The sequence below is a fragment of the Cytobacillus firmus genome (genome assembly GCF_023715565.1).
Taxonomy (GTDB): domain Bacteria; phylum Bacillota; class Bacilli; order Bacillales; family Cytobacillaceae; genus Cytobacillus; species Cytobacillus firmus_C.
The window spans coordinates 1-115,343 of the sequence record NZ_JAMBOJ010000001.1; the positions used below are offsets into that span (position 1 = coordinate 1).

General features: G+C 41.6%; 113 protein-coding genes and 2 pseudogenes (1 of these 115 running past the window's edge). 8 read left to right on the forward strand and 107 right to left on the reverse strand.

The genetic code is table 11. The features are described from left to right. Positions 1–172 precede the first annotated feature (172 nt). The 4 genes from tkt to yneA all read right to left on the reverse strand — a co-directional run bounded on the left by tkt (position 173) and on the right by yneA (position 3,769). Positions 173–2,179, reverse strand: coding sequence for a transketolase (gene tkt, locus M3205_RS00005; protein ID WP_251168061.1), 2,007 nt, complete (start codon positions 2,177–2,179; stop codon positions 173–175). A gap of 222 nt (positions 2,180–2,401) precedes the next feature. After that, positions 2,402–2,635: a DUF896 domain-containing protein gene (locus M3205_RS00010; protein ID WP_009330562.1), complete on the reverse strand. Its 234-nt coding sequence runs from the start codon at positions 2,633–2,635 to the stop codon at positions 2,402–2,404. A gap of 144 nt (positions 2,636–2,779) precedes the next feature. After that, on the reverse strand, positions 2,780–3,427 hold the full coding sequence (locus M3205_RS00015) for a YneB family resolvase-like protein (protein ID WP_251168062.1): 648 nt from the start codon (positions 3,425–3,427) through the stop codon (positions 2,780–2,782). Positions 3,428–3,436: 9 nt separating this feature from the next. After that, a complete protein-coding gene (gene yneA, locus M3205_RS00020; RefSeq protein ID WP_251168063.1) occupies positions 3,437–3,769 on the reverse strand; it encodes a cell division suppressor protein YneA in 333 nt (110 codons plus the stop codon). 157 nt (positions 3,770–3,926) lie between these two features. Here yneA and lexA point away from each other — a divergent pair, with 157 nt between their 5' ends. Both lexA and M3205_RS00030 read left to right on the forward strand, forming a co-directional pair. Beyond that, complete coding sequence (lexA, locus tag M3205_RS00025; protein ID WP_048008928.1) at positions 3,927–4,550, forward strand: transcriptional repressor LexA; 624 nt, start codon at positions 3,927–3,929, stop codon at positions 4,548–4,550. A 283-nt stretch (positions 4,551–4,833) separates the two neighbouring features. Beyond that, positions 4,834–5,118 (forward strand): DUF4257 domain-containing protein, encoded by a 285-nt coding sequence (locus tag M3205_RS00030; protein WP_251168064.1) that lies wholly within the window; start codon positions 4,834–4,836, stop codon positions 5,116–5,118. A 115-nt stretch (positions 5,119–5,233) separates the two neighbouring features. Here the strand turns inward: M3205_RS00030 and glnA are convergent, their stop codons facing one another. From glnA to hflX, 4 genes are all read right to left on the reverse strand, one after another. After that, positions 5,234–6,568: a type I glutamate--ammonia ligase gene (gene glnA, locus M3205_RS00035; RefSeq protein WP_251168065.1), complete on the reverse strand. Its 1,335-nt coding sequence runs from the start codon at positions 6,566–6,568 to the stop codon at positions 5,234–5,236. A 100-nt stretch (positions 6,569–6,668) separates the two neighbouring features. Further along, positions 6,669–7,076, reverse strand: coding sequence for a MerR family transcriptional regulator (locus M3205_RS00040; RefSeq protein WP_285885857.1), 408 nt, complete (start codon positions 7,074–7,076; stop codon positions 6,669–6,671). A gap of 187 nt (positions 7,077–7,263) precedes the next feature. Beyond that, on the reverse strand, positions 7,264–8,535 hold the full coding sequence (locus M3205_RS00045; protein ID WP_251168066.1) for a methionine gamma-lyase family protein: 1,272 nt from the start codon (positions 8,533–8,535) through the stop codon (positions 7,264–7,266). Positions 8,536–8,548: 13 nt separating this feature from the next. Then, positions 8,549–9,805, reverse strand: a complete 1,257-nt coding sequence (gene hflX / locus M3205_RS00050; RefSeq protein WP_251168067.1) for a GTPase HflX — start codon at positions 9,803–9,805, stop codon at positions 8,549–8,551. 231 nt (positions 9,806–10,036) lie between these two features. On the opposite strand from hflX, the gene M3205_RS00055 reads away from it, so the two are divergent. Beyond that, complete coding sequence (locus M3205_RS00055; protein ID WP_095242431.1) at positions 10,037–10,651, forward strand: trimeric intracellular cation channel family protein; 615 nt, start codon at positions 10,037–10,039, stop codon at positions 10,649–10,651. 60 nt (positions 10,652–10,711) lie between these two features. On the opposite strand, the gene M3205_RS00060 is transcribed toward M3205_RS00055, so the two are convergent. The 4 genes from M3205_RS00060 to miaA form a co-directional block, all read right to left on the reverse strand. Continuing rightward, positions 10,712–10,945: a glutaredoxin family protein gene (locus M3205_RS00060; RefSeq protein WP_251168068.1), complete on the reverse strand. Its 234-nt coding sequence runs from the start codon at positions 10,943–10,945 to the stop codon at positions 10,712–10,714. Positions 10,946–11,016: 71 nt separating this feature from the next. Continuing rightward, positions 11,017–11,967: a stage V sporulation protein K gene (gene spoVK, locus M3205_RS00065; protein ID WP_251168069.1), complete on the reverse strand. Its 951-nt coding sequence runs from the start codon at positions 11,965–11,967 to the stop codon at positions 11,017–11,019. A 507-nt stretch (positions 11,968–12,474) separates the two neighbouring features. Further along, positions 12,475–12,708: an RNA chaperone Hfq gene (hfq, locus tag M3205_RS00070; protein ID WP_009330585.1), complete on the reverse strand. Its 234-nt coding sequence runs from the start codon at positions 12,706–12,708 to the stop codon at positions 12,475–12,477. A gap of 27 nt (positions 12,709–12,735) precedes the next feature. After that, complete coding sequence (miaA, locus tag M3205_RS00075) at positions 12,736–13,698, reverse strand: tRNA (adenosine(37)-N6)-dimethylallyltransferase MiaA (RefSeq protein ID WP_251168070.1); 963 nt, start codon at positions 13,696–13,698, stop codon at positions 12,736–12,738. Between the two features lie 274 nt (positions 13,699–13,972). On the opposite strand from miaA, the gene mreBH reads away from it, so the two are divergent. After that, positions 13,973–14,980, forward strand: coding sequence for a rod-share determining protein MreBH (mreBH, locus tag M3205_RS00080; protein WP_251168071.1), 1,008 nt, complete (start codon positions 13,973–13,975; stop codon positions 14,978–14,980). A gap of 117 nt (positions 14,981–15,097) precedes the next feature. On the opposite strand, the pseudogene M3205_RS00085 reads toward mreBH, so the two are convergent. The 6 genes and pseudogenes from M3205_RS00085 to M3205_RS00110 form a co-directional block, all read right to left on the reverse strand. After that, positions 15,098–15,599 (reverse strand): annotated as a pseudogene (locus M3205_RS00085) (hypothetical protein). 240 nt (positions 15,600–15,839) lie between these two features. After that, entirely contained in the window at positions 15,840–17,768 is a 1,929-nt protein-coding gene (gene mutL / locus M3205_RS00090; protein ID WP_251168073.1) for a DNA mismatch repair endonuclease MutL, read from the reverse strand. A gap of 18 nt (positions 17,769–17,786) precedes the next feature. Further along, complete coding sequence (mutS, locus tag M3205_RS00095; RefSeq protein WP_251168074.1) at positions 17,787–20,387, reverse strand: DNA mismatch repair protein MutS; 2,601 nt, start codon at positions 20,385–20,387, stop codon at positions 17,787–17,789. Between the two features lie 257 nt (positions 20,388–20,644). Further along, positions 20,645–21,034 (reverse strand): VOC family protein, encoded by a 390-nt coding sequence (locus M3205_RS00100; protein ID WP_251168198.1) that lies wholly within the window; start codon positions 21,032–21,034, stop codon positions 20,645–20,647. A gap of 345 nt (positions 21,035–21,379) precedes the next feature. Continuing rightward, positions 21,380–21,715: pseudogene (locus M3205_RS00105) on the reverse strand (VOC family protein); the annotation flags it as partial. Positions 21,716–21,849: 134 nt separating this feature from the next. Next, positions 21,850–22,395: an outer spore coat protein CotE gene (locus tag M3205_RS00110; protein WP_048008951.1), complete on the reverse strand. Its 546-nt coding sequence runs from the start codon at positions 22,393–22,395 to the stop codon at positions 21,850–21,852. Between the two features lie 306 nt (positions 22,396–22,701). On the opposite strand from M3205_RS00110, the gene M3205_RS00115 reads away from it, so the two are divergent. From M3205_RS00115 to M3205_RS00125, 3 genes are all read left to right on the forward strand, one after another. Beyond that, on the forward strand, positions 22,702–23,076 hold the full coding sequence (locus M3205_RS00115) for a hypothetical protein (protein WP_251168075.1): 375 nt from the start codon (positions 22,702–22,704) through the stop codon (positions 23,074–23,076). Between the two features lie 43 nt (positions 23,077–23,119). Further along, positions 23,120–23,416, forward strand: a complete 297-nt coding sequence (locus M3205_RS00120) for a hypothetical protein (RefSeq protein WP_251168076.1) — start codon at positions 23,120–23,122, stop codon at positions 23,414–23,416. Positions 23,417–23,480: 64 nt separating this feature from the next. After that, on the forward strand, positions 23,481–23,831 hold the full coding sequence (locus M3205_RS00125) for a hypothetical protein (protein ID WP_251168077.1): 351 nt from the start codon (positions 23,481–23,483) through the stop codon (positions 23,829–23,831). Positions 23,832–23,931: 100 nt separating this feature from the next. Here M3205_RS00125 and M3205_RS00130 read toward each other — a convergent pair whose 3' ends face one another. The 31 genes from M3205_RS00130 to dpaA all read right to left on the reverse strand — a co-directional run bounded on the left by M3205_RS00130 (position 23,932) and on the right by dpaA (position 59,807). Then, on the reverse strand, positions 23,932–24,357 hold the full coding sequence (locus tag M3205_RS00130) for a YlbF/YmcA family competence regulator (RefSeq protein ID WP_251168078.1): 426 nt from the start codon (positions 24,355–24,357) through the stop codon (positions 23,932–23,934). Beyond that, positions 24,357–25,907, reverse strand: coding sequence for a tRNA (N6-isopentenyl adenosine(37)-C2)-methylthiotransferase MiaB (gene miaB / locus M3205_RS00135; RefSeq protein WP_251168079.1), 1,551 nt, complete (start codon positions 25,905–25,907; stop codon positions 24,357–24,359). The genes M3205_RS00130 and miaB overlap by 1 nt, the downstream gene beginning before the upstream one ends. Positions 25,908–26,198: 291 nt before the next feature. Next, positions 26,199–27,065, reverse strand: a complete 867-nt coding sequence (locus M3205_RS00140) for a 2-oxoacid:ferredoxin oxidoreductase subunit beta (RefSeq protein WP_251168080.1) — start codon at positions 27,063–27,065, stop codon at positions 26,199–26,201. Beyond that, on the reverse strand, positions 27,066–28,802 hold the full coding sequence (locus tag M3205_RS00145) for a 2-oxoacid:acceptor oxidoreductase subunit alpha (protein WP_251168081.1): 1,737 nt from the start codon (positions 28,800–28,802) through the stop codon (positions 27,066–27,068). 299 nt (positions 28,803–29,101) lie between these two features. Next, positions 29,102–30,025 (reverse strand): dipeptidase, encoded by a 924-nt coding sequence (locus M3205_RS00150; protein ID WP_251168082.1) that lies wholly within the window; start codon positions 30,023–30,025, stop codon positions 29,102–29,104. A 158-nt stretch (positions 30,026–30,183) separates the two neighbouring features. Next, complete coding sequence (gene spoVS, locus M3205_RS00155; RefSeq protein WP_009330666.1) at positions 30,184–30,444, reverse strand: stage V sporulation protein SpoVS; 261 nt, start codon at positions 30,442–30,444, stop codon at positions 30,184–30,186. Between the two features lie 329 nt (positions 30,445–30,773). After that, on the reverse strand, positions 30,774–31,571 hold the full coding sequence (locus M3205_RS00160; protein WP_251168083.1) for a TIGR00282 family metallophosphoesterase: 798 nt from the start codon (positions 31,569–31,571) through the stop codon (positions 30,774–30,776). 129 nt (positions 31,572–31,700) lie between these two features. After that, on the reverse strand, positions 31,701–33,260 hold the full coding sequence (gene rny, locus M3205_RS00165; protein WP_095242414.1) for a ribonuclease Y: 1,560 nt from the start codon (positions 33,258–33,260) through the stop codon (positions 31,701–31,703). A 622-nt stretch (positions 33,261–33,882) separates the two neighbouring features. Next, positions 33,883–34,923, reverse strand: coding sequence for a recombinase RecA (gene recA / locus M3205_RS00170; protein ID WP_311315672.1), 1,041 nt, complete (start codon positions 34,921–34,923; stop codon positions 33,883–33,885). 270 nt (positions 34,924–35,193) lie between these two features. After that, positions 35,194–36,444 (reverse strand): competence/damage-inducible protein A, encoded by a 1,251-nt coding sequence (locus M3205_RS00175; RefSeq protein WP_251168084.1) that lies wholly within the window; start codon positions 36,442–36,444, stop codon positions 35,194–35,196. 26 nt (positions 36,445–36,470) lie between these two features. Next, complete coding sequence (gene pgsA, locus M3205_RS00180) at positions 36,471–37,049, reverse strand: CDP-diacylglycerol--glycerol-3-phosphate 3-phosphatidyltransferase (protein ID WP_251168085.1); 579 nt, start codon at positions 37,047–37,049, stop codon at positions 36,471–36,473. A 116-nt stretch (positions 37,050–37,165) separates the two neighbouring features. Further along, entirely contained in the window at positions 37,166–38,068 is a 903-nt protein-coding gene (locus M3205_RS00185) for a helix-turn-helix domain-containing protein (protein WP_251168086.1), read from the reverse strand. Positions 38,069–38,089: 21 nt separating this feature from the next. Then, positions 38,090–38,881 (reverse strand): DUF3388 domain-containing protein, encoded by a 792-nt coding sequence (locus M3205_RS00190; RefSeq protein WP_251168087.1) that lies wholly within the window; start codon positions 38,879–38,881, stop codon positions 38,090–38,092. Between the two features lie 234 nt (positions 38,882–39,115). After that, a complete protein-coding gene (locus M3205_RS00195; protein WP_251168088.1) occupies positions 39,116–39,373 on the reverse strand; it encodes a DUF3243 domain-containing protein in 258 nt (85 codons plus the stop codon). 115 nt (positions 39,374–39,488) lie between these two features. Then, the gene (gene ymfI / locus M3205_RS00200; protein WP_251168089.1) at positions 39,489–40,211 is read right to left on the reverse strand and encodes an elongation factor P 5-aminopentanone reductase; all 723 of its coding nucleotides are present in this window, start codon (positions 40,209–40,211) and stop codon (positions 39,489–39,491) included. A 59-nt stretch (positions 40,212–40,270) separates the two neighbouring features. Further along, positions 40,271–41,560 carry an EF-P 5-aminopentanol modification-associated protein YfmH gene (gene yfmH / locus M3205_RS00205; protein WP_251168090.1) on the reverse strand — a complete coding sequence of 430 codons (1,290 nt, stop codon included), beginning with the start codon at positions 41,558–41,560 and terminating at the stop codon, positions 40,271–40,273. Then, entirely contained in the window at positions 41,560–42,840 is a 1,281-nt protein-coding gene (gene yfmF / locus M3205_RS00210) for an EF-P 5-aminopentanol modification-associated protein YfmF (protein ID WP_251168091.1), read from the reverse strand. The genes yfmH and yfmF overlap by 1 nt, the downstream gene beginning before the upstream one ends. A gap of 265 nt (positions 42,841–43,105) precedes the next feature. Continuing rightward, positions 43,106–44,065, reverse strand: a complete 960-nt coding sequence (locus M3205_RS00215; protein ID WP_251168092.1) for an ABC transporter permease — start codon at positions 44,063–44,065, stop codon at positions 43,106–43,108. Beyond that, on the reverse strand, positions 44,066–45,112 hold the full coding sequence (locus M3205_RS00220; protein WP_251168093.1) for an ABC transporter permease: 1,047 nt from the start codon (positions 45,110–45,112) through the stop codon (positions 44,066–44,068). Then, positions 45,105–46,640, reverse strand: coding sequence for an ABC transporter ATP-binding protein (locus tag M3205_RS00225; protein WP_251168094.1), 1,536 nt, complete (start codon positions 46,638–46,640; stop codon positions 45,105–45,107). Before M3205_RS00225 ends, M3205_RS00220 begins: the two co-directional genes overlap by 8 nt. Positions 46,641–46,875: 235 nt before the next feature. Beyond that, on the reverse strand, positions 46,876–47,982 hold the full coding sequence (locus M3205_RS00230) for a BMP family lipoprotein (protein WP_251168095.1): 1,107 nt from the start codon (positions 47,980–47,982) through the stop codon (positions 46,876–46,878). Between the two features lie 72 nt (positions 47,983–48,054). After that, on the reverse strand, positions 48,055–48,780 hold the full coding sequence (locus M3205_RS00235) for a GntR family transcriptional regulator (protein ID WP_251168096.1): 726 nt from the start codon (positions 48,778–48,780) through the stop codon (positions 48,055–48,057). Positions 48,781–49,205: 425 nt separating this feature from the next. Continuing rightward, complete coding sequence (locus M3205_RS00240) at positions 49,206–51,545, reverse strand: DNA translocase FtsK (RefSeq protein ID WP_251168097.1); 2,340 nt, start codon at positions 51,543–51,545, stop codon at positions 49,206–49,208. Positions 51,546–51,709: 164 nt separating this feature from the next. Further along, complete coding sequence (locus M3205_RS00245; RefSeq protein WP_061791018.1) at positions 51,710–51,931, reverse strand: YlzJ-like family protein; 222 nt, start codon at positions 51,929–51,931, stop codon at positions 51,710–51,712. Next, on the reverse strand, positions 51,928–52,680 hold the full coding sequence (locus M3205_RS00250) for a ClpP family protease (protein WP_251168098.1): 753 nt from the start codon (positions 52,678–52,680) through the stop codon (positions 51,928–51,930). Before M3205_RS00250 ends, M3205_RS00245 begins: the two co-directional genes overlap by 4 nt. A gap of 127 nt (positions 52,681–52,807) precedes the next feature. After that, entirely contained in the window at positions 52,808–54,475 is a 1,668-nt protein-coding gene (locus M3205_RS00255; protein ID WP_251168099.1) for a ribonuclease J, read from the reverse strand. A gap of 213 nt (positions 54,476–54,688) precedes the next feature. Further along, a complete protein-coding gene (dapA, locus tag M3205_RS00260; RefSeq protein ID WP_251168100.1) occupies positions 54,689–55,555 on the reverse strand; it encodes a 4-hydroxy-tetrahydrodipicolinate synthase in 867 nt (288 codons plus the stop codon). A 128-nt stretch (positions 55,556–55,683) separates the two neighbouring features. Next, positions 55,684–56,928, reverse strand: coding sequence for an aspartate kinase (gene dapG / locus M3205_RS00265; RefSeq protein WP_251168101.1), 1,245 nt, complete (start codon positions 56,926–56,928; stop codon positions 55,684–55,686). Positions 56,929–56,969: 41 nt separating this feature from the next. Next, positions 56,970–58,019, reverse strand: coding sequence for an aspartate-semialdehyde dehydrogenase (asd, locus tag M3205_RS00270; RefSeq protein ID WP_251168102.1), 1,050 nt, complete (start codon positions 58,017–58,019; stop codon positions 56,970–56,972). A 289-nt stretch (positions 58,020–58,308) separates the two neighbouring features. After that, the gene (dpaB, locus tag M3205_RS00275; protein WP_048008979.1) at positions 58,309–58,908 is read right to left on the reverse strand and encodes a dipicolinate synthase subunit B; all 600 of its coding nucleotides are present in this window, start codon (positions 58,906–58,908) and stop codon (positions 58,309–58,311) included. Then, entirely contained in the window at positions 58,905–59,807 is a 903-nt protein-coding gene (dpaA, locus tag M3205_RS00280; RefSeq protein ID WP_251168103.1) for a dipicolinic acid synthetase subunit A, read from the reverse strand. The genes dpaB and dpaA overlap by 4 nt, the downstream gene beginning before the upstream one ends. On the opposite strand from dpaA, the gene M3205_RS00285 reads away from it, so the two are divergent. Further along, positions 59,779–60,000, forward strand: coding sequence for a hypothetical protein (locus M3205_RS00285; RefSeq protein WP_251168104.1), 222 nt, complete (start codon positions 59,779–59,781; stop codon positions 59,998–60,000). The genes dpaA and M3205_RS00285 overlap by 29 nt on opposite strands. Positions 60,001–60,225: 225 nt before the next feature. On the opposite strand, the gene M3205_RS00290 is transcribed toward M3205_RS00285, so the two are convergent. The 58 genes from M3205_RS00290 to flgB all read right to left on the reverse strand — a co-directional run. After that, the gene (locus tag M3205_RS00290) at positions 60,226–60,480 is read right to left on the reverse strand and encodes a YlmC/YmxH family sporulation protein (RefSeq protein WP_048008980.1); all 255 of its coding nucleotides are present in this window, start codon (positions 60,478–60,480) and stop codon (positions 60,226–60,228) included. Between the two features lie 126 nt (positions 60,481–60,606). Beyond that, positions 60,607–61,842, reverse strand: coding sequence for a M16 family metallopeptidase (locus M3205_RS00295; RefSeq protein WP_251168105.1), 1,236 nt, complete (start codon positions 61,840–61,842; stop codon positions 60,607–60,609). Positions 61,843–61,884: 42 nt separating this feature from the next. After that, positions 61,885–62,901, reverse strand: coding sequence for a polysaccharide deacetylase family protein (locus M3205_RS00300; RefSeq protein ID WP_251168106.1), 1,017 nt, complete (start codon positions 62,899–62,901; stop codon positions 61,885–61,887). Between the two features lie 184 nt (positions 62,902–63,085). Further along, on the reverse strand, positions 63,086–65,206 hold the full coding sequence (gene pnp / locus M3205_RS00305) for a polyribonucleotide nucleotidyltransferase (RefSeq protein WP_251168107.1): 2,121 nt from the start codon (positions 65,204–65,206) through the stop codon (positions 63,086–63,088). 289 nt (positions 65,207–65,495) lie between these two features. After that, complete coding sequence (gene rpsO / locus M3205_RS00310; RefSeq protein ID WP_009330698.1) at positions 65,496–65,765, reverse strand: 30S ribosomal protein S15; 270 nt, start codon at positions 65,763–65,765, stop codon at positions 65,496–65,498. A gap of 122 nt (positions 65,766–65,887) precedes the next feature. Then, a complete protein-coding gene (gene ribF, locus M3205_RS00315) occupies positions 65,888–66,838 on the reverse strand; it encodes a bifunctional riboflavin kinase/FAD synthetase (protein WP_251168108.1) in 951 nt (316 codons plus the stop codon). Positions 66,839–66,904: 66 nt separating this feature from the next. Then, positions 66,905–67,822: a tRNA pseudouridine(55) synthase TruB gene (gene truB / locus M3205_RS00320; RefSeq protein WP_251168109.1), complete on the reverse strand. Its 918-nt coding sequence runs from the start codon at positions 67,820–67,822 to the stop codon at positions 66,905–66,907. Between the two features lie 66 nt (positions 67,823–67,888). After that, the gene (rbfA, locus tag M3205_RS00325) at positions 67,889–68,269 is read right to left on the reverse strand and encodes a 30S ribosome-binding factor RbfA (RefSeq protein WP_095242389.1); all 381 of its coding nucleotides are present in this window, start codon (positions 68,267–68,269) and stop codon (positions 67,889–67,891) included. 16 nt (positions 68,270–68,285) lie between these two features. Further along, positions 68,286–68,567, reverse strand: a complete 282-nt coding sequence (locus M3205_RS00330) for a DUF503 domain-containing protein (protein WP_061791030.1) — start codon at positions 68,565–68,567, stop codon at positions 68,286–68,288. Then, entirely contained in the window at positions 68,567–70,798 is a 2,232-nt protein-coding gene (gene infB / locus M3205_RS00335) for a translation initiation factor IF-2 (RefSeq protein ID WP_251168110.1), read from the reverse strand. The genes M3205_RS00330 and infB overlap by 1 nt, the downstream gene beginning before the upstream one ends. Before the next feature lie 19 nt (positions 70,799–70,817). After that, on the reverse strand, positions 70,818–71,120 hold the full coding sequence (locus M3205_RS00340; RefSeq protein ID WP_009330704.1) for a YlxQ family RNA-binding protein: 303 nt from the start codon (positions 71,118–71,120) through the stop codon (positions 70,818–70,820). Then, positions 71,117–71,401, reverse strand: coding sequence for an RNase P modulator RnpM (rnpM, locus tag M3205_RS00345; RefSeq protein WP_251168111.1), 285 nt, complete (start codon positions 71,399–71,401; stop codon positions 71,117–71,119). Before rnpM ends, M3205_RS00340 begins: the two co-directional genes overlap by 4 nt. Before the next feature lie 17 nt (positions 71,402–71,418). Then, positions 71,419–72,576: a transcription termination factor NusA gene (gene nusA / locus M3205_RS00350; RefSeq protein ID WP_251168112.1), complete on the reverse strand. Its 1,158-nt coding sequence runs from the start codon at positions 72,574–72,576 to the stop codon at positions 71,419–71,421. A gap of 93 nt (positions 72,577–72,669) precedes the next feature. Further along, positions 72,670–73,140, reverse strand: coding sequence for a ribosome maturation factor RimP (rimP, locus tag M3205_RS00355; RefSeq protein ID WP_251168113.1), 471 nt, complete (start codon positions 73,138–73,140; stop codon positions 72,670–72,672). A gap of 270 nt (positions 73,141–73,410) precedes the next feature. Next, a complete protein-coding gene (locus tag M3205_RS00360) occupies positions 73,411–77,721 on the reverse strand; it encodes a PolC-type DNA polymerase III (RefSeq protein ID WP_251168114.1) in 4,311 nt (1,436 codons plus the stop codon). Positions 77,722–78,273: 552 nt separating this feature from the next. Then, positions 78,274–79,536: an RIP metalloprotease RseP gene (rseP, locus tag M3205_RS00365; protein WP_251168115.1), complete on the reverse strand. Its 1,263-nt coding sequence runs from the start codon at positions 79,534–79,536 to the stop codon at positions 78,274–78,276. Between the two features lie 95 nt (positions 79,537–79,631). After that, the gene (dxr, locus tag M3205_RS00370; protein WP_251168116.1) at positions 79,632–80,774 is read right to left on the reverse strand and encodes a 1-deoxy-D-xylulose-5-phosphate reductoisomerase; all 1,143 of its coding nucleotides are present in this window, start codon (positions 80,772–80,774) and stop codon (positions 79,632–79,634) included. A 177-nt stretch (positions 80,775–80,951) separates the two neighbouring features. Next, positions 80,952–81,746 (reverse strand): phosphatidate cytidylyltransferase, encoded by a 795-nt coding sequence (locus tag M3205_RS00375; RefSeq protein ID WP_251168117.1) that lies wholly within the window; start codon positions 81,744–81,746, stop codon positions 80,952–80,954. A 16-nt stretch (positions 81,747–81,762) separates the two neighbouring features. Then, complete coding sequence (locus M3205_RS00380) at positions 81,763–82,542, reverse strand: isoprenyl transferase (protein WP_251168118.1); 780 nt, start codon at positions 82,540–82,542, stop codon at positions 81,763–81,765. Between the two features lie 354 nt (positions 82,543–82,896). After that, complete coding sequence (gene frr / locus M3205_RS00385; protein ID WP_251168119.1) at positions 82,897–83,454, reverse strand: ribosome recycling factor; 558 nt, start codon at positions 83,452–83,454, stop codon at positions 82,897–82,899. Continuing rightward, positions 83,454–84,179, reverse strand: a complete 726-nt coding sequence (gene pyrH, locus M3205_RS00390; protein ID WP_251168120.1) for a UMP kinase — start codon at positions 84,177–84,179, stop codon at positions 83,454–83,456. The genes frr and pyrH overlap by 1 nt, the downstream gene beginning before the upstream one ends. 135 nt (positions 84,180–84,314) lie before the next feature. Beyond that, positions 84,315–85,196 (reverse strand): translation elongation factor Ts, encoded by an 882-nt coding sequence (gene tsf / locus M3205_RS00395; RefSeq protein ID WP_251168121.1) that lies wholly within the window; start codon positions 85,194–85,196, stop codon positions 84,315–84,317. Between the two features lie 190 nt (positions 85,197–85,386). Beyond that, positions 85,387–86,088: a 30S ribosomal protein S2 gene (gene rpsB, locus M3205_RS00400; RefSeq protein ID WP_251168122.1), complete on the reverse strand. Its 702-nt coding sequence runs from the start codon at positions 86,086–86,088 to the stop codon at positions 85,387–85,389. 147 nt (positions 86,089–86,235) lie between these two features. Then, positions 86,236–86,826 (reverse strand): DUF6115 domain-containing protein, encoded by a 591-nt coding sequence (locus M3205_RS00405; protein ID WP_251168123.1) that lies wholly within the window; start codon positions 86,824–86,826, stop codon positions 86,236–86,238. Between the two features lie 9 nt (positions 86,827–86,835). Further along, on the reverse strand, positions 86,836–87,147 hold the full coding sequence (locus M3205_RS00410; RefSeq protein ID WP_251168124.1) for a hypothetical protein: 312 nt from the start codon (positions 87,145–87,147) through the stop codon (positions 86,836–86,838). Positions 87,148–87,153: 6 nt separating this feature from the next. Continuing rightward, the gene (locus tag M3205_RS00415) at positions 87,154–88,524 is read right to left on the reverse strand and encodes a DUF342 domain-containing protein (RefSeq protein WP_251168125.1); all 1,371 of its coding nucleotides are present in this window, start codon (positions 88,522–88,524) and stop codon (positions 87,154–87,156) included. 37 nt (positions 88,525–88,561) lie between these two features. Continuing rightward, the gene (locus tag M3205_RS00420; protein ID WP_311315673.1) at positions 88,562–89,317 is read right to left on the reverse strand and encodes a FliA/WhiG family RNA polymerase sigma factor; all 756 of its coding nucleotides are present in this window, start codon (positions 89,315–89,317) and stop codon (positions 88,562–88,564) included. Positions 89,318–89,574: 257 nt separating this feature from the next. Then, a complete protein-coding gene (locus M3205_RS00425; RefSeq protein WP_251168126.1) occupies positions 89,575–90,072 on the reverse strand; it encodes a chemotaxis protein CheD in 498 nt (165 codons plus the stop codon). Continuing rightward, complete coding sequence (locus tag M3205_RS00430) at positions 90,065–90,706, reverse strand: chemotaxis protein CheC (RefSeq protein ID WP_251168127.1); 642 nt, start codon at positions 90,704–90,706, stop codon at positions 90,065–90,067. Before M3205_RS00430 ends, M3205_RS00425 begins: the two co-directional genes overlap by 8 nt. After that, positions 90,703–91,176: a chemotaxis protein CheW gene (locus M3205_RS00435; protein ID WP_251168128.1), complete on the reverse strand. Its 474-nt coding sequence runs from the start codon at positions 91,174–91,176 to the stop codon at positions 90,703–90,705. The genes M3205_RS00430 and M3205_RS00435 overlap by 4 nt, the downstream gene beginning before the upstream one ends. A 26-nt stretch (positions 91,177–91,202) precedes the next feature. Beyond that, a complete protein-coding gene (locus M3205_RS00440; RefSeq protein ID WP_251168129.1) occupies positions 91,203–93,239 on the reverse strand; it encodes a chemotaxis protein CheA in 2,037 nt (678 codons plus the stop codon). Positions 93,240–93,257: 18 nt separating this feature from the next. Then, positions 93,258–94,352 (reverse strand): protein-glutamate methylesterase/protein-glutamine glutaminase, encoded by a 1,095-nt coding sequence (locus M3205_RS00445; protein ID WP_285885892.1) that lies wholly within the window; start codon positions 94,350–94,352, stop codon positions 93,258–93,260. Between the two features lie 6 nt (positions 94,353–94,358). Continuing rightward, complete coding sequence (locus M3205_RS00450; RefSeq protein ID WP_251168130.1) at positions 94,359–95,231, reverse strand: MinD/ParA family protein; 873 nt, start codon at positions 95,229–95,231, stop codon at positions 94,359–94,361. Then, the gene (gene flhF / locus M3205_RS00455) at positions 95,228–96,376 is read right to left on the reverse strand and encodes a flagellar biosynthesis protein FlhF (protein WP_251168131.1); all 1,149 of its coding nucleotides are present in this window, start codon (positions 96,374–96,376) and stop codon (positions 95,228–95,230) included. Before flhF ends, M3205_RS00450 begins: the two co-directional genes overlap by 4 nt. Next, positions 96,373–98,409, reverse strand: coding sequence for a flagellar biosynthesis protein FlhA (gene flhA, locus M3205_RS00460; RefSeq protein ID WP_251168132.1), 2,037 nt, complete (start codon positions 98,407–98,409; stop codon positions 96,373–96,375). The genes flhF and flhA overlap by 4 nt, the downstream gene beginning before the upstream one ends. 89 nt (positions 98,410–98,498) lie before the next feature. Further along, positions 98,499–99,584, reverse strand: coding sequence for a flagellar biosynthesis protein FlhB (gene flhB, locus M3205_RS00465; RefSeq protein WP_251168133.1), 1,086 nt, complete (start codon positions 99,582–99,584; stop codon positions 98,499–98,501). A 1-nt stretch (position 99,585) separates the two neighbouring features. After that, complete coding sequence (gene fliR, locus M3205_RS00470; RefSeq protein WP_251168134.1) at positions 99,586–100,362, reverse strand: flagellar biosynthetic protein FliR; 777 nt, start codon at positions 100,360–100,362, stop codon at positions 99,586–99,588. Positions 100,363–100,366: 4 nt separating this feature from the next. Continuing rightward, positions 100,367–100,636, reverse strand: coding sequence for a flagellar biosynthesis protein FliQ (fliQ, locus tag M3205_RS00475; RefSeq protein ID WP_251168135.1), 270 nt, complete (start codon positions 100,634–100,636; stop codon positions 100,367–100,369). A gap of 17 nt (positions 100,637–100,653) precedes the next feature. Beyond that, on the reverse strand, positions 100,654–101,319 hold the full coding sequence (gene fliP, locus M3205_RS00480) for a flagellar type III secretion system pore protein FliP (protein ID WP_035328986.1): 666 nt from the start codon (positions 101,317–101,319) through the stop codon (positions 100,654–100,656). Then, positions 101,312–101,992 (reverse strand): flagellar biosynthetic protein FliO, encoded by a 681-nt coding sequence (locus M3205_RS00485; RefSeq protein WP_251168136.1) that lies wholly within the window; start codon positions 101,990–101,992, stop codon positions 101,312–101,314. Before M3205_RS00485 ends, fliP begins: the two co-directional genes overlap by 8 nt. 29 nt (positions 101,993–102,021) lie before the next feature. Next, entirely contained in the window at positions 102,022–102,384 is a 363-nt protein-coding gene (locus M3205_RS00490; protein ID WP_251168137.1) for a response regulator, read from the reverse strand. Positions 102,385–102,401: 17 nt separating this feature from the next. Then, positions 102,402–103,700 carry a flagellar motor switch phosphatase FliY gene (gene fliY, locus M3205_RS00495; RefSeq protein ID WP_251168138.1) on the reverse strand — a complete coding sequence of 433 codons (1,299 nt, stop codon included), beginning with the start codon at positions 103,698–103,700 and terminating at the stop codon, positions 102,402–102,404. Beyond that, positions 103,690–104,688, reverse strand: a complete 999-nt coding sequence (gene fliM, locus M3205_RS00500; RefSeq protein ID WP_251168139.1) for a flagellar motor switch protein FliM — start codon at positions 104,686–104,688, stop codon at positions 103,690–103,692. Before fliM ends, fliY begins: the two co-directional genes overlap by 11 nt. A 40-nt stretch (positions 104,689–104,728) precedes the next feature. Then, a complete protein-coding gene (fliL, locus tag M3205_RS00505; protein WP_251168140.1) occupies positions 104,729–105,145 on the reverse strand; it encodes a flagellar basal body-associated protein FliL in 417 nt (138 codons plus the stop codon). Further along, on the reverse strand, positions 105,132–105,356 hold the full coding sequence (locus tag M3205_RS00510; protein WP_251168141.1) for a flagellar FlbD family protein: 225 nt from the start codon (positions 105,354–105,356) through the stop codon (positions 105,132–105,134). The genes fliL and M3205_RS00510 overlap by 14 nt, the downstream gene beginning before the upstream one ends. A gap of 52 nt (positions 105,357–105,408) precedes the next feature. Continuing rightward, positions 105,409–106,215, reverse strand: coding sequence for a flagellar basal body rod protein FlgG (flgG, locus tag M3205_RS00515; protein WP_251168142.1), 807 nt, complete (start codon positions 106,213–106,215; stop codon positions 105,409–105,411). Between the two features lie 68 nt (positions 106,216–106,283). After that, positions 106,284–106,676 (reverse strand): TIGR02530 family flagellar biosynthesis protein, encoded by a 393-nt coding sequence (locus M3205_RS00520; protein ID WP_251168143.1) that lies wholly within the window; start codon positions 106,674–106,676, stop codon positions 106,284–106,286. Between the two features lie 14 nt (positions 106,677–106,690). Beyond that, the gene (gene flgD, locus M3205_RS00525; protein ID WP_251168144.1) at positions 106,691–107,143 is read right to left on the reverse strand and encodes a flagellar hook assembly protein FlgD; all 453 of its coding nucleotides are present in this window, start codon (positions 107,141–107,143) and stop codon (positions 106,691–106,693) included. A 12-nt stretch (positions 107,144–107,155) separates the two neighbouring features. Beyond that, complete coding sequence (locus M3205_RS00530; protein WP_251168145.1) at positions 107,156–108,391, reverse strand: flagellar hook-length control protein FliK; 1,236 nt, start codon at positions 108,389–108,391, stop codon at positions 107,156–107,158. A 27-nt stretch (positions 108,392–108,418) separates the two neighbouring features. Continuing rightward, positions 108,419–109,030 (reverse strand): MotE family protein, encoded by a 612-nt coding sequence (locus tag M3205_RS00535; RefSeq protein ID WP_251168146.1) that lies wholly within the window; start codon positions 109,028–109,030, stop codon positions 108,419–108,421. Positions 109,031–109,038: 8 nt separating this feature from the next. Then, positions 109,039–109,482, reverse strand: coding sequence for a flagellar export protein FliJ (fliJ, locus tag M3205_RS00540; protein WP_251168147.1), 444 nt, complete (start codon positions 109,480–109,482; stop codon positions 109,039–109,041). Between the two features lie 3 nt (positions 109,483–109,485). Continuing rightward, a complete protein-coding gene (gene fliI / locus M3205_RS00545; protein ID WP_251168148.1) occupies positions 109,486–110,802 on the reverse strand; it encodes a flagellar protein export ATPase FliI in 1,317 nt (438 codons plus the stop codon). After that, positions 110,799–111,584 carry a flagellar assembly protein FliH gene (gene fliH / locus M3205_RS00550; RefSeq protein WP_251168149.1) on the reverse strand — a complete coding sequence of 262 codons (786 nt, stop codon included), beginning with the start codon at positions 111,582–111,584 and terminating at the stop codon, positions 110,799–110,801. The genes fliI and fliH overlap by 4 nt, the downstream gene beginning before the upstream one ends. Then, positions 111,568–112,584: a flagellar motor switch protein FliG gene (gene fliG, locus M3205_RS00555; protein ID WP_251168150.1), complete on the reverse strand. Its 1,017-nt coding sequence runs from the start codon at positions 112,582–112,584 to the stop codon at positions 111,568–111,570. The genes fliH and fliG overlap by 17 nt, the downstream gene beginning before the upstream one ends. A 12-nt stretch (positions 112,585–112,596) precedes the next feature. Further along, a complete protein-coding gene (fliF, locus tag M3205_RS00560) occupies positions 112,597–114,201 on the reverse strand; it encodes a flagellar basal-body MS-ring/collar protein FliF (RefSeq protein ID WP_251168151.1) in 1,605 nt (534 codons plus the stop codon). A gap of 149 nt (positions 114,202–114,350) precedes the next feature. Next, complete coding sequence (gene fliE, locus M3205_RS00565) at positions 114,351–114,656, reverse strand: flagellar hook-basal body complex protein FliE (RefSeq protein WP_251168152.1); 306 nt, start codon at positions 114,654–114,656, stop codon at positions 114,351–114,353. A gap of 12 nt (positions 114,657–114,668) precedes the next feature. Further along, positions 114,669–115,121, reverse strand: a complete 453-nt coding sequence (flgC, locus tag M3205_RS00570; RefSeq protein WP_251168153.1) for a flagellar basal body rod protein FlgC — start codon at positions 115,119–115,121, stop codon at positions 114,669–114,671. Between the two features lie 2 nt (positions 115,122–115,123). Next, a protein-coding gene (gene flgB / locus M3205_RS00575) for a flagellar basal body rod protein FlgB (RefSeq protein WP_251168154.1) crosses the window boundary here: on the reverse strand, positions 115,124–115,343 show its 3' portion. The gene runs 176 nt beyond the window's last position; the window shows 220 of its 396 coding nt (coding positions 177–396); its start codon lies beyond the right edge, outside the window; it ends in the stop codon at positions 115,124–115,126.

A 115,343-nucleotide genomic window follows, 5' to 3' on the forward strand; every position in this document is an offset into this window, starting at 1 on the left:
AAACGAAATGGGTCTCGCGTTAATGGCAGTGAATTTAAGGAAATTCACTGCCAAAAAATAAGAATTTAAAGAATTAATACCCTGAAATAAGAGAAAGGTGAATTTGAGCGCACTCAAATTCACCTTTCTTACTATCTGAAGCTAGTTTTGTCCCAGCCCCTTCCTGATATCATTATCCCTGCAGCAGCGCTTTTACACGTGCTACAACGTTATCTACTGTGAATCCGTATTCTTCCATAATTTTTTCACCTGGTGCAGATGCGCCGAAGGTATCAATTGCTAGAACATCGCCTTCGTCTCCTGCATAGCGGTGCCAGCCAAGTGAAGATCCCATTTCAATGGCAAGACGTTTCTTGACTGTTTTAGGAATTACGCTTTCTTTGTACTCTTTTGATTGAGCTTCAAAGCGGTCCCAGGCAGGCATGCTTATTACAGATGCATGGATGCCTTCACCTTCAAGAACTTTTTGAGCTTCAACTGCGAGGCTGACTTCTGATCCCGCAGCAAGCAATAATACATCCGCATTACTGTTAGAAGCTGGTGATACAACATATCCGCCTTTTTGTACGCCTTCGTATGCCGTTGAATCCGTTCCTTTTAATGTAGGAAGGTTCTGACGTGTCAATACTAATGCAGTTGGCTTGTTTGTTGATTCAATTGCTGTTTTCCAGGCAGCTGCTGTTTCATTTCCGTCAGCGGGACGGACAACAGACAGGTTTGGCATTGCACGCAAAGCAGCTAGCTGTTCTACAGGCTCATGTGTAGGGCCGTCTTCACCGACAGCGATACTGTCATGTGTGAAAACATACGTTACAGGCAAGTTCATAAGTGCCGCCAGACGGATTGACGGACGAAGGTAATCAGAGAACACGAAGAATGTTCCGCCGAATACTTTTAGTCCGCCGTGAAGCGCCATTCCATTCAATGCAGCACCCATTGCAAATTCACGTACACCGAACCAGATGTTGCGGCCATCAAATGATTCAGCCGTAAAGTCACCTGTCCCTTTAATCATTGTTTTGTTGGAGCCTGCAAGGTCTGCGGATCCGCCAAAGAATGAAGGCAGGTTCTGAGCGATAGCATTTAGCACTTCTCCTGAAGAAGCACGGCTAGCAAGGCTCTTTCCTTCTTCATATACGGGGATGTCTTTATCCCAGCCACCTGAAAGCTCGCCGTTGATCGCCTGCTCAAGCTGTTTTCCTAACTCAGGATATACTTCTTTATACTGTGCAAAAAGTTCTTCCCATTCCTGCTGCTTTTTCGCACCGTGATCAACAACTTGCTGTTTAAAGTGATCATATACTTCCTGTGGAACATGGAAGTCTTCTTCGAATGTCCATTTATAAGCTTCTTTTGTTAATTTCAATTCATCAGCACCAAGTGGAGCGCCGTGAACATCAGATTTACCTGATTTGTTTGGAGAGCCATAGCCGATGACTGTTTTCACTTCAATCATTGTCGGACGGATTTCATCCTGTTTCGCTTCTTCAATGGCTTTTGCGATTTCGTGAAGATCATTGCCGTCTTCTACACGGATGTACTGCCAGCCGTATGACTTGAAGCGCTGTGCAACACTTTCAGAGAAAGATTTATCAAGGTCTCCATCGAGTGAGATATCATTTGAATCATAAAGAACAACCAATCGGCCCAGCTTCAAGTGACCGGCAAGAGAAGCAGCTTCAGCAGAAACGCCTTCCATAAGGTCTCCGTCACCGCAGATGCTGTATGTATAATGATCAACAACATTGAAGTTGTCTTTATTGTATGTTGCAGCTAAGTGGCGTTCAGCCATAGCCATTCCGACAGCCATAGCAATACCTTGTCCTAATGGGCCTGTTGTTGCGTCAACACCAGGTGTATGGCCGAATTCAGGGTGACCTGGAGTCTTGCTTCCCCACTGTCTGAACTCTTTAATATCATTCATGGAAACATCATAGCCTGAAAGATGAAGAAGGCTATATAAAAGCATAGAGCCATGTCCTGCAGAAAGGACAAAACGGTCACGGTTGAACCATTCCGGGTTTTTCGGATTGTGGTTCATGAAGCGTGTCCAAAGTGTATAAGCCATTGGAGCAGCCCCCATTGGCATGCCAGGATGGCCGGAGTTCGCCTTTTCAATGGCGTCAATTGATAAAGTACGAATGGAACTGATGGATAGTTCATCTGTGTGATTAAACATTCAATACATCCTTTCGAGTAGTAATTCTTCACTCTTTTAATATTATCGGGTGTCTCTTTTTTTCACAACTAATAGGGTCAGGTAAGAGACCAAAAAAGCCGGTTTGTTACTATATTGACACAAAAAGACCCGGCTTATGTAAAAAAACGGAGATAGATCCCTATGCCATCTCCTCTATTAAAAGAAGGAATACAACGCAGTGTATCCCTTGCAATTATATTATTAGTGAAGGCGGTTTTTATTTTGGAATTCTTTCAGCTTTTTCGGAGTTACGTCGTTTCCTTTCGGGTCAACGATTGTAACACCCTTCAGCGTGTTTAACATGCCAGAGCGGAAAGTCTCCAAATACTCTTTGCGCAAAGACGTCTGTTCTTTCGCTTCTGCTTCTGTCAGTCCGGATTCCTTGGCCTTCTTTGCCAATTCATTAATTCGGGCAAGTTTTTGTTTAGGCAGCATTTAGTAAAACTCCTTTATATCAAAAGATTACCTTTGAATATTTCTGAGGGAAGTTTTTATTATACAGCAGCTTCAGATGTGGAACAATACTGAAACTCATATGCCATCATACTAAAAATGAGCACCTTTTACAAGAAAAGTGCTCTACTCAGCAAGTGAATCAATATGTTCTTTATACCTTCTATGAACAGTTGCTTTAGAAATATTATAGCCAAACCCCCTAAGAGTCGCAGCTATTTCAGCAAATGTTAACTCGTTCTTCCTTAGCCGGACAATTTCCTCTATCGGCACTTCTATTCTTTCCCTTCCGCCATTTGCGCCCTGATTACTTAGGTTTTTCTCGGGCCTGTATCCGTTATCAACAGCCCGCTGCATGCCGCGTCTGATTTTGATATTATGCAGCTTTCGCTGATACTCCTCTACCATTCCTACAATGCTCAGCACCATCGAATCTGATTCCGAAAGCTCCAGCTTGCCATTATTCGAGATGCTGTATAACTGGACTTCTTCTTTAAAGATGCAATGGAGAATCGCAATTTTTGCATTTCCCCTCCCCAGCCTTGTTTCATCCTGGATGAGAACAACCTTAATATTCTTTTGTTTAATTAAGTCTAAAAGTTCCAATATGCCGTCTCTTTCGAGATCGTATCCGCTGGCCTGTTCGCGGATGACCTTGACTACTTCAAAGCCATGCTTTTCTGCCAGGTTCAAAAGCTCTTCTTCCTGTCTTGAAAGGGATGTTTCCTGAGTATCCTTTGTAGTACTGACTCTGCAGTAAATAATTGCTTTCATAACTTCTCCTTATTCGTTAAGATTTGAACTGGCAAGCTCTTTATATGGCTGGTCATCCAGGGCTTTAACTGGAATAACAATTTCATCACCGGGAAAAATCCTTCCTGCTGCTATCCCATTATTTCGTTCCACCCAATTAATAAATTGATCTGTAGACAGAGAATGCTCAGCAGAAAATGTTTCAGCAATCTTCCATAAAGAATCCCCCTCTGCAACTGTGACTTTCACAAACTTTTCCTTGTCAGGCGTTTCTATTTGCATGAGCATTATAAATGCTGCTGCCACACTTAAAGCGAAGAGAATAATAGCATAAGAATATGATTTCCACAATTTGTTCAGCATGATATACCACCTCTTAAAGAATATATGTTCGTATTTTATGTTTTTATTATAGACCGAACATTTGTTTTGTGTCAATAAACATTCGAACTTATGTTTGTATCATATGGTAATTGATGCTATAATTGAGACAATAAAAACACATACGAGGTGCGTAAAGATGGTGAAATTATCTAAAAGACAGCAAGATATATTGGAGTTTATAAAAGAAGAAGTTAAATTAAGAGGATATCCTCCTTCTGTAAGGGAAATTGGGGAAGCAGTCGGTCTGGCTTCAAGCTCGACCGTTCACGGCCATCTCGCAAGGCTTGAAAGTAAAGGGCTGATTCGCAGGGACCCTACTAAACCTCGTGCTATTGAAATTTTAGATTTGGACGAGGCTTCTAACATTCCCAAGGTCAGCGCAGTTAATGTTCCAATTGTAGGTAAAGTAACAGCAGGGCAGCCGATAACTGCAATTGAAAATGTTGAAGAATACTTCCCGCTGCCGGAAAGAATGGCACCTGCTGACGAGCATGTTTTCATGCTTGAAATCATGGGTGAAAGTATGATTGAAGCAGGAATCCTTGATGGAGACTATGTAATCGTTAAACAGCAGAGCACTGCTAATAATGGAGATATTGTGGTTGCCATGACAGAGGAAGACGAAGCAACTGTCAAGAGATTCTTTAAAGAAAAAGACTTTATTCGACTACAGCCGGAAAACTCGACAATGGAACCAATTATCCTCCGAAATGTTTCTATTCTTGGAAAGGTAATTGGTGTATACCGCCATATGCATTAATAGATTGTTAAAAAGCAGGCATCCTTTGCCTGCTTTTATTTGTTCCTATTTTAAGCAGGTTAGCAGTTCCTATTACCTGGTACTATCAGTGAAATGATACGAAAGTAACTGATACTTTTCTGTTTGCATAAGGTTACAGTCATGTATGACTAATTTATAATTCAGAAAATTCGGTATTTTTATGCATATTATTTTATAATCATTTTCTATATAATGGTAATACACCGAGAATCAACCTAAGGTCGCTTTTCCAAAATCTCGACTTTAGGAGTGTGAAGAAAAAATGTTTTTGAACATTACCTTCGCTTTGTTGATTGGTGGGCTGGTTGGTGTCGTTGGACATATTCGGAAAGAAGGCAAAATGGTTAAACCCAGAAGGACAAAAAAATTCATCTATCTGGGGGTCTTTGAAGAAGTAATCATGGGGGCTTTAGCGGCTGTTTTTCTGGTCGTAACTTCAGATCCTGACTCCGCCTTAAAGGTAGTTCTCCTAGCGGTGATTGCAGGATTTGGAGGAGATGCATTACTGACATGTCTCGACTTCTTAAAAATAAGACATAAAGAATAGAGAGATGCAGCAGAGATAGAAATTATTTATTAATACCTCGTTCATTTGAGAACGGGGTTTTTGCATTTCCATAATAAGAACCCCTAGCTCTATCAGCCAGGGGTTTTAATAATTCTTAATACATGCTCAAGTATTGCTCGCGCTCCCAAGGATGAACTTGCGTACGGAACATATCCCATTCAATTTCTTTTGCTTCGATGAAATGTTCGAAGATGTGGTCTCCAAGAGCAGAAACAATAACTTCATCTCTCTTTAACTCTTCAAGTGCAGCTGCCAATGTAGGAGGCAGGTCCTTGATTCCCTCTTCCTCACGTTCTTCTTTTGTCATTACATAGATATTGCGATCGACTGGAGCAGGCGGAGTCATTTTATTTTTAATTCCGTCCAGACCAGCTTTTAATAATACGGCCATCGCAAGGTATGGGTTAGCTGCTGGGTCAACGCTTCGCACCTCAACACGTGTACTTACACCGCGGGAAGCAGGAATACGGATTAGAGGTGAACGGTTTTGAGCAGACCAGGCAACATAGCAAGGTGCTTCGTAGCCAGGAACCAAACGCTTGTATGAGTTAACGATAGGATTTGTCACTGCTGTGAATGCAGTTGCATGGTTTACGATGCCAGCAATAAAGTGGCGGGCATCATCACTTAGCTGAAGATCGCCAGTTTCATTAAAGAACGCATTCTTGCCATCCTTGAATAGTGAAACGTTGCAGTGCATTCCGGATCCGCTGACACCGAATAATGGCTTCGGCATAAATGTCGCATGTAAGCCATGCTTGCGGGCAATTGTTTTAACAACCAGCTTGAATGTCTGAATTTGGTCACAAGCTGTTAAAGCATCTGCGTATTTAAAGTCGATTTCGTGCTGCCCAGGGGCAACCTCATGGTGAGATGCTTCAATTTCGAAGCCCATTTCTTCCAGCTCAAGTACGATGTCACGGCGGCAGTTTTCACCAAGATCTGTTGGAGCAAGGTCGAAGTACCCGCCATTGTCGTTCAGTTCAAGAGTCGGCTCTCCTGCATGGTCAAGCTTGAAAAGAAAGAATTCCGGTTCCGGCCCTAAGTTAAAATCTGTGTAGCCAAGGTCTTCCATTTCTTGAAGGATGCGTTTCAGGTTGCTTCGCGGATCACCAAGGAATGGAGTTCCATCCGGATTATAGATGTCACAAATCAGACGTGCCACTTTGCCTTTTTCAGCAGTCCAAGGAAACACTACCCAAGTATCAAGGTCTGGATATAGATTCATATCTGATTCTTCAATGCGCACGAAACCTTCGATTGAAGATCCATCAAACATCATTTTGTTATCAAGTGCTTTTTCAAGCTGGCTGATCGGAATTTCCACATTCTTGATTGTTCCAAGAATATCCGTAAATTGCAAACGGACAAATTTGACATTTTCCTCTTCTGAAATACGTTTAATATCTTCTTTGGTAAACTTCGCCATTGGTAGTTCCTCCCTTAATATACATGAGTGATTTATTTTTTGGCTCTGTTAATGTGCGCCCGGAAATCCAAGACATTATCAACGAGCTAAAAAGGCTTTCTTAATGGAAAAAGCGGTGGATGTTGCCCTGATGTGATGAAGAGCGATTAAAACGCCCTGCCTGCACAATTTCCTTCCGAAGAAGTTTCCTGATTTCTTCATCCGAAAGATCACGCCTCGCTTTTTCAGCTTGCTTATTCATAGTTTCAGTCAGTGCTTGCTGTTGTTTGACGAAAAAAAGCTGCTTGATCCCGGCCATATTTACACCTTGATCTATTAAATCTTTAATTTCCAAAAGGACATCGATGTCATTTAAGGAAAACAGCCTTCTATTTCCGTCAGTTCTTGCTGGAGAAATTAATTGGTGTTCTTCATAGTAGCGAATCTGCCTGGCAGTCAGGTCAGTCAGCTGCATGACAGTACCAATTGGGAAAAGCGGCATGGAACGTCGAATCTCGCTTCCAGTCAACTATTTCTCCCCCTTTTCAATTACTTCTTGATCATATTATATGTAATGTCAGAAAATATGTCAATGATATGTTAGATTTTATAACATGTTTTTTTCAAAAAATTTTCACCTTTCATATTTTCATATAATTCTCAGTTAAGCAAAAGAAAGGGACAGCTGACTAAGCAGCTGTCCCTTTTATATTTACCTAATTTATTTGAACTAAACCCTTTTCCAGCAATTGGTTCAGCGCAATGCATACAGCCATTTTTACATGCGAATAAGTAAGACCGCCCTGTACATAGGCTACGTAGGGAGGTCTGATCGGACCGTCTGCAGTCAGCTCAATGCTTGCACCCTGGATAAAAGTGCCTGCTGCCATGATGACATCATCTTCATATCCCGGCATATATGCAGGGTAGGCTGTTACATGGGAATTAACTGGTGATGCAAACTGAATCGCCTGGCAAAAGGCAACCATTTTTTCTTTATCATCAAATTGGACAGATTGGATTAAATCAGTTCTTTTACTGTCCCATTTTGGATTGGAGTTCATTCCAAGCTGCTCAAGCAGAGCTGCTGTAAAAACCGCCCCTTTCAGCGCCTGGCCGACAACGTGCGGAGCAAGAAAAAAGCCCTGATACATTTCCTGAAGGCTGTATAGGGACGCACCCGCTTCTGAACCAATTCCCGGAGAAGTCATTCTATAAGAGCAGGCTTCCACCCATTCTTTCCTTCCGACAAGATATCCGCCAGTCTTAGCAATGCCGCCGCCAGGATTTTTAATCAGCGATCCGGCCATCAAATCTGCCCCAACATGGCACGGCTCTCTGTCCTCTACAAACTCCCCATAACAATTGTCAACAAAAACAACCGCATCCGGCTTAATTTCCTTTACAAACTTAATCATTTCTTTAATTTGTTCAATTGTGAAAGATGGTCTTGTTGCGTATCCTTTAGAGCGCTGAATGCCGATCATTTTCGTGTTGGGCTTGATGGCTTTTTCGATTGCAGGATAATTTATGCTTCCATCTTCATTCAGCGGGATGCTATTGTATCCAATCCCGAACTCTTTCAGCGAGCCGTTGCCTGTTCCACGGATTCCCACAATTTCTTCAAGTGTGTCATACGGCTTGCCTGTTATGTACAGCAATTCATCACCCGGCCGCAATACACCAAAGAGTGCAATTGAAATGGCATGGGTGCCGGAAATAATCTGAGGACGTACTAGTCCCGCTTCCCCGCCGAATACCTCGGCATAAATGTTTTCCAACGTATCCCTGCCGATGTCATCATAACCATAGCCGGTTGATGGCATAAAATGAGAATCGCTGACTTTGAAATTTTGAAAGCTTTTTAATACCCGGAATTGGTTCTCATCAATCCGCTCTTCAATGTTCTTTAATACGCCTGAAATTTGCTGCCCTACTTCTTTTACTATCGGCTGCAGCTTTTTTCCTTGTGATAACTGTTGAAACATGATGTTCTCCTAACTATACAGTATATTTCGTTAAAGGTCCTGAGATTTGATGATCTTCGAGGTAATAACCCTTGCATATATAGAGTTCTTTGTCTTCATTAAAGGTTAATTCCCTCAGGATGGTTTCATTCTTAAGCTGGGATAGCAGTTTACCTTCTGTTGAAGGCACTTCAACATGGTACTGCTTCATCATCCCCAGGATTATCTGCTCAATTTTCCGTTTCAGCTCATTGCGGTCATCTTCTTCGAAGGCGCTGATCTGAATCGTTTCTGTCCTGGCGGTCGGGACAAAATCAGGATGCCTTAGATCTCTTTTATTATATACCGTCAGCTGCGGTATTTTATCATTTTCCAAATCTTCTATTAGTTTATTTACCGTCTGCTCATGCTGGTAATAATCCGGATTGGACATATCAACTATATGAAGAAGGAGATCCGCTTCCTTTACTTCTTCCAGGGTGGATCGGAAGGCCGCAATCAGTGTAGTCGGCAAATCCTGAATAAATCCAACTGTATCTGTCACAAGTGTAATGAAACCGCTTGGCAAAATCAGCTTGCGGGTCATTGGGTCAAGAGTGGCAAACAGCTGGTTCTCTTCGTATGAATCAGCTTCAGACAGCCTGTTGAAGATTGTGGACTTTCCAGCATTTGTATAGCCGACAAGCGCAATTTGAAATGCTTTGTTTTTCTTTCTCCGTTCACGGTACCTGTCCCGGTGCTGTACAATGACGGAAAGCTGGGTCTTAATATCATCAATGCGGCGGCGTATATGCCGGCGGTCTGATTCCAGCTTGGTTTCACCCGGTCCCCTTGTACCAATCCCTGCTCCAAGCCTTGAAAGTTGGATACCCTGACCGGAAAGGCGCGGCAGAAGATACTGCAATTGGGCTAATTCAACCTGCAGTTTTCCTTCTTTGGAGCGTGCCCTCTGTGCAAAGATATCTAATATCAGCTGTGTCCGGTCAATGATTCTTGCATCCAGCTCTGCAGATAAGTTTCTAACCTGGCTAGGTGAAAGCTCATCGTTAAAAATAATAATATCCGCTTCCATTTCTTCCTGAAGAGCAGCCAGTTCCTCCACTTTTCCTTTTCCTATATATGTAGATGGATGAACCCGGTCCCTTTTTTGAGTCACTGCAGCCAAAACTTTCCCATTTGCAGTTTCCGTTAAGGATTCCAATTCTTCCATTGAATACTCAAACCGCTGATCATCTTCTTCAGTATGACAGCCGACAAGAATGACTTTTTCATAATCTGGCTTATGTTCCAACCAGCATCCCTCTTTCATATTCTTATTTTAATTGATCATATCAAAAAACATGGTCAAATACTAATTTCCTCGCTAACTAAAGGCTTTTGAAACCTTTCTTTTAAATTGCATAAAAAAGGTTGTAATTCTTTTTTTCCATGTTAAAATCATATTGTTTGGAAAGAATTGACGTTTGCAATTAATTTGGACAATAATAGATTTTGAGATTTTCATCATGAGGAGAAATGGCATATGACATGGGAAGTTTTAAGTATGATTGGCACTATTGCCTTCGCTGTCAGCGGTGCAATTGTAGCCATGGAAGAAGAATATGACATTCTGGGCGTTTATATACTCGGGATTGTTACTGCTTTTGGCGGCGGAGCCATCCGAAACCTGCTAATAGGCGTTCCTGTCTCTGCCCTTTGGGAGCAGGGGTTATTTTTTCAAATTGCCCTTCTATCCATCACAGCAGTAATGCTGTTCCCAAACAACCTGCTGAAACACTGGCAAAAATGGGGCAATTTCACTGACGCCATCGGATTATCCGCGTTTGCAATCCAAGGAGCTCTTTACGCAACGGAAATGAATCACCCACTAAGCGCTGTTATTGTAGCAGCTGTATTAACAGGAAGCGGCGGCGGAATAGTCCGCGATCTTCTTGCAAGAAGAAAACCGCTGGTATTGCGATCTGAAATTTATGCTGTCTGGGCTATCCTTTGTGGTTTTACTATCGGACTCGGACTTGCGTCAGCGCCGTTTGAGCTATATGCATTGTTTATCATCATTACCGCTTTACGGGTTTTATCTTACACATATAATTGGAAGCTTCCGGTTAAGAGGCTGGGAACTAAGGCATCGGCGTAAGCCGGTGCTTTATATTGCTATCCTTTAAAAAGACCTGCTCAAACCTGAGCAGGCCTTTTATTATTGCTCCACGTTCGCCATGATCGTATTCGGATCAAAGCCAATGACCCATTTTCCATTCACATTAATTTGAGGCACTCCCATTTGGCCTGTGGTTTCAACGAGTTTTTGCGCCTCTCTCTGGTCATTCTGCACATTAACCTCTTTATAATCCAGACCCTGCTGATCCAGGAAGTTCTTCACCATCGTACAGTAAGGACAAGTATTTGTAGTATAAACTGTAATTTCATTCATTTTACATTCCTCCTCCAGTAAAAAACAATGCCAATGTTCATTGACACTGTCTACTTTATTTCAATATCCCCTTAATCCGCTTCTTCAAACACCAAATCATTGCTTCTGAGAGTCATCAGATCATGCTTGTCATAGCTGTTTTGCATTAATAGACGCATGGCCTGTGCCCTGATAGATTTTTCAAGGATGTTTCGGATGTAGCGCCCGTTCGAAAAGCTGTTAGGGCTGAGATTGGTTTTAACAAAATGCAAGTGCTCCCTCAGCTTCTTTTCGGATTCATGACTTAATGTATACTCCCTTTCCTTTAACATCCTCTGACCAATTTCCATCAGCTGTTCTATCGAGTAATCAGGAAAGTCAATAACAAGGGGAAAACGGGAATGAAGCCCCGGGTTCAAGGTCAGGAAATGATTCATTTCTCTGGAATAACCCGCAAGAATCAGGATAAATTCATGCTGCCGGTCTTCCATATGCTTGACGAGAGTGTCAATGGCTTCCTTTCCAAAATCTTTCTCTCCTCCTCTGCCTAACGAGTATGCTTCGTCAATAAACAGAATTCCACCTATCGCTTTTTTAACCAGATCCCTTGTCTTTTGAGCTGTATGGCCAATGTATTCACCGACAAGGTCGGCCCGCTCCGCTTCAATCAAATGTCCTTTTGACAGCACATTCATTTTTTGAAAAAGCTTGCCTATTAAGCGGGCAACAGTCGTTTTACCTGTGCCGGGATTCCCTTTGAACATCATATGCAATGCTTGCTTTCCAGCTTTGAGACCTGCTTCTTCCCGCTTTTTATTCACATAAATCCAGGCATAAATCTCCTTGATCATTTTCTTCATTTCTTCCATTCCAACAAGAGCGCCAAGTTCTTCTTCGATTTCTTTGAGAGCGGTATGCTCAGCCGGAATGGCTTTTGGAGGCGCTTGGGATTCGGGAAGCTCTTTTGTATATGTTTTACGCTTTTGTGAATTGAGCACGATGCTGATCTGGCCATTATTTTTCAGGCGAATCGGCTGGTCCAAAAGCTATCACCTCACATTCTTAGCACAGTATACACAAAGAAGTAATCGTTGTGACAAAAGCCTATATGATGCCCGATAATATGGTTATTAGGCTAAAATGCGACAAGGTCCTGCCATTTTCAACAAACGCCAATGCAGGAGTGTCGGTACATGCGGTTTCCCGAGAAATAACGGGTTTTTCTCCGCTTTAGAGAGTGCGGATAACTGACAGTATACTCCCAGATCATAGGTAGCACACCCACCAACTCTTATCCACATTAAATTCTCATATCTATATGTATTCATCCATCATCCATTTCATTAAAAATATTTGTCTTTGCATAAGAAAATAGAGGCTGGGACAGAACTAAATTGTCCGTTGTTAAAGCCGAATGATTTCTATTTTAAAAAGTAATAAAAATAAAAAAAACGAACTATTACGAAACTCTAAATCAGAATTTCGAATAATAGTTCGTTTTTTTCTTTGGTCGAAATGCTTTTGTCCCAGCCCCTTTTCTTGCCTTTATATTATTGCTGGTTTTCCATATCCAGCTGAACATTGCGCTGTGGAACGAAGGTAGAAATGGCATGCTTATAGACAAGCTGCTGTTTCCCTTCTGATTCGAATAATACTGTAAAATTATCAAAGCCTTTAATCTGGCCTCTAATCTGGAATCCATTCAACAAAAATACAGTACAATTAATATTATCCTTGCGAAGCTGATTGAGTACCTGATCTTGAATATTGATTGCTGATTTCATTATAATCCTCCTCTTTTATCTCTATCATTATGTATTCGATTTTATTTTCAGCTTTCCTTCAATATGAGCAGAAATTTCAGCGAATTTTTTTTCAAACTCCTGAGGGTCAGCTGTATCGGACATATCAAACCATTCCACTTTCATCTTGTTTCGAAACCATGTTAGCTGCCTTTTTGCGTATCTTCTTGAATTTTGCATAAGATTTTCTACTGCATCCTCCAGTGAGACACGCTCATTAAAGTATTCATACAGCTCTTTATAACCGATGGCCTGTATGGACTGGCAATCCATTAAACCCTGATCATACAAAGCTCTTACCTCTTCAAGCAAGCCCTCCTGCATCATGATCTCTACTCTCTGGTTAATGCGGTCATATAAAGTTTCCCGATTCATCGTTAACCCAATCAGCACCGCATCATAAAGAAGTGCCGGTTCCTGTTGCTCCTGGTACTGGGACATCTTTTTTCCTGTGCAATGGTAAATTTCCAGCGCCCTGATCACTCTGCGAATGTTATTGGGATGAATTTTTTCTGCGCTTTCAGGGTCTATGTCCAAAAGCTCCTTATAAAGTACAGTGATCCCTTCCCTTTCGGCGCGCTCCTCCAATGTTTTCCTGAATTTCTCATCTGAAGGAGCATCAGAAAATTGATAATCATAAATAACAGATTGAATATACAATCCTGTCCCCCCAACAATCATTGGAAGTTTGCCGCGAGAAGTTATTTCTGTGATTTTGCTTCGGACCAGTTGCTGAAATTCGGCCGCCGAAAATGGATCCTCAGGATTTTTGATATCGATTAAATGATGTGGAATCCCTTCCATTTCTTCTTCCTTAATTTTGGCCGTGCCGATATCCATGCACTTATATATCTGCATTGAATCTCCGCTGATGACTTCCGCATTAAATCTTTTTGCCAGAAGAATGCTCATTTTTGTTTTACCAACAGCTGTAGGGCCAATCAGCACCGCAAGCTTTTCTTTTTCACTCATCTGTTCACTGCCTTTACTGCATCTTAATTTTTATCCTGCCATTTAGCAGGAAAATTTTTCAGGTATCATCTTACCATTCTTTTCACAAAAACAGAACATTTATGCATTATAAACAAGTTTTCTATTTCCTATTCGACAATTCCCCTAAAATTTTCTTATAAAATTACATTTTATTAACGATTCCATAACAAATAAAGGCTAACCCCCAAAATCATGTTAATTTATTAGAAGGTTATATTGTGACAATATAAATTTGAAAATAGGTGAAGAATTCATGTTAAATACATCTGAAATTGGAATAGACTTAGGAACTGCTAATATTCTTGTATATAGCAAAACAAAAGGCATTATTATCAATGAACCTTCCGTAGTAGCAATTGATACAGAAACGAAAAAAGTGTTAGCAGTTGGTAAAGAAGCAAAAGAGATGATCGGTAAAACACCAGGCCGGATCGTTGCCATCCGCCCTCTTAAAGACGGAGTTATTGCTGACTATGACACAACAACTGAAATGCTTCGCCAGGTAATGCGAAAAGCATCGAAAAAAGTCGGGTTTGCCATCAGAAAGCCTAATGTCGTTGTATGTACGCCATCAGGTTCAACCAGTGTTGAAAGAAGAGCCATCCATGATGCAGTACGCAATGCTGGAGCGAAAAAAGTTCATCTGATTGAAGAGCCTGTAGCAGCAGCGATTGGTTCAGGCATGCCTGTTGATGAGCCTGTTGCCAACGTGGTTGTTGATATTGGTGGAGGTTCAACTGAAGTGGCAATAATTTCATTTGGCGGTGTAGTTGCCTGCAATTCAATTCGAATTGGCGGGGACAGACTTGACGATGACATTATTCAATATGTCCGTAAAGAATACAATGTACTTATAGGAGAAAGAACAGCCGAGCATATTAAAATGGAAATTGGCTACGCGCTGATTGACCATGAAGAACTGACAATGGAAGTGCGCGGCCGCGACCTTGTTACCGGCCTGCCAAAGACTATTACACTGTCTTCCTATGAAATCCGTGATGCAATCAAAGAATCATTGCTTCATATTCTTGAAGCAATCCGTGCAACCTTAGAGGACAGCCCGGCCGAACTTAGCGGAGATATCGTAGACCGCGGGGTAATCCTTTCCGGCGGCGGTGCCCTCTTAAATGGCATGCAGGAATGGCTTTCACATGAGATCGTTGTGCCTGTTCACCTTGCCCCAAGCCCGCTTGAATCTGTGGCAGTCGGAACAGGAAAAGCGCTGCAATTTATTGATAAGTTGCATACGGCAGTAAGATAAGCAGTAAAATCGCAGCTACTTTGTAAGGTAATGGGATCTCTTGATGAGGTGTTACCTTAAAAACACATAAATTTTTTCAACAATTTTAACACTATCACTCTCATCTAAAATTTTAGATTAGCACACAAAAGAGCATCGATATCGATGCTCTTTTTCATAAATATCCATTCTTTTCGTCTCAGTAATTTTCGGTTCCTCATATGAAATAATATCAACTATATGATCCAAACAAGGAATTTGGTAGTGAACTAACTGCTTTTCAGGAAATACATCTTCGGCAATTGTTCCTTCCTTAGTAAAATCCATATACCCTGATTCGGAGTAAATTCTAAAGATATTGCCCTCGAAGATTTGGTAGTCATCCATTACAGTAAAAGACTCATTAATTATGGAGTAAGCAACATACGTTTCAAAGTCCAATTGTGGAACTGGCAAATTGTCATCTACTTCAATAGGAAATGCTTCTATTTCCACTTCATCTGTAATTCTCACAGCATCCTGATCCTTATTATTGACTTTACACCTATCAATAAGGATTCTCAGTGAACCTTCTTCTGGTTCAAACAATTTGTTTAAATATATAATACCCTTTAAACTTCATCAAATCTTGAAAATTTATCGCCCCCCATTTTAAAAATCTATCATAGATCGCATTTAAGGGGCTCCTTTTATACTGAAAGATCACATCTTTTTTTAGTTGCACCACAAGCGCCGCAATTTGGTAGGTCAAAAAGAATGTAATCTGAGATAATCAGGTCTAAGATCATAAATATAAAATTAGAAGACACCCAGTTTACATAATATAATTATCGTTTATATTTAATAGACGCCGAACCCAATTTGGTTCAGCGTCTATTTTCTACATTACTCTCTTAAACATTTTCTCCATCTCATAAATAGAGTAATGAATGATGATTGGCCGTCCATGCGGGCATGTGAACGGATCAGAAGACCTTCTCAATTCATCAAGCAGCGCCTGAATTTCATCATTGCGCAGATAATGATTCGCCTTAATGGAAGCCTTACAGCTCATCATAATCGCAGCTTCCTCTCGCAGCTTTTTAATATCTACTCTCTTCATAGCTAAGAGCTGTTCAATCATATCCTCGATAATTTCCTTTTCTTCGCCTTTAGGCAGCCATTGCGGGTGGGAGCGGACGATAAAACTGTTATGCCCGAACGGTTCTAAAAACACTCCCACTTTTTCAAGTTCACTTTTGTATTCATCGATTTTTATATAATCATCAGTTGAGTATTCAAATGTCAGCGGAAGGAGCATCTCTTGCAATTCGCTTTCAACCTGCCCGACCTTCTCTCTGAAATACTCGTACTTAATCCGCTCCTGTGCAGCATGCTGATCAATGATATAAAGGCCACGGTCATTCTGTGCAAAAATATACGTCCCATGCATTTGTCCGATTGGATAAAGTGGAGGAACCCGCGATGGCTCCTCAACTGTGGGAGATTCTGCGAAAAATTGTCCAAGCCCAGCGGCTCTTGGCTCTTCCGGCTGGAATAAATGCAAATCTTCATCAGATGATTTTTCAGATGAAGTGCTTAAACCAACAGAAGGAGCACCCTGCTTGTCAGCTAAGTCTTCTCCTGCCGGCTCAGCATAATGGCTTTGTTTAAATTGGGAAACTGCATCAGCCGGATACTGCCGGACACCCTCTTCCTCTCTCGTTTCCCTTACAAAGGAGGAAGGCTTATTTTCCTGCTGCTCTGGCAAATGATCCAGTTCTAGAGCAGTCTGTTCTGATTTGGGCTTTAGGCTTTTCGGCTGTGTAAACCCGGAAGGAATCAGTTCCTCTTTCTTAAATGCAGCTTTTAAAGTACCAGATACCAAATCATTTAATTCATGCTCTTTACTTAACCGTACCTCCATTTTCGAAGGATGAACGTTAACATCGACAAGGAGCGGATCCATCTCTATGTTCAGGAGTACTATCGGGTAGCGCCCAATAGGAAGCAGGGTATGATACCCATCCTGTATGGCTTTGGCCAATGAGTAATTCTTGATAAAGCGGCCGTTAATCATAGTGGAAATGTAGTTTCTTGACGCTCTTGTAATTTCCGGCAGTGCCGCAAACCCACTGATTTTAAAATCAAGTGAGCTTGCTTCAATCCGCACCATTTTTTTCACGATATTGAGCCCATAAATAGCTGCAAGCACCTGCCGGACATCCCCGTTCCCGTTCGTCTGCAGAAGCTTCCGCTCATTATGGATCAGGCGGATGGCGACCTCAGGATGTGCAAGTGCCAGCCTGTTAACCACATCTGTAATATTGCCAAGCTCTGTGTGGATTGTTTTCATATATTTGAGACGTGCCGGGGTGTTGAAAAATAAATCCGTTACAGTGAGGTCAGTCCCTTTTCTCCCGGGTGCCTTTTCCATCACGTCCACTTTTCCGCCTTCAATGACTACGCGTGTACCCGCATCGCCAGTTGAAGTTTTCATCTCAATTCTGGATACAGACGCAATACTGGGCAAGGCCTCGCCGCGGAATCCAAGCGTGCGGATGCGGAAAAGGTCATTTTCGTCTTTTATTTTGCTGGTAGCATGGCGATGAAAGGCATTTAGAACATCCTCTTCCTCTATGCCATCCCCATTATCAATAATGCGGATCTTAGCTAAGCCGGCCTCTTCCACTTCAATTTCAATAATCGTGCTTCCTGCATCTATTGAGTTCTCCATCAATTCCTTTACCACTGATGCAGGCCGCTCCACCACCTCGCCGGCAGCAATCTTATTTGAAAGCGAATCATCCAGCTGAATGATTTTCCCCATCTCGTCACCCCCTGTTTATCAATTCTTCAATTTCCTATGCAGCTCATATAATGTATTTAATGCCTGCATTGGAGTCATATCCAGGATATCGAGCACTCTGACTTTATCAATGAGTTTCTTTTCTTTAGATCCCAATGAAGGTTTCTTCACGTCTTCAGGTTCCTCAAAGAAGGATAACTGTGCAGCAGGCTCTGCAATCTTTTCTGCAGTAGGAATCTCTTTTTTCACTGGGTGAGGGTCGTTCGATTCAAGCCCTGTTAAAATTTCATTTGCCCTGACAATCAGTTCATTCGGAAGATCTGCAAGCTGGGCAACATGGATTCCGTAACTCTTATCTGCTGCTCCTTCTTTAATTTTATGAAGAAACACAACCCGTCCATTTTGTTCGACAGCGCTGACATGGATGTTTTTCACTTTTGGCAGTTCTTCTTCAAGCACGGTCAATTCATGATAGTGGGTGGAGAACAATGTCTTCGCACCAATCCGGTTGTGTATATATTCAATGATTGCCTGTGCCAATGCCATTCCATCATATGTGGAAGTTCCGCGTCCGATTTCATCAAATAAAATTAAGCTATTTTGTGTGGCATTCACAATGGCATTTCTCGCTTCAAGCATCTCGACCATGAACGTACTCTGGCCTGAAATAAGGTCATCAGCGGCACCGATTCTGGTAAATACCTGGTCGAAAATAGGGAGTACTGCTTCTTCAGCAGGCACATAGCATCCGATTTGCCCTAAAATCGCAGTAAGTGCGATTTGACGCATATACGTACTTTTACCGGACATATTTGGCCCTGTAATCAGCAGCATTTCCCTGTCTGCATCCATATGACAGTCATTAGGCACATATTCCTGTGCGTTCAGCACCTTTTCAACTACTGGATGGCGGCCGTCTTTAATATATACCCGTCTTTCATTAGAAAAGCTTGGTTTTGTATAATGTCTCTGTTCGCTGACGACTGCAAAACACTGAAGAACATCAAGCTCACTAACCGTTTTCGCCAGCTTTTGCAATCTCGGAATATATTCTTTTACATATTCACGGACATTCGTAAATAATTCATACTCGAGCTCCACACACTTTTCCTGCGCTTCCAGTATAAGTGCTTCTTTTTCCTTCAATTCGGGTGTAATAAATCGTTCCGCATTTGTAAGGGTCTGCTTCCGCTCATATTGTCCTTCCTGAAGAAGGTGCAGATTGGCGCGGGTTACTTCTATATAATAGCCAAACACACGATTAAAACCGATTTTTAAAGATTTTATGCCCGTTTTTTCACGTTCCTGCTTCTCTAGCTGGGCAATCCAAGTCTTCCCGTTTCTGCTGGCATCGCGATATTTATCAAGCTCTTCATGATAGTTGTCCTGAATAATGTTTCCATCCTTCAAAGACAGCGGCGGGTTTTCCATTATGGCGCTTTCCAAAGTATCTGTGACCTCTTCGCAGGCATCCAGGCGCTCAGCCAGCCTCACTGCTTCCTCATTCGGCAGATTTGAGACCATTTCTTTTAATATTGGTATTTGCTGAAGAGATTTCTTAAGCTGTACAAGATCGCGGGCATTTACATTCCCAAATGCCACTCTTCCTGCAAGGCGTTCCAGATCATAGACTTCCTTCAGCTTTTCCCGGATTTCTTCGCGTTCAAAGAAAGAGCCTATCAGAGTTTCAACCAATGAATGGCGACGCTTGATTTCCTGTTCATCGATAAGCGGTCTGTCGATCCATTGCTTCAATAGACGCCCTCCCATGGCCGTCTTTGTTTCATCAAGAAGCCACAATAGCGAGCCCTTCTTGCCTTTGCTTCGGATGGTCTCTGTCAGCTCTAAATTCTTTTTCGAGAAATAATCAATTTTCATGTATTGGTTTACTTGATAAGTCGCCACTTTTTGAAGGTGATCCAGACTTCTCTTCTGCGTGCGGTACAGGTAATTAATTAATCTGGAAGATGTTCTCCTTAGCTTATCCTGATTTAAATCAATCAGAAGTCCTTCAAAGGAGTCCCGGACTTCACAATCATCCTCGAATGAGATCGCCATGACGGAGCGTTCTTTCATTCTCCGCTGCCATTCACCATCAAAGTCGTGAGCGATGACTACTTCCTTTGCTCCTGACATGGACAGCTCGTTCAGAACCTCCTCAAACCCGTTGCTTAACATCGTTACCTTCGTCTCACCTGTGGATAAATCATTGGTGATAAATCCAAAGGTTTCATCTTCAAAAGCAGAAATCGATGCAATATAGTTGTTCTCTTTTTCCTGAAGACCTTTGCCCTCCATCATTGTTCCAGGCGTAATAAGCTGAACGACTTCCCGCTTCACAACGCCCTTTGCCTGTTTTGGGTCTTCCGTTTGCTCGCAGATTGCCACTTTATAACCTTTTTCAATCAACTGTTCAATATAAACCGGTGCTGAATGATATGGCACCCCGCACATGGGAATCCGTTCCTCCGTTCCTCCCTCGCGGCTTGTTAATGTGATTTCAAGTTCCTGTGATGCTTTAAGTGCATCATCAAAAAACATTTCGTAAAAGTCGCCAAGGCGAAAAAATAAAAAGGCATCCTGATATTCTGCCTTTACTCGTAAATATTGCTGTATCATAGGCGTGTATGCTGCTGCCATAACTTCCTCCAACGATCTTTAAATTTTTATCAATTTACTTTTAGAGGATTCCTCTAAAAAACGTCTTTCTCATTATATCATAGATTATTAGCGGACTCAGATGTGCAATATTTGCCTTGGCTAATTCTTATTATTAAGTCAAATAAAAGCAGCTCCCCAATGGAGAGCTACTTGGATTCTTAGTTATTAATGTTTGTTAATCACATAGCCGAAGTCTTTAAAAGCAACAAAGAAAATACTCCGGCAAACCGATAGTCTCATATGCCCGGGGTATTCATCAATACAATCGGCCATCCATCAGGATCTTCAAAGGTCAATCCGCCTCTGCTCCAGTATGGATTTTCCGGTTCTGTTTCCAGATATCCAAGAGAAGCAAGCCTGTCGGCGATGTTATCTCTCTTCAGAAGGTCCCCCACATAAAAAACTAATAGATGCTCTTTAGCAGGCTGCGGAAGCTCCATTTTTTCCTTGGATTGAGTAAATTCAAGATGATACTGACTGTCAGGCAGACCAAACATAATCCCATCATAGCCTTCATGGTTCCAAAATTCGCCGACTCTCTTAAGACCCAATCCTTCTTCGTAAAAGGCAATAAGCCGATCAAGCTGATTTGTCGGACGTGCTATGCGAAATTGTACAGCAGGGATACTCCCTTCCCATTCTTTTCTCACAATCAATTCGTATGGATATTCCTGATGCTTAAACCTGGCATCCCTTTGTCCTGATGCGTATATTTTAACAGGAGAAATAACGGCAGCCCTTTCAGTTGGATACCAATTCCGCCCCACTTTCACCAGGACAAAAACCCCTTTGCTGTCCCCGTAAAAGGCAAACGTCTCACTCGAATCCATTTGTTCATTTTTCAGGTACTGATCTAATTCCTTCTCCATTGATGTAACATCATTAACAGGCAAACCAACCTCTCCGACATCGTGCCATCGGATCTCCTTCTGTCTAGTTCCCTCTAAAGGACGCTCCAGCATCTCCAGAATATTTCCGTCCGGATCGATAAAATATGCCTGCTTGCCCTTCCAAAACATGCTGTACTCGCCTTTCTGATTTGGAACCAGCACACTTTCAGCCCCTAACCTCTGATACATATGATCAAAGTATTCGGCATTTGTTCGGAAACAAACATGATAATAAGGAATCGCATCGTCTTTTTCAAAAAGAATTTTTGTTGTGCCGGCCATTATCGTAAAATAACTCTCAGTCTCTGTCAGCAGCTCCATCTCCAGCACTTTTGTGTAAAATTCTTTCATTCTGTGCATATCATGGCACTTTAAATTCACTTGGAATATTTTCATCCTCGCCTCTCCCCTTTGCATCTGATACCTCCATTCTAAGTAAATACTATTCAAATGGATTCAGACTAAAGATGGAAGGTGCAGTAGTTATTTCGCTTGATTTCAGAAGAAAGTATAAAAAGAAAAACTAGGAAGTAAAACCTCCTAGTTTGTCATTACTCTTCTTCAGTTCCCACCAGGAAATCCGGATTTAAATCTTCGAATTCTTCATCTTCCACATCAAGCCCCCAAGCGTCATCATCACATTCGCACTTGTCTGGGTAGACAGCTACACACACTTTTGTTTCGCCGATTACCTCGACCATGAACTCTCTTTCCACTGTGACGATGATTTTGTTGCCGTTTGGAGAAATGACAGCTTCACAGCAGCTCGGCTGCTGCAGAACACGGGCGATGATATCATGATCATCCAAACAGTCCGGATCACGGTACTTCAACTTAATGACATCTTTATACTCAACCCGTTCGGTAACAACTTCGGTTTTTGTATTATTGTTAAAAGAGTACCAAACGTTAATGTCATAATGGCCGCAGATTTCCACTGTTTTTCCGGCTTTTTTCGCCTCGTACGTATGGTTTATGATCCAGCAGCCAAGTATGCTTGACGGATGGTGTGACGGGCAGATCGTATGATTGGACTGTGTGAATTTACGTCCTTTCGCAACGACCGCTTTCGTTATAATCTCTCTGTAATCTCCCATTGCGAGCGAACCCTCCTCATTCATTTTCAATTCATCCTATGCGGGATATTAGACTAGTGTGCGATAATTTTTATGAATGTTAGGCAAAAGTATTGGCATGATTTATAGTATGCCGAAAGCGGGCGAATGTTCCGGTCTGAACAAATCCTGACGGAGATTAAATATGTATCATGGCTGCCATAAATAAGAGGCTTTACCCCCAAGCAGGTAAGTAATTGAAAAATGCACGTTTGTCCTATTACACCTGCGGAGACAGCTTGGCTAATGAATCAATATAATAAACTATCGATAAGGAGGTGAACAGGAATGGCAGACAAGGAGAACTCCAGCTATAAAGTTTCAATCAATGGAAAAGAGCTGACAGGGGAAGAAGCAAAACAATATGCAGAACAGATGGTTGCCAAATTTACTGAATCATTGGGCGGAATTTATTCAAAAGGATTAGAAAAAATTCAGTCAGAAGAGTTAAAAGGAAATCTAATGGAATCTCTTAAGCCATTGAAAAACTTGGAAGGTCTCTTCACAAAAAATTCCTCCGGGATCGGGAATATGATTCCAGCATTAAAAAATCTGCTGCCTGTTGTGGAAACATCCGAAGATTATAAACAGGTAAAACTATCTGTAAATGGAAAAAAACTTTTGGATTTAGATCTTACCGATATGATGAAGAAAGATTCATAATCTGGACATCAGCCACTTCAATCAATTGAAGGAGGTGAAAACCATGCTATCAAGATACTACGACGATTGCGAAAATGACAATAGCGTATTGCCAAGCGGAGGAGCAGTAAATGGAGCAGACAGCGGCAACGAAGCTGAAGCTTTTACTTTCGCTGCACAAGCCAATCTTCCGCAAACGAACCTGAACGGACAACTGCCGATTTCAGGAGGCGGATTTGCTGTCAATGCTGCACTGATCAACATTCCGATTCTTTCCGCTCAATACAATATTGCAAATGGAGGAGACTCCACTGCTATTTCTGTAAACACTACAACTCAGCAGCAAAGCAATAAAGCGTAATATTAAAATAAAGCCTTTTTCTATGCAGAGTCTTAGAATGTCCAAAAAGAAGGGAGGGAGTACCATGCTAAGTCAAAATATACAAAATCTGGATCTGGATCCGGAAGTCCTCAAGCAGCTGGGTATTCCAAAGGAGTTCATTGATATGGCTGCAGAAGCAGGAATACCGTCCATCAATAACCATGCTGCCGGCGGAAAGGGCGGACGGGCTATTAATCTCACATATGTGGATAATTACTCAACATTGCTCCTTGTATATACTTTCCTTCTTAACTTTTTGGACAAAAAGTCTGATGATGCAGGAACTAAAATGCTTAATCAATCCTTGCTGTCGACTTTAAATGCTGCGATTATCGAACAGCAGGAGTATAGAAAAGAATTTTTAAAGGCAGTAGAACTATTGCGAAACCAATAAATGGCCCCCACAACCCATGGCCAATACCAATTCCTCCCTTTAATATAGAGCGTAAAAAACACCCTGCACTCTCTGGTGCAGGGTGTTTCCGTTTCTGTAATTAATGTGAACAGCTGCTGTTCTTGATCTTAGATCCCGTTTCGCCGCTCAGCAAATCTCCGCCAGTAGTCATAATGACTTCGTCTGTTACTGTGTTGGAAATGGTATTTGCCACAATTTGAAGCAATTCATTAACATCCACCTGGGATTGCTTGAATTCCTGTACAACAGGAATCTCATCCAGCTGCTGCTCCAATTTGGCTATTTTTTCTTCCGTATTCTTTAATGCTTCAGCTTTTCCATAATGCTGAAGATTAACAGCCTGCTTTTGCAAACCTTTGATGGCTGTGATGGTTGCACTAACCTTCTCATTACCATTAATCTGTGCTTCTGCACGTTTGAAAAAATCAACTTCTTCTGTCTCTGCAATCATACGTGCCAAATCTTTCGCACGTTCAACAATTTCACTCTTTGTGTATTTAGCCATTACTGATTCACCTCTACCGCATCTAGTTCTTCAACCATTTCTCCGTTTAAAGACCATGTCTTTGCAGCCGTTACTTTTACTTTTACAATCTTGCCGATTGCTGTTTTCGGCCCCTTAAAGTTTACAAGCTTATTTTTTCTTGTGTATCCTGCAAGAATTTCAGGATTGTTCTTGCTTTCACCTTCCACAAGAACTTCTACAATCTGGCCTTGATATTGTTTCATAGCCTCTGCAGATAATTCATTCACTATTGCATTCAGACGCTGAAGTCGCTCTTTCTTTACTTCCATTGGTACATTATCCACCATTTTGGCAGCTGGTGTACCTTCCCGAGGTGAGTAAATGAACGTATAAGCAGCTTCGAAGCCTACCTCCCTGTATAGGGAAATTGTTTCTTCAAATTGCTCTTCTGTCTCATTAGGATAGCCAACAATAATATCAGTGGTAAAGGTTGCCCCTGGAATAGCCGCTTTAATTTTGCGAACCAGCTCCAAGTATTGTTCTCTTGTATATTTACGCGCCATGATTTTCAAGACATCCGTAGAACCGGATTGAACCGGAAGGTGAATGTGTTCTACCAGATTTCCGCCTTTTGCAAGCACTTCAATCAGATGATCATCAAAATCACGAGGATGGCTGGTTGTAAAACGTACACGTTGAATATCGATCTTGCGCATTTCATCCATCAAATCGCCAAGGCCATATTTGATATCCTCAAAATCTTTTCCGTATGCGTTTACGTTCTGCCCAAGTAGGGTAATTTCCTGATAGCCCTGTGCCGCTAACTGGCGAACTTCCTGAATAATATCTTCAGGTCGTCTGCTCCGCTCTTTTCCGCGTGTATAAGGAACAATGCAATACGTGCAGAATTTATCACAGCCGTACATAATATTAACCCATGCTTTAATATTACCGCGGCGTATTTTTGGAAGGTTTTCAATTACATCCCCTTCCTTAGACCATACTTCAATAACCATTTCCTTTGACATATAGGCTTCTTGAAGAATGTTAGGAAGACGGTGAATGTTGTGTGTTCCAAAAATCATATCTACCTGGTTATAGGTTTTAAGAATCTTGTTAACAACCGATTCCTCCTGGGACATACATCCGCAGACCCCAATCAGAAGATCCGGTTTTTCTTTTTTTAAATGTTTAAGATGGCCAAGTTCTCCAAACACTTTATTCTCTGCATTTTCCCGGATGGCACATGTATTAAGCAAAATGACATTCGCATCTTCCACTGAGTCTGTAGGCTCATAGCCAAGACCGAGGAAAATGCCGGCCATGACTTCGGTATCATGCTCGTTCATCTGGCAGCCGTATGTGCGGATATAGAATTTGCGGCCATTTCCCATGCCATAAAATTCTTCAGGGATGTTAAAATCTTTATGATATTTCACTTCTTCTTTACCGCGTTTTTTCGCTTCCTTTAAGGAAGGTGCAGTGTAAACAGTTTCAAAATATTTGCTGTAATCTTTTACGGATTTTTTGTCCGAAGGATTTGCTGTTTGCACTTGCTGACTTTCTAAACGTTGTTTTTCGTTCATCATTTATCCCCTTTCTCTTTTTCCAGAGCATCATCTATCATTTAAACTCATTTTTCAGCTAATATTATGCTGTGCAATATACATGTGCACATTATTATAGTATAAGGCTTTCTGATAGTTAAAACAATAGAAAACCGCTCTGCCACTTATCAGAAACTATTACTTGTATGTACGATCAGGGATAATATTAATCCCGCACAATCACTAATACTAGACCACATTTAGTGTTTTGTGTGTGATAAGTGTCACATTTGACTCAAAAAAGAAGCCCGGATGCCCCGAGCTTCTAGTCTATTACATAAATTCAGCTGCAAGTTTATCAAAGTGAGCTTGATCAAGTTCAAGGTCTGCTTGTGATAATGGTGTTTCAGAGTAACCTGAAAGAAGTTCCTGGTATGACTTTCGCTCAGTGTCCTGATAGATTAAGCCAGTTACAAGACCGCTGTGTTTCATAAGAGTCTGCATAGCCAGTTCACGGCTGGAAGGGTCATAGCCTTCCACATCGCTTAGCTTTGTCAGGTTTTCTTTAAACCAGTCATATGTGTTTACTTTGTTGTATGTAACACATGGGCTGAACACGTTAATCAAAGAAAAGCCATCATGCTTGATTCCTGCTTCGATTAACGCAGTCAGATCTTTAAGGTCAGTAGAGAAGCTCTGCGCCACGAACGTCGCACCAGCAGTTAATGCCATTTCCATTGGAGAAATCGCCTGCTCAATCGAACCTTGCGGAGTGGACTTAGTTTTGAAGCCAGCCGCAGAACGAGGTGAAGTCTGTCCTTTTGTTAAACCATAGATTTGGTTATCCATTACGATGTAAGTGATGTTCACATTACGGCGGATTGCATGGATTGTATGGCCCATACCGATTGCGAATCCATCACCGTCACCGCCGGAAGCGATAACTGTTAAATCGCGGTTAGCCATTTTAACACCCTGGGCGATTGGTAGTGAACGTCCATGAATGCCATGAAAACCATATGAATTGATATAACCGGAAATACGTCCGGAACAGCCGATGCCTGATACGATTGCTAAGTTCTCAGGCTCTAAACCAACGTTTGCTGCCGCACGCTGAATCGCAGCCTGCACGGAGAAGTCTCCACAGCCCGGGCACCAGTTTGGTTTTACATTATTTCGAAATTCTTTAAATGTGGCCATTTAGAACAACTCCTTGCATTTTGTGTGAATTTCATGCGGCAAGAATGGATTTCCGTCGTACTTCAATAGCTTATATACTTTCTCAGCATGTCCGACGTTCATCTTCATGATGTTCGCTAATTGTCCTGTAGCATTATTTTCAACTACGGCGATTTTCTTAGCTGTTTTAACAAGCGGCAATAATTCATCAGTTGGGAAAGGATGAATCAGGCGAACTTGTGCATGATTTACTTTAATGCCGTCCTGTTCAATCCTGCCCATAGCTTCCTCAATTACACCTCTTGTTGAATTGAAGCCAACGATGAGCAGGTCTGCTTCTTCATGCGGAGCATTCTTGTGAACAGGTGTATTAAACTTAATATTTTCAACCTTGCGGAAACGCTTATCCATTTGCGCGTTGCGGTTTGCAGCTGATTCTGAAGGTTTTCCTGTTTCATCATGCTCAACACCCGTTACATGATGGATTCCGTTCTTCATGCCAGGTATTACACGTGGAGAAACTCCATCTTCTGTAACCTCAAAGCGCTTGAAGTAGCCTTTGTTTTCAATTTCAGGAAGTTCTTCTGTAACAAGTTTTCCACGGCGGATTTCAACTTTACTGAAATCCAGCGGCTCCACTGTCTGTTTACCAAGAGAAAGCTGCAAATCTGATAGGATTATAACCGGGCACTGGTATTCTTCTGCCAGGTTAAATGCTTCCGCTGTATCATAGAATGCTTCCTGTACAGTACTTGGAGCAAGGACGATTTTTGGAATTTCGCCATGAGTGCCATAAATCATTGCCATTAAATCAGATTGCTCCTGTTTTGTCGGAAGTCCTGTGGAAGGTCCTCCACGCTGTGTATCCACGATAACTAAAGGTGTTTCAGTAATCCCTGAAAGGCCGATTGCTTCCATCTTAAGGGAAAGTCCAGGACCGGCAGATGCAGTAAGTGAGCGGACACCTGCGTAGTTTGCACCAATTGCCATAGTGACTGCGGCAATTTCATCTTCAGTCTGAATAACAGAACCGCCAAGGCCAGGAAGCTTTTTAATCAGGTATTCCATGATTTCGGATGCAGGTGTGATTGGGTAAGCGGCCATAAAGCGGCAGCCGCCTGCAAGTGCGCCAAGAGCGATCGCATCATTGCCGATCATAAATAGACGCTTCATTCCGTCTGCTTTTTCAAGCTCCATTAATTCCACATTATCACTAAGCTTTTCCTTCATGAAATCAAAGCCGGCCTGAATAGCTTCCATGTTCTTATCTACAACCTGCTGTCCCTTACGTCCAAAAATTTCTTGAACTACTTCTTCAAATACTTTAATATCTAGATTTAGAACTGCACATGTCGCACCAACAGCAACCATGTTTTTCATCAGGGATGTTCCAAGCTCAGTAGCAATCTCTGTAAAAGGCACTGCAAACAAAACTGCATTCGTATCTTCTGGCTGTTTAGGATCAAATTTCGCATCTGCAATCATGATCCCTTTATCGTGAAGTTCTTTGTAGTTTAAATCGATTGTTTCCTGGTCGAAAGCTACCAGAATATCTAAATCGTCTGATATAGATCGGATTTGTGACGTGCTGACGCGAATCTTGTTGTTCGTGTGCCCGCCTTTAATTCGTGATGAAAAGTGGCGGTAACCGTACAGGTAGTAGCCTAAACGATTTAGCGCAATGGAAAAAATCTCTCCGGTACTTTCAATACCTTCCCCTTGCTGTCCTCCAACTTTCCATGAAAGTTGATTGATCATCTCTTACACCCCTTTAGATACGTTAAAAAATTATGTAAAAACGCTTTGTTTATATCAGTGTAGTACTGTCCAGTCACTCCGCTATTTCAACATGTAATTGAGGCTATATTCTGGGAGATGGATGGGTACTAAACGCTTTCAATTCTAGACCTATGTGTCTAAAAAAGCAACCCTTTCCCTATATTTATCGGATTAAAAGATGAATATTTTTTTATTTTTTGAAAAATGCTAAAAAGATAATTTAATCGCAAATTTTTGAGATTCCTCTCACACCTTGATATATCTATTTCTCACCATTTTCACCTTGGAAACCTGTTATAAAAATTTCGAAATATAAATTTTTCAGCTTGTATTTCAGAATAGTATTTTAACAGTTCATTTATTAGGTTATCGTATTTTCTTGCATCCTCCAAATCTGTAACTTTCCCATCTGTACCATCAAAATCCGAACCGAATCCGACGTGATTTTCTCCTCCGAGTGAACATACATATTCCAGGTGCCTTAGAACATCAGTAATTGCAGCTGTTGGTTTGCCAGATAAAAACTCATTCACAAATGTAATGCCCATTACACTGCCCCTGTCAATCAGTGCATTAATTTGTTCGTTCGTTAAATTGCGAGGGTGCGGGCACAAGGAATAGCAGTTTGAATGAGTGGCAACGGGATAGTCGGCCCATTCCATCACATCCCAAAACCCCCGTTCAGAAAGATGGGAAACATCGCACCATGCTTTACTGGCATTTAATTCATGTACCACCCCTTTGCCAAAAGAAGATAAGCCTGCCCCTCTCTCTTCAAGCACTCCATCAGCTGCACAGTTTGCATAATTCCAGGTTAACCCCACTGAAGATACTCCCAGCCTGAGAAGCGTCTTTAATTTAAGCAGATCGCAGCCAACCGCGTCGCATCCCTCCAGGGTCAATATCGCTCCAGTCTCATTATCCTTCAGCATGTCGATGTCCTGGATACTTTTAATGAGCTTTAATTGCGGATTGGGTTTAAGCACTTTTTCGTAAAACAGATTGACCATATATAAAGCTGCATTGAACTTCATTTCCGTATGAACGGATTCCGGAACAAATATGGCAAAGCACTGAACCTTAAAGCCTGATACCTGAAGCGCTTCCAAATTCACCTGAAGACTGCCTGAATTTTGAAAGTCAATCCTTCTGTCCATAAACATTTTATATAATACATCACAATGTGCATCAAAAATTTTCAAGAGTTCTTCCTCCCTCTTTATTTCCATAGCACCATCTTATTAAAAAAAGAACCTGTTTGCCTATGATGCAAACAGGTTTTTATTGTTATTGTGAGAATCTATATTTTACTGACTTATGCATATAACAAAGGATGATTTCCCATTCTGATGCTTTTGGGTTAACGCGGCTCCACAATCAGCTTAATGGCAGTCCGTTCTTCGCCGTCGATCAGGATATCCGTGAATGCAGGGATACAAATTAAATCCACTCCGCTAGGCGCTACGAATCCTCTTGCGATCGCTACTGCCTTAACAGCCTGGTTCAATGCACCCGCACCAATTGCCTGGATTTCCGCATTTCCTCTTTCGCGCAGAACTCCAGCAAGCGCACCAGCTACAGAATTAGGATTAGATTTTGCTGAAACTTTTAATATTTCCATTCCTAGCTCCTCCTCGTTTTACCCCTCCTGTATGCATTGTTCAAAGCGCAGATTTACCATCTGTAATGGCCGCCTGACTTCAGTCAGGCCACTTCTTTCCATTCCTACACTAACCGCTTTGATGGAATTTAGCACCAGGTCTATATATCATTCCATTGCTACTATATTCAGCTTGGAATTCACATATTCCAGCTTGGACAAAAAAAGCAGGGTTTCAGGCAGATTTTCTAAAGGAGTTCTGCTCTTCCAAGGAAAACGCACCTGACGTCTTGTTTCCGCTAATACAAAAAGACTGCAAACCGGCCATCCGGAAGCAGTCTTTTATCTGTTTATGAGTAAAAAGGATGGTCATCATTAATTAGGATCCGGTCAATTTTTTTGGCCAACCCTGTTTTAGGATTCAGTTCAATGACCGCTGCGCTTAACTGATTTCTGCCTTCTTTCGGAACTTCAAATCGAACCGGGAGCCCTGAGATAAACCTTTTGATCACTGCTTCTTTTTCCACACCAAGGATACCGTCATAAGGGCCTGTCATCCCCACATCAGACATAAAGGCCGTACCGCCAGGCAAAATGCGGTTATCGGCAGTCTGCACGTGGGTGTGCGTTCCTATAACTGCTGATACTTTTCCATCCAAGTACCACCCCATCGCCTGTTTTTCACTTGTTGCTTCTGCATGAAAGTCAACAAAAATAAATGGAGTCCTTTCCCGGGCTTCTTTTATCAATTCATCTGCCTTTTGGAAAGGGCAGTCACTTGTATTCATAAAAGTTCTGCCCTGAAGGCTGATAACTGCTACTTCCTCTGTATTAAACTTCAGAAAAACCATGCCTTTGCCAGGATTATTAGAAGGAAAATTAGCTGGGCGAACCATATATTTCGCGCGGTCAATAAATTCAAAAATCTCCCGGTTATCCCAAGTATGATTCCCGAGAGTCACCGCCTGTGCACCTGCCTCAAGAAATCCCCGATAAATCTTTTCTGTAATCCCTTTTCCTCCTGCTGCATTTTCCCCATTAATAATTGTGATATGCGGCCGGTATTTTTCTTTTAGCTTGGGTACATATTCAGTGATCATATCCCGTCCCTGGGATCCCACTACATCTCCGACAAACAATATATTCATGTCATATCCCTTTCTGTTTTTAAAGTTATATGTATACTTTTTCAGCCCTTTTTATTAGTGTAACACAGTTTCCTGACTCTATTTAAAGCACACCCTGAAAAAGAAATAAAGCGATGCATGTGCATCGCTTTATTTTGCATATTCAACGGCCCTTGTTTCACGGATAACCGTGACCTTAATGTGGCCTGGATAATCAAGTTCTTCTTCAATCTTCTTACGGATATCCCTTGCCAAACGATGAGCTTCAAGGTCATCAATTTGTTCAGGCTTAACCATAATGCGGATTTCACGTCCAGCTTGAATAGCGAATGATTTTTCAACGCCATCATAGGATTCGGAAATCTCTTCAAGCTTTTCAAGACGGCGAATATAGTTTTCAAGTGTCTCTCTTCTTGCTCCAGGTCTTGCTGCTGATAAAGCATCAGCTGCAGCGACAAGTACGGCAATGATTGATGTTGGCTCTGTGTCACCATGGTGGGAAGCGATACTGTTTATGACAACAGGATGCTCCTTATACTTAGTGGCAAGCTCAACACCGATTTCAACATGGCTTCCTTCTACCTCATGGTCTATTGCTTTACCAATATCATGAAGCAATCCTGCCCGGCGTGCCAATGTTTCGTCCTGCCCCAGTTCGGCAGCCAGAAGGCCTGAAAGCTGAGCCACTTCCATTGAATGCTTTAAAACATTCTGGCCGTAGCTTGTACGGAATTTTAAGCGGCCAAGAATTTTGATTAAATCTGGATGCAGGCCGTGAACACCAACCTCGAAAGTGGTTTGTTCGCCGATTTCGCGGATGTGTTCATCTACTTCACGGCGAGCCTTATCAACCATTTCCTCAATCCGGGCTGGATGGATGCGACCGTCTTGAACCAATTTGTCTAAAGCTAAGCGTGCAGTCTCACGGCGGATTGGATCAAAGCCGGATAAAATAACCGCTTCCGGCGTATCGTCGATAATAAGATCAATTCCGGTCAGGGTTTCCAGAGTACGGATATTACGGCCTTCACGGCCAATAATGCGTCCTTTCATCTCATCATTTGGCAGGTTGACAACTGATACAGTAGTTTCTGCCACATGATCAGCTGCACATCTTTGGATAGCCAGTGACAGGATTTCCTTCGCCTTCTTATCCGAGTCCTCTTTCGCTCTGGTCTCGCTCTCTTTTACCATAATGGCGACATCGTGAGCCACTTCCTGCTCAGTGCGCTCTAAAATGATGGACTTTGCCTCTTCACGAGTCAAGCCTGAGATGCGTTCCAGCTCAGCTTGCTGCTCTTTAATCAACTCTTCCACTTTGCTTTCCATCTCTTCAATATGCTGTTGTCTTTTGCTAAGAGAATCGTCCCTCTTTTCTAAAAGAGCTTCACGTTTATCTAACGTTTCATCTTTACGATCAAGGTTCTCTTCTTTTTGCATTAAGCGATTTTCTTGTTTTTGCAGTTCATTTCTTCGATCACGAACTTCACCTTCCGCATCTGTGCGGAGCTTGTGAATTTCGTCTTTCGCTTCAAGCAGGGCTTCCTTCTTCGTAGCCTCAGCTTCTCGCTTTGCGTCTTCCAAAATCTGCTCAGCAGCATCTTTAGCTCCTGCGATTTTAGCTTCGGCAATAGATTTGCGAACAAAATAGCCAACAAAAGCACCGACGATTAGGCCAAGCAAAATGGAGATGATTGTTACTAGATCCATCATTTCACCTCCTCTTGCTATGAACTTGTTTGTGTTACGTTTTTTAAAGTGTTGGCATGTACATTGTCCAATTCAATATACAGCACTAAGGCTTTTAAACGTTTCAATCTTAAAAAAGCACTGGGCATCCATCTGACGACTGGCAGTTAATTAACGTATGAAATGCCAATGGAGCCTGGAGCCGGACAAAGTCTGACTCAATAAGAATTTCTTTACATATAAAATGTAAAATATACATTTTTAATTGTAAAGCTGTGGAATTTTATTGTCAAGGGTTTGTCTTAAGGGCTTTTCTTAATATTTCGATTGGTTTGAACACTTTTGAAGAGGCTCTTTTCTTGTAAATTATTGATTTTCGCTTTTCATTGCTGCCCGTTGATTGGGCGTTGAGCCTCCTTGACGCTTCGCGTCTGCGGGGTCTCACCTTTCCCGCTACTCCCGCAGGACTATGAATAAGCTTCCTTGAGTAAACACCGCACGAAGAAAATGCGAATGCATTTTCGAGGAACTCGCATCTTCCGCTACAATCAACTCACAATATATACTACAAATAGCAACAAACTTTGCGAAAAACAACCTTTAAAAAAAGCAAAGCCACTCAGGACTTTGCTTTTCCTTAGTATTAATCGATCAGTTTTAATTCTTCCTGCTCTTCGTCTCCGCTGGCTACTTTTTCTTCATCTAGTCCATAATGTTCGCGAATTTGTTTTTGAATAGTCAGGCGAATTTCTGGATTTTCTTTTAGGAATACTTTGGCGTTTTCACGACCTTGGCCAAGGCGCTCCTCGTTGAATGAGTACCATGAACCGCTCTTTTGAACAATATCCAGTTCAGAGCCAAGATCGATGATTTCACCTTCCTTGGAAATTCCTTCACCATACATGATATCAACTTCCGCCACTCGGAATGGAGGAGCGACTTTATTTTTGACAACCTTAATCTTTGTCTTATTACCGACCATTTCATTGCCTTGCTTAAGAGTTTCTGCACGGCGAACTTCAAGTCGGATGGAAGAATAGAACTTCAATGCGCGTCCCCCTGGAGTCGTCTCAGGGTTTCCAAACATAATTCCGATTTTTTCACGAATTTGGTTAATGAAAATCGCGATTGTCTTTGATTTGTTGATTGCACCTGATAGCTTACGAAGTGCCTGTGACATTAGGCGGGCCTGCAGACCCACATGGGAATCACCCATTTCTCCTTCAATTTCAGCCTTGGGAACAAGGGCTGCCACAGAGTCAACTACGAGAATATCAATAGCACCGCTCCGAACAAGGGCTTCTGCAATTTCAAGCGCCTGCTCTCCGGTATCCGGCTGGGAAAGAAGCAGCTCGTCAATATTTACACCAAGTTTTTGCGCGTAAACAGGGTCTAAGGCATGTTCGGCATCGATAAACGCTGCTTGTCCTCCACTTGCCTGAACTTCTGCAATAGCATGCAGGGCTACTGTTGTTTTACCGGAGCTCTCCGGTCCATAAACTTCAATAATACGTCCTCTTGGATAGCCGCCTACCCCAAGAGCTGCATCAAGTGCAAGAGATCCGCTTGGTACAGTTGAAATCCTGCGGTCAGTCTGTTCCCCGAGTTTCATGATAGAACCTTTACCAAATTGCTTTTCTATTTGTTTTAACGCCATTTCAAGAGCTGCTTGACGATCACTCACTAATAGTTCCTCCTTTTATATAGACGAATCTGTCTTTTGATCAGATTCGTTTTGTCTCATCTCAAAACCTAACTCTACTATAAACCTTTTCAATACATTTGTCGAGCAAAAAGTCGAACATCCATTCGTTTTTTTCTCTTGCACATTATGCCCGAAAATTTCAGGAATGCCGGGAAAAGTGAGGTTTTTTAAGGGGCAATCAGTAGAGGAGATTGCATTTCAACAAGAAGTCTGACTATTGTTTTGGCTAATAAAAACTCAGAACACATTTTATGCGTTCTGAGTTTCTTTTAATGCTTTAATAAGAAAATGGCAGCCGTATTTTACTGTACGAACCCGATTGGCTGCCCTGGTTCTTCCAAGGTTCAGCTTTTCGGTCTGCACCGGTCTTCCTTTAATCCAAATGCCTATATACACTGTACCGACAGGATTTCCTTCCAATTCATCCGGACCGGCAACACCTGTGAAACTGATTCCGATATCGGCATTTGTCAGGCTTGCTACATTTTCAGCAAGCTCGGCGGCACACTGTGCACTTACGACTCCGTCGTTATCAATCGTTTCTTTGCGGACTTTTAATACTTCAGCCTTAACTTCGTTTGTGTAGCAGACCACTCCGCCCTTTAAAAGTCCACCGGCACCGGGAATGGATGTAAACTCCTCCTGAAACATGCCGCCTGTTAAACTCTCCGCTGCGGAAATAGTCATGCTGCTCTCCTTAATCAGCTTGGTGAGCTCATACATCAGGGAAGTATCATCATAGCCATAAAAGTATTCGCCGACACGATCCAGAATTTTAGTTTCAGCTTCATTAATCAGCATCATGGCCGTGTTAGGTTGACTATGCTTTGCTGTGAGCCTAAGAGTAACTTCCCCATCAGATGCAAGCGGGGCAATGGTTGGATTGCTCTGAGCATCGATAATATCTTCAATCTCCGTTTCAAGCATGGCTTCTCCAATCCCGAAGAAGTGCAGCACCCGGGAAACAATTACATCCTCGGTGCCGAGCTTCGATTGAAGGGCCGGAAAGGCATGTTTAAGGAACATCGGCTCCATCTCGTTTGGCGGTCCCGGTAAAAGCATGAAAACATGCCCGCCACTATCGGCAATCATTCCTGGTGCCATTCCATGCTCGTTAGGCAGCACCTGTGCATCTTCAAGAACCAGAGCCTGCTTTTTGTTATTCTCCGTCATCTCTCTGTTGGTGCGTTTAAAATAAAGCTGTATAGATTCAATTGCCTGTTCGTCCATGACGAGCTCTTTGCCAAAATGGCGGGCAATCGTTTCTTTTGTTAAATCATCCTTTGTAGGACCCAGGCCGCCCGTGAAGACGATTAATTCAGAACGGCTTTCGGCTATTTTGATTACCGACTTCAGGCGCTCCGGGTTATCTCCAACCACTGTATGGTAAAAAACGTTAATGCCCAGTTCAGCAAGCTGCCGGGAAAGAAAGCGGGCATTTGTATTAACGATTTGTCCAAGTAAAAGCTCAGACCCGACAGCAATAATTTCAGCATTCATTTCAAAGCCCCTTCCAGGTAAAGTAATTATTTTGAGTTTATGAAGGCCTGCTTGTTTTTAGCAAAGTAGTCCCAGCCGGACCAGATTGTAAAGAACATCGCAACCCACAGGGCAATCAGGTCAAAACGGATTGAAACCATTTCAAAAATAATATTATGTAAAAGCAGTGCAGAAATGGCCACAATTTGAGCCCAGGTTTTTATTTTGCCAAGCTGATTAGCTGCGACTACTTCTCCATCCCCTGCCAAAACAAGCCTTAAACCTGTTACAGCAAATTCCCGGCTGATTATAATAATGACAATCCATGATGGAGCAAGGTTAAGATCAACCAGAACAATTAAGGCTGCAGAGACAAGAAGCTTGTCAGCAAGCGGATCAAGAAACTTGCCCAGGTTTGTAACCAGATTGTATTTACGGGCAAAGTAACCGTCAACCCAATCGGTAACTGAAGCAATAATAAAAATAAGAGCTCCAATCAGATGGGTAACGGGCATTTCAGCTCCTAACAACTCTACATTTCCCCATGAAAGCTCAACGAGCATGACGAGCAGAAATATTGGTATCAGCAAGATACGGGACACTGTAATTTTATTTGGCAGATTCATGTTTTACCTCCAAGTATATTAAATGAAGCTTCCTGCAGAAAAAGTATATGACATTCCCTGCAATCCTTTTACTGATAATTTTTACATAAAAAGCGAAAATAGTCATCTAAAGATGACTATTCGGTCTTCGGCGCATACTTTATGGTTATATCCTGCCTAACGGATTGTGAAGGCGGCACCTTATACTCAATTTTTTCGCCGTTAACATAGATTTCAGTTTGTGCCGAATTTCCGACTACAATGAAAGCTTCCGTTTCCTTTGAAAAATCTATCTTTTGGCTTTTCGTGCCGTCCTCAGTCAGCATTCCCTGGAAGAGGGAATCACCTTTGCCGTTCTTGATATTCACCCAAGTTTCTCCTGTAGACAAAACCTCGAGTTCAAACTTGTCCGCATTTTTCAATTCATAGACGGTTCCATTTCCGCTCGATTGAACCACAGCAACCTCCTGCTTTGGCTCATCCTCAGCTTCCTGGTCCTTGCCATTTTCCTCATTATCTTTGTCAGCAGATTCTTCTTCCTTTTCTGCTGATTCATCTTTTTTATTTTCGGCAAGGTTTTCAGACTCTTTTATAACTGTTTGTTCATCAGTCAAATCTGAGAGCTTCTCATCTTTATCCACCTGATCTTTGGCCCCAAGAAAATTGTATATGACCGCAATTAGGCCAACAATGAAGACACCAATGAGAACCTTTGGAAGAATATCGAATACTTTTGAAGTCCTGCCGGAAAAATCTTTCCTGGATTGTACACGTGATAGCTTTTCGGGAATATCATCATTCATTTGTGTTGGAATATCATCTTTATACTGTTCGAAAATTTCTTCCGGTTCAATTCCGACCGCTTCAGCGTACTGTTTTATAAATGCCCTGACATAAAACTTTCCGGGCATCATGCTATAATCCCCGTCTTCAATTCCCACTAAATAACGTTTTTGTATTTTTGTAACCTTTTGCAGATCGTCAAGGCTCATATCTTTAGCCAGCCGCGCTTCTTTTAACCGATTGCCTAGTTCTGTCAATTTACAACACCTTCCAACTTACTAAAAATCAAAGCCTCCAAAATCAGATTCAGAGAACATATTGTTCTTCTCTACCACATCATATGTTATCTCTTCCTCATGGTCGTGACGAAGCTCAATAATATAATCAAAATCATTAAGAGAGTATTCAGTATTTTGCACAAAAATATCCGGATGCTCCACTACCTTAACTGCCGGGAGGCGCATAATTTCCCGGACGAGCTGCCAATGCCTTTCGTTGGCACGTCTGGTTGAGACAATTCCGTCAATTATAAACAAATTGTTTTCATTATATTCATCCTCAATCAACTGATTTCGTATCGTCTGCTTAAGCAGCGTGGATGAAACAAATAGCCAGCGTTTGTTCGCACAGACACTTGAAGCGACTATGGATTCTGTTTTTCCAACCCTTGGCATGCCTCTGATCCCTATTAGCTTGTGCCCTTCCTGTTTAAATAATTCGGCCATAAAATCAACTAATAGCCCAAGCTCGTCCCTGACAAATCTGAACGTTTTTTTATCGTCGGCATCCCTTTGAATATATCTTCCATGGCGCACGGCCAGACGGTCCCTTAGCTTAGGCTCACGCAGCTTGATCACTTTAATAGTGTCCATGGTATTAAGAATGGACTTCAGACGTTCAATCTGTTCATGGTCTTTAGCCAAAATCAGCAAGCCTCTGCGGCCTTCATCCACTCCATTGATCGTGACAATATTAATGGAAAGCATACCTAGCAGGGAAGAAATGTCACCAAGCAAGCCGGGACGATTCTTTTGGATTTCATATTCCAAATACCATTCTGTTTTCTCCACCGGAAAACCTCCTCCTGCACGATGCGCATGTGTCAGCGCATTTTATATGTATATGCAACTCATTTTTGTATGTAAAATTTTATTAAACTTATCCTAAATTTTCATCTAGGTACTATAATATATGATTTTTTGCCAATAGGAAAGGAAAAACCGTTTGGACGGAAAGGAAATGTTTCCTGGAGAAAAAGCGAAAAGAGAGGCAATCCTCTCTTTTCACTGATTACTATTATTTTCTTAGTGGGTACCATCGTTTTGAACAAGCTTTACCATCATATTGGCAATGGCATGCTGCTCCTCAGGGCTTGCTACAGACCAGAGATCAGCCAGGATTTTTTCCTGGTCATTTTTTGGCTCTACTTGCTTGGCTAAATAATCGCCGATCTGATAAGCAAGGTCATTTACTGTTTCCTTATTCAATCCCTGATCGATTCCCTGATGAAGACGATCGCCAAGGAAATCTTTCCATTGCTGCCAGTTATCTAGTACAGACATAATTTTGCCTCCTTTAAATGTTGTACAATTATATTGTGCTTAAGGCCTGAATAAAATATGCATACACATAGACATGACTAAAAAAATATGTGACACTTCTTAGAACGATCGGCAGTTACGTATACCAGCCTCCATTAACTGCCATGACCTGCCCGGTAATATAAGAGGCATTTTCAGAAAGAAGAAAGGAAATGACATTGGCTATGTCTGCAGGCAGGGCAAGCCTGCCCATAGGAATTTCACTTTTTACAGTTTCTAGCTCTTCTTCAGTAAAATCCTTCAGCATATCCGTCTCAACTGCACCCGGGGCAATAGCATTAACCCTCACCCCGTTCAGGGCAACCTCCTTGCTTAAAGCTTTTGCAAATGCAATTTGTGCACCTTTTGCAGCCGAATAAGCAACTTCACAAGCGGCACCCGTCTGGCCCCATATCGAAGATACTAATACGATATTTCCGCTGCCCTTTGATAAAAGTTTCGGCAGAAGCTCTTTCGTCAGGAGAATTGGTGAGGTCACATGAATGTTCATCAGAGCTTCCATTTCCGTTTGCTGTATTTCAGTAAGAAGTCCATATTGAGCTGTTCCGCTATTATGGATAATAGTATCAAGTGAAAATATATTAGAAATAACTTTTTTATACCCGCCTGGTACAGACAGGTCTGCCTGAATCGGAATAAATTCTCCGCCAAAGCTTTGCAGGCGGTCCAGAAGCCTGTTGATCCCCTCCTCATTTTGATTGTAATGCAAATAAAGCGAATAGCCTTCTTCTGCCAGTTTAACGCTGACTGCCTGGCCGATTCCCCCGCTCGCTCCAGTAATTAATGCAAATTTCCTCATTTCATATCCTCCCGAAAAAAGCAAAGCGCCATTTAAAGGCGCTCTGCTGAAACTGCTTTTCATTTCTTAGGGACAACCTGACAAACCGTAAACCGTTCTTCACTTATCAAATTACCAGCCGCTTTTTCCACATCCTCAAGTGTGATGCTTTCAAGAGTCGGCACAACATCAAATAAATCCATTTCGTTAAAAGCATACCGGGTAAATTGGTTAGCGATATATTCCGGTGAATTGACAGCCCGCAGGAATGCACCTATTTTCTTCTTTTTTGTCCGATTAAGTGTTTCCTGTGAAATAGCTCCCTTTTCCCTGGCGTCCAGGAGCATCTTTTGCAGTGCTTCAGCCAAGCGGTCAGGATCGTTTGTGTCTCCGCCAACCATGGCAAATCCAAAGCCTTGCTCCTGTGTATAATCAAAGGAGAATGTGTCATCAATTAAACCTTCACTATACAGTGAGCTGTAATGCTCAGAGCTTTTACCGAAAAAGATATCCAGCAGCACATTTAGGCTCAGCTCATTTTTTAACATTTCTTTGCCGGACTGATTTGCAGTACTGCTCTTTATCCCGACCAGGCACTTTGAGGTCTGTACATTCATCTCAAGAACTTTTTTCTTTTTGGCCGATTCAGAAGGCTCTTCTTCGAATTGGCGTTTGATTTCCGGTATCTCTTTATAATCCTTCTTGCTTTGATTATCCCTCACCTGAGACATAATCTGATTAGGATCAACGGGACCGACAATGAACAGCAGCATGTTGCTAGGGTGGTAGAAAGTCTCATAGCATTCATAAAGCATATCCTTCGTGATATGTGAAATGGACTCGATCGTACCAGCGATATCGATTTTAACAGGGTGGTTCTTGAACATATTTTCTATCAGTCCAAAATATAAGCGCCAGTCAGGATTGTCATCATACATGGTTATTTCCTGGCCGATGATGCCTTTCTCTTTTTCAACAGTCTTTTCTGTAAAATATGGATCCTGCACAAAATCAATCAGCGTTTCAAGGTTCATCTCTACATTGGACGTGCTGGAAAATAGATAAGCTGTCCTTGTGAAAGATGTAAAAGCATTAGCTGAAGCTCCTTGCTTGCTGAATTGCTGGAACACATCCCCGTCTTCTTTCTCAAATAGCTTATGCTCCAAAAAATGTGCAATCCCATCGGGAACTTTTACAAATTCCTCTTTTCCGGGGGGGAGAAAATGATTGTCGATTGAGCCATACTTTGTCGTAAAGGTGGCATAGGTCTTGTTAAAACCCTTTTTCGGCAGAATAAATACATCCAGCCCATTTTCAAGTTTTTCATGATACAGCTCTTCTTGAAGCTGGTCAAAATTGATTTTTTCCATTACTTGCCCGCCTCCTTTCCTGTCAGAAAGTACACAGTATCCATACTGACCTTCTTGGCTATTGCGGCAATTTCCTCTTTTGTTACCTTATCCATTTCATTCATCCAGGTTTGAAGGGTAATTTCTTTCCCTGACACAACATTATGGTAAAGGACCTCGACAATCCCGCGTGCTGTATCAACAGTCTCCAGAAGCTGATTTTTAATGACTGCTTTGGTCTGTTCCATTTCCTGTTCTGTAAAGTCACCATTCTTCATAGCATCCAGTTGCTCTTTAATAATACTCACTGCCTGGTCATAGTTGCTGTTATCGATTCCGGACATCACCATCATTAGCCCTTTATGGCTTTCCAGACGGCTGGCTACGTAGTATGCGAGACTAGCTTTTTCCCGGACGTTCAAGAACAATTTTGAATGAGAAAACCCTCCGAAGATTCCATTAAATACCTGAAGCGCATAATATTCCGGATCACCGTAAACGACATTTGTCCGGTAGCCGATATTTAGTTTTCCCTGCTTCACATCTTGTTCTTCCCGAACTTCGTTTACAGAATCCTTCGTTCTAACAGAGGATGCAGGCGCTGTCTGTGGTGTTCTCTTCTCAAAGGTTAAAAGCTCCCCTGCGTAGGTTTCGGCGTCTGCCTCTTCCACGTCACCTATAACATATAAATCAAGCTCATCCTCCGCCAATGCCTGCTGATAATATTCATAAAGGCTTTGAGGAGTAATATTGTCCACATCTTCTTTCTCGCCATGCACATGCAGTGCATACGGCTCTTCTTTGCACATTTCCTGAACCAGGCGGAAATTGGAATAACGCATTTTATCATCATAAACTGATTGAATACGCTGTATAAGTGTCCTTTTTTCTTTTTCAACTGTATCCTCGTCAAAAGCGCCTTCATGCACATTTGGCTTTGTCAGAATTTCCGCTAAAAACTGGAATGCCTTTTTCAGAAGAGGAGTTGGATCTGAAAGGAATTTTTCGTTCGCGATTTCAACTGATATGGTAATGACATGGTACTCGCCCTTTTTCGCCAAATCGACAAAAAGCGTTGCACCATATAATTCATCAAGGTAAGCCCGAAGCTTTCCGGTTGAAGGGTAGGACGAACTGCTGCTCTGCAATACATGAGGCAGTAGGGATCTTAATGTAACTGTATTCTTTTTAAGTGGGGCTTTCATTTTCCAAACCAGGGTATTGGTTTTATATTTCTCTGTTTTAACCACGTGAAGGTTATAGCCATTCATGGCTTTTACGGATTCAGAGATTATGGCCATGTCTTTTCCTCCTGTCAGTAGATTGATGAGTCAAAAGTAAGGTCAATTGTAAATAGAGGGAGCATCCCCTGTATGTAAACACTTTACTGCTATCTTCTATAATATCCTTTGTAATAAATCATATTCTTACTATACCTTGCCCTATTTCTTTATTTCAAGTTATTGGCTGTATTGGAAGGTTTATATATTTTTTTATAAGTGATGGTTTTAATAATAATATGTACAATAAAAACCCCATTTCCAAAAAGAAATGGGGCTTTTTGTATTAACGTTTTCCCTTGATATAAGGTGTACCAGATGCTTTCGGGGCATCCGCACGCCCGATGAAACCAGTTAATGCCAGAATCGTTAAAACATATGGCGCGATGAGAAGATAGACATTTGGAATATTCTCAAGGAATGGAAGGCTGGAGCCGATAATGCTTAAGCTTTGCGCAAATCCGAAGAACAAAGCTGCGCCCATAACACCTAGCGGATGCCACTTACCGAAGATCAGTGCTGCTAGAGCCATAAAGCCTTGGCCGCTGATGGTTGCATGCCCGAAGTCCGAAGAAATCGATTGTGCGTAAACGCCGCCGCCAATTCCTGCAAGTGCTCCTGAGATTAAAACCCCAATATATCTCATCCTTGTTACATTGATACCCATTGTATCCGCAGCCATTGGATGTTCACCAACCGCCCGAAGCCTTAATCCGAATGGAGTCTTAAACATCACAAACCAGGCAAGGAATGCAACAGCAATGGCCACGAATGAAGTATAATATGTGTTTGAGAAGAACAATTTACCAATAACAGGTATGTCACTCAAAAATGGAATATCCACTTTGCTGAATCCTTTTTGAATGATATCGGTCTGGCCTTTTCCATAAATGAATTTAACCAGAAACAGTGCTGCACCTATTGCCAGAAGGTTAATCGCAACCCCTGACACAACTTGGTCTGCTCTAAAGGTGATAGAAGCAACAGCATGCAGGATGGATAGCAGAGCTCCAACAACCATAGCTGCGAGTAATGCAACCCAAGGTGTCATGCTGCCAAATATATCAACAAATGTAAGGTTAAAAACAATAGCAGTGAAAGCACCAATTACCATTAAGCCTTCTAATCCAATATTTACAACACCGGAGCTTTCTGAGAAGTTTCCGCCCAATCCAGTGAAAATAAGCGGGGCTGCCCAAAGCAAAGTTGATGGAATAATAATTAATAAGATTTCCATTAAGCCCACTTACTTCACCCCCTTTTTGCTAATACGGTCAATAAAGATGCGAATCATATAGCTTGCTGCTACAAAGAACACGATAAGAGCAATGATAATATCAACTAGTTCATTTGGAACTCCAGCTTCAAGCGGCATGTTTAAGGCGCCGACCTTCAAGCTACCGAATAGCAATGCTGCAAAAATAATTCCAATTGGACCATTTCCGCCTAAGAGAGCTACCGCGATTCCGTCAAAACCTACTCCGGTAAAGCCGCCCTTTATGGCTGCATAGCCAAATGTACCCAACGCTTCCATCGCACCCGCAAGTCCTGCAAATGCTCCTGAGATGACCATTGATAGGATGATATTTCTGCTGACGCTCATGCCTGCATATTCAGATGCATGCTGGTTAAAGCCTACAGCACGCAATTCGTATCCCTTAGACGTTTTTTCTAATAGGAACCACATAATAAACACACATGCTAAAGCGATTAAAATTCCCCAATGCAAACGAGAATAATCGGTTAACCCCTCAAGAAAAGGGGAACGCAATGATGCAGACTCTGCAATCATCTCGGACCGGTCACTTTTCTCTGAAAGAACCGTACGTATTATATAGTTGGTTACATGCAAAGCCACGTAATTCATCATGATCGTGACAATTACTTCATGCACTTTAAACTTGGCTTTCAAAAGGCCTGGTATAAATGCCCATAGAGCGCCAGCAGCTGCAGCAGCGAGAACCGCTAGCGGCAAATGGATGAACTTTGGAAGTTCAAATGCAACCCCTACCCAAACAGCTGCAAGCCAACCAACTATCAGCTGTCCTTCAACACCGATATTAAATAAGCCTGTACGGAAAGCAAATGCAACCGCCAAACCGGCAAGGATATAAGGAGTCACCTGTCTGATTACTTCACCAGTATAGTAGATTTCTCCGAAAGCACCGTTCCATAGGGCAATAAATGCAGATCCGGCATTATACCCTGTTGCTATCATAATGATTGTCCCTACTAATACACCGAGGAGAACGGCAACTAGAGGTACGACAATATTCTTCATGCGATTAGACATGGTTTTCGCCACCTGCTTCCTTCCGTTTAGAACCAGCCATCAATAAACCTAATTCTTGTTCAGTAGTTTGTTTCGGGTCAACTACTGCTACAATTTCACCTTCATAAATAACAGCGATACGGTCGCTGACATTCATTATTTCATCCAATTCAAATGAAATAAGCAGCACTGCTTTCCCCTGATCACGCTGTTCAATCAGACGCCTGTGAATATATTCAATTGCACCAACATCAAGGCCACGTGTCGGCTGAGCAGCGATCAGGAGATCCGGATTGCGGTCAATTTCACGTCCGATTATGGCTTTCTGCTGGTTACCGCCGGAAAGTGCCCTTGCAAGTGTATATTCACTTGGTGTTCTGACGTCAAATTCTTTAATAAGCTTTGTTGCTTTACTGTAGATTTGTTTAAAGTTTAGAACACCTTTTTTAGAAAAAGGAGCTTTATAATAGGTTTGCAAAACCATATTTTCCCCGATAGGAAAATCGAGAACTAGTCCATGTTTATGGCGGTCCTGAGGAATATGCCCTACACCTGTCTCCGTAACTTTACGCGGAGTCATATTCGCGATTTCTTTGCCATTCAATTTAATTGAACCGCTTTCAGACTTTCTCAAACCGGTAATCGCTTCAATTAACTCTGACTGTCCATTTCCGTCTACACCGGCAATACCGACAATTTCACCTGCGCGCACATTAAGGTTTAGATTATTAACTACACCCAGTCCCCGTGAATCCTTCACATTTAATCCTTGAATCTCAAGCACCTGATCCTGCGGGTTAGAGTCTGTTTTATCTGTTTTAAAAGTAACTTCCCTTCCCACCATTAAACTGGCAAGTTCATTCGGGTTGGTTTCAGTGACATTTACTGTTCCGATTCCAACTCCTTTGCGGATAACTGTTACCCGATCACACACTTCCATTATTTCTTTCAGCTTATGAGTAATCAGAATAATAGATTTGCCTTCCTGAATCAGAGTTTTCATAATCTGGATTAACTCTTTAATTTCCTGAGGAGTCAGAACAGCAGTAGGTTCATCAAAAATAAGGATTTCAGCACCCCGATAGAGAGTCTTTAAGATCTCCACCCGCTGCTGCATTCCTACTGAAATATCTGAAATTTTAGCCTGAGGGTCAACAGCAAGTCCATATCGCTCGGATATCTCCCTCACTTCTTTTTCAGCCTTTTTAATATCTATTTTTCCACCTTTGGTTGTTTCTTTTCCTAGAATAATATTTTCAGTGACAGTGAAACGGTCTACGAGCATGAAATGCTGGTGGACCATTCCGATGCCCAAGTCGTTTGCTATATTAGGATCTGTAATGCGCACAGGTTTTCCTTTAACTTTGATTTCACCCTTTTCAGGCTGATATAGGCCAAAAAGGACGTTCATCAACGTTGACTTGCCTGCTCCATTTTCGCCAAGCAGCGCATGAATTTCACCTGGTTTCAGCTGAAGCGTGATATTATCATTCGCAACAATTCCAGGAAACTCCTTGCGAATGTTGAGCATTTCAATAATATAATCCATTTGTTTCACTCCTTGCTCAAAATATAAGGAAATCATTAGTAGTAAGAGGTCAGACCTTGGAATTTCTTAGAAAAACTTGGCCCAAAGGCCAAGCTCCTAAATAATATAAAAAATTATTAATGCATTAAAACTCTAAGTGAAATACAGAAACTATTCTGTCCTTCAATTAAACTTTTAATTTCTATAAAAAAGGAATAAGAGGCCGCAGTGCACCCTGCTTATTCCTTAATTTTATTTATTCAACTGAGAAGGAAGCCAGTTCATCTTTTGAAGATGGAACAGTCAGGTCACCATTCTTAATCTTTTCCTGCCATTCTTCAACTGCACCTTCGATTTCTGCTTTTGTTGATACTTCCGGGTTGATAGGAGCAAGGCCTACACCGTCTTCAGCCAATCCGTAAGTAGTTGTTTCTCCACCAGGGAAATTGCCGTCTTTAGCTTTAGTAGAAAGGTCCTTAACAGCATTATCTACACGCTTTAGAGCAGATGTAAGAATTACATTGTGCTCTTTGCCATCGATTTCAACTACACCTTCAGCTGTCTGATCTGAGTCAACACCAATTGCCCAAAGTTCTCTTGCCGGATCTTTCTTTTTAAGGTCACGGGCTTCCTTGAAAAGACCGTTCCCAGTTCCGCCGGCAGCGTGGAAGATTACATCAACGCCAGAAGAGTACATTTTAGAAGCAATTGTCTGACCTAATTCAGCTTTATCAAATGCTCCAGCATATTGTACCTCTACTTTAATATCAGGGTTTACCGCTTGAACACCAGCAAGGAATCCAGATTCAAAACGCTCAATAACCGGAATTTCCATACCGCCGATGAAACCAATTTTGTTTTCTTTAGTTGCATTTGCTGCAGCAACACCTGCAAGGAATGCAGCTTCCTGCTCTTTAAACATGATGCTTGCTACGTTCGGCTGATCTACGACCGCATCAACGATTCCGAAATGAGAATCTTTTTGCTGCTGAGCAATCTCATTGATTGCACCTTCCATTAAGAAACCGATTCCAAAAACAAGATCAAAGTCCTGACGTGCTAATGTATTAAGGTTTGTAGAATAGTCAGCATCTGACTGTGATTGAAGATAGTCAAATCCGCCTTTTCCTTTTTCAAGTCCATTTTCTTCACCAAATGCTTTTAAACCTTCCCAAGCAGATTGGTTAAATGATTTATCATCTACACCACCGACATCTGTTACCATCGCTACAGAGAATGCTTTTTCTTTATCGTCTCCGCCAGCTGTTTCTCCGCCTTTTTCTTCACTTTTGCCGCAAGCACCCAGAATTGTTCCGGCAGCAAGAACTAAAGATAGCGCCAATCCAAATTTACGCTTTTTCAAGGTTGGTACCCCCTAAGAAATTGTTTTTGCATTAGCGGAATGAATGATTTTGTTTTCGTGCATCCCAAAAAGCTAAATTCTCTTCCTGAGAACATGGAAACTGAACTTATCAGCTCTGAAATAATTAACGGAATAAAGAATCGGTGTATCCGATTCATCAAAATGCATTTGCTTTAAAACAAGCAGTGCAGTTTCCGGGTCACATTCCAGAATAGGGGAAATTTTCTCGTGATAGCCAATAGGCTCTATTTGGGCCACAGCATAAGTGATTTTCCGGTTTGCCTCCTCTTCAAGCATGTTGAGGATCGACTCTTGTTCGTGGGAAAATGTATCCGGAAGAATATTCTCAGGAACTTTATCCACACAATAAACGACCGGTTCACCATTGGCTGTTCTAACCCGCTCAATCACGGCAATTTCCTGGTCTACAGCACATGAGAATCTGCGGATATCATCTTCAGTCGGTCCCAAAGTTACAGAACTCAGGAAAACGGTTCCCGGCTTCATCCCTGCCTGCAAAATCATGTTTGTGACACTATTAAGCTGTTCGATGCCGGATGTAAACAGCGGCTTTGCATTGACAAAGGTGCCTACACCGTGACGGCGTATGATGACGTTTTCTTCTTCAAGAATGCGCAGCGCCTCCCGCAGTGTAGCTCTGCTTACACCAAGCTGTTTGGCAAGATCAAATTCAGACGGAAGCTTTTCTTTTTCTTTATAAACTCCATCTTCAATGTCTTGTTTTAATCGATCGATGACTTGCAAATATAAATGCCGGTTATCTGACTTAATAGACATGCAGGGTTCCTCCAACTTCAGTTCTCAAGACATCAGACCTCTGATGTTCAATCATTCCTACTAATCGAAAATACTATAACACTTTTTACCCAATAAAGAAATAGAAATTTATCAATTTGTCGAAAAAAGGTGAAAAGATAAAAATGTTTGTGAATCCCTCTATACCAATTATCTTTTTCTGGTATAATACTACTTTGAAAACGATTACATTTTAGGTTTCTGTACCGAATTCACCGGTTAAAAAACCCTGTTTTGCAATGAGTTGAAAGTACCATACCTCTTTCATTTTATGTAAGCGCTTTTAGTAGTATGGCATATTCAACTGTTTTTTTATCATCCTTTCTTTTTAGGCATTATCTTCTAGGTACATAAAAAAATGGCCGTCCGCAGACAGGCCATTTTTTAATATGCCATGCTTATTAATATTAAGAACTTGCTTCCTCTGAAGGTTTGCCCTGGAGCACAGATCTTGGCTTGCTGCCTTCATAAGGACCGACAATCCCCCTTGCTTCCATTTCATCGATCAGCCTTGCTGCTCTCGTATAGCCAATTCTGAATCTTCTCTGAAGCATGGAGACAGAAGCAGTCTGCATTTCCAATATCAATTCAACAGCTTCTTCATAAAGATCATCATCCACTTCTCCTGTAGCTTCCGGAATATCCTCCGGAATCATTTCTTCCTGATATTGCGCCTTCTGCTGGCCGATGACGAAGTCCACTATCTCTTCAACTTCTTCATCTGACAGGAAGGCTCCCTGTACACGGACTGGTTTTGAAGCACCAACAGGAAGGAAAAGCATATCTCCTCTTCCCAGCAGTTTTTCCGCTCCGCCCATATCCAGGATGGTTCTTGAATCTGTCATTGATGAAACAGCAAACGCAATTCTTGAAGGTATATTTGCTTTAATTACACCTGTGATAACATCCACTGACGGACGTTGAGTTGCGATTATTAAATGGATGCCTGCCGCCCGTGCCATTTGAGCAAGGCGAGTGATTGCGTCTTCCACATCGGAGGATGCCACCATCATTAAGTCTGCAAGCTCGTCCACAATAACAACAATATACGGCAGGAGTGGCTGCTGCGCCTCCTCTTCTGCATTATGCCTTTTTACATACTCATTGTAGCCTTCGATATTCCTTGTGCCAGTATGTGAGAACAGCTCATAGCGCCTTTCCATCTCACTGACAACTTTCTGCAGCGCTTGAGCAGCTTTCTTCGGATTTGTCACAACCGGTGCCAGTAAATGAGGCACCCCATTGTAAACATTCAATTCGACCATTTTAGGGTCAATCATCATTAATTTTACTTCATGTGGTTTTGCCCTCATCAAAATGCTGGTAATGATTCCGTTAATACAAACACTCTTTCCGCTGCCTGTCGCGCCAGCAACAAGAAGGTGGGGCATTTTATTGAGTTCTGCAAGGACAGCTTCTCCGGTTATATCACGGCCCAGCCCGATCATAAGCTTGGAGTCCGGCTTGTCATTTTGTTTGGATTCAATTACTTCTCTTAGAGAAACCATTGCCACTTCTGAGTTAGGGACTTCTATACCAATAGCTGATTTACCCGGAATAGGTGCTTCTATCCGGATATCCTTAGCTGCCAGTGCCAATGCCAAATCATCATTCAGACTAACGATTTTGCTTACCTTTACTCCAACATCCGGATGAACCTCATATTTTGTAACAGCCGGACCTAAATGAACCTGTGTCACCCTTGCTTTTACTCCAAAACTCTGAAATGTTCTTTCAAGTTTAGCAGCATTCGCGTGGATTAGCTCATATTCACCGCTTTGATCAGTTTGCCTTGGCAGTTTTAAAAGTCTGATAGGAGGCAGCTCGTAGTCTTTGTTTTCCACTTCTGTAAACGTGATAGGTGGCGCATTTTCGTCCTCCGGCTCTGTGACAGCCTTTTCCTGTGGCTGATCAGCAGCCGCAGCCCGGGGATCCTCCTGATATGCTCTTTCGGCAAAGCTTGAAATAATAGGTTCGGGAGTTGGTTCAGATACCTGTTCGGTAGAATTATTGATCGTTATTACCGTTTCACTTTCTTCTTCCTGCTGAAGAGCATGCTGCTCTTCTTCTCTTCTTGACTGCCTTTCTTCTCGTCTTTCTCTGCCTTTTTGTTTCCATTCTTTCATATCATTTATAAAAGCAGCCCATTGTTTCTTGCAGAAATTAAGAACTGCAGCCATCATTTTCCCTGCTGCATCTCCAAACGTTTTTCCAGTGATAAGAACAAAACCGATAATAATTAATAAAAAAGCTACAATTTTTGATCCTGCTTCATCAAAAAGATAATAAAAGAGGGCGAAAAAAATAGCCCCTAGCATTCCTCCGCCTAAATCGGTTGTGCTTGTTTCTCCCCGGACTTCCATCCGGAATAACTCCCACGTATTGGCTATTACACTCGGATCATCAAACTTTCCTCCATTTGAGAGAAGCTGAAATAATGTTACATGACTCAACAGCAGCAGGGAGCTTATGATGAGATAAATACCGATTAATTTCGTGTGGAATAGATAGGGAAGTGCCCTCTTCCACATCAGATAGCCTGAAAAAATAACAAGTCCAATCAGGCTGAGCATGTACCATTCTCCCATAAAAAAACGGAAAAAAAGCACCATTGCATTCCCTACCGCTCCGAGCCTGGCAATTGATATTACCGCAAGTGCCAGCAAAATCAAGGCAATTAGTTCAAATTTCATTGTCCGTTTCAACGTTTCGTTCTTTTTAGATTTTCTTTTCTTTCTTTTGGCCATATTATCACCTTATCATTGTACTTATTAACAGCATCATCCAAATTCTAATATGTAATACATCATGTCTATTATGAAAGAAGAAGCAGCCATTTTTTGGCTGCTTCTAAAGTTACTTTTATTATATCATAACGATTCTAAATTAAGTTGTATTTTGAAAGGATTTATCAGCTTAACTGCGTTAAAGTGATCATGGAACCTGGAGTGTATCTTTCATCCATATAATGGGTGGGATCACTGCTCATGATTCTTAAAATGCGACATTCCTGTCCTGCATTCATTTCAACCAGAAGAGGGATTCCTTCATATGAGACAATTTTCTGCTTGCTGAAATCGTCCTGCTCATTTTGGTAAATGAGTTCTTGCGGCATCATTGTATAAAGGATCATTGAACCATCACTTCTTCTTTTGGTTTATTCATATCAATCAGCTCATTCAGCTTTCCGAGCGCAGGCCCGACACCGCCTACTTCATCAATGAGTCCATATTCAACAGCATCCCTGCCGACCACATTCGTCCCTATATCCCTGGTTAGGTTACCCTTATCAAACATCAGATCTTTGAATTTCTGTTCTGATATATTGGAATGCTTTGTTACAAAATTAATTACCCGATCCTGCATTTTATCCATATACTCAAACGTTTGCGGCACACCGATTACCAGGCCGGTCAGCCTAATAGGGTGGATGGTCATCGTAGCTGTTTCAGCAATAAAGGAATAATCGCATGATACCGCAATAGGCACACCAATTGAATGGCCACCTCCAAGTACAATAGAGACTGTTGGCTTGGACAGTGAGGCAAGCATTTCTGATATCGCCAGCCCGGCCTCCACATCGCCGCCAACAGTATTCAAGATAACCAGAAGACCTTCTATTTTTGGGTTTTGCTCAATCGCAACGATCTGAGGGATCAAATGCTCATATTTTGTTGTTTTATTTTGAGGTGGAAGCTGAAGATGCCCCTCCACCTGTCCGACAATGGTCAAGCAGTGAATTTTGGAATCCTGTGACAGCTGCGGCACATTTGTTTGTCCAAGCTGCTGAATTTTTTCCATAAGGGCAGAAGGTTTATCCTCTTTCGGCTGTTCTTGCCCTTCTCCTCCCTCATTACTGGTATTTTTCAAATCGTTTTCCATCCTTAGTTCTCCCTTCAAGCAATATATTGTTAGTATGAACGCGTGAACATTTTTCATGCGCATTATTGCCTGAGGTTCAAAAGCAAAAAACACAGCCCATCAGTCGATGCGGGCTGTGTTCTGACTGTTATCCCTCCATAAGAATCGGAAGGATCATTGGTCTTCTTTTTGTTTTTTCATAAAGATACTGATTCAGGCTGTCACGCATATCCTGCTTAATTCCTGACCAGTCAAATACATCTCTGGCAAGGTTCTGCTCTACCGCTTCTCTTACTATTTTTACAGCTTCCTCAAGAAGCTTTTCTGATTCCCTGACATACACAAATCCTCTTGTAATGATTTCAGGGCCAGCTGAGATTTTCTTCTCTTTTTTATTAAGAGTAACTACCACCAATAAAACACCATCCTGAGAAAGCAGCTTTCGGTCTCTTAAGACAATATTACCGACATCGCCGACACCAATTCCGTCAATCAGGACATTACCTGATGGAATTTTCCCTCCAGGTCCGATTGTGCCATCCTTGATCTCTGCTATATCGCCTTTATTCGGGATAAAAATTTGTTCGCTTGATATTCCGCACTCTAAAGCAACTTTTGCATGAGCTTTCAGCATTCGGTACTCCCCATGAACAGGTATGAAGAATTTGGGACTCATCAGATTAATCATAAATTTAAGTTCTTCCTGGCTGCCATGGCTCGATGTATTAAAGGTTCCCTTTCCTGAAATTACTTCAGCACCAGCCCTAAACAGCATATCAATCGTTTTGAAAATAAATACCTCAGTGCCTCTTAATGGTGATGCAGCAAGCAAAACAGTATCGCCGTGTTTTATATTGACATGTCTGTGAGACTGCTTCGCCATTTTTTGAAGTGCCTCAATCGGCTCTCCCTGTGTACCCGTGGTAAGAATCACGATTTGGTCATCACTGTATTTGCTGATTTCGGCAACAGGAATAATCAAATCTTCTCCTACCTGTAAATATCCGAGCTGCAGAGCAATGTCATAGATTCTCTGCAGACTTTTGCCGACCACTGCCACTTTCCTGCCTGTTTCAATCGCTGCATCAAAAATATGCTGTATTCGAACTAAGTCAGATGCAAAGGAGGCCGCAATGACTCTCCCTTTAGCAGCATAAAATGCAGCTGTCATCTCTCTGGCCACCTTCGATTCCGAACTGGTGTAGCCTGGTTTTTCTGCTTCGGTACTGTCAGATAGAAGACAAAGAACTCCTTCTTCCCCTAAGCGCGCCATTTTGCCGATTTCAGGTTTGTATAACTCAGTCGCTGCCTGATCGAATTTAAAGTCGCCGGTATACACAATTGCACCCTCTGATGTATGTATGGCAACACCGACACTATCCGGTATGCTATGGCCCGTTCTAAAAAAGGTTACATCTGCCGAATCAAATTCAACTCTGGTATCTGAATTGATTTCAATAAAATGTGCCTTGCCTTTGTATTCCTGTTCCTTCATTTTTGCTTTGGCCAGCGCCAGAGTCAGCTTTGTTCCGTAAACAGGTACATTGACCTTTGCAAGCACATAAGACAGTCCACCAATATGATCCTCATGTCCATGTGTCAGAAAAATCCCTTTTACTCTTTCCTTGTTTTGAACTAGATATGTAACATCCGGTATCACGATATCAATTCCGAGCATTTCATTTTCAGGAAACATTAACCCGGCGTCGATAACATATATATCCTCGTCCACCTCTGCCAAGTACATATTCTTCCCAAGTTCTCCGACTCCTCCAAGTGCTGCCAGCTTGATGCTTTCATTCTGTCTTTTTTTCAATGTATTATCCTCCCATGCATGTTCAGCCGATCAAGATCAGTTATCCATATTATACTTGAAGTCTTAAAACCATGACAACCAAATTTATACATAGGCTTTTTTTGAGCATTCCCGATGCTTTTTATAATAATAATCTCTGGTTTTGGGCGTCATAAGTCCCTCATATAAAAAATAAAAAACCAACCAGCAGTACACTGGTTGGCAAGCTTACAATTATTTAAATAGGGCAGCAACTGCACTGCGTTCCTGTTCTGTTAGCGGAACCATCGGGAGACGGACAGATCCGACATCCAGCCCTTTAAGCTGCAGTGCTGTTTTAACAGGCACCGGGCTTGGGGCAGCAAAAAGCCCTTCCATGATCGGAAGAATTTTTTGATGGATTTTCGCTGCTTTTTCATTTTCGCCATTCAGGTAAGCTGTGATCATTTCTTGCATTTCTTTTCCTATTACATGAGAAGCAACAGACACAATTCCAGTTCCGCCAATTGCCATACATGGGAGAGTAAGCCCGTCATCACCGCTGTATAGCATAAAGTCATCATCCGTATTAGCAATAATTTTGGCCATTGCATTCAGATCTCCGCTTGCTTCTTTCACTGCAGCGATGTTAGTGATTTCGGAAAGGCGGATGATTGTTTCCGGCAGAATATTCACGGAAGATCGTCCCGGAATATTATAAACCATTACCGGGAGGCTCGTGCTTTCCGCAATTGCCTTGAAATGCCGGTAAAGCCCTTCCTGATTTGGTTTATTGTAATATGGTGCTACGATCATGATCGCATCAACACCAATTTGCTCTGCTTTTTTCGTTAATTCAATCGATTCATACGTGTTATTGCTTCCCGTGCCGGCAATTACAGGCACCCGTTTGTCTGCTGCTTTCACTGCATGTTTGAATAATGCCAGCTTTTCCTCTTTTGTCAGTGTTGGCGACTCCCCTGTTGTCCCGGCAACAACTAAAGAATCTGTACCGTTTTCAATAAGATGATTGATTAGCTGTGTCGTCTTAGGGAAATCAATATGTCCCTTATTATCGAATGGTGTTACCATAGCTGTTGATACTCGGCCAAATAGAACCATGTTTACACTCCTTGCAGATGTTTAAAAGATCAGGAAGGAACGGGCGGATCTGCCGCATAGGATACAAAACCCGTCGTTAACCGCTGAATGGCTTTCTTCCCCTTTTTAAACATGTTATTTTTCAATATTTAAATGTCTGTTCTCTCGTATTCAGCTAAATCTTCTTCCAGGCGGAAAGCATCGTGCAATGCATTAACAGACTTTATCAAATCTGCCTGCTTTACCAGGACCCAGATTGTTGTGTGGCTGTCTGCTGACTGCAGAATACGGATTCCCTGCTCGGACAATGCCGTAACGATCCGCGAGGCCACCCCGGGAACACCCTGCATCCCAGCTCCGACAACCGATACTTTCGCACACTCTCTTTCAACCAGCGGATCATGACCAAGGCCCTTTAAAATACTAATGGCTTTATCGGTCATTTCTTCGGTAACCGTGTAGTTGACGCCATTTGGATATATATTGATAAAGTCAACACTGATTCCCTGGTTAGCCATGGCTTTAAAGACTTCAGACTGCAGATCGTATTGGTCTTTCTTAGCAAGGACCTTTATTTGTGTCACATTGGAAACATGAGCTATTCCAGTTACCGAACGCTCTTTAATATCTGTTCCACGTCTGTTCTTATTCAAAGTTGTGACAAGCGTGCCGAGACTGTCGGAGTATGTTGAACGGATTCTGATCGGAATTTTGGCCTGCATGGCAATTTCGACTGCCCGGGGATGAATGACCTTGGCACCCTGATACGCCATATTGCAGACCTCTGTGTAAGTGACCACTGATAATGGGCGAGCATTTTCAGCAATACGCGGATCAGCGGTCATAATGCCTTCCACATCAGTAAAGATATCTATATACTCCGCATTAAGGGCTGCTCCAAGAGCCGCTGCAGAGGTATCACTGCCGCCCCTGCCGATTGTTGTGACATCACTAGTTTTTGATGATCCCTGAAATCCTGCAACCACGATGACATCATGATTTTCAAGCTCTTTCAAAAGCCTGTCGCATTTCATATCGATAATTTTTGCGTTAGTATGATCATTATTCGTTCTAAACCCTGCCTGAGCTCCAGTCAGAGCGGCTGCAGTGATTCCATGCACATTTAGCATGTTTGAAAAAACAACACTGGAGATGACTTCGCCGCAGGATAAGAGCAGATCCGTTTCGCGTTTGCTGATTTTGGTATTATTGCCTTCTACCAGCGAAAGCAGTGTATCGGTTGCATATGGATCTCCTTTTCGTCCCATTGCAGAAACAACGACAACAACTTTGTATCCATCTGCCAGCGCTTTTTTGATATGCCTAGCAGCATGCTCACGGCTACTCTCGTCACGGACTGATGTGCCTCCATATTTTTGAACGATGATTTTCATTAAAACACCTCTAACCTCTCAACATGAAGAGAATACGATAACTATTTCACTATTCCCAGATTAATTAAACTTTCGGCGATCTGCACTGAATTCCATGCTGCCCCTTTAAGAAGGTTATCAGAAACTACCCACATATGAAAGCCTTTATCTTCATCCAGATCTTTGCGAATACGGCCGACGAACACATCATTTTTACCGACACAATCAGCTGGCATTGGGTAAATTTGATTTTCCGGATCATCCTGCAGGACAACTCCAGGTGCGTTTTCCAGAAGGGTCTTTACTTCGTTTGCCTTAACACTGTCTGATTCCACTTCAAAATATAGGGACTCTGAGTGTCCGGTTGCCACTGGAAGACGCACGCATGTAGCAGCCACTTGAAGCTCCGGCATATGCATGATTTTCTTTGTCTCATTGATCATTTTCATTTCTTCGTACGTGTAGCCATTATCCTGAAATTTATCAATTTGCGGGATTGCATTGAATGCAATTTGATAATGTCTTTTATCGCCCTTTACAGGAAGAATTGACGGCTCATACTCTTCGTTATTTAAAATGGCTTTTGTCTGCTCATTAAGCTCTTGAACTGCAGCTGCTCCAGAACCTGAAACTGCCTGGTAAGTAGAAACAATTACTTTTTTCAAGCCGAATTTCTCTTTTACCGGCTTTAGCGCAACAACCATTTGGATTGTTGAACAGTTTGGATTGGCGATAATGCCATTATGCTTATGAAGGTCATCTTCGTTTACTTCAGGTACAACAAGAGGCACATTTGGATCCATACGGAAAGCACTTGTGTTGTCAATCACAATGGCACCATGTTCGACAGCATGTGGGGCCAGTTCCTGTGAAACGCTTCCTCCTGCGCTGAATAGTGCGATGTCCACGCCTTTAAAGCTCTCTGGCTTCGCTTCTTGAACCGTATACTCCTGGCCCTTGAAAGCTACCTTTGATCCGGCGGAACGGGCAGATGATAAGAGGGTTAATTGAGTGATCGGAAAATCTCTGTTTTCAAGTGTTTGAATCATTTGCTGGCCAACTGCACCAGTTGCTCCAACTACCGCGACATGAAATCCTTTTTTCTGTTCCAAATTTCTTTTCCCCTTCCAATACCATTATATTTTTCTAGCAAAGTTAGTTTTTAGTGAAAAACAATAGCCCAAAATTCAATAGAACGGCAGCCAAAATCAATTGGCAGCCGTTTTCCTGCCTGATTATAAAGATGGCAGGCTTCCATTTATATTAACAGCATATTGTTCATACTCCAAGAGGTTAACATTATTTTAAACAGACCTTAGAGGTTGGTTATCATAATAATCTTTATTTTAACATATTCGTTCACTAAAGGACTAAAATTTTTGCTAGAAAAAATAGGGGGGGCTAATTATCGTCTTTATATCTTTCAACTAAAACCGGCTGAAGCTGTTTACCTTCCATGGCATGAAGCACTGTATCAGATAATGCTGTCATTCTTGCCACCATTGAGTTCGGTTTCTTCACAGGATCATCCTGGCCATATGGAATAAAATAAATATTTTTCGTTGCCATTAATCTCATTAAGTTTACTCCATTTAAACCCAATGCATCATTTGTGGATATTCCCAGCACGACTGGTTTACCGTTTCTTAAAGTTGCCTTTGCCGCCATCAGAACAGGCGAGTCAGTCATCGCATTGGCGAATTTGCTCATCGTATTTCCGGTAAGCGGGGCAATCACCATACAATCAAGAGGGATCTTGGGTCCCAGCGGCTCCGCTTTCACAATCGAATCAATCACTTTATGTCCAGTCAAGTCTTCAATTCTTTGAACCCAGTCTTCCCCTTTTCCGAATCTGGTCTCAGTGCTCTTTACTGTAAAGGTGACGACCGGAAGCACTTCAGCCCCGGCAAGAACAAGCCTTTCTATTTCCGGGAACACTGCATCATATGTGCAATGCGATCCAGTTAATCCGAATCCGATTCTTTTTCCTTTCAAACTCATATTGTATTCCCCTTTCTCTTTTGCAAATCTTCCTTAATCAATTGAGAAAGAACATTCGCCAGTATTTGCCCGGCTGTTTTAGGAGCAACGATTCCTGGCAGGCCAGGAGCGAGCAGTGCTTTTACTCCCCGTTTTTCTGCGTAGCGGAAATCGGTTCCTCCAGGCTTTGAAGCCAGGTCAATGATAAGCGTATGTGTCGGCATCTTCGATATAACGGACGCTGTTACAACTAAATGGGGAGCTGTGTTTATGCAAATATCAACATCTTTTACAGCATCCTCAATTTCCTTCAGGTTAAATGGAGTTAAGCCCATTTCCGTTATCCGGGCGATGTGCTCACTTTTTCTCGCCCCCACCTTTACTTTTGCACCAAGTGCATGAAAGGTTCTTGCAACACTCATTCCAACTCTGCCAAGGCCAATAACGACAATGTTAGAACCATGAATAGTGAAATCTGTATGCTGGATTGCCATCATAATGGTTCCTTCAACTGTTGGAATGGAATTATAAATAGCTACATCATCACGTTCAAATAATTGAACAAGACGGCGGTCCGCCGATTTGGTTACTCCGGTTAAATATGAATTGGTTATGCCCGAATAAACTGTACAGTGGGCCGGAGTCTGGGAGAGGATTTCCTCTTCAAAAGTTACTTTTTCATTGGAGAAAATCGTTTCAATCTGCCCCTCCAGACCCGTTCCGGGAACAGGCAGGATAATTGCGTCTATATTGGTAAAGTCCACTTCATCTATTTTTTCTTTTACCGCGCCTGAGAACGCGTGATCAAGTTGCTCAAAACCAATTAATGCCAGCTTTGCATCAAGCTCGGTCAGTTTACGGATGATTTCAAGCTGCCTTGCATCACCACCGATGACTGCAATTTGGGTTCCTGTCAGCATGCAACACTCACCTTCTTTTTTCTTTCTTTTTAAGAAAGCATTTATTTTTGAAGCCAACAACTTCATGACTCCTGGTAAAAAGTATCCTCGCACCGGCAACGCCGCTTTACTAAGCAGTTGCAAAAGCCAGCAATTGCAAACAGTTTTATCTTTAAAAGAAATGGCGTTAGAATTGGGCCGGCAAATCAATTAATAACCATAAGGGAATTGTTGTAATGAACTACTTCAACATCTTATGTATGAACGGGGTAATAGGTGAGTTTTCCACTTAAAAGAAACTGTGGCAAAGTTGGAAGGGATTTATTAAGGGATTGAGGAGATAATATGAAACTCCAATCAGTGGGGGTCATACTGCCCGTTTGACTGCGATAAACATCCTGGTAAAACAAAAAGGACCTAACCGGCCCTTCCTTCAAAACTATTCCTGCTGATCTTCAGATTCCGGGATATCAATAATGATCATGTCATTTCCTATTTTCCGGATATGCTGCCATGAGACCCGGATTTCATCCCCCTGGCGCATGAAGCCGAACCACTTTAATGAAGGGATGAGCAATGCCTGAATCTGCCCGCTTTTTTCATTTATTTCAAGGTCTGTCTGCCCAAGTACTCCCAGCCGTTCTGCACGCTTCACATCCACAATTTCCTTTCCGCTCAGCTCACTTAATCTCATCATCTGCCCTCCTTTTCTCTTCTCTATATTCTTATCGTTCATCCTGAAGTTTTAGAAGTCCAGGCCAAAAAGAAAACAGCCTGCATAATACAGGCTGTTTCTCCAATTTAGCAATTGAACTAAATTTTAAAGGTTTTTCGGAAGTTCTCCTTCCGGACTTATTAAAGCCACTGAATAATGATCTGTGAAAATGGAATTCGCCATATTATTCACACCCTGCATGGAAACTGCGTCGATTTCATCCACGATTTCATCCATAGACCGATGACGGCCCAGAAGCAGTTCATTTTTGCCATTGCGGCTCATCCTGCTGTTTGTGCTTTCAAGGCTTAGCATTAAGCTTCCTTTGAGCTGCTCTTTACTGTTATTAAGCTCTTTATCTGTGATGCCTTCTTTTTTAAGAGTGGCAAGGGTATCCTGAATCGTATCAAAAAGAACATCCAGCTGTTTTGCTCCAGTTCCGCCGTAAAGCGTCACTATTCCGCTATCCTGGAAGGCAGAATGATAAGAGAAAACTGAATAGGCCAATCCTTTTTGCTCCCTGACATCCTGGAATAAGCGGCTGCTCATGCTTCCACCCAAAATATTATTTAAAACAATCAGATTGTATATTTCCTCATGCCCTACCTGCAGGCCTTTATAGCCTAAGCAAAGATGAGCCTGCTCGGTATCTTTTTTACGGGCAAGATGGTTTGAATGAAACTCAGGCTTCTGCTCAGTACGTTCTCTCTTACCGCCTTCGTAGGCTCCAAAGTACTTTTCAACTTCTTTGATGAAGGACTCCTCAATATTTCCGGCAATGGAAATTACAACATTTTCAGGCGTGTACGTTTCATGCATATACTGTTTTAATGTTTCTCCATTAAACGCAGCCAGCGTTCCTTCCGTGCCAAGAATCGGATAGCCAAGTGAATGGTTCTCGTAGATTGCTTTGCTTAAAAGATCATGAACAATATCGTCAGGCGTGTCTTCATACATTTTGATTTCTTCGTACACAACATTTTTTTCTTTGTTCAATTCCTCATCCACAAACGTGGAGTTAAAAAACATATCAGAAAGCACTTCAAGAGCAAAATCAGAATGGGTATCCAGTACTTTTGCGTAATAACATGTATATTCTTTTGAAGTAAAGGCGTTCACCTGCCCGCCAATGCTGTCAAAGCTTTCTGCAATTTCCCGGGCTGATCTTGTTTTCGTTCCTTTAAAGAACATATGCTCAAGGAAATGTGAAATCCCATTATTTTCTGGTATCTCATTTCTTGAACCTGTTCCGATCCATACTCCTATCGCTACAGAACGGACAGTTGGAATGTTTTCTAGTACGACTCTAACCCCGTTTTGGCATGTATATTTCTTGATCAAGTAAATTCCTCCTGTTCTGAAACGCAAAGACCTATGCTTACACTAGTTTATATTATTATTGGTATTTTTACCAAAATCCTGATTATTATTTTCTCTATATAGGATTCTCTTCTCGCTTAACAGCTCGGATACTGTTCCAATCTCCAGGTTCTTCTGCTTAAGCCCTGTTATAAGTTTATCAAGTGATTTTTCGGTGGAATCTGTTGGATGCATCAGGATCAGTGCTCCATTGTTGACCTTTGATAACACTCTGTTTATCAGTACATCCGGGGAGGGCTTCCTCCAATCCACTGTATCAACAGTCCACATGACAGTGCCAAGGTTTTTCTCGGCAGCGATCTTCACTGTTTCATCTCTATAGCTGCCGCTTGGAGGAGCAAACCATGTAATAGGCTTACTCAGCTTTTCATCCATTGTGGCTTCAATCACATCATTTGTTTTTTGTATTTCTTCCCTTGTCCTTGCGGAAGAGATTACTTTCATATCGGGATGAGTGTACGAATGGTTGCCTACTTCATGGCCTGCATCCATAATCATTCTGGCAAGTTCAGGATTATTCTTTACCCATCTTCCTTCAAGAAAAAAACTTGCTGACACATTGTGTTCCTTTAAAGTAGCCAGCATACCGGATAAATATTCGTTACCCCATGCTACATTAATGATGAAGCTGACCATCGGTTTATCAGGATGGCCTTTATATACTGGTGACGGAGGCAGGTCCTTTAACTTCAACTTTGGTTCAATTTGTTTAAATACAAGCTTATCTTCATTGAACTTTTTGGATGACTTCATCTTCCTATACGACGCCTCAACATCTACTTCAATTCCGTTAAGGCCGGGAATGGCTTTCCATACGGGGTCTATTTTTGCATCCTGTGGGGGAATGCGGAATTCTTCTTTTTTTGCTGTAATCTCTTCATATAGGGAATCTTTTGGCTTGGAAACAGTTATGGCATCTGTTTCTTGTTTAAGGCCTGATACATACTCATCAGTGAAAGGATTATTGATAAAAACAAGTGCCATTACAAACATGATGATAATATGGATAAACTTTCTCATTCTTCATGCCTCCTTCAATTCATAGTATGATTTGAAGGGACAAGGTAGAACGGAACCCAGTAACAAAGGTATGCAGTATAAGGCAAGAGCCCATGGAAATTTGCATATGTAAAAAGCCAGGGTTTCCCCTGGCTTTTAGGAAAATCGCCACGCAAAATGCTTCTCTTTTAAATAGAGGTTAGTATTATTGCTGTGCTTTTTCCTTTTGCTCACGCTGTTCACGCAATACGGCTTTGCGGGAAAGATTTACGCGGCCTTGTTTATCGATCTCAGTAACTTTTACTAGAAGTTCGTCACCAATGGAAAGCACATCTTCCACTTTCCCAACACGCTCTTCAGCAAGTTCTGAAATGTGAACTAACCCATCTTTACCAGAGAAGATTTCAACAAATGCACCGAATTTTTCAATTCGTTTTACCTTACCCAGATACATTTGTCCAACTTCAACTTCACGTACGATATCTTCAATAATCTTCTTCGCTTTTTGATTCATTTCTTCATTTACAGATGAAATGAATACTGTTCCATCTTGTTCAATATCAATCTTAACGCCTGTTTCTTCGATGATCTTATTGATCTGCTTTCCGCTCGGCCCAATAACATCACGGATTTTGTCAGAGTTGATTGACATCATCAGAATCTTAGGAGCATATTCAGACAGCTCTTTTCTTGGCTGTTCAATAGTGCTCAGCATGGAATCCAGAATCTGCATGCGGCCTTTCTTCGCCTGCTGCAGTGCTTCTTCCAGAATCTCACGGGACAGACCTTCAATCTTAATATCCATTTGCAGAGCAGTAACTCCCTTAGCGGTACCCGCCACTTTGAAGTCCATATCTCCAAGGTGATCTTCCATACCTTGAATGTCTGTCAGGATTGAATAATGCTCGCCTGATTTAATTAGGCCCATTGCTATACCCGCAACCGGAGCTTTAATAGGCACACCTGCATCCATCATAGCCAGAGTACTTGCACAAATACTTGCCTGTGATGTTGAACCATTTGATTCCAGCACCTCTGATACAAGACGAATCGTATAAGGGAAATCCTTTTCAGAAGGAATTATCGGCTCAAGAGCACGTTCCCCAAGAGCACCATGCCCGATTTCACGGCGGCCCGGCCCCCTGATTGGACCAGTTTCACCTACACTGAAATTAGGGAAGTTGTAATGGTGCATGAATCTTTTTTCTTCTTCAATTCCCAGTCCGTCCAGAATCTGTACATCTCCAAGAGCTCCTAATGTACAAATGCTCAATGCCTGAGTTTGTCCGCGTGTAAACAAACCTGAACCATGTGTGCGCGGCAGAATGTCTACTTCTGAGGACAGCGGGCGGATAACATCCAATCCGCGTCCATCAGGACGAACTTTATCTTCTGTTATTAAGCGGCGAACTTCAGCTTTAACAATTTTATCAAGGATCTTCCTGATTTGCTTAAGCTTGTCGTCGTCTGCCTCTTCACCTTCATATTTAGCTGTGATTTCTTCTTTAACCGCTTTTATGGCTGCTTCACGTGCATGTTTCTCCTGCACCTGGATAGCTTGAATCATATCCTTCTCACAGATGCCGCGAACTTCCGCTTCTAAGTTCGGGTCAACCTGGTATAAAACAATGTCCATCTTCTCTTTCCCGATTTCAGATGCAATTTCTTCCTGGAAAGCAATAAGGCGTTTAATTTCCTCATGACCAAACATAATGGCTTCAAGCATAGTTTCCTCAGGCACTTCCTCTGCGCCTGCTTCAACCATGTTAATCGCATCTTTTGTACCCGCTACAACAAGATTGATATCGCTTTTTTCAGCCTGTTCTACAGAAGGATTAATGATAAATTCTCCATCGATGCGGCCTACACTGACACCAGCAATCGGTCCGCCAAATGGAATATCCGACACAGAAAGGGCTAAGGATGAACCGAACATTGCAGCCATTTCTGATGAGCAATTTTGATCCACACTCATCACCATGCTTACAACCTGAACATCATTTCTGAAACCGTCAGCGAATAATGGACGGATAGGCCTGTCAATTAAACGGCTTGCCAAAATCGCTTTTTCACTTGGACGGCCCTCTCTCTTAATAAAACCGCCTGGAATCTTACCAACAGCATACAAACGTTCTTCATAGTTAACTGTCAAAGGAAAGAAATCCAGATTTTTTGGTTCTTTTGATGCTGTAGCTGTACTTAAAACTACAGTATCACCATAGCGCACTAATACTGCACCGTTAGCCTGTTTAGCCAGCTGGCCAATCTCTACGGTCAATTTGCGCCCAGCCCAATCAAGGCTGTAGACATGTTTATCTTGTCCCATAATTGTACCCCTCTCTGCATTCACTTAAGGACAGGCGTCACTTCTGCCTGGTCCGTTTAATTGTTAATTTTCTGCTAAAGCAGCAAATGTTCATGGCTTTGCATTGCCCGCAGTCCAGTTTTATATAAAAGCATGAAATGCTCGTTAATCATATTAAAATTAGGCATCTTATAGTATGCACAATTTTCCCGTTTGCTAAAATAGGATAAGTATGTATGTACATGATCAGGAACAAAATTCAAGTTTTTAAAGCTAATAAAAAAGCGGGAAAAAATCCCGCTTCTGTTGATTATCGACGTAAGCCAAGCTTATTGATTAACTCACGGTAACGTGCAACGTCTTTGTTGCGAAGGTAAGTTAATAGGTTACGACGCTTACCAACCATTTTCAAAAGACCGCGACGTGAATGGTGGTCTTTCTTGTGAGTACGTAAATGGTCGTTCAAATTGTTGATTTCTTCAGTAAGGACAGCGATTTGAACTTCTGGAGATCCAGTGTCGCTCTCATGAGTTTTGAACTCATTGATTAGCTCATTTTTACGTTCTTTAGTGATTGCCATCCGGTTCACCTCCTAAATTTTCAATCCCCTGTTACTGAGCAAGCGTCGGTGACTCGACTTGCCAAGCAAAGGTTCATTTGGTACGTTACTTAGAATACAACTTTTTATGACAAAAAGCAAGGCTAAATCCTGTTTTTCTCAAAATATTGCTCAGTCTGCTGTTTATCTTTTTCGATTTGCGCAATTAACTCCTGAACGCCCGCAAATTTCCGTTCGCTTCTAAGATGCTTATGCCATTCAACGGTAACCTTTCTGCCATAAATATCTGAAGTGAAATCAAAAATATGGACTTCAACTGATGGCCTGTCCCCTTTTTCCTGATTAAAAGTAGGTTTGTAGCCGACATTACAGACGCCTTCATACCAGCTGCCATCTACTGAGAATCTTACAGCATATACACCGGGAGGGGGGATGATGCAATCATCAGAAACGTCAACATTCGCTGTAGGAAAGCCGATTGTCCGGCCTCTCTTATCACCATGAATAACGATTCCGGATGTTTTATAATATCTTCCTAAAAGGCCGGAAAGCTCACCGGTTTTCCCTTCACGAATATATTTCCTTATAAGCGTAGAGCTGATTTTTTCGTCTTCTTTTGCCAGCTTTGCAACGACAGAGTAATCAAATTGATCTCTAGAATGGAACAGCAATGTTTCCATTGTGCCGCGCCCCATTCGTCCATAGGAATAATCAAAGCCTGCCACGACATGTTTTGCATTAAGACCAATCAGGTATTGGTCTACAAACTCCTGTGGCAGCAGATTAGCAAATTCCCTTGTGAAATTGATAACAAATAAATAATCTATACCTAGATCTGCTATGATGCCTATTTTGTCCTCAAGAGGCGTAATATACTTCACATGCTGAACGCTTTTCCCCAAAACGACCGAGGGATGAGGATCAAATGTCATGACAGCACTTCTTAATCCTTTTTGTTCAGCTATCGACTTTGCTTCACGGATGACTTTCTGATGACCCAGATGAACACCATCAAAATAGCCAAGTGCTATTGCCAATTCAGGCATTTCGTTTTTATCCATTCGATGGGGATGATGTATATGAATAATTTCCATATGAATAATTCACCTTTTCTCTACAGAGCCTGGACCTATATAAATGCACAGCTTTTTAACAAGTGCTTATTGATCATTCCTTAACACCTTTACTGGCTTCATTAACCCTTGTTTACGTGGGTGATGCTCATAAATCGCCAGAACAAGACCTTCCTCTTCCTCTACTGCGATTGGGCCTTTAGTGTCGAGCAAATGATCAGGGATAGTTAATACAGCCCCATTTTTAACTTTCTCTGCTACTTTATCACTTATTTGATATTTCGGCAAATGAGAAAGCGCCGCTTCCATAGGCCGAAGAACCTCGGCCATTGTTCCCTTCTCGGCCCTGTCTTCTATTTCTTCAAATGTCAGGCAATCATCGAGTGTAAGTGAGGACGACTGGATTCTTACCAGGTCAGACATATGGGCGGGATATCCCAGTTCATATCCAATCATAACCGCAAGCGTACGAATATATGTACCTTTGCTGCAGGCTACACGGAAACGAAAGGTAATATTCTCACCCTCGAATATCTCTCTGTCATCGAGAAGTTCGATTGAGTAGATCGTGACTTTCCGCGACGGACGTTCCACTTCTATTCCCTGTCTTGCATATTCATAGAGCCGCTTCCCATTTACCTTTACTGCTGAATACATGGGAGGAGTCTGTGTGATTTCCCCGGTCAAGTTTTGGAGCACTTTCATCACCTGATTTCTGGAAATAGGTGATGAAACTTCTTTCCTTTCTACCACTTCACCAGATGCATCTTCTGTTGTTGTCGAAAAGCCGATTGTTACTTCTCCCTCATAAGATTTCCCTGCTGCTGTTATGTATTCGGCCACCTTCGTTGCCCTCCCAAGGCAGATGGGAAGTACTCCTGTCACGTCAGGGTCCAGTGTTCCGGTGTGGCCGATTCTTTTCATTCGCAGAATCTTCCGCAGCCTGAACACACAATCATGGGAAGTCATTCCCTTAGGTTTAAAAAGCGGCAAAATCCCTTCCATTATATGTACCACCTTGTCTATTTGTTTTTAGAAAAAAATGGATAGACAAAGTGTCTATCCATTCCATTATTCTTCATCTTTGGAGCGTTCCTCATCTTTGGAACGGCCTTCGTCCTGGATTTGATGAAGCAATGAGTCGATACGGTTTCCGTAGTCGATTGATTCATCAAACTCGAATAGAATTTCCGGTGTTTTCCGCAGCCGGATTCGCTGACCGATTTCAGATCGGATAAAGCCTTTTGCTTTAGCCAGCCCGCGAAGCGTATTTTCCCTCTGTTCCTCATCACCCAGAACTGAGATAAACACAGTTGCCTGCTGGAGATCCCCGGTAACTTGAACATCAGTGACGGTTACAAAACCAACCCGCGGATCCTTGATTTTTCGGCTGATGATTTCGCCCAGTTCTTTTTTCATTTGTTCCCCAACTCGATTTGCTCTAAGGCTCATTCTATATCACCTCTTCTTAAAGCCACTCTAAATCTGTAATTGTCCGCTCAATTTCCGGGAACGAATCAATTAATTTGAGCGCATTTTGCAGCTCGTGCTCAGTTGAAACCTGGGTGGACGAAACGGCCACAATGGCAATTTTAGTCCGCTGCCATAGGTCCTGATAGTCCACTTCAGATACAGATACATTGTATCTTTGTTTCAGCCGGGTTAGAATACGCTGCAAGACAGCCCGTTTTTCTTTCAAAGAATGTGTGTCATAAATGATACATTCACAGGCAGCGAGCCCAATTATCATTAACGTTCCACTTCTTCCATAATATATGCTTCAATTACGTCGCCTTCTTTAACGTCATTGAAATTTTTGATGGTAATACCACATTCATATCCTTGGGCTACTTCTTTTGCATCATCTTTGAATCGCTTAAGAGCATCAACTTCACCTTCAAAAATTACAACTCCATCGCGGATTAAACGCACACCGCTGTCACGGGTGATTTTTCCGTCTGTAACATAAGAACCTGCAATGGTACCGATTTTAGAAACTTTGAATGTCTGGCGCACTTCAGCCTGGCCGATAATTTTTTCCTGGAACTCAGGATCAAGCATACCCTGCATCGCCAATTCGATTTCCTCGATTACTTTGTAGATAATGCGGTGCAGGCGGATGTCAACATTTTCTGCATCTGCTGCACGTTTTGCGTTGTTGTCAGGTCGTACATTGAATCCAATCACAATAGCGTTGAAAGCAGCAGCTAAAGTGATGTCAGACTCGTTAATGGCACCTACACCTGTATGAAGGATACGAACATTAACACCTTCTACATCGATCTTATGAAGAGCGGCAGTCAAAGCTTCCGCAGAACCTTGAACGTCCGCTTTCACTACGATGTTTAAGTCTTTCATTTCCCCTTGTTTCATATGTTCAAACAAGTTATCCAGACTTACGCGCGTTTTTTCATTTCTCTGAGCCTGCAATGCCTGCTGCGCACGGGCTTCTCCAACCTGGCGGGCTGTCTTCTCATCATCAAGAACAACGAAGCGGTCACCGGCTTGAGGAACATCGTTAAGACCTGTAATCTCTACAGGAGTTGAAGGTCCGGCAGTTTTCACACGGCGGCCAAGATCATTAACCATTGCACGGACACGTCCAAATGAGTTACCGACAACGATAGGATCTCCTACCTTCAATGTACCGTTCTGCACAAGCAGCGTCGCAACTGAACCGCGTCCTTTGTCAAGCTGTGCTTCGATAACTGTACCAACGGCATTGCGATTAGGATTTGCTTTGTATTCTTCCACTTCACCCACCAGAAGAATCATTTCAAGCAGTTCATCAATTCCCTCGCCTTTAATAGCTGAAATTGGAACAAAGATCGTGTCTCCGCCCCATGCTTCTGGAACCAGGCCATGTTCAGTCAATTCCTGCATAACACGATCAGGATTTGCTGCTTCCTTATCCATTTTGTTAACAGCCACAATGATTGGCACTTCTGCTGCTTTCGCATGGTTAATTGCTTCAACTGTTTGCGGCATAACACCGTCATCTGCTGCTACAACTAGAATTGTTATATCGGTAATTTTCGCACCGCGGGCACGCATAGTTGTGAACGCAGCGTGTCCAGGAGTATCAAGGAAAGTAATCTTTTTGCCATTTTCTTCAACTTGGTAAGCTCCGATGTGCTGAGTGATTCCGCCTGCTTCTCCAGCAGTTACTTTCGTGTTGCGGATGGAGTCAAGCAATGTTGTTTTACCGTGGTCAACATGTCCCATGATTGTTACAACAGATGGACGTTCCACCACTTCGGCACTTTCATCTTCAGTGAAGTATACTTCAAGATCGGTTGTATCAACCAGAACCTCTTCTTCCACTTCAACACCGTATTCACCTGCAATCAGCTCAATCGCATCTTTGTCAAGCTCCTGGTTAATGGTTGCCATAACACCAAGCATAAATAGCTTTTTAATGATTTCAGAAGGCTCGCGGTGAAGCTTCTTTCCCAGTTCCGCTACTGTCAGTGATTCGCTGAAAGTAATTTTTGAAGGAAGCTCCTTCACCTTTTTAGGAGCTGGGGCCACATGCGTCTGCTGCTGTTTGCCTTTGTTGTTTTTATTCTTATTGTTGTTTCGGTTATTGTTATTGTTTCTATTGTTATTATTGTTTCTGTTGTTGTTATTGCCTCTGTTATTGCCGGAGAAACTTTTGCCGGACTGGCTGCCCTGTCCCTGGCTTCTGTTGTCACCGGATTTATTTTGAGGCTTGCTTTGAGCAGCTGCGGAATTGCCGGCACTATTATTTGAAGCCGGTTTTTGATTTCCCTGAGGCTTCTGCTGGTTTTGAGGTTTGCTCTGGTTTTGAGCCTGGCTGCCATTCTTGATAAAAATACCGTCAAGCTTCTGGACTGCTGCCGGCTCAATCGTAGTCATATGATTGGAAACCTCAATATTCATGTCTTTTAATTTTGTAATAACATCCTTGCTTGAAATGTTATGTTTTTTCGCATATTCATAAACGCGCATTTTACTCATACTTTCACCCCCGCTAGTATTAATCGAGCAACGTTAACAGCTTTTTTGCAAATCCGGCATCTAACACTGCCACCACAACGCGGGCTTCCTTCCCTATAGCCTTTCCGAGCATTTCCCGGTTTTGAATCAGCTTATATGGAACCCCAAATGATTTACATTTATCTGTAACTTTTTTTGCCGTATTTGCGGATGCATCTGCAGACAGCAAAACAAGCTTTGCTTTGCCGTTTCTGATTTCTTTAACAGCAAGCTCTTCTCCCGAAGTAATTTTCCGTGCCCGATTGGCTAAGCCAAGCAATGACATCCATTGATTTGAGTTCATTTGGATTGCCGTTTCTCCTTCTCTATTAACTCCAAGAGTTCTTCATAGACAGCATCATCTATGGAAACTTCTAAATGATTGGCTAAGATATTCTTCTTCTTTGCTAACAAAACTGCTTCCTTTTCTTTGGAAAGATAAGCCCCGCGACCTGATTTTTTTCCTGTCGGGTCAACAGAAACTTCCCCTTCTTTGGAGCGAACGATGCGAACGAGTTCTTTTTTCGGCCTCATTTCACCGGTAGCGACACATTTTCGCAAAGGAACTTTTTTACGATTGTTCACGATCATTCACCTCTTCCCTATTCTTTTTCCTCTAAAAGTTCATCCTGAAAATCGAAGTCTGCATCATTTTCATAGTCTTCGTTTTCATAATCATCATTATCAAAGTTCAACAGTTTTTCATCCCTCGGATAAATTCCGGCTTCACGGGCATCTGTTTCTGATTTGATGTCTATTTTCCAGCCTGTAAGCTTTGCTGCAAGTCTGGCATTCTGTCCGCGCTTTCCTATTGCCAGAGAAAGCTGATAATCAGGAACTACAACAGTTGTTGCTTTGTCATCTTCATTTACGATTACATCAAGCACCTTTGAAGGGCTTAGTGCATTTGCGACGAATACTACTGGATCTGAAGACCATTTAACGATATCAATTTTCTCACCCTTGAGCTCATTGACTATCGCCTGAACACGTGTTCCTTTAGGACCTACACATGAACCTACCGGATCAACTTCTTCATTGTCAGAATGCACCGAGATCTTAGAACGGTCCCCTGCTTCACGCGCAACGGATTTGATTTCTACAGTTCCATCATAAATCTCAGGAACTTCGATCTCAAATAATCTCTTCAGCAGGCCAGGATGGGTCCTGCTTACGAAAATCTGTGGACCTTTTGTTGTCTTTTCTACCTTTGTAATAAAGACTTTAATGCGGTCATGGGGCTGATAACGCTCATTTGGCATTTGTTCGTTCGCCGGAAGGATCGCTTCAATCTTTCCAAGGCTCACATAGATGAACTTAGGATCTGTACGCTGAACAATTCCCGTCATAATATCTTCTTCACGGTCGATAAATTCAGAGTAAATGATGCCTCTCTCCGCTTCACGGACACGCTGTGTAACTACCTGTTTTGCAGTCTGGGCAGCAATACGCCCAAAGTCCTTAGGTGTTACTTCCATTTCAACGACATCTTCCACCTGGTAGTTCGGGTTGATTTTTTGTGCATCCTCCACAGAGATCTCAAGACGCGGATCAAATACTTCATCCACTACCTCTTTGCGGGCAAAGACTCTCATCGTTCCGTTCCCTAAGTTTAAATCAATGCGCACATTCTGTGCCTGATTAAAGTTTCTGCGGTAGGCTGACACCAATGCAGCTTCGATGGCTTCGATAATCACATCGCGAGAAATGCCTTTTTCTTTCTCAAGCAATGTCAGAGCATCCAAAAGTTCACTGCTCATGAGATTTATATCCCCCTTTTATTTCTCTTTTAAAAATAATCAACTTCAAAGCAGCAATTTGCTTTTTTTAATAAGCAAGCCCGCAATCAGCTGTTAATCAAATACAACGGCTAAACGGGCATTTGCTACCTTCTCATAAGGAATTTCAATGTTTTTCTTCCTTGTTTTGATTTTCATTTCTACCGTAACGGTCTCGCCGTCAAATTGGGTTAAAACACCTTCGAACGTCTTTTCACCATCAATGGGCTCGTATGTTTTAATATAAACATTCTTGCCGACTGCTTTAATAAAATCACTGTCTTTCTTAAGAGGGCGTTCAGCTCCCGGCGATGAAACTTCCAAGAAATAGTTGTATGGAATCGGATCTTCAGCATCAAGCTTTTCGCTTAGCTTTTCACTGACCATTCCGCATTCCTCGATATCAACACCCGTTTCTTTATCAATAAATACGCGAAGGAACCAGTCTTTCCCTTCTTTTACATATTCAATGTCGACTAATTCTAAATTAAGTTCATCCACAATAGGGGTGACCAGTTGTTCCACCGTTTCAGTCACTTTGCTCATTCATATCCCTCCTTTTTCATGGAATCTAAAGCGCTGTTTTTCAATCAATAAATCAGAAATTGGCTCTGCTAAACTTAATTAACATATAGTTTTAACATAGATCCGATATTAAGAAAAAACCGTACACAACACGAAAGAGTGGGTTGCCCCACTCTTCCTTTTGCGAGAGTTATTCTTAGTATTTCCAATAAAACTATACCATAACCAATTTTTTTATGCAAATGGAATAGCTGTCAGCAGTAGGGTTTGAACCATTCGCTCGTCAAATTTTTAGAATAGAGACAGCTGGTTTTGTTCCGGAAGAGATTCAAGGCAGCCGTGATTATCGAGATACTCTATAATCGTCTTCGACACTTTTCCGCGTTGCTGCAGGTCTTCCTTCGAGAGGAATTCCCCTTCTCCCCTTGCTTTTACTATATTGAATGCAGCATTTGTACCCAACCCCGGAATGGAATTAAACGGCGGTATCAAAGAATCTCCATCAATGATAAACTCACTTGCGCTTGAGCGGTATAAGTCTACCTTTTGGAAATTAAAGCCCCTTTCATTCATTTCAAGAGCCAATTCCATTACAGTTAAGAGGTTCTTTTCTTTCGTTGAAGCATCAAGTCCCTTTGCATTGATTTCTTCGATGAGTGAACGGATCGCCTGGGATCCTTTAACCATTGCATCAACATCAAAGTCTTCTGCGCGAACAGTAAAGTATGCTGCATAGTAGAGAAGCGGATGGTGCACTTTAAAGTAGGCAATCCGGACAGCCATTAATACATAAGCAGCCGCATGGGCTTTAGGGAACATGTATTTAATCTTTTTACAGGAATCAATGTACCATTCAGGCACTTCATTCTTTCTCATTTCCTCTTCCATCTCATCGCTCAGCCCTTTACCTTTACGGACCGATTCCATGATTTTGAAAGCAAAAGCAGGCTCCAGGCCCTGATAGATTAAATAAACCATTATATCATCACGGCAGCCGATTACTTCACTTAGGTTACAAATATTATTATGAATTAATTCCTGGGCATTTCCGAGCCAAACATCTGTACCATGAGAAAGACCTGAAATCTGCACAAGCTCTGAGAATGTGGTCGGTTTTGTATCTTCGAGCATCTGGCGGACAAACCTCGTACCAAATTCGGGTATGCCAAGTGTACCGGTTTTACACATGATTTGCTCTTCTGTTACACCAAGTGATTCCGGTCCGCTGAAAATTTTCATTACTTCAGGGTCATCTGTGGGAATGGTTTTTGGATCAATTCCGCTCAGGTCCTGTAGCATTCTAATAACAGTCGGATCATCGTGACCCAGTATATCTAGTTTTAATAAATTATCATGAATGGAATGGAAGTCAAAATGGGTTGTTTTCCATTCAGATGTCCGGTCGTCTGCAGGGAACTGAATTGGCGAAAAGTCATATATATCCATGTAGTCCGGCACAACAATGATACCGCCCGGATGCTGTCCGGTTGTCCGCTTCACCCCTGTACAGCCGGAAGCGAGCCTGTCAATTTCCGCACCCCTTATTTGCAGATTATTATCGTTCTGATATGCTTTGACATAACCAAAAGCTGTTTTATCGGCAACAGTACCGATCGTACCGGCACGGTATACATAATCTTCGCCGAATAGCACCTTTGTATAGTTATGGGCTCTAGGCTGGTATTCCCCGGAGAAGTTCAAGTCAATGTCGGGAACTTTATCTCCCTTGAAACCAAGGAACGTTTCGAACGGAATATCATGTCCATCCTTTTTAAATTTAGCTCCGCAGCTCGGACAATCTTTATCAGGCAGGTCGAAACCGGAGCCAACTGACCCGTCATTGAAAAACTCGGATGTTTTGCATTCCGGGCAAACGTAATGCGGCGGCAGCGGATTCACCTCTGTTATTTCGGTCATCGTCGCAACAAAGGAGGATCCGACAGATCCCCGGGAACCAACCAGATAGCCATCATCCAATGATTTTTTTACAAGTTTATGAGAGATCAGATAGATAACCGCGAAACCATGTCCGATAATACTCTTAAGTTCTTTTTCAAGGCGCGCCTCAACAATCTCAGGAAGCGGATCACCATAGATTCTTCTTGCCATTCCGTAACTCATGCTCCGCATCTCTTCATCTGCGCCTTCGATTTTCGGGGTATACAAATCATCTTTAATCGGCTTTATTACTTCAATCATATCTGCTATTTTGTTCGTATTCTCTACCACAATTTCCTTGGCTTTGTCTTTTCCGAGAAATGAAAAAGCGTCAAGCATTTCATTGGTAGTCCTGAAATGAACATCCGGAAGCTGATGGCGGTTCAGTGGGTTCGCTCCTCCCTGTGAATTAACAAGGATTTTTCGGTAGATTTTATCATTAGGGTTCAGGTAATGGACATTTCCTGTAGCAACTACCGGCAGACCAAGCTTGTCTCCCAGTTTTACAATATTGGTGATGATTTCTTCCAGCGCTTTTTCATCTCTTACAAGTTCAAGCTCCAAAAGGTGTGCATAAACGGCTTTTGGATGTACTTCAAGATAATCATAGAATTGTGCAGTATCTTCGACTTCATCCGGAGATTTCTGCATCATGCCTTCAAAGACTTCCCCTTTATCGCACCCGGAACCAACCAGTATTCCTTCACGATGCTTTTGAAGGACTGACCTGGGAATGCGCGGTACTCTGTAAAAGTATTCCATATGCGAGATGGATACGAGTTTAAAGAGGTTCTTCAGACCTGTTTCTGTTTGTGCAAGCAGGGTGCAATGGGCTGGTCTTGCACGCTGATAAGCATTTCCCTGCCCCATATTGTCATTGAACTGATCATGATATTCAATCCCTTTTTCTTCTGCACCCTTTAGCATCTTAAGCAGCAGATAGCCTGTCGCCTCAGCATCATAGATAGCACGGTGATGCTGGGTAAGTTCAACATCGAATTTTTTGGCAAGGGTATTCAGACGGTGATTTTTCATATCGGGATATAAAAAACGTGCAAGTTCAAGAGTATCTATTACAGGATTTGGAGCCTTGCCAATACCGATTTTTTTATAGCCGACATTCAGGAATCCCATATCGAATGAAGCATTATGTGCTACTAAAACAGCATCTCCTGTCCATTCATGGAATTTCTTAAGAACTTCTTCCACTTCCGGTGCATTCTCCACCTGATCATCCGTTATTCCAGTTAGATTAATGGTAGTTGCGGATAAAGGGTGATGAGGGTTTGCAAAGGATTCAAACCGATCAATGATTTCCCCATCACGAATCTTAACTGCGGCAAGCTCAATAATCTTATCATATACAGCTGATAAGCCGGTTGTCTCAACATCAAATACAACATACGTATCATCAGTAAGCTTGCGATGCGCATCATTATAAGCAATCGGCACACCATCATCCACAAGGTTTGCTTCAATTCCGTACAGGATCTTAATTTCATTCTTTTTCCCGGCACCATAGGCTTCAGGGAATGACTGAGCAACAGCATGATCTGTAATGGCCACTGCTTTATGACCCCATTTCTTCGCCTGGGAAACCAACGCACTGACAGATGAAACAGCATCCATTTGGCTCATCGGAGTATGAAGATGAAGTTCAACCCTTTTTTCTTCAGCAGGCGATGTATCCTGTCTTTGGATCGGTTTAATCTCATTAATATCGTTTCCGATCATTACCAAATCCCGGACAAAAGTATCATTTTGAATGCTTCCCCGGACCTTTAGCCACATCCCTTTTTTAATATGCTGATATAATGCGGCATCCTCTTTATCCCGTGAAAACATTTTTACTAGAATGGAACTGGTATAATCCGTAATTTTAAAAGTTAAGAGTGTCCGGCCACTGCGGAGCTCTCTAGTCTCGGCAGCAAACACGTAACCTTCAACGGCCACCCGGCGTTCTTCATCTACTATATCAATCAATTTGCGGTAATCAGCATCATCTTTAATGGTAAGACCAATCGTAAGCGGCCCCTTGGGTGCTGTGTGATCTGCAGATTCAGCTTCAGCTTCTTTCTTCTGCATTTCGATTGCTGCCTGGAGACCACGCTCCTGATCTTCTTTGCGTTTGGCTTCCATGAATTTTTCATATTCTTCATTGGAACCATCAGCGGAAACCTCTGTATCAACTGTTAAGGCCGGAAAGCCAAACACTTGAAACACATCTGACATAATGCCGGCATACTTCTTCTTAATAGACAACCCTTCCAATTCATTACGGACTTTAATGATAAGTTTGTTGCCCTGTACAGAAGGAACCTGCTCATTCAGAAGCTTTAATAGCGGCGGCGCCATGCCATCCATTTCTTTAATGCAGTTATGCCAGTATTCAAGTACAAGCTGTTCAGTAAAATCCTGATTTCTGACAGAAATGCTATATGAAATTTCTGCTATATGGGAAAATGTTTTTTCCAGCTGATCTTTGAAACGGCTATATACACTGCAAGGCAAAATCTTTGGAAAAGCAAAATAAAAATGCCATTTCCGTGACTGTCTTTCGACTACGACCCTTTCGATTTGGGCATCATGAAAGTGCTGCACAAAGGCATCTTCAGTTAGCTGCATCTGCTGGAGCAAGAGCTGAAATCTAGAAGGTTCGCTCATCTTTCTCTCTCCCATCCAATAATCTTGATTTCTATTTTAAGTTCACTTTTTTGAAGTAAGTATAAAGAGCTTTTTTTATATAACTTTTGTTTTTCGCTGGTGTCCATTGCTTCCGCTCTGCTGCTCGCTCTAATCAACTCAGAAAATAATATCAAGGCTCTTTTCGTATAAATTGTTGTTTTTCGCTTATCAATGTTGTCCGTTGATTTCCGTTCCAGGATGCTCTCTTTCCACGGGGCGTCCGGTGAGCCTCCTCGACGCTACGCGTCTGTGGGGTCTCACCTGTCCCGCTACTCCCGTAGGAGTCTCGCACCTCCCACTACAATCAACTCAGTAAATATAATATAGCAACAAACTTTGCGAAAACAGCCAATATCCAAAAGCAACAACTGCGCAAACAGCCTTTTTAAAAAAACAGACGGACTTAATTATAACATATCGTATGAAATAGTGATTGAAAAAACGGATTCCATTTTGGAACCCGTTTTTTGTCTGAATTAAATGATATTGCACATATTTTTCATGCAGGAATGTTGCGCTGCACTGATTTGTTTAAAGGAAAAACCTCTGAATATCGTTCCAAGTAACCACAAGCATTAGTAACATTAAAAGGGCAAATCCAATAAAATGGACCATTCCCTCTTTGTGGCGGTCAATCGGCTTCCCTCTTACTGCCTCGACTGCAAAGAACATTAACCTTCCGCCATCAAGAGCCGGAATAGGAAGCAGGTTCATAATTCCCAGATTTATGCTTAGGATTCCTGCCCATTTCATCAGGTAGTAGATGCCGGATTTAGCTACAGTGTCTGTTGAAACATAAATGCCTACCGGGCCAGATAATGCATCAATTGAAAACTGTCCAGTGACAAGCTTGCCCAGCATAACAAAAATTTCTTTTGTCCAGAAATACGTTTCTTTAGCTCCGTAGGTAATAGCCTTTAATGGCGATTTTTCCATCGGGCTATAAACACCAATGATTCCAATTTTTTCGCCTTCTACATCCTGAACCTTTGGTGTTACCGTTATAGTATGTTCCTGGCCGTTTCTTTCCACTAAAAATTCGAGTTCTTCACTTGGGTTCTTTCTAATGATTTCAACTACATCTGACCAGCTTGAAATTTCGGCTCCATCCACACTTTGAACCATATCGCCTTCCTTTAGCCCAGCTTCATATGCTGCACCATCAGGCGTCAGCTTGCCAAGGGCAGGTTCATTAGTTGGAATGCCCTGCAATAAGGCTATTAGAACAAAAACGATAAAAGCCAAAACAAAATTCATCATTGGACCCGCGAAAATCGCCATTGTTCTCTGACCCAAGGTCTTTGATGCAAATTGACGATCATACGGAGCAATGAGCGTTTCAGTCCCGTCCTCAACCAGTACAGCTGAACGGCTGACTTTGAAAATTTGGAGGGACTCATCCTCTTCTCCTTCAACATAACCTTTTATTGCAAGGGTATGTTCAATATCAGCATTCTCAACTTCAACGATTCTTGCATCAGGATACTTATCTTTGTTGTTTAATACAATTTTGCTTACTTCCTCGTTCTTATCAAGGATTAAGCCGATGCGGTAGCCTGGTTTGATTTCCACCATTTCAGGATCTTCACCGGCCATGCGGACAAACCCGCCGATGGGCAGAAGACGAATTGTGTATACTGTTTCATCTTTTTTAAAGGAAAACACCTTTGGCCCAAATCCAATTGCAAATTCCCGGCAGAGTATTCCTGCTCTTTTTGCGAATATTAAATGTCCGAGTTCATGAAAAAATACCAGTGCCCCAAATATAACAATAAAGGCTATTACTGTACTCAAGTTTTAACCACCTTTTTTTAGAGGTTGTTCAACTGCCGCTGGTAAGTGCATTAATTTATCAGCTTTTACACATTTTTCAGCACTTGAACACAAGCTTATAGAAGCGAGCTGACAAATCTCCTCGTTTCCAGATCTGATTCCTGAATTTCAGTCAGACTTGGATTTGAGATGATGTCATGGCTGCTCATTGCTCTTTCGATGAAATCTTCTATTTGCAGGAAGGTAATCTTTCCATCCAGGAATGCAGCAACAGCAGCTTCATTCGCAGCATTCAATACGGCTGGCATTGATCCGCCAGCTTTTCCGGCTTCATAGGCAAATTTCAGGCAACGAAAACGATTAAAGTCCATTTTTGCAAAATGGAGCTTGCCAATCTCAGCAAGATTCAGCCGTTTTGCTGTTTGCAGCGGGAGCCTGTCAGGATATGTTAAAGCATATTGTATTGGTACTCTCATATCCGGTGTGCCAAGCTGTGCGATTACACTGCTGTCATGATATTCCACCATGGAATGGATAATGCTTTCTTTATGAAGAAGGACATCTATTTTACTGTAGTCCACGGAGAAAAGCCAATGTGCTTCAATAACTTCGAGTCCCTTATTCATCATAGTGGCAGAATCGATGGTGATTTTTGCTCCCATTGACCAATTCGGATGGTTAAGCGCCTCTTCAACAGTCACATTTTCCAGTTCCTTGCGGGAGCGGTCCCTGAAACTGCCTCCAGAAGCTGTTAATATGAGCCTGTCAATATTTTTTTCTTTTTCCCCCTGTATAGATTGAAAAATAGCGGAGTGTTCACTATCTACAGGAAGCAGGGGTACACCATTCCGCTTTACTGCTTCCATGACCAAATGGCCGGCAGTTACAAGGGTTTCCTTATTCGCGATGGCGATTGTCTTCTTTTCCTCAATCGCCTGCAGGGTAGGATTAAGGCCTACACTGCCTAATACAGCATTAACCAGTATGTCTGATTTTTTGTAAACGGCAACTTCAATCAAACCTTCATGTCCATATGTAAATGTTATGCCGGGAAACTCTGTTTTAAGAATATCTGCGGAACTTTTTTCAGATAGGGAGACAAGTTCCGGCTGAAAGTCAGATATAATCTTCCTGGCTAGATTAATATTCCTCCCGGCAGACATGGCTGCCAGCTTAAAATCCTCGGGGTGCTCTTTAATAATATCGAGGGTCTGTATTCCAATAGACCCTGTTGCCCCCATCAAACTGATATGTTTCATAGTCTCCTCCTTATAAGAAAAGCGGAAGCGCCTTGCCCACCCCGACAAGCATAGATAAGCCACGCCCACTTAAGGCGTTCTTTGCATTTATGCAGGCACGGCTTATGATCGGAGTGGCTGGCGCCGGAGCTGAACAATTATCTAGTATCCTAATGTATAATTTTTTTGCCAATAGGATTACAGCAGGTGAAAAAAGTGGAGCAATGGCAGGACGAATAATAAACTGTCAAAACGGTCTAGAATTCCTCCATGGCCAGGCAAAATATTTCCTGAGTCTTTTACATTATAATGACGTTTTAATGCTGATTCCACTAAATCCCCTATTTGACCAAACAATGACAGAATTGCTGTAATTACTAATAACCCAAGCAGAGATTCATCAATATCTGTAAAGATAATAAATAACACCGCTACTGCCAGAGCACAGACTACACCGCCAAGAGAACCTTCAACAGTCTTATTTGGACTGATTTCAGGCCAAAGCTTCTTCTTCCCCATAGCTTTCCCTATAAAATAGGCACCTGAATCTGTGGCCCAAATAAGGAAAAGTGCAAAAAAGAGGTAGGTCAGGCCTTGATCGGCGAAGCGGGTCTCCATAAAATAGTAAAACCCTATGCCCACATATAAAGTTGACATAATCGAAAAAGCCACATCATCAAAAGTAAATTTGTTTTTTGTCGCGACTGTATACGTTAAGAAAAGAAGCACTCCAAAAAGAGCTACCTCAATTTTTGTATAATTCATATCATCCAGGATTGACTGAAATTCTTTAGGCAAAAGGAAAATCCACAATAATAATAAAGAAATAATGCCTGGAATCGAGAATAAACTTAAATTTCTCATTTTCAATAATTCTAATAGGGCAATGGATGCCAGCAAATATGCCAGGATGATGATTGGCATGCCTCCAAGGATAATGATCGGCAGGAGGATTGCTCCAAATATAATAGCTGTGATAATACGCTGTTTCATTCAATTTTCAACACCTTTATTGTACTCCTCCAAAACGCCTCTGGCGGCTTTGGAATACTTCGATCGCTTCAAGCATTTGTTCTTCATTGAAATCCGGCCATAAGACATCCGTAAACCAGAATTCCGTGTATGCAAGCTGCCAGAGCATAAAATTGCTTAATCTGATTTCACCGCTTGTACGTATCAGAAGATCAGGATCTTTTAGACCGCCTGTCATAAGATAAGATGAGAATTTTTCTTCATTCAATTCATTTTCATTCATTATACCACTTTTGCAATCATTTAAGACACGCTTGACGGCTTCAAGTATTTCTGCTCTGCTCCCATAATTTAATGCAAAGTTCAGCACCAAGCCGGTGTTATTTTTTGTCTCTTCCATCGCTTTGGAAACTGCATTGCGTGTATGAGCAGGCAAGTGGTCAAAATAACCAATCATTCTTACCTGTACATTCTCTTCTATCAATTCAGGAAGGAAAGTTCCCAGAAATTCCTCTGGCAGCTTCATAAGAAAGTCCACTTCCATTTTAGGACGTTTCCAATTCTCAGTTGAGAATGCATATAAGGTTAGAGTCTTCACTCCAATATCGCTTGCAAATCTGGTGATCTTTCTGACGACCTTCATTCCCTCATGATGGCCGGCAATTCTCGGGAGCGCTCGTTTTTTAGCCCATCTGCCATTCCCATCCATGATGATGGCAAGATGCTCAGGTATTTGTAATTCTTTTATTTTTTCAACTCTCTCTCGGAGATTGGAAGAACTGTTTTGGGACTTCCATAACTTCATTTTATCAAACATAAGTCTGCTCCTTTAAAATAGGTTAATCCTCCGATAAAAGACAAAGTGTGAAACTTCAATCGGCAGGGGCTTTTTCCCGCTGATTGATAGTTGAATTTCAGTCATAGTATCTTTTAGAGATTATTCTAATGGTAAAATAATGATATTGCCTCTTTCCGCATGATAATATCATACCAAAAATAATTAAATATATCTCTATAAAAGAGTATGTTACCAGAAAGTTAATTCAGGTTAGGAATCTTCCTACTTCGTATATAACAGCAGAGTTGGCGCGTTAGTGCCTGATCAGATTATGTATGCTCCTAAAGAGTAAAAGAACCCCCTATTGATAGAGGGTTCTAACTATAGAATAAATTAGACTGCAAGGATTTCTTTTTCTTTTTCTTTTGTTAAATCGTCAATCTTGCTGATATGATCATCAGTAAGTTTTTGAATATCATCAGAAAAACCGCGAAGATCATCTTCAGTGATCTCCCCATTTTTCTCAAGCTTTTTCAGGTCATCATTAGCATCGCGGCGAACATTGCGGATGGCAACTTTTGCTTCTTCTGATTCCTTTTTAACAACTTTAACAAGCTCTTTACGGCGCTCTTCTGTTAGCTGCGGAATAGCCAGTCTGATTACACTGCCGTCATTTGAGGGATTTAAGCCGATATCAGATTTAAGGATGGCTTTTTCAATTTCTCCCAGAATGGTTTTGTCATAAGGCGTTATTACTAAAAGGCGGGCCTCAGGAGCGGCCACCCCGGCAAGCTGGTTAACAGGAGTCGGCGCACCGTAGTAATCAACAGTAATGCGGTCAAGCAAAGAAGCGTTGGCTTTACCTGCACGGATGCTCGCAAGCTCCCTTGTATAAGCTGAAATTGCTTTAGTCATTCTTTCTTGTGCATCTGAAATAACTTGTTTTGGCATTATTTTTTCCCCCTAACGATTGTTCCGATTGTTTCACCCATTACGGCGCGGTTAATATTGCCTTTTTCCATGATTGAAAATACTATTAACGGAATGTTGTTATCCATGCATAAAGATGATGCAGTTGAATCCATAACTGCCAATCCTTCTTTCAATACATCAAGATAGGAAAGTTCATCGTATTTCTTTGCGTTTTTATCAACACGAGGATCAGCTGAATAGACGCCATCCACATTGTTTTTCGCCATAAGAATTACTTCTGCTTCAATTTCTGCAGCTCGCAATGCTGCTGTAGTATCAGTAGAGAAGTAAGGATTTCCGGTTCCCGCAGCAAAGATTACAACCCGCTTTTTCTCGAGATGGCGGATGGCTCTTCTGCGGATGTATGGTTCAGCAACCTGTCTCATCTCGATTGAAGTTTGAACTCTCGTTTCTACTCCAAGATTCTCGAGGCTATCCTGTAATGCCAATGAGTTCATTACAGTTGCAAGCATACCCATATAGTCTGCATTTGCTCTGTCCATACCCATTTCTTCTCCGATCTTTCCTCGCCAAATGTTTCCGCCGCCAACTACAACAGCAACCTCGACACCCAGTTCAGCCAGATCCTTAACCTGTGAAGCAATTGATTTAATCACTGAAGGATTAATTCCGAAACCTTGCTCTCCTGCTAAAGCTTCTCCACTTAATTTCAAGACCACGCGTTTGAATTTTGGGCTGCTCATAAGAACCTCCATATGTAGTATAAAAAGCTCAAGCGCTTAAAGGCGCTATTTGCTGCATTTATAATCTATCTCATTCTTGAAAAACAGGGAACACAAAGTGTTCCCTGAATTATAGCTGATTAATTACTATTAAAATTACTTCTTAACTTGGTTCATTACTTCTTCAGCGAAGTTGTCTTCACGCTTTTCGATGCCTTCTCCAACTTCATAACGAACGAACTCACGGATTTTTCCGCCTTTAGATTCAACGAATTTGCCAACTTTTTGATCAGGGTTTTTAACAAAAGCCTGGTCATTTACGCAAACATCTTCGAAGTACTTGCCAAGACGGCCTTCAACCATCTTAGCAACGATGTTTTCAGGCTTGCCTTCGTTAAGAGCTTGCTGAGTCAATACTTGACGCTCACGCTCTACTTCGTCCTGTGACACTTCGTCACGGGATACATATTTAGGGTTCAGGGCTGCAATATGCATTGAAACATCTTTCGCTGCATCTTCGTCAGTTGTTCCTTCAAGAACTGTTAACACACCAATGCGTCCGCCCATGTGAAGGTATGCACCAAAAGCATCGCTGTCAGTTTTTGTTTTGATTTCGAAGCGGCGAAGAGAAAGCTTCTCACCGATTTTAGCAATTGCACTATTGATGTGTGATTCTAAAGTTGCACCGTTAGCCATTGTCTGGCCAACTGCTTCTTCTACTGAAGCCGGCTTCGCTGCAAGTAAATGATCAGCGATTTCTTTAACAAGTGTTTGGAAGCCTTCGTTTTTAGCAACGAAATCTGTTTCAGAGTTTACTTCTAGGATAACCGCTTCGTTTCCGTCAACCTTAACAGTTGTAAGACCTTCTGCAGCAATACGGTCACCTTTTTTAGCAGCTTTAGCGATTCCTTTTTCACGAAGGAAGTCGATTGCTTTTTCCATATCACCTTCAGTTTCCTGAAGTGCTTTTTTGCAGTCCATCATGCCTGCGCCTGTTTTTTCACGAAGTTCTTTAACCATTTGAGCAGTAATTGCCATTATGATATCCTCCTTAATAAGTTATGTAATATTATCTTTACCATTTATTACTATATAGAAAACTAAACGTTGCCTTTTTCTTTAAAAAAAGGTGATAAAGGGTGCTCCCTCTTATCACCTTCTTTAAATCAAGAAAAAAGCAACTTAGAGCTGTATAGCCCCAGCACTACATAGCGCTTCCGTTTTTCTATTAAGCAGTTGTAACTTCTTCACCTTGTTTAGCTTCAAGGATAGCATCTGCCATTTTGCCTGTTAATAATTTAACAGCACGGATAGCATCATCGTTTGCAGGGATAACAACATCAATTTCGTCCGGATCACAGTTAGTGTCAACGATACCAACGATAGGGATGTTTAATTTGTGTGCTTCTGCAACAGCGATGCGTTCTTTGCGAGGATCAATGATGAATAGGGCATCTGGAAGGCCCTTCATGTCTTTGATTCCGCCCAAGAACTTCTCTAAGCGCTCTTGCTCTTTCTTCAATTGAACAACTTCTTTTTTAGGAAGAACTTCGAAAGTACCATCTTCAGACATTCTTTCGATATCCTTCAAACGAGAAATACGCTTTTGGATTGTTTCAAAGTTTGTTAAAGTTCCGCCTAACCAGCGCTGGTTCACATAGTACATACCAGAACGGATAGCTTCTTCCTTAACGGAATCTTGAGCTTGTTTCTTAGTTCCTACGAAAAGGATAGTACCGCCGTTTCCAGCAAGCTCCTTAACGAAGTTGTAAGCTTCTTCTACCTTCTTAACAGTCTTTTGAAGGTCGATGATGTAGATGCCGTTACGCTCAGTGAAGATATATTTCTTCATCTTTGGGTTCCAGCGGCGTGTTTGGTGTCCGAAGTGTACACCAGCTTCAAGCAATTGCTTCATTGAAATTACTGACATTTGTGTTTCCTCCTAATGGTTTTTATTTCCTCCGCCTATATCATTTTCAGCCGGCAACTGCATGTAAACAGCACCATCCGGCTAAATCCATAAGCGTGTGTATTAACACCATTTGTTAATATAGCATAAGTGTTTTTCACAATCAAGCTATTCTTGCTGATTTTGACGAAATTTCAGCATTAACTCGACTTCAGTCTTCCCTTTGCCTAATTTTTTGGCAATATCCCCCACACTCAATCCCTGTTTTTTCAGAATGTATACTTGATCATTTATTGATGAAGGATTTGTTTCCTTAATTGAGTGACTTCTATCTGACCGCGTGACAGATTCAGGCTCCTTTAATCTTTCCTTTTCACTCAATTTATCCTCAGCTGCCCTCAAATTTTGTTTGTAGGCTGCAGATGCCTGGTAAATGGACGCTCTGGCTAATGGCATTGATTTATCATCTGCTTTAGATATAACTTGATCTTTTTTAATGTCCAAATTTACTGGAGTGATTTTCTCTTTTATAGAAGGATCGTTTTTCACATTAATGTTCGAAAGCTTGCTAATAAAATCATCGTTTTCTTCTTTCATTTGAACAAGGTACGCCGATATAACCTCTTCCATTTCAATAAGCACTTTTTCCTGTTTCTTCTCTGTATCCATTAGTTTATTCTGACGCAAATAAAGTAGAATAATGGCTAATAAGGCTACAATATTTAATAGCAGGCTTATAGCTAATAGAAAAGCTGTCATGATATCCCTCTATCCGCTGTAGTCAATAACCTTCCCTTTGTATGGATGGCTCTGTCTGTCATTGCTGTCTTTTTTCTGATCTTCTTTCCGATCTTGTTCTCCAGCCTCTTTGTGACTTTCACTGTCATCGTGGCCAAGCTTGACATTTTGTTTATGCTCCTGTTTTACCACAGTTTTCCGCTGCTTTTCAGCATTTTCCTGTGTACTGTCGGAAGCAAACCCACTGATGGTCTGTCCCCTCTGCTGAAGCTGATCCTGAATTTTACCAGCTTCGAACGTTCTGGGAAGTGCTATCTGAAGTTCTATTGATTTCAAACTCATCCCAGATCACATCCTTGATAACGGTTCACTTCTAATTTCTCCTTTTAGAAAATGAAACTTTAAAGATTTGACAGTTTCCCGAATCACTTTTGAATACTTTCCAAAATGAATTGAAGTGTTGGGATAGATCTGCCCGTAAATAAGGATTGAAACATTCATTTTTTCTTCTTTTTCTCTTTCCAATACAGCCAGATCTTCATTTATTTTGCTTAATTTATTCTGCAAATGAGCTTTTGTAGCCCGTTGCTTGAGAATAATTATTCTTTGTTCATCTGTCAGCTTTCCTGTCAGCTTTGCCATTTCTGTTAGTCTGCCTTCGATACTATCAAGTTTTTTGATTGATTCGTGAAGTTTGGCTGTTTCATTTACTAGTTCTTTTTGGATGCTATCCATATTGGAATTAGAGTCCATTCCAGCAAAAAGTTCTGTCTTAGTAAATAAGTGATTGCCCAGTTCTCTGATTTCAATGTCGGACCCGGACTGAAGCTTTCCTCCAATAGCCAATGCACCACTGCATCTAATGGCTCCGCCAGCTTGAACATGGCTGTGCAGGATTGACTTTTGGATAATTACGTCTTGTTCCGCTTTCACATTTGCCTGATTCAGGTATGCTGCATGAACAGAACCTCCCGAAACTACTGAACCTTTATGTCTGCCTGAAATTCCGCCAGTAACAAGGACGTTATTATCCGCCTGCAGGAAAGAGCCTTCAACTATACCGGCAACAATGATGTCACCTCCAGCTTTAATCTCATAACCGGCAGGAACATTTCCGCGTATCACAACATTCCCGACAAAATTAATATTGCCTGTTTTCAAGTCAAGGTCTCCTTTAACCTCATACACAGGATTAACTGAAATGCTGTTCTGAGTGAAACTAACCTGTCCATCTAATAGCGAATAATATTTGCCGCCATTTACAATAACATTTTCACCGGCCTTGACTCTTAAAGACTTTCCATCCATTGCCGGTATCAGCTCACCAAAAATATTCTTTCCGGAAGCACCGGGGGTAGCAGGAATAACAGAGGCCAGAAGCTGACCCTGTGTAACAGATGGGATATGGAGAACATCTCTAAAATTAAATCTCTTTCTGCCCGTTTTCCGGTCATAAGAGACTTCATTTAATAGATATGCATCACTGCCATTTTCTGCAGGAAGTCCTTTGGCTATTTGAATGGGATATTCCACTGAGAACGGATCTCTGCAGATTCTCTGGATTACTTCTTCGCTAACACCGAAAATGACCTTTTCGTCAGCAAGCAGTTTATGGATCATTTCAGATTGGACTGTTCCATCCAGTTCATCAATATCTACCGGCTGTATCCATGCAGATAAACCGTGAGCATCAACTAAAAGTTGAAATTGGTTTTCCATGCTGATTCCTTCCTTTGAAGAAAGAAATGGCATAAGACTATATGGCTTTTTCCAACAGCTGCCTAAGCTTAAAAATTGACTTTGAATGGATTTGGGATATACGGGATGTTGATAGGCCCATAACTTCGCCAATTTCTGTAAGAGTTAATTCCTCTTTGTAAAATAAACTTAGCACAAGCTGCTCTTTTTCATTTAACTGTAAGATTTTTTCAGCCATTTCTTCCAAGATTTCATTTCTTAATACCTTTTCTTCTGGAATGATTGCTTTTTCATCCTTAATTGAATAACTGGCATCTTTTTCTTCTGAATCAGGCTGCTCATCAATTGAGAGGATGTTTGCGTAAAAATGTTCGTTCATAACAGAATATACTTCTTCTTCCTGCATATCAGTTTCTTCAGCAATTTCATAAACTGTTGCATTGCGCATCAGCCGCTGCTCCAGCTTCTCAGTGGCAGCTTCAATTTTTTTCGCCTTCTCCCTTGTACTTCGGGGAAGCCAATCTTCTTTTCTTAATCCATCTAAAATGGCACCGCGAATTCGAAACGAAGCATATGTATCAAACTTCAAATCTCTTGCAGGCTCAAACTTTTCCAGCGCATCGTATAAACCCATTAGCCCAAGGCTGCGAATATCGTCTCTTGAAACATTCTTCGGCAGGGCAGCGGATATTCGCTGAACATGATAGCTTACAAGAGGCAAATATTTTTTCACAAGAAAATTCCCCGCTTGAGCATCACGAGAGTCGACCCATTTAGCCCAGTATGTGCTTTCTTCGGTTATCATGTCTGCCACGGCCATCCTCCTCAAACGTTTCCATTTCTATTAATTATTGTTAGTATATCAAAATTTTTCTATAAAAATATTAACTTTCACTCTAAACTGCTCAGTTCTTTTCCAAAATAAGGGGGTCTTACGAAGAAATAATTGGTGAGATCAATATTTAAGCCGGAGAGAAATCAGCTTGTATGGCTGGCTGAGTCATTCTGCAGCATCTAAGATTTTTAAGACGATTTATATAAGGCTGTATCTGCCCACACTGAAACGAAAGTTTAAATAACAATTTGGCCTTTATTAACAGTCCGTACCATCAGGTCCCCTGTTTGAGGATTGAATTCGATTGTTCTTCCGCTATGCCCGCCAACATCTTCACCTAAAAGAGCAATCTTTAAGGAATTTAGTTCCTTTTTAACTGCTTCCACATTTCTAGGGCCAATTCTCATTAAGTCACTTCCGGAGGAGTATTGGAACATTTGGGCTCCGCCGGCAATTTTGGCATTTAATCGAGAAGTTTTTGCACCTTTTTTCTCCAGCAGGCTCATTAAATTCCGAATTGCAGTATCAGCATATTTAGCTGAATTGAAGCTTGTATTTTTTGCAAGAGATGAATCAGGCAACATAATATGTGCCATCCCGGCAATTTCTGAACCAAGATCATAAAGAACCACACCGACACAGGAACCAAGGCCTGATGTCCTGATTAATCCAGGGGTCTTAACAATATTCATATCTGCTATGCCCACTTTTATAATTTCTAGAATACTATTCATAATCATGAATTCCCAATGCCTTAAAGATTATTTGAAATGATTCAGGATCTGGCAGCAGAAAGAAATGGCCATTAACAGCATCCGTATTTTGAAGCTCATCATTTAAAGCTGTATCAATTACGATGGCGTAATCGCTCATCTGCGAAATTTCCATTAGACCCGTTCCGATAATTGCCCCCACCATATCAATGCTTATCATCGGCACCGAAGGGAAAAGTGACAGCTTAGTAAAATCCGATAACGAAGATAAATATGAACCTGATAGAATGTTGCCAAGCTCCTGAAGCGCGGATAGAGCAAGTTCATCATATGTCAGCTCATCTGCACAGAATGGAATGTTTCCAGGCAGTTCCCGAATAAAGATTTCAGCCTGTGTAAGAGGAAGGACAAAAAACATGCTGCCAGGGGCGTCTCCTTCTATCCTTAGAAACACCCCTGCTACAACATTTTCCGGACCTCCTGCCATGTCGATCATTTCATTAAAAGAAACAATTCTTACATCAGGGACAGACATATCAATTTTTTTATTAAGCAGCGTTGATAATGCAGTAGCGGCATGACCCGCACCAATATTCCCGATTTCTTTAAGAATATCCAATTGCATGCTGCTGATATTTTTTTCTAAAAAATTCATCCCGCTAATCCTTTTTCATCCTGAGCTGTTAATTCTTCAGGATTCAAGACTTTTTTCAAATCTATTAGAATAAATAACCGTTTTTCGATTTTTGTAACACCCTTGATAAAATCCGCCTCTTCTGAACCGATTACGTCCGGAGGGGGTTCAATAGATTCAGGCGCCACATCAATCACATCATTTGCAGAATCTACAATCAATCCGACTTCCATATCGTTCAATACTGCGATGATGACTCGTGAATGCTCATTATATTCAGCCTCTTTAAGATTAAATCTGCTTCTGAGACTAATGATAGGTGTCACAACACCCCTTAAATTGATTACTCCTTTAACAAAACCGACTGTTTGAGGAACCCGGGTAATATGCTCAACTTTTTCAATGGAACGCACCTGATTAACCGGAATTGCATATTCCTTATCTTTCAGCTGAAATACAATCAATTTTAAGTCCGCAGTCGTCTCACTCATCCTGTTCACTCCTCGTCAAAATTCATTTATTTAATCAATGCATTGCAGTCCACTATCAGGGCAACCTGTCCATCTCCTAATATAGTTGCTCCGGAAATGGCAAACACGCTTGTTAAGTAGTTTCCAAGTGATTTTAAAACGACTTCCTGTTGGCCGATAAAGGAATCCACCACTAATCCGGCCATCTTATCCCCTTTTCTGACGATGACAACGGAAATGAATTCATCCTCATGATTGTCAGATGGCACCTCAAAGATTTCTTTCAATGAAAGGAGCGGAACAACCTTGCCTCTGAAATCAATAACCTTCTGATTATGTGCACTTAAGACGTCTTCTTTTCGGATAATAGCTGTTTCAATAATAGAGGATAGAGGAATAGCATATTTTTCCTTTTCAATCTCAACTAGCATCACAGAAATAATGGATAAAGTTAAAGGAAGCTGTATGGAGAATATGGATCCCTGTCCAACTTTTGAATCAATTGAAACGGATCCTCCCAATGACTCAATTGTATTTTTGACAACATCCAAACCTACACCCCGTCCTGAAACGTCCGAGATCTTATCCGCAGTTGAAAACCCTGAGGCAAAGATAAGTTCATATGCCTGTTTGTCCGTTAGTGTTGAAGCCGTTTGCTCTGTAATGATGCCATTATTTATTGCTTTCTTTATAACCTTATCCTTGTTTATGCCTGCGCCATCATCCTCTATTTCAATGAATACATGATTGCCGCTGTGATAAGCTTTTAGAATGACATTTCCTTCTTCACCTTTCCCATTGGCTTTACGGACTTCCGGTGTTTCAACACCGTGGTCCAATGCATTTCGGATTAAGTGAACAAGAGGGTCGCCAATTTCATCGATAACCGTTCGGTCCAGCTCGGTATCTGCACCAACAATTTCGAGATTGATCTTTTTGTTTAAATCTCTTGCTAATTGTCTGACCATTCTAGGAAAACGATTAAATACTGTTTCTATTGGGACCATGCGCATATTCAAAATAATATTCTGCAGGTCTCCGGAAATCCTTGTCATATGCTCAACAGTTTCATGAAGTTCCTGATTGTTCAATTCCTTGGATATTTGTTCAAGTCTGCCCCTGTCAATAACCAATTCTTCAAACAGGTTCATAAGGATATCCAGTCTCTCGATATTCACCCTAATGGTTTTGTTGCTTACGTTTTTTGCTGCAGGCGTCTTCTTTTCATCTTTTGGCATATCTGAAGCACGATCTGTCTTCTCTTCCATTTCAGGCTGCAGAGTACCTTCTTCCTTCACAGCTTCCCGGGAGATGTAATCTCCAATAGAAACCTCAAGCACATCTATCCTGTCGACTTCTGAGACCTTTAGAAGTTTCTGACGGAGAACTTCGGGTGTCTCTTGGGTTACAATTGTTACAGAGAATTCCTGATCAAATTGCTCTTCTTCAAGCAGCTCAACAGAAGGAGTGGCTTTGATCACTTCACCACTTTTCTCGAGGACCTCAAAAACCATAAAGACTCTGGCTGCTTTCAGCAGACAATCAGCCCGCAAGGCTATGGATATTTCATAGGTTTCAAAGCCCTGCTCCTTCGATTGCTGAATCACGGTCCATTCGAAATCGTCATATGTACTTTTGACCAGACCCTGCGGTTCATAAATAGCTGCTGCCGTTTCGGCTCTTCCTTTTGATAATGCAGGGCTTTCCCCTTTTTCAATGAGCATCAGCTTATCAACAGCTATGGAAACATCCCTTTTGCCATCTCCGCCTTCTGCAATTGATTGGACCATTGCTTCAAGATCATCAACAGCCAGAAAAACGACGTCGAGAATTTCAGCATTTACCTTAATCTTCTGATTTCTGATAGCATCAAGAACATTTTCCATCTGATGAGTTAGACTTGCGAGATCTTCATAGCCCATAGTGGCCGACATGCCTTTCAGCGTATGAGCTGACCTGAAAATCTCATTAACTATTTTTATATCATCAGGGTTTTTCTCTAATTCAAGAAGCTGTTCATTGCACGACTGCAAATGCTCCTTGCTTTCTTCGATAAACACCTCTAAATATTGGTTCATCTCCATGTGCCTGCCCCCTCGGCTTTATACAAATTTCAATATGGATTCTGCAATACGTTCAATATGCTGCACATCATCCGCCAGGCCAGACTCAATCACTGCTCTTGGCATTCCATATACTATGGATGATTCTTTTGATTCAGCGATAGCCTTTACTTCACCGCTTTTCTTCAGTGCCATCAAGCCTTTTTTGCCATCTGCTCCCATTCCTGTCATTATGACAGCAATTTTTCTGAACCCATTAATTTCACTTATAGACTCCAACATCATATCAACCGAAGGTCTGTGTCCATTCCTTGGCAGTGATTCATTCAGATGAATAACAAGATCTTTTCCTGACTTAGCTGCTGTCAGATGAAAGCCGCCAGGAGCAATGTAGGCTGTACCGTTTTCAAGAATATCCCCCTCCTCGGCTTCCTTAACCGATAGCGCCGATAATCCATTTAGCCTACTTGCCAATGACTTCGTAAATCCGGCAGGCATATGCTGTACAATCAGAACCGGTGCATTTAGGTTACCTGGAAGGTCAACCAGCACTTTTTGAAGTGCCCGCGGTCCTCCAGTAGAAGTTCCTATGCAGATAAGCTGTTTGACGTTAAGGTTCGCTTTATCAGAATGATTAATCTGAATAGATCGACATGGTTCTATTTTACTATAATTAATCTTTAGTTCGGCAGTTTTTTTTCCAATACCTGAAAAATCAGCCAGCTCTTTAATATTCGCTTTGCTTGCTTGCACGACTTTATCTGTCAATTCAGTTTTTATCTTATGCAGATCCAGGGAGATTGTCCCAGATGGCTTCGCAATAAAATCTACTGCCCCATATTCCATAGCTGTAAAGGTGTTTTCAGCACCTTCCTTCGTTGTGCTTGAAAGCATAACTACAGGGACTGGCATAGTTTTCATAATTATTTTGAGAGCTTCCAGTCCGTTTAGGACCGGCATTTCAACATCCAAGGTAACTGCATCAGGGTTTAATTCTTTTATTTTCTTTAAGCCCTCTTCTCCGTTTCTTGCCGTCCCAATAACTTGAATTCTCTCATCTTGAGACAGGAGATCCGAAATCAGTTTTCTCATAAAGGCTGAATCATCTATCACAAGCACTTTAACGATGTTCATGCTGATTCACCCCCTATTAAAAAGAAATTTTTTTAGCTTTGAAATAAATTGTGAAGGATGATGCTCACCAGCCTGTTCGCCCGGCTCAGCTCCAGCTTTCTCAGTCATAGTCCGAATCGCTTTTGATGCGGCTGAATTTTCCCGATAAATAATGAAAGGGATTTGCCGTTTAACAGCCTGCTGTATACTGCGATCATCCGGGATAATTCCTAAGAGATCAGTGTCCCTGCCTAAAAATCTAGATGCAGCAGCAGCAATCCTCTTATATGTTTCCTGTCCTTCTCTCTCTCCATCAGACCGGTTAATGACCAAATGAAATGGAATACTATCATCCATAAGATGTATATGCTTCATTACTGAGTAGGCATCAGTGATAGACGTCGGCTCAGGTGTCGTAATGACCGCAACCTCCTGAGCTGAGAGTATAAACTTTGCCGATTCCTCTGTAATGCCTGCGCCCATATCAAGAATGATATAATCATAGTTACGGATGAGCTGGGAAAGTTCTCCGGTAAATCTTGAAATTTGCATATCATCGAGTTTCAGAATATGTGAAAGACCAGTCCCCCCGCCAATATAATTCAGTCCAAATGGTCCCTCTGAAATAATATTTTTTAAAGGTATATCCTTTTTTATAAAATCAGCTATGGAGTATTGAGCTGATCTTCCCATTAAAATCTCGACATTCCCCATCCCGATATCCAAATCAAATAACAATACTCTGTGGCCCTTTTTGCATAGGGAAATAGAGAAATTCAAAGAGTAATTTGATTTCCCCACTCCCCCTTTTCCGCTTACCACTGCTATTGTTTTAAACGGATGACTTTGGCTTACTTCTTCTTTCAGCTTTGCTCTTAGCCTTTCTGCCTGATCGATCATTTCTTATTCCCCATTAGTTGTGTCACAATAGCTTCCGGCTCTGCCATGAGGATATCATCAGGAACATCCTGACCATTTGTAATATAAGCTGCACCCTTTTTGTACTTATGGATTATGTTGTACATGGCTCCGTAAGTTGACGTTTCATCTGCCTTTGTGAAGATTAGCTTATCAATGTCTATAATTGAAAATTGATTGTATATTTCTTCCATATCTTTTTGTTTTGCCGTAAGAGAAAGTACTAAAAAGGTTTCCATTTCCTTCTCAAAATCAATCACATTCTTTAGATCTTCTACATACTGCCGATTTCTGAAATTCCTTCCGGCTGTATCTATTAAAACAATGTCATATTCCTTCAGTTTCTCTGCTGCCTGCCTGAAGTCATCCATTGTATAGCAAACTTCTAATGGTATATCCAGGATGCCTGCATATGTTTTTAATTGATCGATCGCCGCGATCCTGTAGGTGTCGGCAGTGATAAATGCAGCCTTTTTCTTATGTTTAATCACACACTCCGCTGCCATCTTCGCCAAGGTAGTTGTTTTCCCTACGCCAGTAGGTCCTGCTACATTGATATATTTTTTGGTGAATGAAATCCCGCTGAATTGTAAATCCTCAATTTGCTTCTTAAGTTCCTCATGCAGCCAGGCTTCCACTTCAGCAGCTTTAGCTTTGGCACCGCCCAGGTACCATTTTTCCAGCAATACTTGAAGTAGCTGAGCCTGAATAGAATTGTCAATTCCCTGTTCATTCATAAAGTGAATGACTTTTCTTATCACTTCAGGGTACACAGTACTCATCTGCTGTCCGCCGGTCAATGAGGACATCATTTGTTTCAGACTGCTTATCTCTCTAATCAGCTCATCTGATGTTCCGGACCCGGGAAATTGATACTTTTCAGTGTTTGCTTTGAATTGACTTGAAGCGGCAGGAATTGATGTGGGCTTAACAGCGGGTTTTTGCTCTATTTCCTGATTTGGATCAGCTGCTGCCATCACTTCTATATTTCTTTTTTTAAAGAAACCTAAAACCCCTCCGGTATATACTACTCGTGAATTTAATATTACGGCCTCTTTACCCAGTTCCGCGCGTATTTTTTTCATTGCATCAGGCATGGAAGCTGCCATGTATTTTTTTACCTTCAATCTATATTCACCACCCCGACACTTTGAACTTCTGCATTCGCTTCCAGCTCATTATAGGAAAGGATCGGTATTTGCGGAAAATACCTTTCTGTTAACTGCCTGACATACATTCTGACAGCTGGAGAACATAGGACAATTGGCGTCTGCTCCATTAATGATAGCTGTTCAACCTGGGAAGCAATGGATTCAAGAATATTCTGCGATACTGTTGGATCCATGGATAAATAATTGCCATGTTCTGTCTGCTGAACACCTTCTGCAACCATTTTCTCGACTCTCCCTGAAAGGGTCACAACTTTTATAGAGTCACCCTGCTGTGAAAACTGGTTGGTAATTTGTCTGGCTAATGCCTGACGGGCATATTCTGTAAGCAAATCTGTATCACTTGTCGATTTGGCAAAATCGGCAAGTGTTTCAAAAATAACCGGTAAGTTCCGGATAGAAACATTTTCCCTCAATAGTTTTGCAAGCACCTTTTGAACTTCACCCACGGACAATGGATTTGGTGTAACTTCTTCAATAAGAATCGGATAGCTCTCCTTAACATGGTCAATTAGCTGTTTCGTTTCTTGGCGGCCTAATAATTCATGAGCATTGCTTTTTATTACTTCTGTTATATGAGTAGAAACAACGGATGGCGGGTCAACGACTGTATAGCCGAAAATTTCTGCCTGCTCCTTCATTTCTTCTGTTATCCATTTTGCCGGCAGGCCAAAGGAAGGCTCAATCGTATCTATTCCTTCGATGCTTTCATCTTCAATACCGGGACTCATTGCCAAATAATGATCGAGAAGGAGCTCCCCGCGAGCCATTTCATTTCCTTTAATCTTCAATCTGTATTCATTTGGCTGGAGCTGAATATTATCACGTATCCTAACTACCGGAATGACCAAACCCAGTTCAATTGCCAGCTGTCTTCTGATCATTACAATCCTGTCCAGAAGGTCCCCGCCCTGATTTGTATCAGCAAGAGGTATTAACCCATAGCCAAACTCGAATTCTATCGGATCTACATTTAATAGGTTAACCACGCTTTCAGGACTTTTCATTTCATCTGTTTCAATTTCTTCGTCCAGCTCGAGAAGCTGGTCTTTATCCGGCTGTGGAGTCTTAGCTATCGAATATCCGCCAAATATCATCAAGCCGCCAATCGGCAGGGTTAAAATTAGGCCTATTGGGGTCAACACTCCCAGCAGAATGATAGTTCCGCCAGTAACATATAACATTTTCGGATAAGCAAACAGCTGGGAAGTAATATCTTTACCAATATTTCCATCTGACGCCGCCCTTGTTACAACAATACCGGTTGCAGTTGAAATTAACAGTGCCGGAATTTGACTGACAATTCCGTCCCCAACCGTCAGCGTTGAATACCTAACGGCAGCCTCTGCAAACGGAAGTCCGAGCTGCATCATCCCAATGACAATACCAAATAATAGATTAATAAGTGTGATAATGATTCCTGCTATGGCATCACCTTTTACAAATTTGCTCGCACCGTCCATTGAACCGTAGAAATCTGATTCACGGCTAATTTTTTCACGGCGTTCACGGGCTTCATGCTCAGAAATCATCCCTGCATTTAAGTCTGCATCAATACTCATCTGTTTACCCGGCATTGCGTCAAGTGTAAAACGCGCCGCCACTTCAGAAACCCTCTCAGACCCTTTAGTAATGACGATGAACTGAATAATAATGAGTATCAGGAATACTACGAGGCCGACTATGACATTGCCTCCGGTTACGAATGAACCAAATGTTTCAACGACCTTGCCCGCTTCCCCATCGGATAAAATTGATCTGGTAGTAGAAACATTCAATCCCAGCCTGAATAATGTCATTAACAAGATTAAGGAAGGGAAAATAGAAAATTCGAGCGCTTCCTTCATATTCATGGCCGTCAGCAATACCATGAGTGCAAGCGCAATATTAATGATTATCAGTACACTTAAAAGCCAGGGCGGGAAAGGAATAATAAGCATGGCTACTATTAGAATTACACTCATCAATACTGATAAGTCTCTTACTTGCATTGAAACTCTCTCCTTACAAGAAAAGCGGAAGGCGCCTTGGCAGCCCCATTCAACAGCTTCCTAAGACCAGCTATTTCATATTTCTCTGGTTAAATTTTGTTTTTGGTTCTGTATACATAAGCTAAAATCTCTGCAACAGCTTTGAAAAATTCTTCTGGGATGGCCTGGCCTATTTCAGCCTGACTATAAAGAGACCTGGCAAGCGGCCTGTTTTCTACAGCAATCACATCATGCTCCTTTGCGATTAATTTAATCTTTTGGGCAACAAAGTCCACACCTTTCGCCACTACAATGGGAGCATCACTTTTTGTTTCATCATAGATCAGAGCTATGGCATAATGCGTTGGGTTTGTGATAACCACATCTGCTTTGGGAACTTCCTGCATCATTCTTCTCATTGCCATTTCCCTTTGTCTTTGCTTAATCTTGGATTTAATTAACGGATCACCTTCAATATTTTTGTGTTCATCCTTAATGTCCTGTTTTGACATGCGGATGTTTTTTTCAAAATCGTATTTTTGATACAGATAATCCATGACGGATAAAACTAGAAGTGCCGCTGAAGCAATTAATCCCATTTGAACGGTCAGGCTGGCAATTGTGGCCATTGCCGTTCCAACTGATTTTTGAGAAAGAATTAATATTTCATCTATTCTTAACCAAAGAACCGTAAACGCAGCGAGACCTACAAAAGCAATCTTAAGCATTGATTTCAGCAGCTCTACGATCGCCCTCATCGAAAAAATGCGTTTAAAGCCTTTTATTGGATCCAGTTTCTCCAATTTAGGCTGTATGGCTTCTGTTGAAAAAAGAGTACCTACCTGCATAAAGTTAGCAGCTACACCCGCAAGCATAGCAATCAGCATGATCGGACCTAAAAAAAGCACCAGCTCCTTTAAAACATCAAGAAAGATCACCTGAACATTCACCTCTGTCAGGGGCATCATCATGTAATCATTAAATGAATGCGTAAATATATAAAGGATGATATTCTTCAAATACGATCCGGCAAACAGCAAAAACAGAAACACCGCTAATAAGACGATGGCTGTATTAACATCCTGGCTTTTAGCTACTTGTCCTTTTTTTCTGGAATCCTGCCTCTTTTTCGGAGTGGCTTTTTCTGTTTTTTCTCCGGAAAACAGCTGGAGATCTAAAGAAAGCAATAACTTCATTCTATGAACCTCCCATAAGCTCCATAAGCCCTCTCATTGTCTGCAGCATCGTTTCAATTGCTAAGGAAAAAGCATATATTAATACACTCATAACGATGATCAGAACAATAAAACTGACGCCTATCTTTAAAGGAAGTCCGACGACAAAGACATTTAGCTGCGGAACTGTCCTGGCGACAATTCCTAATGCGACATCGACAAGAAAAAGACTTCCGACAACAGGGATAGACATCTGAAAGGCGATAAGGAACATCGTATTCACAGCTTTAATGACATATTCAGTCATATTTTCATCCCCGAAAGAAATCCATGCTTGATCAAGCGGGATAAAATTATAGCTGTAAAACACTCCGTCCAGCATGAGATGGTGGCCATTGACAGTTAATAAAAAGAAGAGAGCGACCGTATACAAATACTGTCCCATTAAGGGGCTCTGTGCTCCTGTCTGCGGATCAATTACATTCGCAATGGCAAAACCCATCTGAAAATCAATAAATCCTCCGGCAATTTGAATGGCTGATAGGATCAAATAGGCAATAAATCCAACCATCACCCCTACCAATGCTTCTTTTATTATTAAAAGAAAATACGTGCCGTCAATTTCAAGAGCCGGGACATCCATTCCGAGGAACATAATCCATGCCAAAAAGAAGCCAAGGCCAATTTTGTGTGATGCTGGGATGGATCTGTATGAAAAAAGGGGCATCATTAAAAAGAAAGATGTCACCCTTACAAAAATAAGTAAAAAGGCAGGAAAAAAAGGCAGAAAATCTAACATCTCATCAGCCTACAAACCTGGTCAAATTAGAAAAAATCTCATTTGCATACGAGAGCATATGGCTAAGCATCCATGGTCCAAAGAAAACAACACCGACAAGAACCGCTACGATCTTAGGAATAAAAGCCAATGTCTGTTCCTGAATTTGCGTTGTTGCCTGAAAGATGCTGACAACCAAACCGACTACTAGTGCCAGAATTAGCAAGGGACCGCAAATCATCAATACAGTGATGATCCCTCTTTCTGCAATGGATATAACTGTTTCTTGAGTCATTCTGAATGTTCACCTGCTTAAAAGCTTTGTAAAAGGGATTTAACAACTAAGTACCAGCCGTCCACCAGAACAAATAATAATATTTTGAACGGAAGCGAAATCATAACCGGTGGAAGCATCATCATCCCCATGGACATCAACACACTCGCAACAACCATGTCGATAACCAGAAAAGGAATAAAAATCATAAAGCCAATTTGAAAAGCTGTTTTAATTTCACTTATGGCAAATGCCGGAACAAGACTCGTAAGCGGAATATCTTCAATTGAAGCCGGTGCTTCTGCCCCGGAGTATTCCAGAAATAGTGCCAAGTCCTTCTGCCTTGTGTGTGCACTCATAAATTCCTTGAAGGGTATTGATGCTTTTTCATACGCTTGTTCCAAATTTATTTCTTCATTGAATAAAGGTGTTAAAGCCTGTTCGTTCACTTCCTGCATAGTTGGAGCCATAATAAAGAATGTAAGGAATAAGGATAGGCCAATTAAAACCTGGTTCGGCGGCATTTGCTGAGTAGCAAGCGCCGTTCTGACAAAGGAAAGAACGATGACAATCCTTGTAAAGCATGTCATTAATATTAGAATACTCGGTGCGAGAGAAAGTACCGTCAGCAATAAAAAAAGCTTCACAGATGTAGATACATTTTCAGGAGAGCTGCTATTAAAAAACTCCATGAATTCATTCATCTTTCTTCTGGCCCTTTCTTTCTAACTCATCAAACAGTTTTTTTCTGCCCCTTTTCATATCATCCAGCTGAGTCCCGAGCAGTGCAGCAAAGTTTTGGCTGCCTTCTTTGTTTTTCTCTGTTTGCTGTGTTCTTTTCATCACCTTTGTCACAATGTCGCTTGGACGGATAAGCTGTTCCAGTTTGTCATTATGTGCTTCGATGATCTGGCTGTACTCTTCTGAGTTGTCTATTTCTTTTAACAGCTGAATGTCTTCTCCTACCCCTACTACCAAAATGCGTTTTCCCACTTTAATCAACTGAATTGACCTGTTTGCACCTAAAGCTGTTCCTCCCAGGTTTTCAACTAATTGCGACCTGTTATATACCTTACTTTTTTTATTGATGAACTTTAGGAGAGCATACAATAATCCAACCATGAAGCCTGTTGCTAAAATCATCTTTATAAAATCCCAAAAAGTAAGACCAATTTTGCCGCTTTCATCTTGATGAGTCTGTCCTTCTGCTGATTTCAAATCCTTTGATTCTTTTAAATCCTGCTTTCCGCACTCAGGATTTTTTATACATTCTTTAACACTATTATTCAATTGCTCCGCTTGGGCCTGCGTCTGCACGCCCAGCACCACAATTGAAAACAACAGCAGTAAAGAAATCACTTTCTTTACATTCCACACTATTTTGCACCCTCTAAATAGAATAATGACTAGCCCAAAGTTTTCCCGATTGCTTCCAGTACTCTATCAGCCTGGAACGGCTTTACAATAAAATCTTTTGCTCCAGCCTGAATTGCATCAATGACCATCGCCTGCTGGCCCATTGCAGAACACATAATAACTTTTGCACCCGGATTTATTTTTTTAATTTCTTTCAGAGCTGTAATTCCATCCATTTCCGGCATGGTTATATCCATTGTGACAAGATCAGGCTGTGTTTCCTTATATTTTTCAACAGCCTGTGCACCGTCAGCTGCTTCGCCTACAATGTCATACCCATTCTTGGATAAAATATCTTTGATCATCATTCGCATAAAAGCTGCATCGTCAACTATTAAAATTTTATGTGCCATTCTAATAACCCCACTTTTTATCTTAATTTTTTTATACGGTCACTTTGGCTGATAATATCTGTAACCCTCACACCAAAGTTTTCATCTATGACAACCACTTCCCCCTGTGCAATTAACCGGTTGTTCACCAGAATATCAACAGGTTCACCTGCCAGCTTATCCAGTTCTATAATTGAACCGGAAGACAATTCGAGAATCTCCTTTACGGAACGTTTGGTCCTTCCCAGCTCGACCGTTACCTGAAGCGGTATATCCAAAAGCATGTCCAAATTTTTTGTTTCAGTCTCCTGCATATGGTACGGTTCAAAACTCGAAAAAGCTGCGGGCTGTACATTCGGCTGCACTCCATTTGCATAAGCCCCTCCGAAATGCTGCGGTCCGGAATGCTGAGCCTGATTTTGAGCAGGCGGATAGCTTTGACGGTTTGATGCCTGACTCGTAACCGGCTGCGAATATGTCGGCTGCTCTCCGGAATAACTCGTATGAGTATAAGACTGATCTAATCCGCCTGTATGTACTTCAGGCTTATGATCAAACGAATGCTGGCTTTCCTGATAATCGTGCTGTATTTGCGCCGCTGGCTTTTCTTCAGAGACAGCGTTATTATCCGGGAGATCCTGACCCGGATTTAATAATTCATTTACAAGGCTTTTTCCAAATTCCAAAGGAAGCAGCTGCATTATATTCGAGTCAATCAGGCTTCCAATTTTCAAACGGAACGAAATCCTTACAAGCATGTCATCATCCGGGACTCGGTCGGCACCTTCTCCCTGAGGCAAATCAAGAATGTCGATTGCCGGCGGTGAAATATCTACCTTTTTTCCAAAGATGGTCGACATCGAAGTAGCTGCAGAACCCATCATCTGGTTCATTGCCTCCTGAACAGCGCTTAACTGAATTTCTCCCATTAGGTCAGCCGGGCTGGTTCCGTCGCCTCCAAGCATTAAGTCAGCGATAATGGCTGCATCTGATTGCTGTATTACAAGCAGGTTGCTTCCGAAAAAACCTTCCGTGTAACTCACTTGAATTGCTACATAAGGATGCGGGAATTCATCAGCTAATTTCTTGCGCAAAACCACTGAAACAGCTGGAGTTGTGATTTCAACTTTTTGATTCAATAACGTGGACAATGCTGTTGCGGAGCTTCCAAAAGAGATATTGCCGATTTCACCCAGTGCATCCTGCTCCATATGGGATAAATAATCCTCAGTTTGAAAAAACGCCTCATTATAGCTTTCTGTTTCGTCGCTGTCATCAACTGCTCCCCTTAAAAGAGCATCAATTTCATCTTGCGAAAGCATATCATCACTCATCATCCTCATCTCCCCCTTTCACAGTGTCTAAAATTTGCACAGCCATTTTTTTGTTCAACTTTCCTGGCTGTCCGATGAATTTTGGGATATTGCCGACTTTTATAGTAAGTGACTTGTCAATCCCCTGGTTCAACTCTATGACATCTCCAATATCGAGTGTTAAGAAATCCTGAATGGCTATATCAGAACTGCCGAGTTCACATATAAGCGGAACTTCCGCTTTGTGAATGTTTCGTTCAAGCCGGGCAATGACTTCCGGCTCCCTTTCCTTTTTATCAGTCTGCATCCAATAATGTACAGACAGCTTCGGGATAATGGGCTCAAGAACGACATGCGGTATACATATATTAATCATTCCGCTCGTTTCCCCAATTATCGTATTTAGTGAGATTACAACAACTGTTTCATTTGGAGAGACCATTTGCAGAAATTGCGGATTTACCTCAAAATCAGACAATATCGGATCAATATCAGCGATTGTACTCCAGGCTTCCCTTAGGTTTTCAAAGGCCCTTTCAAATGTTGCTGACATGATATTTGTTTCAATTTCTGTTAAATTATCAATTTTATTAATACTTGTTCCTCTGCCGCCCATAAGCCTGTCCATCATGGCATAGGCGACGTTTGGGTTCACTTCCATAAGAATCCTGCCATCCAGAGGGGGCACTTCAATGACATTCAATATGGTCATTTTCGGGATAGACCGGATAAATTCTTCATATGGTATCTGGTCCGCAGAAGCAACCGAAATCTGAACATATGTCCTCAGCTGGGCAGAAAAAAAGGTAGTTAAAAGCCGGGCAAAATTCTCATGAATTCTTGTTAAGCTTCGTATTTGATCTTTAGAAAATCTTAATGCTCTCTTAAAATCATAAACTTTTATTTTTTTCTCCGTTTGTTCCTTTTTCAGCTCATCTGCATCCATTTCTCCGGTAGAGAGAGCCGAAAGCAGGGCATCAATCTCGCTCTGCGATAAGACTTCACCTGACATGAATCCTCACCTCCATTTATTGCAGTTATTTAATTGGTTTTCACTGGAGGAGAGATTCAGTTATGTACACCTGAACGATCTTTCCTTCTTGCATTAAACCGTTTATCTTGGTTTTCAAATCTTCCTGCAGCTTGATTTGGCCATCTTTCCCCTGTATATCCTCTGCTTTCATTTCGGACAATTCCTGAATGATGAGGTTTTTAACCTGAAAATCTCTTTTTTGCAGTTCCTCTTTTGCTTTTTTGTTTTCAGTCTGGATTTTAAAGGAAATCCTGATATAATCATCACTCGCTAAATTGGCTGTAACTTGCGGAATATCCACAGAGAACTCCAGCACTTCATCAATGGTTGGCTCTTTTGTCTCATTATCACCCGAAAACTTCGTTATAAGCACCAGGGCAATAGCTCCTATAAGCGTTATTGCTACAAGCATCATTAACAGCTTATTGTTCTTCATTTTCATTTCCCTCCGCCAGCTGCTGCACCAGTAGATTAACAGATTGATAGAATTTTAAAATCAATTGCATGACTAGATCTTCAGATTCCTTTACAACATACTTCTTCCCATTCGTGAGCGTAATTGTCGTATCTGGAAAAGACTCTACTGTTTCTATGTACAAAGCATTCAATACAAAAGTTTTGCCGTTCAATCGAGATACTTTAATCAATGTTTTTTCAGGGCTAAAGATCCTGTGCCTTCAGCCCTGACCCTCCTTTAGATTAACGTTTTAAATTAACAAGCTCCTGCAGGATTTCATCAGATGTTGTAATAATCCGGGTATTTGCCTGGAAACCGCGCTGAGCTGTAATCATTTCTGTGAATTCTTCTGATAGGTCTACGTTGGACATTTCCAGGGTGCCTGAAATCAGCACTCCAGCACCGTCTTCACCAGGGGTTAATGGGACAGGATCACCTGAGTTTACTGTATCCTTATAGAGATTGTCTCCAATTTTTTCAAGTCCGCCATTATTATTAAAGCGTGCTATTCCAATTGGTCCAGCAGTCTTCAGTGTATCGTCCCCGTCTATTAAGAAGTTTATAGTTCCATCATTCGATATACTTAAGCTCTTAATAACGGTCGCGTTCCCTCCATTTAATTGGATAGATGAACCATCAGCTCCTTTTACTTTATCCCCTGATGCTGTAACTAAGTTTGCATCATTATCCAGATATAAATTTCCAGCGCGGGTGTAGTAGGTGTTATTCCCTCGCTGAACCATTAAATAGCCATCACCTTGAATTCCTATATCCAATACTCGTCCAGTAGTCTGTAAACTACCCTGTGTATCAATTGTATCTATTGAAGATAATTGGGAACCAAGGCCAACCTGCTTAGGGTTAATACCACCTGAATTATCACCACTGCCCGTTGCACCTGAAATTGTCTGACTCACCATATCTTTAAAATTAACCCGACCTTTTTTATAACCAAAAGTATTAACATTTGCAATATTATTCCCAATAACATCCAGCTTTGTCTGAAAGTTTTTCATTCCGCTTATTCCTGAATACATTGAACGTAACATTAGTTGTTGCTCCTCTCTTTATGCTGCTTCTGTCAGTCCGCAGCTTAAGCTTCCTTATACGGTCCAGCCTAGTAATTATCCAGTATTATGGTTCCATTGATATTTGTGAATATTTGGGTTTGAGCTTCTTTACGATCCATCGCCGTAATCACTGTATTATTCTTTGCACTAACTATAAGTGCTGCTTCTTCGAGCAATACCAGGGATTCTTTAACACCCATTTGCTTGGCTTCCTGTACTTTCTCTTCAATTTTCCCCCATCGCTCTGCACTAATATCTATACCTCTCTGTTGGAGTCTCTGTTTCGCATGCTTACTGACTATTAATTGGGAATCGGTTCGCAAGGCTGTCTGGATGTGGGCAGAGAATGTACTTTTTGATTGCTTTGAAGTTTGAACGGCATTCCCATTTGGTTTAATTACCGGCTGGGTGTGGATCGGATGAAAAATAAGTTTATCCACCCACTCACTTCCTTTTATTCATTTAGTTGAGAAATATTTGCCGGTTCAAGCTCCGTTCCATCATCCAAAATAAATATTGCAGTATTATGCTTATACTGGATGGAGACTACTCTTCCAGTTCCTTCTTCTATAATGGGAGACTGGTTTGGTTCACTTGATTCGGTTAATTTATGCCAGGTTACATTTTTTCCTAAAAAATTGTTATAGGTCATCAGCTGGTTCTGCTCCTGAAAAACCAATAACTTCTCCATCGTCTTATTCATATTGGTCATCTGCTCCAAAGACGAAAAGGTTGCCATTTGCGCAATGAAGTCCTTGTCCTCCATTGGATTCATGGGATCCTGGTTTTGCAGCTGTGTCATTAGAATCTTCAGGAAATCATCTTTCCCTAATATATCTGAGCCTGTTTTTCGGGTTTGGCTTTGATAGTTTGATAGCATTAAAGAAGAATCTATTTTGTTTGCCAATTACTATCACTCCTATGCTTCTGTATTAAGAAGCGCTTCTTCAAAAGAGCTGTTAATTTCTCTTTCAGTCTGCGGATTTTGCTCATCCTTGTTCTGCTGCTGCCTCTGTTCCTGCTGCTGGGGATCTTTGTTAAATGATCGTTCCTGCTGCGTCATTTGCTGAGAGATTTCTATTCTCTCAATCTGGATATTTTGTGAACTGAAGGCCTGCTTCAATCCGTTAATATGTGAATCCAGAACTTCTTTAGCTGCTCCAGAGGAAGTCATTATCCTCGCAATCATCGCCGAGTCCTTTTGAATAAGCTCTATCCTCAGAGCACCAAGATGGTCAGGGTTCAGCTTGATAAATAGCTTTTGTGTCCCTCCCATTTTGAGAAAACTGCTCCTTGATAATATGTTTTCAAATTGCTGCATAAGCTGGTCTGCACTTACCGTCTTTCCCTGAGGACTCAGGAGAGCCATCTGTTCAAGTTTTGAAAAGGATTGAACGTGAATAAATCCCTGTAACCCTGTTTCTGCTGTGTGTACGATTTTAGCAGCAGTCTGACCCGCAGGTTCATTAGCAGCATTATTTAGTTGTTTTATAGAGTTTAATTCGTTTACGAGCGGGGTAAAAGTCTTCTGTAAAATACCCTCTCTATTGTTTATCAGACTCTCAATTTTCAATTGAACATCCTTCAAGAAATCTTTCACGCTTAGTTTACTGGTGTGAAAATCTTGTTTCGCAGAAAGCAATTCATACAATTTCAGAGCTTTTAATGCCCCACTAAGATCTTTGTCCTGCAAGTTAATGTTTGTCTTTTGATTTGTTAAAGAAAAAATTAGCAAACTGATTTTATTTTCTGCATCTATATCTTCATCAGGATATACACCTTTAAGCTTTACGTCCGGCATAACCTGTTCAATAAAATCCTCAAGCATCTGCACTATTTCTTCCTGTGAAAGATCCAGTTGTTCCGAAACGATCTCAAAGATGTCAGTTTCTTTTTGAAAAGAAATTCTCTCCAGCAGCTCGCTTCCATTTTCTAATTCGGTAATCTCACTTACTTTAAGAAATTCATTTATTTCCTTTAACTGTTCGACCTTATTCTTATCTGCAGCTGTAGTTAAGGTTTCCTCTAGCGGTTTGGCCATTCCGATTAAAGTGGAGAAAAGATTTCCAAAGCCATTGCTGCCTGTATCTTGCAGAGATAATTTATCTTCGGATGAATATTGTGCCTGAATGAATCCTAATCCTCCGATTTGCACCTATTTCACCTCCCTTCAAGACTTCTCTTAATTATCAGATCCGCTTTCTGCTTTTGCAGCAGTCAGGAGTGCCGTATAACGTGCAGCATCTTTCGGATTCATCTTTTCCATGATGCCAGCAAGCGTATCGGAATTAACATTGGCTAGGATTTTTACCGCTTCTTCATCCTTCATCTCAGTTAAAATGGGTGCTGCTTTTTTAGCAGAAATGTTTTCATAAGTCTTTACGATATCTTTAAAGGCCCGCTTGTTCTCTTCCTTTATAGCCGTAAGCTCACTAATTTCTTCCTCCAGCCTTTGCTTTTCGAGCCCTGCTCTTTCTATTTCCAGCTCTTTGCTGTCAAGCTCGCTTTCCAGCTGAGATATTCTTGCTTCCCGATCTTTAACTTCTGCCTGCATTCCGATGACCTTCTCTTCCATAACTTCCTGTGAACGGGAATTCTTATCATCAAAAATTGAAGCTATAAATGGCATTTCCCGGCTATATTTTTTGGCTGTTTCAAAAATATTGTTTCCTGATAGCGTGAAAACCAGCAGGGCTACAGTTATTCCGAACAGGATCGGAATTAAAAAAGCAAAGAGAAACCATTGAAACCGGCTAGTTTTGCGTGTCTCTTGTTCTTCTGGTATTTTTTCCATTTAACCACCTAATTTCCCCGATTCATATACAGCTGAATTGAGATATCATCCATTTGCCTTCCTTCTGCGTGCTTCATGCTTTCTAAAAATCCTGCTAAATCTTTTTCCTGCATTTTTTCAAATTTCTTTACTTCAATGTTTTTTTCCATAAGTTTTTCCTGCTGGAAATTCATTTGGCTTCTTGCATTTACCACCATCTTTTGATAATGGTCAATTGTTTTCTCAAGACTGCTCACAAAGTGCTGGTAATGCCTGATTTCTTGAACCGGTAGTCCTTCAGCCAATCTTGATAGCTGATATTCTTCCAGATCTTCTTTCTTTTTCAGCAGATCGTATAGTTTCTTTGCAGTTTCTTCAAATCGTTTTAAAGCCTGATTATATACATCAAATGCCTGATCTTTTTCTCTTTCTTTAATCGTCAGGATTTTATTGAATTTAAATTGGTAGTGCATTTTTTATTCCCCTTTTCCAGCTAATCCCTTTAATTGGCCAATGCTTTCCAAGATAGAAATTTTTTCGTTCGTTTCTTGTTTCAAAAAAGAGATGATTGATGGGTATAATCGTATGGCTTCATCAATTTCCACTGATGACCCTCTCTTATAGGCTCCAATATTAATTAAATCCTCTGCATTGATATATGTGTTCAGCATTTCTCTAACCTTTTCAGCTGATTTAACATGAGATGCATCTGCTATATGGTTCATTACGCGGCTAACACTTTTCAGGACATTAATAGCTGGATACTGCCCCTTGTTCGCTAATGACCGGTCAAGAACAAAGTGTCCATCCAATATTCCCCTAACAGTATCAGCAATTGGCTCATTCATATCGTCCCCATCCACCAGTACGGTATAAAATGCCGTTATAGAGCCGTATTCGTTTGTACCGGTTCTTTCAAGAAGCTTAGGTAGTACAGCAAAAACAGATGGCGTATACCCTTTAGTTGTTGGCGGCTCTCCGACTGCAAGGCCGACTTCCCGCTGAGCCATTGCCACCCTGGTTACTGAATCCATCATTAACATGACATTTAAGCCTTTGTCCCTGAAATATTCAGCAATTGCCGTGGCTGTGTATGCCCCTTTAATTCTCATGAGTGCCGGCTGATCAGACGTAGCGACCACCACTATGGATTTTCTCAAACCTTCCGGCCCCAGGTCTCTCTCAATAAATTCCCTAACCTCTCTGCCCCTCTCGCCAATAAGAGCGATCACATTTAGATCTGCATTAGTATTGCGGGCTATCATTCCAAGAAGAGTGCTCTTCCCAACTCCGCTTCCTGCAAATATCCCGACACGTTGTCCGTTTCCTACTGTCAGCAGACTATCGATCATTCTTACACCTACTTCAATAGGTTCAGAGATCTGCGGTCTTTTCAGAGGATTAGGAGGAGTTTGCTCTGTTAGGACTGGCGTTAGCCCTTTTGGCAGCATGGCCCCATCGAGAGGCTGTCCCAGTGAGTCTATTGCCTGTCCAATTAGAGCCGGTCCTATCTTCACTTCAAGAGGTCTCGAGGTTGTTTCGACAAGAGAGCCTGGTGAAATATCCTGTACATCTGTATAAGGCATAAGTATCACATTCTCATTCTTAAATCCGACTACTTCCGCCTGGATCTTTCTTGTGCTTCCTTTGCCGATATGAATAATGCATACATCTCCAATAGAACTTTCCGGGCCTTGCGACTCAATCATCAGACCCACTACTCTCTTTATTCTTCCAAAACGCTTAAAGCTATCAATTTTTTCTATCTCACTGATCAGCCGTTCAAGATTCAATTTGGTTCACTCTCCAGCAGCTCAAAGAGTTTTCTTTTTATTTCTTCAAGCTGGCTGTCAACACTGGCTTCAATTCGTCCATTGGTTGATTCAATTATGCAGCTTGTATTACTTAATTCCTCATCTGGATAAATATATAAATCTGTCTCTTTAGGAAATACGCGAATTAGTTCTTCTTTATGGGATAGAAGCAAATCATAGTGCATTGGGTGTACATGGAGCTGAACCTCAGTATATTCTCGCGCTTCTTTTAAAGCCCTTTTTACTATAGAAAGGAATTGTTCACTATTCTGTTCAAGAACTTCGCTGAGTATTTTCCCCGCAACCTTTAATCCGAGGTTCAGAATGGTCCGTTCAGATGATTCGATGTGCTGCTGATAATCAAGTTTGGCTGTGTTTACAACTTCCCGTGCCATATGAATCAGTTCACTGTATTCCCTTAGGCCGCTTTGTCTGCCTTCATCAGTTCCATCAGCAAATCCTTGTATTCTTGCTTCTTCAAAAATTTTTTGTTTTTCCTGTTCAAGTGCCAAGAGCTGTTCGTCCATTTGCCGGGCTTTATTTTCAGAATCTGTTCTTGCTGCGTTTACAATCCTCTCAGCTTCCTCACGGGCGCTGTTCAGCATGGCTTGAAGCTCTTCATGGGGTCTCGCCGCACTCTGCTCCACTGCCTCTTCAATTTGATTTGAATTGCTTTGCATCAGCCTAATAGAAATGACTTTCTTTTCTTCTTTCGGCACTGCGCTAGAGTATGATTTTATTAGCCTAGACAATAATATCATCTCCTCCGCCGCGAGCGACGATGATCTCCCCTGATTCTTCCAATCTGCGGATAATGCCAACTATTCTTGTTTGGGCTTCTTCAACATCTCTCAATCTCACAGGACCCATATATTCCATTTCATCTTTAAAGGTTTCAACCATTCTTGAAGACATATTTTTAAAGACGATTTCTTTTACTTCATCACTCGACACTTTCAATGAAAGCATGAGGTCCTCACTTTCACAATCACGGATAATGCGCTGTATAGCGCGGCTGTCCAGGGTTACGATATCTTCAAACACAAACATCCTCTTCTTAATTTCCTCAGCAAGCTCTGGATCCTGAATCTCCAGTGCATCCAGAATAGTCCTTTCTGTTGCACGGTCAACTCCATTTAGAACATCGACCACCGATTCTATGCCGCCGGTCTGAGTATAATCCTGAGTTACAGTAGAAGACAGCTTTCTTTCAAGAATCTGTTCAACTTCATTAATAATTTCAGGAGATGTACTTTCCATAACAGCGATCCTTCTTGCAATATCCGCCTGCATTTCCTGCGGCAGCTCTGACAGAATTTGCCCGGCCTGCACTGGATCAAGATATGACAATATCAAGGAGATAGTCTGCGGATGTTCATTTTGAATAAAATTAAGAATTTGTGCCGGATCAGCCTTTCTCGCAAAATCGAAAGGCCTTACCTGAAGAGAAGAAGTCAGCCTGTTAATAATGACTGAAGCCTGCTCAGTACCGAGTGCTTTCTCGAGAACTGTTTTTGCGTAACCGATTCCTCCTTGCGTAATATAATCCTGCGCCAGAGCAATCTGATGGAATTCTTCAAGAATTTCTTCTTTTGCAAACGAATCTACTTTTCGGACCCCTGAGATTTCCAGTGTCAATTTTTCAATTTCTTCCTCACTTAAGTGTTTATAAACAGAGGATGCCACATCCGGACCAAGTGAAATAAGAAGAATAGCCGCTTTTTGCTTACCTATGAGTTCTCTTTGTTCTTTTTTTGGCATTTTTCATCCTCCTTAATCTTCTGCGATCCATGTGCGAAGAAGCTTTGCAAAGTCTTCAGGCTTTTCCTTTGCCATTTTCTCCAGTTGTTTGCGCCTCATTGTACTCTCTGTTTCATGCTCGTCATTAACATCCGGAAGATTGAAAGTCTCTTGTGCTTCTAATTCCATCTCCTCTTCTTGTTTCTGCTTCTGTCTTGCTTTTGCAAAAAGGAAGATTAATAGAGCGATAATTAAAAGCAGCACTCCCCCTATTGCATAAATCCACCAAGGAAGACTGGTGTCTGTCTCTTCAGGGAACACAACTTTTCCGTTGAAAGGTTGTACTGAGACGACAATTTTATCCTGAATTACCTCATCTGTTAACTCTGCAGCTGCCGCATCCTTATTAATAGTCGTACGTACAACAGTCCCCAATATCTGGGTAATATCATTTATTCTTTCCTGCGGAAGTGATGCGGGATCATCCGCTGTCGGTGGTTCCACCATTACCTGGATTCCTAAATCCCGGACTTTATAAGGGCTTTCCACAATCTCTCTGCGGATTTTATTAACTTCATTATTAATAGTCTCTTCTATTCGTTCATAATCCCCATTGGAATTTCTGTTTTCAAGATAAGAATCTGCATCAGAGCCGGCAGGCTCATCGCTTCCGCCCGCCGGGGTAAATCCGCCTGCAGCATTACCGTTTCCAGTAAACGTTTCCGTTATCTTTTGAGCACTAATAGCTATACCTTCCATATTTTCCTCATCTACAGGTGTTATGAGGTTTTCTTCCCTGTTTTCCTGTGTAAAGTCAATATCGGCGGTTACAGATACAACCACCTTATCCTGTCCCATTAAAGTGCCCAGCATATTCTGCACCTGACGCTGTACATCCCGCTCAATATCTTTTTTGATTTCATGCTGTGCCGCAAAGGTGCTTTCAGGTGAAGCATTTTGTTTATTTTTTAGATCAAAGTACTCAAAAAACTGGTTGGTAATGACGATATTATCAGTGGGAAGGCTGGGTATACTTTTAGCAACCAAGTGGTAAAGGGCATGAATTTGAGACTCTTCAAATTGGTGCCCTGGTTTTGTGTTAAGAACAATAGAAGCAGAGGCTTCCTCTGAAGAATCATTTACAAATATGCCTTTCGCCGGAAGGTTAATCATTACCTTGGCATCGTTAACTCCATCGATCCCTTTTATCAAATTCGCAAGCTCGGTCTGCATTGCTTCCAGCTTTAGCACATTGAACTCGTTTTCAGTCATGCCAATCCCTGCATTTTGGCTGAAAAATGCATAATCAATGCTTCCTGATTTTGGAATCCCTTCTGCTGCCAGTTCTACTTTCAGTGTATCTACTGATTCTTCTGGAACTTTAATAGTTGTACCGCTATCTGCTATTTCTGATGCAATCCCTCTTGTATCGAGACTTTCTTTTATCGTTCCCGTTTCAGAAGGTGTCAGGTTGCTGTATAGAGGAACGAGATTGGTTCTTGTACCTATGATAGCTGCAATTGCAATCAGCACTATACAAAATGCAGCGACACTAATCATAATAGTCTTTTGTTTTTTTGATCTGCTGCTCCAGTATTCTTTCAAATTGCCTATATATCTCTGTAGCGTCTCTTTCATCACAATCCTCCGGTTATTCTGTCTTAGCTAATAACCGCCATGACTAGTTCTTAGCTTTAATCATTTTCTTTCATTAAAAAATTGAAAAAACCTCACCAATCAGTAGATTCTTTCAATTTTCTAAGTTTTTCAAAGGAACTGCTGTAATATTATACCTGCATTCTCATCGCTTCCTGATAAGCTTCAATTACTTTATTTCTAATTTCGAGTGCAGCCTGCATTGTGATGCTCGCTTTTTGTGATGTGATCATCACCTGGTGAAGATCCACATTTTCTCCCTTTGCAAGTTTCTCAGTCATAACATCTGACTGAATCTGTGCATTATTTATTTTTTCTATTGATTGCTTTAAGACCGACGAAAAACTTTGCTGAGCATCGAATGATGTATATGTATGAGTCTTTTGATTTTCAGCAGGCTTTAAAGCATTCACTGGCATAAACGTTACGTTATTCATTTAAGGTTCTCCTTATTTGCCGATTTCCAATGCTTTCATCATCATCCCTTTAGAGGCATTAAAAACTGTTACGTTCGCTTCATATGATCTCGTGGCGCTAATAAGATCTGTCATTTCCCGTAAAGGGTCCACGTTTGGCATTTCAACATATCCATCTTCATTCGCATCGACATGTGAAGGATCATAAACCATTTTAGTTGGGGTCTCCCGATCTTCTACAATTCTTGACACTTTTACCCCATTACCTGCCGAACTGCCTCCATTTCGGCTCATGGCCATATTTAAAAAGGATGAAAACTGCCCTTCTTTCGGTTCCAGTACAACTGATTTCCTTCTATAGGGTCCATCTCCATTTATACTCTTTGTAGAATCCGCATTGGCCATATTTGAAGAAATTACATCCATGCGGAGCCTTTGGGCAGTTAGTGCCGATGCTGTGCTGTTCATGCTATGAAACATAGACATTACTAATTGCCTCCCCGCAATACATTCTGCAGACTGGAAAACTTGCCGCTTACCCGTTCAATAACTGCATTATAGTAAATCTGGTTTGTAGCCAGATCCGCCATTTCCTTATCTAAATCCACACTATTGCCATTATGATTGTAAGAAGTATCAGCTCTGGTCACTATACTTTTCCCTGAGAATGAACCATTTTTAAAATCGTAATGTCTATAATCACTTTTG

Excerpts from the sequence above, each read along its gene's own strand:
- M3205_RS00120 (WP_251168076.1), top strand. The coding sequence starts at position 23,120 with ATGCTATCAAGATACTACGACGATTGCGAAAATGACAATAGCGTATTG.
- rny (WP_095242414.1), bottom strand. The coding sequence starts at position 33,260 with ATGGATCTAGTAACAATCATCTCCATTTTGCTTGGCCTAATCGTCGGT.
- M3205_RS00490 (WP_251168137.1), bottom strand. The coding sequence starts at position 102,384 with ATGGCACATAAAATTTTAATAGTTGACGATGCAGCTTTTATGCGAATG.
- pnp (WP_251168107.1), bottom strand. The coding sequence starts at position 65,206 with ATGGGACAAGATAAACATGTCTACAGCCTTGATTGGGCTGGGCGCAAA.
- M3205_RS00430 (WP_251168127.1), bottom strand. The coding sequence starts at position 90,706 with ATGAATTTTTTAGAAAAAAATATCAGCAGCATGCAATTGGATATTCTT.
- fliQ (WP_251168135.1), bottom strand. The coding sequence starts at position 100,636 with ATGACTCAAGAAACAGTTATATCCATTGCAGAAAGAGGGATCATCACT.
- fliL (WP_251168140.1), bottom strand. The coding sequence starts at position 105,145 with ATGAAGAACAATAAGCTGTTAATGATGCTTGTAGCAATAACGCTTATA.
- M3205_RS00285 (WP_251168104.1), top strand. The coding sequence starts at position 59,779 with ATGACTGCAATTTGGGTTCCTGTCAGCATGCAACACTCACCTTCTTTT.
- fliH (WP_251168149.1), bottom strand. The coding sequence starts at position 111,584 with ATGATATTATTGTCTAGGCTAATAAAATCATACTCTAGCGCAGTGCCG.
- M3205_RS00425 (WP_251168126.1), bottom strand. The coding sequence starts at position 90,072 with ATGAATAGTATTCTAGAAATTATAAAAGTGGGCATAGCAGATATGAAT.
- yneA (WP_251168063.1), bottom strand. The coding sequence starts at position 3,769 with ATGCTGAACAAATTGTGGAAATCATATTCTTATGCTATTATTCTCTTC.
- M3205_RS00535 (WP_251168146.1), bottom strand. The coding sequence starts at position 109,030 with ATGGAAAAAATACCAGAAGAACAAGAGACACGCAAAACTAGCCGGTTT.
- M3205_RS00225 (WP_251168094.1), bottom strand. The coding sequence starts at position 46,640 with ATGGATTATATTATTGAAATGCTCAACATTCGCAAGGAGTTTCCTGGA.
- miaA (WP_251168070.1), bottom strand. The coding sequence starts at position 13,698 with ATGAGTGAAAAAGAAAAGCTTGCGGTGCTGATTGGCCCTACAGCTGTT.
- M3205_RS00380 (WP_251168118.1), bottom strand. The coding sequence starts at position 82,542 with ATGTTTGATAAAATGAAGTTATGGAAGTCCCAAAACAGTTCTTCCAAT.
- M3205_RS00010 (WP_009330562.1), bottom strand. The coding sequence starts at position 2,635 with ATGCTGCCTAAACAAAAACTTGCCCGAATTAATGAATTGGCAAAGAAG.
- fliY (WP_251168138.1), bottom strand. The coding sequence starts at position 103,700 with ATGATGAGTGATGATATGCTTTCGCAAGATGAAATTGATGCTCTTTTA.
- M3205_RS00130 (WP_251168078.1), bottom strand. The coding sequence starts at position 24,357 with ATGGCTAAATACACAAAGAGTGAAATTGTTGAACGTGCGAAAGATTTG.
- M3205_RS00015 (WP_251168062.1), bottom strand. The coding sequence starts at position 3,427 with ATGAAAGCAATTATTTACTGCAGAGTCAGTACTACAAAGGATACTCAG.
- M3205_RS00055 (WP_095242431.1), top strand. The coding sequence starts at position 10,037 with ATGACATGGGAAGTTTTAAGTATGATTGGCACTATTGCCTTCGCTGTC.
- M3205_RS00250 (WP_251168098.1), bottom strand. The coding sequence starts at position 52,680 with ATGGAAAACGATTTGAAAAATACCAGTAATGAGGGAGGAGAAGGGCAA.
- miaB (WP_251168079.1), bottom strand. The coding sequence starts at position 25,907 with ATGATGAACGAAAAACAACGTTTAGAAAGTCAGCAAGTGCAAACAGCA.
- M3205_RS00145 (WP_251168081.1), bottom strand. The coding sequence starts at position 28,802 with ATGATCAATCAACTTTCATGGAAAGTTGGAGGACAGCAAGGGGAAGGT.
- dpaA (WP_251168103.1), bottom strand. The coding sequence starts at position 59,807 with ATGCTGACAGGAACCCAAATTGCAGTCATCGGTGGTGATGCAAGGCAG.
- M3205_RS00195 (WP_251168088.1), bottom strand. The coding sequence starts at position 39,373 with ATGTCTGTACTAGATAACTGGCAGCAATGGAAAGATTTCCTTGGCGAT.
- tkt (WP_251168061.1), bottom strand. The coding sequence starts at position 2,179 with ATGTTTAATCACACAGATGAACTATCCATCAGTTCCATTCGTACTTTA.
- mreBH (WP_251168071.1), top strand. The coding sequence starts at position 13,973 with ATGTTAAATACATCTGAAATTGGAATAGACTTAGGAACTGCTAATATT.
- mutL (WP_251168073.1), bottom strand. The coding sequence starts at position 17,768 with ATGGGGAAAATCATTCAGCTGGATGATTCGCTTTCAAATAAGATTGCT.
- M3205_RS00405 (WP_251168123.1), bottom strand. The coding sequence starts at position 86,826 with ATGACAGCTTTTCTATTAGCTATAAGCCTGCTATTAAATATTGTAGCC.
- M3205_RS00045 (WP_251168066.1), bottom strand. The coding sequence starts at position 8,535 with ATGTTTCAACAGTTATCACAAGGAAAAAAGCTGCAGCCGATAGTAAAA.
- M3205_RS00235 (WP_251168096.1), bottom strand. The coding sequence starts at position 48,780 with ATGTCTATTAAGTCAGATAACCGGCATTTATATTTGCAAGTCATCGAT.
- infB (WP_251168110.1), bottom strand. The coding sequence starts at position 70,798 with ATGAGTAAAATGCGCGTTTATGAATATGCGAAAAAACATAACATTTCA.
- dapA (WP_251168100.1), bottom strand. The coding sequence starts at position 55,555 with ATGGTTCTATTTGGCCGAGTATCAACAGCTATGGTAACACCATTCGAT.
- M3205_RS00435 (WP_251168128.1), bottom strand. The coding sequence starts at position 91,176 with ATGAGTGAGACGACTGCGGACTTAAAATTGATTGTATTTCAGCTGAAA.
- ymfI (WP_251168089.1), bottom strand. The coding sequence starts at position 40,211 with ATGAGGAAATTTGCATTAATTACTGGAGCGAGCGGGGGAATCGGCCAG.
- spoVS (WP_009330666.1), bottom strand. The coding sequence starts at position 30,444 with ATGGAAATATTAAAAGTTTCAGCAAAATCTAATCCTAATTCTGTAGCT.
- rimP (WP_251168113.1), bottom strand. The coding sequence starts at position 73,140 with ATGAGCAAAGTGACTGAAACGGTGGAACAACTGGTCACCCCTATTGTG.
- truB (WP_251168109.1), bottom strand. The coding sequence starts at position 67,822 with ATGGAAGGGATTTTGCCGCTTTTTAAACCTAAGGGAATGACTTCCCAT.
- M3205_RS00360 (WP_251168114.1), bottom strand. The coding sequence starts at position 77,721 with ATGAGCGAACCTTCTAGATTTCAGCTCTTGCTCCAGCAGATGCAGCTA.
- yfmF (WP_251168091.1), bottom strand. The coding sequence starts at position 42,840 with ATGGCCATAATCTCTGAATCCGTAAAAGCCATGAATGGCTATAACCTT.
- M3205_RS00030 (WP_251168064.1), top strand. The coding sequence starts at position 4,834 with ATGTTTTTGAACATTACCTTCGCTTTGTTGATTGGTGGGCTGGTTGGT.
- M3205_RS00450 (WP_251168130.1), bottom strand. The coding sequence starts at position 95,231 with ATGATCGATCAGGCAGAAAGGCTAAGAGCAAAGCTGAAAGAAGAAGTA.
- dxr (WP_251168116.1), bottom strand. The coding sequence starts at position 80,774 with ATGAAACATATCAGTTTGATGGGGGCAACAGGGTCTATTGGAATACAG.
- M3205_RS00300 (WP_251168106.1), bottom strand. The coding sequence starts at position 62,901 with ATGAGAAAGTTTATCCATATTATCATCATGTTTGTAATGGCACTTGTT.
- dapG (WP_251168101.1), bottom strand. The coding sequence starts at position 56,928 with ATGAAAATCATCGTTCAAAAATATGGAGGCACATCAGTCCGTGACGAG.
- pgsA (WP_251168085.1), bottom strand. The coding sequence starts at position 37,049 with ATGAATCTGCCAAATAAAATTACAGTGTCCCGTATCTTGCTGATACCA.
- M3205_RS00290 (WP_048008980.1), bottom strand. The coding sequence starts at position 60,480 with ATGAGATTAAGTGAGCTGAGCGGAAAGGAAATTGTGGATGTGAAGCGT.
- lexA (WP_048008928.1), top strand. The coding sequence starts at position 3,927 with ATGGTGAAATTATCTAAAAGACAGCAAGATATATTGGAGTTTATAAAA.
- fliR (WP_251168134.1), bottom strand. The coding sequence starts at position 100,362 with ATGTTAGATTTTCTGCCTTTTTTTCCTGCCTTTTTACTTATTTTTGTA.
- M3205_RS00175 (WP_251168084.1), bottom strand. The coding sequence starts at position 36,444 with ATGAATGCTGAAATTATTGCTGTCGGGTCTGAGCTTTTACTTGGACAA.
- dpaB (WP_048008979.1), bottom strand. The coding sequence starts at position 58,908 with ATGAGTTTGAAAGGAAAAAGAATCGGATTCGGATTAACTGGATCGCAT.
- rbfA (WP_095242389.1), bottom strand. The coding sequence starts at position 68,269 with ATGAGCCTTAGAGCAAATCGAGTTGGGGAACAAATGAAAAAAGAACTG.
- rpsO (WP_009330698.1), bottom strand. The coding sequence starts at position 65,765 with ATGGCAATCACTAAAGAACGTAAAAATGAGCTAATCAATGAGTTCAAA.
- M3205_RS00245 (WP_061791018.1), bottom strand. The coding sequence starts at position 51,931 with ATGATCCTTTATACAATGATGCCGCAAGAACTCATTTACCAAAATGAG.
- rpsB (WP_251168122.1), bottom strand. The coding sequence starts at position 86,088 with ATGTCAGTAATTTCAATGAAGCAATTGCTTGAAGCTGGTGTACACTTC.
- M3205_RS00330 (WP_061791030.1), bottom strand. The coding sequence starts at position 68,567 with ATGATAATTGGGCTCGCTGCCTGTGAATGTATCATTTATGACACACAT.
- yfmH (WP_251168090.1), bottom strand. The coding sequence starts at position 41,560 with ATGGAAAAAATCAATTTTGACCAGCTTCAAGAAGAGCTGTATCATGAA.
- nusA (WP_251168112.1), bottom strand. The coding sequence starts at position 72,576 with ATGAGCAGTGAACTTTTGGATGCTCTGACATTGCTTGAGAAAGAAAAA.
- M3205_RS00340 (WP_009330704.1), bottom strand. The coding sequence starts at position 71,120 with ATGAACTCAAATCAATGGATGTCATTGCTTGGCTTAGCCAATCGGGCA.
- M3205_RS00440 (WP_251168129.1), bottom strand. The coding sequence starts at position 93,239 with ATGGAGATGAACCAATATTTAGAGGTGTTTATCGAAGAAAGCAAGGAG.
- fliJ (WP_251168147.1), bottom strand. The coding sequence starts at position 109,482 with ATGCACTACCAATTTAAATTCAATAAAATCCTGACGATTAAAGAAAGA.
- M3205_RS00375 (WP_251168117.1), bottom strand. The coding sequence starts at position 81,746 with ATGAAACAGCGTATTATCACAGCTATTATATTTGGAGCAATCCTCCTG.
- flhB (WP_251168133.1), bottom strand. The coding sequence starts at position 99,584 with ATGAAGTTATTGCTTTCTTTAGATCTCCAGCTGTTTTCCGGAGAAAAA.
- M3205_RS00125 (WP_251168077.1), top strand. The coding sequence starts at position 23,481 with ATGCTAAGTCAAAATATACAAAATCTGGATCTGGATCCGGAAGTCCTC.
- pyrH (WP_251168120.1), bottom strand. The coding sequence starts at position 84,179 with ATGAGCAGCCCAAAATTCAAACGCGTGGTCTTGAAATTAAGTGGAGAA.
- M3205_RS00220 (WP_251168093.1), bottom strand. The coding sequence starts at position 45,112 with ATGTCTAATCGCATGAAGAATATTGTCGTACCTCTAGTTGCCGTTCTC.
- glnA (WP_251168065.1), bottom strand. The coding sequence starts at position 6,568 with ATGGCGAAGTTTACCAAAGAAGATATTAAACGTATTTCAGAAGAGGAA.
- M3205_RS00415 (WP_251168125.1), bottom strand. The coding sequence starts at position 88,524 with ATGGAAAACCAATTTCAACTTTTAGTTGATGCTCACGGTTTATCTGCA.
- flgG (WP_251168142.1), bottom strand. The coding sequence starts at position 106,215 with ATGTTACGTTCAATGTATTCAGGAATAAGCGGAATGAAAAACTTTCAG.
- frr (WP_251168119.1), bottom strand. The coding sequence starts at position 83,454 with ATGCCAAAACAAGTTATTTCAGATGCACAAGAAAGAATGACTAAAGCA.
- M3205_RS00445 (WP_285885892.1), bottom strand. The coding sequence starts at position 94,352 with ATGAACATCGTTAAAGTGCTTGTGATAGATGATTCAGCCTTTATGAGA.
- flgC (WP_251168153.1), bottom strand. The coding sequence starts at position 115,121 with ATGTCTATGTTTCATAGCATGAACAGCACAGCATCGGCACTAACTGCC.
- M3205_RS00240 (WP_251168097.1), bottom strand. The coding sequence starts at position 51,545 with ATGGCCAAAAGAAAGAAAAGAAAATCTAAAAAGAACGAAACGTTGAAA.
- tsf (WP_251168121.1), bottom strand. The coding sequence starts at position 85,196 with ATGGCAATTACTGCTCAAATGGTTAAAGAACTTCGTGAAAAAACAGGC.
- fliG (WP_251168150.1), bottom strand. The coding sequence starts at position 112,584 with ATGCCAAAAAAAGAACAAAGAGAACTCATAGGTAAGCAAAAAGCGGCT.
- M3205_RS00140 (WP_251168080.1), bottom strand. The coding sequence starts at position 27,065 with ATGGCCACATTTAAAGAATTTCGAAATAATGTAAAACCAAACTGGTGC.
- M3205_RS00410 (WP_251168124.1), bottom strand. The coding sequence starts at position 87,147 with ATGAGTTTGAAATCAATAGAACTTCAGATAGCACTTCCCAGAACGTTC.
- mutS (WP_251168074.1), bottom strand. The coding sequence starts at position 20,387 with ATGGCAGCAGCATACACGCCTATGATACAGCAATATTTACGAGTAAAG.
- M3205_RS00115 (WP_251168075.1), top strand. The coding sequence starts at position 22,702 with ATGGCAGACAAGGAGAACTCCAGCTATAAAGTTTCAATCAATGGAAAA.
- hfq (WP_009330585.1), bottom strand. The coding sequence starts at position 12,708 with ATGAAATCAGCAATCAATATTCAAGATCAGGTACTCAATCAGCTTCGC.
- flhA (WP_251168132.1), bottom strand. The coding sequence starts at position 98,409 with ATGCAAGTAAGAGACTTATCAGTATTGATGAGTGTAATTCTAATAGTA.
- M3205_RS00060 (WP_251168068.1), bottom strand. The coding sequence starts at position 10,945 with ATGAATGAAATTACAGTTTATACTACAAATACTTGTCCTTACTGTACG.
- fliE (WP_251168152.1), bottom strand. The coding sequence starts at position 114,656 with ATGAATAACGTAACGTTTATGCCAGTGAATGCTTTAAAGCCTGCTGAA.
- fliP (WP_035328986.1), bottom strand. The coding sequence starts at position 101,319 with ATGAATGAATTCATGGAGTTTTTTAATAGCAGCTCTCCTGAAAATGTA.
- fliF (WP_251168151.1), bottom strand. The coding sequence starts at position 114,201 with ATGAAAGAGACGCTACAGAGATATATAGGCAATTTGAAAGAATACTGG.
- M3205_RS00110 (WP_048008951.1), bottom strand. The coding sequence starts at position 22,395 with ATGGGAGATTACAGAGAGATTATAACGAAAGCGGTCGTTGCGAAAGGA.
- ribF (WP_251168108.1), bottom strand. The coding sequence starts at position 66,838 with ATGGAAATTATTCATATACATCATCCCCATCGAATGGATAAAAACGAA.
- fliM (WP_251168139.1), bottom strand. The coding sequence starts at position 104,688 with ATGTCAGGTGAAGTCTTATCGCAGAGCGAGATTGATGCCCTGCTTTCG.
- M3205_RS00160 (WP_251168083.1), bottom strand. The coding sequence starts at position 31,571 with ATGAATATATTGTTTGTCGGAGATGTAGTGGGATCCCAGGGACGGGAT.